General features: G+C 61.7%; 99 protein-coding genes and 1 tRNA gene (1 of these 100 running past the window's edge). 23 read left to right on the forward strand and 77 right to left on the reverse strand.

What is annotated here, in order from left to right:
* A partial coding sequence (locus tag I2H19_RS03380; RefSeq protein WP_411266899.1) for a transposase occupies positions 1-556 on the forward strand: 556 nt, incomplete at its 5' end.
* A 232-nt stretch (positions 557-788) separates the two neighbouring features.
* Here I2H19_RS03380 and I2H19_RS03385 read toward each other — a convergent pair.
* A complete protein-coding gene (locus tag I2H19_RS03385; RefSeq protein ID WP_195621269.1) occupies positions 789-1,430 on the reverse strand; it encodes a thiamine diphosphokinase in 642 nt (213 codons plus the stop codon).
* Positions 1,431-1,439: 9 nt separating this feature from the next.
* Complete coding sequence (locus tag I2H19_RS03390) at positions 1,440-2,129, reverse strand: HAD family hydrolase (protein ID WP_195621270.1); 690 nt, start codon at positions 2,127-2,129, stop codon at positions 1,440-1,442.
* A 331-nt stretch (positions 2,130-2,460) separates the two neighbouring features.
* On the opposite strand from I2H19_RS03390, the gene glgB reads away from it, so the two are divergent.
* From glgB to I2H19_RS03425, 7 genes are all read left to right on the forward strand, one after another.
* Positions 2,461-4,737, forward strand: a complete 2,277-nt coding sequence (glgB, locus tag I2H19_RS03395) for a 1,4-alpha-glucan branching protein GlgB (RefSeq protein ID WP_195621273.1) — start codon at positions 2,461-2,463, stop codon at positions 4,735-4,737.
* A gap of 92 nt (positions 4,738-4,829) precedes the next feature.
* Positions 4,830-7,256, forward strand: a complete 2,427-nt coding sequence (locus I2H19_RS03400) for a glycogen/starch/alpha-glucan phosphorylase (RefSeq protein WP_195621274.1) — start codon at positions 4,830-4,832, stop codon at positions 7,254-7,256.
* A gap of 105 nt (positions 7,257-7,361) precedes the next feature.
* Positions 7,362-8,510 (forward strand): glucose-1-phosphate adenylyltransferase, encoded by a 1,149-nt coding sequence (locus tag I2H19_RS03405; protein ID WP_195621275.1) that lies wholly within the window; start codon positions 7,362-7,364, stop codon positions 8,508-8,510.
* Positions 8,511-8,514: 4 nt separating this feature from the next.
* Positions 8,515-9,642 (forward strand): glucose-1-phosphate adenylyltransferase subunit GlgD, encoded by a 1,128-nt coding sequence (gene glgD, locus I2H19_RS03410; RefSeq protein ID WP_195621276.1) that lies wholly within the window; start codon positions 8,515-8,517, stop codon positions 9,640-9,642.
* A gap of 90 nt (positions 9,643-9,732) precedes the next feature.
* Positions 9,733-12,027, forward strand: a complete 2,295-nt coding sequence (glgA, locus tag I2H19_RS03415; protein WP_195621277.1) for a glycogen synthase GlgA — start codon at positions 9,733-9,735, stop codon at positions 12,025-12,027.
* Between the two features lie 218 nt (positions 12,028-12,245).
* A complete protein-coding gene (locus I2H19_RS03420; RefSeq protein ID WP_195621279.1) occupies positions 12,246-15,542 on the forward strand; it encodes a 4-alpha-glucanotransferase in 3,297 nt (1,098 codons plus the stop codon).
* A gap of 88 nt (positions 15,543-15,630) precedes the next feature.
* Positions 15,631-15,867, forward strand: a complete 237-nt coding sequence (locus I2H19_RS03425) for an FmdB family zinc ribbon protein (RefSeq protein WP_006233925.1) — start codon at positions 15,631-15,633, stop codon at positions 15,865-15,867.
* Positions 15,868-16,008: 141 nt separating this feature from the next.
* On the opposite strand, the gene I2H19_RS03430 is transcribed toward I2H19_RS03425, so the two are convergent.
* The 5 genes from I2H19_RS03430 to gltX form a co-directional block, all read right to left on the reverse strand.
* Positions 16,009-17,409, reverse strand: a complete 1,401-nt coding sequence (locus I2H19_RS03430; protein ID WP_195621281.1) for an RsmB/NOP family class I SAM-dependent RNA methyltransferase — start codon at positions 17,407-17,409, stop codon at positions 16,009-16,011.
* Positions 17,406-18,326, reverse strand: a complete 921-nt coding sequence (gene fmt / locus I2H19_RS03435; protein WP_195621283.1) for a methionyl-tRNA formyltransferase — start codon at positions 18,324-18,326, stop codon at positions 17,406-17,408. Before fmt ends, I2H19_RS03430 begins: the two co-directional genes overlap by 4 nt.
* 326 nt (positions 18,327-18,652) lie before the next feature.
* Positions 18,653-19,189, reverse strand: a complete 537-nt coding sequence (gene def, locus I2H19_RS03440; protein WP_195444284.1) for a peptide deformylase — start codon at positions 19,187-19,189, stop codon at positions 18,653-18,655.
* 18 nt (positions 19,190-19,207) lie between these two features.
* Positions 19,208-21,661 (reverse strand): replication restart helicase PriA, encoded by a 2,454-nt coding sequence (gene priA / locus I2H19_RS03445; RefSeq protein WP_229089759.1) that lies wholly within the window; start codon positions 21,659-21,661, stop codon positions 19,208-19,210.
* Positions 21,662-21,750: 89 nt separating this feature from the next.
* Complete coding sequence (gene gltX, locus I2H19_RS03450; protein ID WP_195621285.1) at positions 21,751-23,226, reverse strand: glutamate--tRNA ligase; 1,476 nt, start codon at positions 23,224-23,226, stop codon at positions 21,751-21,753.
* 294 nt (positions 23,227-23,520) lie between these two features.
* Between gltX and metK the strand changes: the two genes are divergently transcribed.
* The 6 genes from metK to I2H19_RS03480 all read left to right on the forward strand — a co-directional run bounded on the left by metK (position 23,521) and on the right by I2H19_RS03480 (position 32,188).
* Positions 23,521-24,801, forward strand: coding sequence for a methionine adenosyltransferase (gene metK / locus I2H19_RS03455; protein ID WP_195621287.1), 1,281 nt, complete (start codon positions 23,521-23,523; stop codon positions 24,799-24,801).
* A gap of 343 nt (positions 24,802-25,144) precedes the next feature.
* A complete protein-coding gene (gene sdaAA, locus I2H19_RS03460) occupies positions 25,145-26,752 on the forward strand; it encodes an L-serine ammonia-lyase, iron-sulfur-dependent, subunit alpha (RefSeq protein ID WP_195621289.1) in 1,608 nt (535 codons plus the stop codon).
* A gap of 149 nt (positions 26,753-26,901) precedes the next feature.
* Positions 26,902-28,635, forward strand: coding sequence for a L,D-transpeptidase (locus tag I2H19_RS03465; protein ID WP_195621291.1), 1,734 nt, complete (start codon positions 26,902-26,904; stop codon positions 28,633-28,635).
* 132 nt (positions 28,636-28,767) lie between these two features.
* Positions 28,768-30,204, forward strand: coding sequence for an efflux RND transporter periplasmic adaptor subunit (locus I2H19_RS03470; protein ID WP_195621293.1), 1,437 nt, complete (start codon positions 28,768-28,770; stop codon positions 30,202-30,204).
* Positions 30,204-30,977, forward strand: coding sequence for an ABC transporter ATP-binding protein (locus tag I2H19_RS03475; RefSeq protein ID WP_152068029.1), 774 nt, complete (start codon positions 30,204-30,206; stop codon positions 30,975-30,977). The genes I2H19_RS03470 and I2H19_RS03475 overlap by 1 nt, the downstream gene beginning before the upstream one ends.
* Positions 30,974-32,188, forward strand: coding sequence for an ABC transporter permease (locus tag I2H19_RS03480; RefSeq protein ID WP_195621294.1), 1,215 nt, complete (start codon positions 30,974-30,976; stop codon positions 32,186-32,188). The genes I2H19_RS03475 and I2H19_RS03480 overlap by 4 nt, the downstream gene beginning before the upstream one ends.
* Before the next feature lie 210 nt (positions 32,189-32,398).
* Here the strand turns inward: I2H19_RS03480 and cobK are convergent, their stop codons facing one another.
* From cobK to cobM, 17 genes are read right to left on the reverse strand one after another with little or no spacing between them, the layout of a single operon-like run.
* Positions 32,399-33,172, reverse strand: coding sequence for a precorrin-6A reductase (gene cobK / locus I2H19_RS03485; RefSeq protein WP_195245783.1), 774 nt, complete (start codon positions 33,170-33,172; stop codon positions 32,399-32,401).
* Complete coding sequence (locus I2H19_RS03490; protein ID WP_055310664.1) at positions 33,169-33,810, reverse strand: precorrin-8X methylmutase; 642 nt, start codon at positions 33,808-33,810, stop codon at positions 33,169-33,171. The genes cobK and I2H19_RS03490 overlap by 4 nt, the downstream gene beginning before the upstream one ends.
* Complete coding sequence (locus I2H19_RS03495; protein WP_055310663.1) at positions 33,811-34,326, reverse strand: cob(I)yrinic acid a,c-diamide adenosyltransferase; 516 nt, start codon at positions 34,324-34,326, stop codon at positions 33,811-33,813. It lies immediately after the preceding gene.
* Complete coding sequence (locus tag I2H19_RS03500) at positions 34,323-35,822, reverse strand: cobyric acid synthase (RefSeq protein ID WP_249360938.1); 1,500 nt, start codon at positions 35,820-35,822, stop codon at positions 34,323-34,325. The genes I2H19_RS03495 and I2H19_RS03500 overlap by 4 nt, the downstream gene beginning before the upstream one ends.
* Positions 35,815-37,038: a pyridoxal phosphate-dependent aminotransferase gene (locus tag I2H19_RS03505; RefSeq protein WP_195621295.1), complete on the reverse strand. Its 1,224-nt coding sequence runs from the start codon at positions 37,036-37,038 to the stop codon at positions 35,815-35,817. The genes I2H19_RS03500 and I2H19_RS03505 overlap by 8 nt, the downstream gene beginning before the upstream one ends.
* Complete coding sequence (gene cbiB / locus I2H19_RS03510) at positions 37,035-38,009, reverse strand: adenosylcobinamide-phosphate synthase CbiB (RefSeq protein ID WP_195621370.1); 975 nt, start codon at positions 38,007-38,009, stop codon at positions 37,035-37,037. Before cbiB ends, I2H19_RS03505 begins: the two co-directional genes overlap by 4 nt.
* Positions 38,009-39,010, reverse strand: a complete 1,002-nt coding sequence (locus I2H19_RS03515) for a histidine phosphatase family protein (protein ID WP_195621296.1) — start codon at positions 39,008-39,010, stop codon at positions 38,009-38,011. The genes cbiB and I2H19_RS03515 overlap by 1 nt, the downstream gene beginning before the upstream one ends.
* Positions 39,007-39,885: an adenosylcobinamide-GDP ribazoletransferase gene (locus I2H19_RS03520; protein ID WP_229089760.1), complete on the reverse strand. Its 879-nt coding sequence runs from the start codon at positions 39,883-39,885 to the stop codon at positions 39,007-39,009. Before I2H19_RS03520 ends, I2H19_RS03515 begins: the two co-directional genes overlap by 4 nt.
* Positions 39,771-40,319, reverse strand: coding sequence for a bifunctional adenosylcobinamide kinase/adenosylcobinamide-phosphate guanylyltransferase (locus tag I2H19_RS03525; RefSeq protein WP_195621298.1), 549 nt, complete (start codon positions 40,317-40,319; stop codon positions 39,771-39,773). The genes I2H19_RS03520 and I2H19_RS03525 overlap by 115 nt, the downstream gene beginning before the upstream one ends.
* Complete coding sequence (gene cobT, locus I2H19_RS03530) at positions 40,316-41,458, reverse strand: nicotinate-nucleotide--dimethylbenzimidazole phosphoribosyltransferase (protein WP_195621299.1); 1,143 nt, start codon at positions 41,456-41,458, stop codon at positions 40,316-40,318. Before cobT ends, I2H19_RS03525 begins: the two co-directional genes overlap by 4 nt.
* Positions 41,451-42,833, reverse strand: coding sequence for a cobyrinate a,c-diamide synthase (locus I2H19_RS03535; protein WP_271745714.1), 1,383 nt, complete (start codon positions 42,831-42,833; stop codon positions 41,451-41,453). Before I2H19_RS03535 ends, cobT begins: the two co-directional genes overlap by 8 nt.
* Entirely contained in the window at positions 42,830-44,077 is a 1,248-nt protein-coding gene (cbiE, locus tag I2H19_RS03540; protein ID WP_195621300.1) for a precorrin-6y C5,15-methyltransferase (decarboxylating) subunit CbiE, read from the reverse strand. Before cbiE ends, I2H19_RS03535 begins: the two co-directional genes overlap by 4 nt.
* The gene (cobJ, locus tag I2H19_RS03545; protein ID WP_099431699.1) at positions 44,065-44,808 is read right to left on the reverse strand and encodes a precorrin-3B C(17)-methyltransferase; all 744 of its coding nucleotides are present in this window, start codon (positions 44,806-44,808) and stop codon (positions 44,065-44,067) included. The genes cbiE and cobJ overlap by 13 nt, the downstream gene beginning before the upstream one ends.
* Positions 44,808-45,899: a cobalt-precorrin 5A hydrolase gene (locus I2H19_RS03550; RefSeq protein ID WP_229089761.1), complete on the reverse strand. Its 1,092-nt coding sequence runs from the start codon at positions 45,897-45,899 to the stop codon at positions 44,808-44,810. Before I2H19_RS03550 ends, cobJ begins: the two co-directional genes overlap by 1 nt.
* 42 nt (positions 45,900-45,941) lie before the next feature.
* Positions 45,942-46,175: an SAM-dependent methyltransferase gene (locus tag I2H19_RS03555; RefSeq protein WP_195621302.1), complete on the reverse strand. Its 234-nt coding sequence runs from the start codon at positions 46,173-46,175 to the stop codon at positions 45,942-45,944.
* Positions 46,168-47,352, reverse strand: coding sequence for a cobalt-precorrin-5B (C(1))-methyltransferase CbiD (gene cbiD, locus I2H19_RS03560; protein WP_271745716.1), 1,185 nt, complete (start codon positions 47,350-47,352; stop codon positions 46,168-46,170). Before cbiD ends, I2H19_RS03555 begins: the two co-directional genes overlap by 8 nt.
* 1 nt (position 47,353) lies before the next feature.
* Positions 47,354-48,145: a precorrin-4 C(11)-methyltransferase gene (cobM, locus tag I2H19_RS03565; RefSeq protein ID WP_006233957.1), complete on the reverse strand. Its 792-nt coding sequence runs from the start codon at positions 48,143-48,145 to the stop codon at positions 47,354-47,356.
* Positions 48,146-48,603: 458 nt separating this feature from the next.
* Between cobM and I2H19_RS03570 the strand changes: the two genes are divergently transcribed.
* The 5 genes from I2H19_RS03570 (at position 48,604) to I2H19_RS03590 (ending at position 54,165) form a co-directional block, all read left to right on the forward strand.
* Positions 48,604-49,530, forward strand: a complete 927-nt coding sequence (locus tag I2H19_RS03570) for a sirohydrochlorin cobaltochelatase (protein WP_195621304.1) — start codon at positions 48,604-48,606, stop codon at positions 49,528-49,530.
* 145 nt (positions 49,531-49,675) lie between these two features.
* Positions 49,676-50,209 (forward strand): hypothetical protein, encoded by a 534-nt coding sequence (locus I2H19_RS03575; protein ID WP_035138217.1) that lies wholly within the window; start codon positions 49,676-49,678, stop codon positions 50,207-50,209.
* Positions 50,210-50,213: 4 nt separating this feature from the next.
* Positions 50,214-51,785: an ABC transporter substrate-binding protein gene (locus I2H19_RS03580; protein WP_195621306.1), complete on the forward strand. Its 1,572-nt coding sequence runs from the start codon at positions 50,214-50,216 to the stop codon at positions 51,783-51,785.
* A 22-nt stretch (positions 51,786-51,807) separates the two neighbouring features.
* The gene (locus I2H19_RS03585) at positions 51,808-52,830 is read left to right on the forward strand and encodes a FecCD family ABC transporter permease (protein ID WP_195621308.1); all 1,023 of its coding nucleotides are present in this window, start codon (positions 51,808-51,810) and stop codon (positions 52,828-52,830) included.
* The gene (locus I2H19_RS03590) at positions 52,831-54,165 is read left to right on the forward strand and encodes an ABC transporter ATP-binding protein (RefSeq protein ID WP_195621310.1); all 1,335 of its coding nucleotides are present in this window, start codon (positions 52,831-52,833) and stop codon (positions 54,163-54,165) included.
* Positions 54,166-54,260: 95 nt separating this feature from the next.
* Here the strand turns inward: I2H19_RS03590 and I2H19_RS03595 are convergent, their stop codons facing one another.
* The 9 genes from I2H19_RS03595 to I2H19_RS03635 form a co-directional block, all read right to left on the reverse strand.
* Positions 54,261-54,872, reverse strand: coding sequence for a TetR/AcrR family transcriptional regulator (locus tag I2H19_RS03595; RefSeq protein ID WP_195621312.1), 612 nt, complete (start codon positions 54,870-54,872; stop codon positions 54,261-54,263).
* Positions 54,873-54,988: 116 nt separating this feature from the next.
* Positions 54,989-56,296, reverse strand: a complete 1,308-nt coding sequence (locus I2H19_RS03600; protein ID WP_006233965.1) for a lysylphosphatidylglycerol synthase transmembrane domain-containing protein — start codon at positions 56,294-56,296, stop codon at positions 54,989-54,991.
* Between the two features lie 151 nt (positions 56,297-56,447).
* Positions 56,448-56,524 (reverse strand) — tRNA-Glu (locus I2H19_RS03605).
* A 127-nt stretch (positions 56,525-56,651) separates the two neighbouring features.
* Positions 56,652-58,046, reverse strand: a complete 1,395-nt coding sequence (locus I2H19_RS03610) for a CCA tRNA nucleotidyltransferase (protein ID WP_195621314.1) — start codon at positions 58,044-58,046, stop codon at positions 56,652-56,654.
* Between the two features lie 164 nt (positions 58,047-58,210).
* Positions 58,211-59,143, reverse strand: a complete 933-nt coding sequence (locus tag I2H19_RS03615; RefSeq protein ID WP_138112436.1) for a 1-phosphofructokinase family hexose kinase — start codon at positions 59,141-59,143, stop codon at positions 58,211-58,213.
* A 201-nt stretch (positions 59,144-59,344) separates the two neighbouring features.
* Complete coding sequence (locus I2H19_RS03620; RefSeq protein ID WP_006233969.1) at positions 59,345-60,277, reverse strand: 1-phosphofructokinase family hexose kinase; 933 nt, start codon at positions 60,275-60,277, stop codon at positions 59,345-59,347.
* 74 nt (positions 60,278-60,351) lie between these two features.
* Positions 60,352-62,055 carry a phosphoenolpyruvate--protein phosphotransferase gene (gene ptsP, locus I2H19_RS03625; RefSeq protein WP_035138206.1) on the reverse strand — a complete coding sequence of 568 codons (1,704 nt, stop codon included), beginning with the start codon at positions 62,053-62,055 and terminating at the stop codon, positions 60,352-60,354.
* 133 nt (positions 62,056-62,188) lie between these two features.
* Positions 62,189-62,452 (reverse strand): HPr family phosphocarrier protein, encoded by a 264-nt coding sequence (locus I2H19_RS03630; protein WP_022094575.1) that lies wholly within the window; start codon positions 62,450-62,452, stop codon positions 62,189-62,191.
* A gap of 547 nt (positions 62,453-62,999) precedes the next feature.
* A complete protein-coding gene (locus tag I2H19_RS03635; RefSeq protein ID WP_195621316.1) occupies positions 63,000-65,003 on the reverse strand; it encodes a fructose-specific PTS transporter subunit EIIC in 2,004 nt (667 codons plus the stop codon).
* Between the two features lie 272 nt (positions 65,004-65,275).
* On the opposite strand from I2H19_RS03635, the gene I2H19_RS03640 reads away from it, so the two are divergent.
* Complete coding sequence (locus I2H19_RS03640) at positions 65,276-66,133, forward strand: MurR/RpiR family transcriptional regulator (RefSeq protein ID WP_229089762.1); 858 nt, start codon at positions 65,276-65,278, stop codon at positions 66,131-66,133.
* A 59-nt stretch (positions 66,134-66,192) separates the two neighbouring features.
* Here I2H19_RS03640 and I2H19_RS03645 read toward each other — a convergent pair whose 3' ends face one another.
* The 25 genes from I2H19_RS03645 to ileS all read right to left on the reverse strand — a co-directional run bounded on the left by I2H19_RS03645 (position 66,193) and on the right by ileS (position 92,154).
* Entirely contained in the window at positions 66,193-67,821 is a 1,629-nt protein-coding gene (locus I2H19_RS03645; RefSeq protein WP_195621319.1) for a DNA repair protein RecN, read from the reverse strand.
* Complete coding sequence (locus I2H19_RS03650) at positions 67,811-68,671, reverse strand: NAD(+)/NADH kinase (RefSeq protein ID WP_035138200.1); 861 nt, start codon at positions 68,669-68,671, stop codon at positions 67,811-67,813. The genes I2H19_RS03645 and I2H19_RS03650 overlap by 11 nt, the downstream gene beginning before the upstream one ends.
* Positions 68,668-69,471 (reverse strand): TlyA family RNA methyltransferase, encoded by an 804-nt coding sequence (locus I2H19_RS03655; protein WP_195621376.1) that lies wholly within the window; start codon positions 69,469-69,471, stop codon positions 68,668-68,670. Before I2H19_RS03655 ends, I2H19_RS03650 begins: the two co-directional genes overlap by 4 nt.
* Positions 69,472-69,506: 35 nt before the next feature.
* Positions 69,507-69,746: an exodeoxyribonuclease VII small subunit gene (locus I2H19_RS03660; protein WP_006233978.1), complete on the reverse strand. Its 240-nt coding sequence runs from the start codon at positions 69,744-69,746 to the stop codon at positions 69,507-69,509.
* Positions 69,747-69,748: 2 nt separating this feature from the next.
* Complete coding sequence (gene nusB, locus I2H19_RS03665; protein WP_195621321.1) at positions 69,749-70,333, reverse strand: transcription antitermination factor NusB; 585 nt, start codon at positions 70,331-70,333, stop codon at positions 69,749-69,751.
* 3 nt (positions 70,334-70,336) lie between these two features.
* A complete protein-coding gene (locus I2H19_RS03670) occupies positions 70,337-70,699 on the reverse strand; it encodes an Asp23/Gls24 family envelope stress response protein (protein ID WP_006233982.1) in 363 nt (120 codons plus the stop codon).
* A 24-nt stretch (positions 70,700-70,723) separates the two neighbouring features.
* Complete coding sequence (gene efp / locus I2H19_RS03675) at positions 70,724-71,287, reverse strand: elongation factor P (protein ID WP_117806186.1); 564 nt, start codon at positions 71,285-71,287, stop codon at positions 70,724-70,726.
* A gap of 159 nt (positions 71,288-71,446) precedes the next feature.
* Complete coding sequence (locus I2H19_RS03680; RefSeq protein ID WP_117769618.1) at positions 71,447-72,577, reverse strand: M24 family metallopeptidase; 1,131 nt, start codon at positions 72,575-72,577, stop codon at positions 71,447-71,449.
* A 132-nt stretch (positions 72,578-72,709) separates the two neighbouring features.
* Positions 72,710-73,819 carry a hypothetical protein gene (locus tag I2H19_RS03685; RefSeq protein ID WP_195621323.1) on the reverse strand — a complete coding sequence of 370 codons (1,110 nt, stop codon included), beginning with the start codon at positions 73,817-73,819 and terminating at the stop codon, positions 72,710-72,712.
* Complete coding sequence (locus tag I2H19_RS03690) at positions 73,816-74,349, reverse strand: shikimate kinase (protein WP_138374852.1); 534 nt, start codon at positions 74,347-74,349, stop codon at positions 73,816-73,818. Before I2H19_RS03690 ends, I2H19_RS03685 begins: the two co-directional genes overlap by 4 nt.
* An 8-nt stretch (positions 74,350-74,357) precedes the next feature.
* On the reverse strand, positions 74,358-74,855 hold the full coding sequence (locus I2H19_RS03695; protein WP_117639353.1) for a YqeG family HAD IIIA-type phosphatase: 498 nt from the start codon (positions 74,853-74,855) through the stop codon (positions 74,358-74,360).
* 1 nt (position 74,856) lies between these two features.
* Positions 74,857-76,290: an endolytic transglycosylase MltG gene (gene mltG / locus I2H19_RS03700; protein ID WP_229089763.1), complete on the reverse strand. Its 1,434-nt coding sequence runs from the start codon at positions 76,288-76,290 to the stop codon at positions 74,857-74,859.
* Positions 76,283-76,711, reverse strand: coding sequence for a Holliday junction resolvase RuvX (gene ruvX, locus I2H19_RS03705; RefSeq protein ID WP_055286437.1), 429 nt, complete (start codon positions 76,709-76,711; stop codon positions 76,283-76,285). The genes mltG and ruvX overlap by 8 nt, the downstream gene beginning before the upstream one ends.
* Positions 76,712-76,728: 17 nt before the next feature.
* Positions 76,729-79,386 carry an alanine--tRNA ligase gene (gene alaS, locus I2H19_RS03710; protein ID WP_195621325.1) on the reverse strand — a complete coding sequence of 886 codons (2,658 nt, stop codon included), beginning with the start codon at positions 79,384-79,386 and terminating at the stop codon, positions 76,729-76,731.
* Between the two features lie 152 nt (positions 79,387-79,538).
* Positions 79,539-80,948, reverse strand: a complete 1,410-nt coding sequence (locus I2H19_RS03715) for an AI-2E family transporter (protein ID WP_195621327.1) — start codon at positions 80,946-80,948, stop codon at positions 79,539-79,541.
* Positions 80,945-81,736 (reverse strand): RNA polymerase sigma factor SigF, encoded by a 792-nt coding sequence (locus tag I2H19_RS03720; protein WP_022094589.1) that lies wholly within the window; start codon positions 81,734-81,736, stop codon positions 80,945-80,947. The genes I2H19_RS03715 and I2H19_RS03720 overlap by 4 nt, the downstream gene beginning before the upstream one ends.
* A 1-nt stretch (position 81,737) precedes the next feature.
* Positions 81,738-82,115 carry a hypothetical protein gene (locus I2H19_RS03725; RefSeq protein WP_022094590.1) on the reverse strand — a complete coding sequence of 126 codons (378 nt, stop codon included), beginning with the start codon at positions 82,113-82,115 and terminating at the stop codon, positions 81,738-81,740.
* On the reverse strand, positions 82,108-82,695 hold the full coding sequence (locus I2H19_RS03730; protein ID WP_195621328.1) for a hypothetical protein: 588 nt from the start codon (positions 82,693-82,695) through the stop codon (positions 82,108-82,110). The genes I2H19_RS03725 and I2H19_RS03730 overlap by 8 nt, the downstream gene beginning before the upstream one ends.
* 100 nt (positions 82,696-82,795) lie before the next feature.
* On the reverse strand, positions 82,796-84,145 hold the full coding sequence (locus tag I2H19_RS03735; protein WP_195621329.1) for a replication-associated recombination protein A: 1,350 nt from the start codon (positions 84,143-84,145) through the stop codon (positions 82,796-82,798).
* A gap of 60 nt (positions 84,146-84,205) precedes the next feature.
* Complete coding sequence (locus I2H19_RS03740) at positions 84,206-85,453, reverse strand: deoxyguanosinetriphosphate triphosphohydrolase family protein (protein ID WP_195621330.1); 1,248 nt, start codon at positions 85,451-85,453, stop codon at positions 84,206-84,208.
* A gap of 31 nt (positions 85,454-85,484) precedes the next feature.
* On the reverse strand, positions 85,485-85,907 hold the full coding sequence (locus I2H19_RS03745) for a prepilin peptidase (RefSeq protein ID WP_195621331.1): 423 nt from the start codon (positions 85,905-85,907) through the stop codon (positions 85,485-85,487).
* An 81-nt stretch (positions 85,908-85,988) separates the two neighbouring features.
* Complete coding sequence (locus I2H19_RS03750) at positions 85,989-87,284, reverse strand: glycosyltransferase family 2 protein (protein ID WP_195621332.1); 1,296 nt, start codon at positions 87,282-87,284, stop codon at positions 85,989-85,991.
* An 82-nt stretch (positions 87,285-87,366) separates the two neighbouring features.
* Complete coding sequence (locus I2H19_RS03755; protein ID WP_195621333.1) at positions 87,367-88,380, reverse strand: RluA family pseudouridine synthase; 1,014 nt, start codon at positions 88,378-88,380, stop codon at positions 87,367-87,369.
* Positions 88,380-88,907: a signal peptidase II gene (lspA, locus tag I2H19_RS03760; protein WP_324252733.1), complete on the reverse strand. Its 528-nt coding sequence runs from the start codon at positions 88,905-88,907 to the stop codon at positions 88,380-88,382. The genes I2H19_RS03755 and lspA overlap by 1 nt, the downstream gene beginning before the upstream one ends.
* A 469-nt stretch (positions 88,908-89,376) precedes the next feature.
* Positions 89,377-92,154 (reverse strand): isoleucine--tRNA ligase, encoded by a 2,778-nt coding sequence (ileS, locus tag I2H19_RS03765; RefSeq protein WP_229089767.1) that lies wholly within the window; start codon positions 92,152-92,154, stop codon positions 89,377-89,379.
* Between the two features lie 510 nt (positions 92,155-92,664).
* Between ileS and I2H19_RS03770 the strand changes: the two genes are divergently transcribed.
* Positions 92,665-93,747: an iron-containing alcohol dehydrogenase family protein gene (locus I2H19_RS03770; RefSeq protein ID WP_195621336.1), complete on the forward strand. Its 1,083-nt coding sequence runs from the start codon at positions 92,665-92,667 to the stop codon at positions 93,745-93,747.
* Between the two features lie 48 nt (positions 93,748-93,795).
* Here the strand turns inward: I2H19_RS03770 and I2H19_RS03775 are convergent, their stop codons facing one another.
* Both I2H19_RS03775 and ftsH read right to left on the reverse strand, forming a co-directional pair.
* Complete coding sequence (locus I2H19_RS03775; protein WP_195621338.1) at positions 93,796-94,251, reverse strand: 2-thiouracil desulfurase family protein; 456 nt, start codon at positions 94,249-94,251, stop codon at positions 93,796-93,798.
* An 81-nt stretch (positions 94,252-94,332) separates the two neighbouring features.
* Complete coding sequence (gene ftsH / locus I2H19_RS03780) at positions 94,333-96,222, reverse strand: ATP-dependent zinc metalloprotease FtsH (RefSeq protein ID WP_195621388.1); 1,890 nt, start codon at positions 96,220-96,222, stop codon at positions 94,333-94,335.
* 145 nt (positions 96,223-96,367) lie between these two features.
* On the opposite strand from ftsH, the gene I2H19_RS03785 reads away from it, so the two are divergent.
* The gene (locus tag I2H19_RS03785; RefSeq protein WP_229089764.1) at positions 96,368-96,511 is read left to right on the forward strand and encodes a cob(I)yrinic acid a,c-diamide adenosyltransferase; all 144 of its coding nucleotides are present in this window, start codon (positions 96,368-96,370) and stop codon (positions 96,509-96,511) included.
* 22 nt (positions 96,512-96,533) lie between these two features.
* Here the strand turns inward: I2H19_RS03785 and I2H19_RS03790 are convergent, their stop codons facing one another.
* The 4 genes from I2H19_RS03790 to thyA form a co-directional block, all read right to left on the reverse strand.
* Positions 96,534-97,883, reverse strand: coding sequence for an MATE family efflux transporter (locus I2H19_RS03790; protein WP_195621339.1), 1,350 nt, complete (start codon positions 97,881-97,883; stop codon positions 96,534-96,536).
* A gap of 125 nt (positions 97,884-98,008) precedes the next feature.
* Complete coding sequence (locus I2H19_RS03795; RefSeq protein ID WP_195621341.1) at positions 98,009-98,923, reverse strand: TrmH family RNA methyltransferase; 915 nt, start codon at positions 98,921-98,923, stop codon at positions 98,009-98,011.
* Positions 98,924-99,032: 109 nt separating this feature from the next.
* On the reverse strand, positions 99,033-99,551 hold the full coding sequence (locus I2H19_RS03800; RefSeq protein ID WP_138341192.1) for a dihydrofolate reductase: 519 nt from the start codon (positions 99,549-99,551) through the stop codon (positions 99,033-99,035).
* A gap of 9 nt (positions 99,552-99,560) precedes the next feature.
* Positions 99,561-100,409 carry a thymidylate synthase gene (gene thyA, locus I2H19_RS03805; RefSeq protein WP_195621343.1) on the reverse strand — a complete coding sequence of 283 codons (849 nt, stop codon included), beginning with the start codon at positions 100,407-100,409 and terminating at the stop codon, positions 99,561-99,563.
* Positions 100,410-100,575: 166 nt separating this feature from the next.
* On the opposite strand from thyA, the gene I2H19_RS03810 reads away from it, so the two are divergent.
* Positions 100,576-101,340: a DUF134 domain-containing protein gene (locus tag I2H19_RS03810; protein WP_195621345.1), complete on the forward strand. Its 765-nt coding sequence runs from the start codon at positions 100,576-100,578 to the stop codon at positions 101,338-101,340.
* Positions 101,341-101,456: 116 nt separating this feature from the next.
* Here the strand turns inward: I2H19_RS03810 and ffh are convergent, their stop codons facing one another.
* The 13 genes from ffh to I2H19_RS03875 all read right to left on the reverse strand — a co-directional run.
* Positions 101,457-102,932: a signal recognition particle protein gene (ffh, locus tag I2H19_RS03815; protein WP_195621347.1), complete on the reverse strand. Its 1,476-nt coding sequence runs from the start codon at positions 102,930-102,932 to the stop codon at positions 101,457-101,459.
* A 10-nt stretch (positions 102,933-102,942) separates the two neighbouring features.
* A complete protein-coding gene (gene ftsY / locus I2H19_RS03820) occupies positions 102,943-103,860 on the reverse strand; it encodes a signal recognition particle-docking protein FtsY (protein ID WP_195621349.1) in 918 nt (305 codons plus the stop codon).
* Positions 103,860-107,396: a chromosome segregation protein SMC gene (smc, locus tag I2H19_RS03825; protein WP_195621352.1), complete on the reverse strand. Its 3,537-nt coding sequence runs from the start codon at positions 107,394-107,396 to the stop codon at positions 103,860-103,862. Before smc ends, ftsY begins: the two co-directional genes overlap by 1 nt.
* Positions 107,397-107,406: 10 nt before the next feature.
* Entirely contained in the window at positions 107,407-108,132 is a 726-nt protein-coding gene (gene rnc / locus I2H19_RS03830; protein WP_055286400.1) for a ribonuclease III, read from the reverse strand.
* Between the two features lie 3 nt (positions 108,133-108,135).
* Positions 108,136-108,378, reverse strand: a complete 243-nt coding sequence (locus tag I2H19_RS03835; protein WP_055309519.1) for an acyl carrier protein — start codon at positions 108,376-108,378, stop codon at positions 108,136-108,138.
* Between the two features lie 124 nt (positions 108,379-108,502).
* Positions 108,503-109,522: a phosphate acyltransferase PlsX gene (gene plsX, locus I2H19_RS03840; RefSeq protein ID WP_195621354.1), complete on the reverse strand. Its 1,020-nt coding sequence runs from the start codon at positions 109,520-109,522 to the stop codon at positions 108,503-108,505.
* An 87-nt stretch (positions 109,523-109,609) separates the two neighbouring features.
* Positions 109,610-109,789, reverse strand: a complete 180-nt coding sequence (rpmF, locus tag I2H19_RS03845; protein WP_022094017.1) for a 50S ribosomal protein L32 — start codon at positions 109,787-109,789, stop codon at positions 109,610-109,612.
* A 64-nt stretch (positions 109,790-109,853) separates the two neighbouring features.
* Positions 109,854-110,408, reverse strand: a complete 555-nt coding sequence (locus tag I2H19_RS03850; protein WP_161145464.1) for a YceD family protein — start codon at positions 110,406-110,408, stop codon at positions 109,854-109,856.
* Positions 110,408-110,905, reverse strand: a complete 498-nt coding sequence (locus I2H19_RS03855; protein ID WP_040358176.1) for an ATP synthase subunit B family protein — start codon at positions 110,903-110,905, stop codon at positions 110,408-110,410. Before I2H19_RS03855 ends, I2H19_RS03850 begins: the two co-directional genes overlap by 1 nt.
* 68 nt (positions 110,906-110,973) lie before the next feature.
* Positions 110,974-111,471 (reverse strand): pantetheine-phosphate adenylyltransferase, encoded by a 498-nt coding sequence (coaD, locus tag I2H19_RS03860; RefSeq protein ID WP_117820276.1) that lies wholly within the window; start codon positions 111,469-111,471, stop codon positions 110,974-110,976.
* Complete coding sequence (rsmD, locus tag I2H19_RS03865; protein ID WP_195621363.1) at positions 111,464-112,120, reverse strand: 16S rRNA (guanine(966)-N(2))-methyltransferase RsmD; 657 nt, start codon at positions 112,118-112,120, stop codon at positions 111,464-111,466. The genes coaD and rsmD overlap by 8 nt, the downstream gene beginning before the upstream one ends.
* The gene (locus tag I2H19_RS03870; RefSeq protein WP_195621365.1) at positions 112,117-114,294 is read right to left on the reverse strand and encodes an ATP-dependent DNA helicase RecG; all 2,178 of its coding nucleotides are present in this window, start codon (positions 114,292-114,294) and stop codon (positions 112,117-112,119) included. The genes rsmD and I2H19_RS03870 overlap by 4 nt, the downstream gene beginning before the upstream one ends.
* Before the next feature lie 9 nt (positions 114,295-114,303).
* Positions 114,304-115,343: the 3' portion of a DAK2 domain-containing protein gene (locus I2H19_RS03875; protein ID WP_117765715.1), read on the reverse strand. It continues 622 nt past the right edge of the window; the window shows 1,040 of its 1,662 coding nt (coding positions 623-1,662); its start codon lies beyond the right edge, outside the window; it ends in the stop codon at positions 114,304-114,306.

Here is a 115,343-nt window from a genome sequence, read left to right on the forward strand (position 1 = left end):
GCTCACGCTGCTGCACCGCCCCAGCAGGCTCCAGCTCGCGCTGCCGCTGGAGGAGAAGACCGCCGGGTGCGTCGCGGACGCCCTGGGCGATATCAGGGAGGTCCTCGGCGCCGACGGCATGGGCAGGGTCTTCCGCGCCGTGCTCACCGACAACGGCGCCGAGTTCTCCGACGAGGCGGCGATCGCGGCGCTGCTCGGCGAGGGGCCGGGCGAGACGAGGCTGTTCTACTGCGACCCCGGGCGCAGCGACCAGAAGGGCGCCTGCGAGCGCAACCACGTCGAGATAAGGAAGCTGCTGCCCAAGGGCGCCGGCCTCAGGTTCGACCGGCTCTCCCCGGCCGACCTGGCGCTCGCGATGTCGCAAGTGAACTCCGAGCCCCGCGGCGCGCTCGGCTTCGCGACGCCCGCGCGCGCCTTCAGGGCGATGCTCGGGGAGGACGCGGTGGCGCTGCTGGACGCCTACGGTGTGTGGGACGTGCCGCTCGGCGACCTCGACCTGACGCCGGGGCTGATAGGGCGGGCGCGCGCAGAGAGGGGCGATGCCCCGCTGTCCTAGCCTGAAGGGAAAAAAGGAATAGGCGGACCGACCGTCCGGCTGAGTCTGGGAAGAGGTGCCGGACGGAGGGCGGAGCATGGCCACCGGACCCATCGAAACACATCTCCACTGTTCCATCAACTGGGAAAACGGCGCCCCCGGACCCCAGGAGGGGCCGCGGGGGCGTTCAGCTAACTGCGGGAATGGCCTATTTGCTCAATGTGTTCGGCTGAGATCGGAAATCAACCAATGCCTATTGATATAAATAAGCGATGGCGGTGCCGGTGTGGACTTGGATCGTGGCTGTTGACCTGACGACGTTGCTAACGCCCGTGTCGGCTAGCAGGCCCAGGGGGCTGTGGTCTAGGTCCCACTCTAGGCCGTGTTCGCTTACCTCGGTGTTGGGGGCTATAGCAATGATGGAGAACGTCTTGCCTTCGGCGCCCTTAATGGTCCACGATTCGCCTCCGTGAAGAATGCGGCCCGTGGTCTCGTCTTCGGCAATCCAGACTGAGGAATCCACGTAGCCCGCGAGCAGCCCCAGTACGGAAAGCGCCATGTCCGGACGGCCGCCCGTAGCACAGGTTGCCACAACCTCTGCACCCGGCCAGCGACGACGGACGGAATCGAGCGCCAGCGCCAGATCGGTATAGTCCTTGTACGGGTCGTGGCGCTCTACTTCAAAGGCTTCGGCGGCATCGACCAAAGCACGACCCGCGTCGCTCACCGTGTCGGCATCCCCCACATATACGTCGCAGGCCAGGCCAGCGCCCAGCAGTGCGTCGAGCCCGCGGTCCACGGTGACAACGTGGTCGCACTCCCCCGCTAGCCTCCGCAACAGATCTGTGCTCGCCACCACGGGCGAGCCGCAGACAACTAATACCTTGCAAGCCACAGCCCTCGCCTATCCCTCAAACGAAAGCACGCGGGGTAGATCCAGCTCCTCGTAGCTGTCGATAAAGATATCGCAGTTGTCGCGCACGTCGTCGCGCTTCATGCGGCCGTGCGGATCATAGATGCCCACGCGCTTAAAGCCGGCGGAGCCAGAGCTCTTTAGGCCAAAGACGGCGTCCTCAAACACCCAAGCGCGCTCAAACTTGTGCCCATGGCGCTCCTCCAGGCGGCGCAGCGCCAGCTCGTACACATCGGGGAACTGTTTGGAGCGTCCTGCCTCGCCCGTCGTGGTAACAAACTCCATGTAAGCGTCGAGCCCGGCACCAGCGAGCGCAGACTGCACCAGCTCGGCCGGCGTGGATGTAGCCACGCACATGGCAATGCCCTCCGCCTTCGCCTGCTCCAAAAATGCCAGGAGACCCTTGCGCGGCGGCACCTTGGAGTACCCATCAATCAGAATATTGCTCAGCTCGCGGTACAGCTCCTCGCCATTCGCGCCAATGCCCCAGGTGTCGTGGTAGGCCTGGCACTCAGCCTCCAGCGACAAATGCTCAAACTGGGCAAAATCGTCGACCGTCACATCAACTCCGTGGCGGTGCAATAACTCGGGCTGGGAATAGGCCCAAACGGGGGTGCTATTAACTAGCGTGCCGTCGCAATCGAAAATAAAAGCAACCTTGGGAGCGGCGGTATGGGACATAAACGAACCTTTCGATGTCAAATGGTAAACAACCTGCTAAAAACGTTTTACCAAACGTAAGCCTATCAGTTTTGAAACCCTAATTGGTAAAACTGTCAAGGGTTTTACCATTGCAATTCTGCCAGTGGTATAAACATGTCGCTTACCGATTAAACGCCCCCGCAAATCCGCTTTCGTCCATAAAACTAACGTACAGGTGTTATCGTAGTTTCTGCCGAAAGTTCCACCGAACACGCGAGGTGGAACGAATCATAGAACTATCGCCGTCCCTTCGATTCGTGCAGCCTTGGACCTTTCGCATCTAGTCACCAAGGCAACACGCTGCCGCGTCATGATGGGATCAAACGTGAGCGATACAAAGCTAAAGCCAGCAACCAAAAAGCCCGCCACCCGTAAAGCCGCCCCGCATGCACCGGAGCTCACCAAGGACGATGTCTACCTGTTTGGCATCGGCACATGGGAGCGCAGCTGGGAAAAGATGGGCGCGCACCCCGACACGCAGAACCGTACGCGTGGCTGGCGCTTTTGCGTTTGGGCGCCCGACGTAAAGAGCGTCCACGTCATTGGCGAATTTAACGACTGGGATGAGCAAGCCAACCCGCTGGTGCCCATGCATACAAGCGCTATTTGGGAAGGCTTTATTCCTGGTGCCGAGCAGGGTCAGCTCTATAAGTACCTTATCGAGACCAACGAGGGCAAAAAGCTCTATAAGGCCGATCCGTACGCCTTTAAGGCCGAGTGCCCTCCGGGTACCGCCAGCGTGCTGTGGACCCTCGATGGCTACCAGTGGAACGACGCCGCGTGGCTTAAGCGCCGTGCGAGCCATAACCACATGTCGCAGCCCCTTAACATCTACGAGGTGCACATTGGCTCGTGGAAGCGCCACGGCGACGCACCGCAGGGCGAGCCGGACGAGTACGGCAACTACCCCGGCCCCATGGATCCCTTCCCCGCGCAGCGCGGCGAGTTTTACACCTACGACGACCTGTCGGTGGAGCTCGTGGACTACGTGCGCGACATGGGCTACACGCATATCGAGGTCATGCCGCTTATGGAGCATCCCTTCGATGGCTCCTGGGGCTACCAGACGACTGGCTACTATGCTGCAACGTCGCGCTATGGCAACCCACAGCAGCTCATGCACTTTATCGATGCGTGCCACGAGGCGGGCATCGGTGTGATCATGGACTGGGTGCCCGGCGGTTTTTGCGCCGACGCCCACGGCCTTGCCACCTTTAACGGCCATATGCTGTTTGAGCACGAGATTCACCCAAACTGGGGCACGCATAAGTTCGACTTCGCCCGCGGCGAGGTTCGCTCCTTCCTGGTCTCCAACGTGCTGTACTGGCTTGAGAACTTCCACGTGGACGGTATTCGCATGGACGGCGTGTCCAGCATGCTGTACCTCAACTTTGGCATCGACGATCCCGGCCAAAAGAAGTTCAACAAGTACGGTACCGAGGAGGACCTGGACGCCAGCGCGTTTATCCGCCAGGTCAACTGCGCTGTGGAGGCGCACTACCCCGACGTGATGATGATGGCCGAGGAGTCCACCGCGTGGCCGCTCGTGACCTATCCGCCGCAGGACGGCGGTCTGGGCTTCCACTACAAGTGGGACATGGGCTGGATGAACGACACCCTGCACTACATGCAGACCGATTTTCCGTGGCGCCCCGGCAACCACGGGCTGCTCACGTTCTCCATCATGTACGCCTTTACCGAGAACTTCATCTGCCCGCTGAGCCACGACGAGGTCGTACACGGCAAGTGCTCGCTCATCGGCCGCATGCCGGGCGACTGGTGGCGCCAGTTTGCCGGCCTGCGCACGCTGGCCTTCTACCAGATGACGCACCCCGGTGCCAAGCTCAACTTTATGGGCAACGAGATCGGCCAGTTTATCGAGTGGCGCTACTACGAGTCCATCCAGTGGTTCTTGACCGAGGAGTACGAGACCCACAGGCATCATCAGGCGTTTATCAAGGCGCTCAACCACCTGTACACCGCCGAGCCCGCCCTGTACGAGCGAGGCTACACCGACGACGGCTTTACCTGGATCGATGCGGACAACTCTAAGCAGTCCATCGTGAGCTTTGTGCGTCAGGGCGAGGACGTCGATGACGACCTGGTGATCCTGATCAACTTTGACCCGGCAAGCTACGAGAGCTTCCGCGTGGGCGTACCGCGTGAGGGTGACTGGGAGGTCATCTTTGACTCCGACCGTCCCGAGTTTGGCGGCAGCGGATACGCCGGTGAGGAACCCTACACCTGCTCGAGCGAGCCCTATCCCTGGAACGGGCAGATGGACTCCATCGAGATCAAGGTGCCCGGCCTGGCAGGCGTGGTGCTTAAGCGCCGCGGTCCCAGCAGCTATAAGCCGCCCGTGGTTGAGGAGCCCAAGAAGGCCACGCGCAAGCGCACGTCTTCGGTGAAGCCCAAGACTGCCGCGGCCAAGAAGGCTCCGGCCAAGGCGAAGGCTACGACGGCGACCAAGGCTAAGGCTGCTGCGAAGCCCGCTGCCAAGTCCACCACGGCCAAGAAGGCGGCTGCTAAAAAGACCACTACCAAGGCCAAGTCAGCTTCTGTTAAGTCGACCGCTAAGGACGCGTAACAAAGCCGTTACCACTGTAATCACCCGCCCCGCTGGGGCGTAGGATGTAAGTCATAACCGTTCCGGGAGATATCCCCGGGGGAAAGGAACGTATGAATAAGATCTTCGACAACAAGCAGGAGTTTACCGAACTCTATCGCGATGCCGTCATGAGCATCAGCGGCAAGAGCGTCGAGGCCGCCAGCGACCTCGACCGCTTTAACGCCCTTGCCAAGCTCGTGGCCGAGAAGGCGCGCACCGTTGCCACCAAGAGCGACGCCCGTGCCACCGCCGAGGGCAAGAAGCGTGTGTACTACTTCTCGATCGAGTTTTTGATCGGTCGCCTGCTCGACAACTACCTGCTCAACTTTGGCGTGCGCGACATGGTCGCCGAGGCGCTCGACGACATGGGCTTCGACCTGTCCGTCATCGAGAACCAGGAGCCCGATCCGGCTCTGGGCAACGGTGGCCTGGGCCGTCTGGCCGCGTGCTTCCTGGATTCCATGGCAGCCGAGGGCATTGCCGGCTACGGCAACGGCATGCGCTACCGCTACGGCCTGTTTAAGCAGGAGATCGTTAACGGCAGCCAGGTCGAGGCCACCGACGAGTGGCTCACCCACGGCTATCCCTGGGAGGTTCGTCGTCAGGACAAGGCCGTGACCATCAAGTTTGGTGGTCACGTTGAGGGCTTTGAGGAGGACGGCCGCACGTTCTACCGCACGGTGGACACGCAGGATATCCTGGCCGTTCCCTACGACATCCCCGTCGTTGGCTATGCCGGCGAGACCGTCAACAAGCTGCGCGTCTGGGCCGCCGAGCCGGTCGAGGAGCACTTTGACCTTGAGGCCTTCAACCGCGGCGACTACGCCCTGGCCGACGCCGAGCGCGCCGAGGCCGAGGCCATCAGCGCCATCCTCTACCCCAACGACGCCGGCGAGCACGGCCGCCTGCTGCGCCTGAAGCAGGAGTACCTGTTTGTGTCTGCCGGCATCTACAGCCTGCTCGACACCTTTGAGAAGGAGCACGGCGAGAACTGGGAGCTGCTGCCGCAGTATGTGGCCATCCACACCAACGACACGCACCCCGCCATGTGCGGCCCCGAGCTCATGCGCATTCTCATCGACGAGAAGAAGCTCGAGTGGGACGACGCCTGGAACATCGTGACGCAGGTCGTGAGCTACACCAACCACACCATCCTGCCCGAGGCTCTGGAGAAGTGGCCCATCGGCACGTTCTCCAAGCTCCTCCCCCGCGTGTACCAGATCATCGACGAGATCAGCCGTCGTTGGCACGAGTCGTTCGACACCACCCAGGAGGGCTGGCAGGAGCGTCTGCGCCAGACCGCCATCCTGTGGGACGGCGAGATTCGCATGGCCAACCTGTCCGTGATCTGCAGCCACAGCGTCAACGGCGTGGCCAAGATTCACTCCGACATCATCAAGAACATCGTGCTCAAGGACTTCTATGCCCTCACGCCCGAGAAGTTCAACAACAAGACCAACGGTATTTCGCACCGCCGCTTCTTTGCCGAGGCCAACCCCACCTACGCCAAGCTCGTCACCGAGGCCATTGGCGACGGCTGGCTCAAGGACGCTTTTGAGCTCGAGAAACTCAAGGAGTTCCAGAACGACACCGAGTTCCTGAAGGCCGTGGGTGCCTCCAAGCGCGCCAACAAGGAGCGTCTGGCCGCCTACGTTAAGGCCGAGACCGGTCTTGTTATCGACCCCAACACCGTTTTTGATGTTCAGGTGAAGCGCTTCCACGCCTACAAGCGTCAGCTCATGAACATCATGAAGGTGATGGACATCTACAACCGTCGCATCGCCGACCCCAACTTCCACGTGACGCCGACGACCTTCATCTTTAGCGGCAAGGCGGCCTCGAGCTACACCTTCGCCAAGGAGACCATCCGTCTGATCAACTCCGTCGCCGAGGTCGTCAACAACGACCCGCGTGTGAACGAGGTCATGAAGGTCTGCTTTATCCCCAACTTCCGCGTGAGCAACGCCCAGCTCATCTACCCCGCAGCCGAGATCTCGGAGCAGATCTCCACGGCCGGCAAGGAGGCCTCGGGCACGTCCAACATGAAGCTCATGATGAACGGCGCCATTACGCTGGGCACCCTCGACGGCGCCAACATCGAGATTGCCGACCTGGCCGGCCGCGAGAACGAGGCCATCTTTGGCCTGACCGCTCCCGAGGTCGAGCAGCTGTGGGCGTCTAACAGCTACTTTGCGTGGGATACCCTCAACGGCGACCGCGAGCGTCTGGGCCGCGTGATGGATGAGCTCAAGGACAACACCTTTGCGGGTCTTTCGGGCAACTTCGAGAGCATCTACAACGAGCTCATGAACAACAACGATCCCGACCTGGTCATGGCCGATTTCCGCAGTTACGTCGACGCCTGGGAGGCGCTCACGGGCAGCTACGGCGACCAGGAGACCTGGAACCGCAAGGCGCTGCTCAACACCGCGTCCAGTGGCTGGTTCTCGAGCGACCGCACCATTCGCGAGTACCGTGACGAGATCTGGCACGCATAAAGCGCGCGAGTTCCCTTTGCCAGCACGGCATTACTCGGCGGGCGCGTCCAAGCGCCGCGCCCGCCGCTAATGGGTTAGAAACATCGATGACAGAAGGAGAAATCGATGAGTAAGAAAGAATGCATCGCGATGCTCCTCGCAGGAGGACAGGGTAGCCGATTGGGGGCTCTTACCCAAAAGATCGCTAAGCCGGCGGTTAGCTTTGGTGGCAAGTTCCGCATTATCGACTTTTCGCTGTCCAACTGCTCCAACTCGGGCATCGACACGGTGGGCGTTCTGACGCAGTATCGTCCCTACCTGCTGCATGCCTATGTGGGCTCTGGCGAGGCTTGGGATCTGGACAGCCGCGACGGCGGCGTGTCGATCCTGCCACCGTACGAGACGCAGACCGGCGGCGCCTGGTATGCGGGCACGGCTGACGCCATTACGCAGAACCTCGACTACATCAAGGCCAACGACCCCAAGTACGTCCTGATTCTTTCCGGCGACCACCTGTATCGCATGGACTACCGCAAGATGCTCAAGACGCACATCGAGAACAACGCCGACCTTACGGTGAGCGTTATGCCCGTGCCGTGGGAGGAGGCCAGCCGCTTTGGCATTCTGACCACCGACCCCGAGGACGGCCGCATCACCAAGTTTACCGAGAAGCCCGAGAAGCCCGATTCGAACCTCGCGTCCATGGGCATCTACATCTTCTCGGCCGACGTTCTGATCGAGGCCCTCGAGGAGGACGCCCTGGACCAGCGCTCGAGCCACGACTTTGGCAAGGACATCATCCCCAAGCTGCTCGGCGAGGAAAAGCGCCTGTACAGCTACGAGTTCCATGGCTTCTGGAAGGACGTCGGCACTATCGCCAGCTTCCACGAGACCTCAATGGACCTGCTGGGCAACAACCCCGAGTTCGACCTCTTTGACAAGAGCTTCCCCATCATGTCCAACATCACCACGCGTCCGCCGCACTACATTGGCCCGGACGGCCGCCTGGACGACTGCCTGGTCTCCAACGGCTGCAAGATCTACGGCACCGCTCGCCACTCGATCCTTTCGACCGACGTCATTATCGAGGAGCGCGCCGTGGTCGAGGATTCCGTGCTGCTGCCGGGTGCGCACGTTAAGAGCGGTGCGCACATCTGCCGCGCCATTTTGGGCGAGAACTCCACGGTCGAAGAGGGCGTGAAGCTCGGCTCTGTCGATACCACCAAGGATACGGCCGTCGTTGGAAATGACGTCGTTATCGGGAAGGGGGAATGATCCGATGATCAATCGCAAGGCCATCGGCTATATCACCGCTAACTACTCTTCGACCTACGGCAGCGTGCTGCTCAAGGACCGCCCCATCGCGTCCGTCCCGTTTTTGGGCCGCTACCGCCTGATCGACTTTCCGCTGTCCAACATGATGAATGCCGGCATTAAGACCGTCGGTGTCGTCATGCCGGGCAACTACCGCTCGCTGATCGACCACGTGGGCTCGGGCAAGGACTGGGGCCTGGACCGCAAGAAGGGCGGCCTGTTTTTGGTGCCCGGCAACGCGTATGGCACCACCAAGGGCGGCATGCGCTTTTTGCTGCGCGACATCATCTCCAACAAGACGCTGTTCCAGCGCTCGGACAAGCCCTACGTTGTGATGATGGGCACCAACATCATCTTTAACCTGGACCTCAACACCATCATCGAGGCTCACGAGAATTCTGGCGCCCAGATGACCGTGGTGTACTGCAAGGCCACGCGAAGCATCGAGGACGAGACCAAGCTCGAGATCAACGAGAACGGCCGTCTGACCGGCGTGAGCACCGGTGTTGTGTATGGCGATAACGCGTCTATGGACTGCTGCATCGTCAACCGCGAGACGCTGCTCGAGATTATCGATCACTACCAGGCCGCCGACTATCTGGACCTGCTCGAGGCACTCCAAGGCGACTTTGGCAACATCGACGTGTGCAGCTACGAGTACAAGGGCGAGGTCGTGGGCGTGTTTAGCGAGAAGTCGCTGTATCGCCGCAGCATGGACCTGCTCGACCAGACCGTGGCCGACCAGCTCTTCGACCCCGAGCGCCCGATCCTGACCAAGGCCCACGACGTGCCGCCTTCGCGCTACGCGACCGGCAGCCACGCCTGCAACTCGATCATCTCGGCCGGCTGCATCATCAAGGGCACGGTGCGCAATTCGATCCTGTCGCGCGGCGTTGTGGTTGAGGAAGGCGCCTCGGTGACCAACTCGATCATCAACCAAAGCTGCGTCATCAAGAGCGGTGCCCGTGTTGAGAGCGCCATCCTGGACAAGAACAACGTGGTTCCCACCAACACCGAACTTCGCGGCACGCCCGAGAACATCCTGGTGCTGGGCAAGGCCCCGTTAACTTCTGATATCACCAACGCGAGCTAGCTTTGGCACCGCAACATCGTTCGTAACATGTAGAATAGCCGCCCGGTTCGCGCCAGGCGGCTATTCTCGAATAAAAACATGGGAGACAATATGGCTGATTCCAGCAAAAAGATGCAGATCGTGTTTGCCTCGGCCGAGTGCGCACCGTTTGTGAAGACCGGTGGCCTGGGCGACGTGGCGGGCTCGCTGCCTGCGGCGCTTGTGCGCGCCGGCGCCGAAGTCATCGTGATGGTGCCCAAGTACGCCACCATCAAGGACGAGTACAAGGCGCAGATGGAGCACTTCTCCGACTTTTACGTAAGCCTGGGCTGGCGCAATGAGTACTGCGGACTCGAGAAGCTCGAGCACGACGGCGTCACCTATATGTTCATCGACAACGAGCGCTACTTTGCGCGCGACTATCCGTACGGCTTCTTTGACGACGGCGAGCGCTTCGCGTTCTTCTCCAAGGCCATCACCGAGAGCCTGCAGCACCTGCCGGCCGGCTTTGAGTGCGACGTCCTGCACTGCAACGACTGGCAGACGGCACTGGCGCCCGTGTTTTTGCGCGAGTTCTACCAGGGCCTGCCGCTGTACGATCGCGTCAAGACCGTGTTCTCGATCCACAACGTGGCGTTCCAGGGCCAGTTTAGCGATACCGTGATGGAGGACATCCTGGGTGTGGCACACATTCCGGCGGCCGCCTCGCAGCTGCGTTGCGACGCCTGCAGCATCAACTACATGCTGGGCGCACTGCGCTATGCCGATGCCATCACCACGGTGAGCCCCACCTATGCGGGCGAGATCCAGACGTCCGAGTTTGGCGAGGGCCTGGACGGCGTGCTGCGCGAGCGCTCTTACGCGCTGCAGGGCATTTTGAATGGCATTGACGTGGCGGGCTTTGACCCGGCGACCGACAAGCGCATCGCCGCGAACTACACCGTCGAGGACCGCTCCGGCAAGGCCGTTTGCAAGGCCAAGCTGCAGGAGGAGCTGGGCCTCGAGGTCCGCGACGACCGTCCGCTCATGGTTATGGTCACGCGCCTGACGCGCCAGAAGGGCATGGACCTGGTCATGTACGCACTCGACCGCATTCTGGCCGGCGGCGTGCAGGTGGCGGTGCTGGGCACCGGCGACCGCGACTACGAGGACGGCCTGCGCTACTTCCAGGACAAGTACCCCGGCACCATGGCCGCGCGTATCGAGTTTGATCCGGCGCTGTCGCAGCGTATGTATGCCGCCGCCGATATGTTCCTGATGCCTTCAAAGTTTGAGCCCTGCGGCCTGTCGCAAATCATAGCCATGCGTTACGGCACCCTGCCCATCGTGCGCGAGACCGGTGGCCTAAAGGACACCGTGATCCCGTACAACGAGTTTACCGGCGAGGGAACGGGCTTCTCGTTTAGCAACTTTAACGGCGACGAGATGGGCGACGCCGTGTTCCGCGCGGCACGCCTGTTCTGGGATAACCGCGATGCCTGGAACCAACTGGTCACGCAGGCCATGAGCCAGGACTTTAGCTGGACGCGCTCGGCGGATAAGTATCTGGACCTGTACTTCTTTATGCACCCGGAGATCGAGCGCCCGGTGACTGTGGTTGAGACTGCGGCTGAGGAGCCTGTGGCGACTGATAAGGAGCCCGCTGCTGCCGAGGAGCCCAAGACTGAAGAGAAACCGGCTGCCGAGGCCGAGGTTAAGCCCGCGGCTAAGCCTGCCGCCAAGAAGACGACGACCCGCAAGACGACAGCTAAGAAGGCCACAACCACGAAGGCCGCTGCTAGCAAGACAACCGCTGCTAAGGCAACGTCCACGCGCAAGCGTACGACCGCCGCAGCCAAAAAGGCCGCCGAGGCCGAGGTCGCTCCCGAGGTAAAGGTCGAGCCCGCCACCGCCGAGGCTAAGCCTGCGGCAAAGGCTCCGGCCAAGACCGCTGCCAAGAAGACGGCCGCGACCACCAAGAAGGCAACGGCAGCCAAGAAGACCACGGCAACGAAGTCGACGACCACGAAGGCTACTACGACGAAGGCCGCCGCGAAGACGACCCCGAAGGCAGTCGCAAAGCCGGCCGGCAAAGTCGAGGAGACGCCCTCCGAGTCCAAGGCCGAGGCAGCTGTCGAGGCAAAGCCGGCTGCCAAGACTACCACGCGCAAGCGCACTACCACGACGACCAAAAAGGCCACGACCAAGGCTGCTACTCCCAAGGCAGAGGCTAAGGCCGAGGACAAGCCCGCAGTAAAGGCCGAGTCGGCGCCGAAGACTACCGAGGTTAAGGCCGCTCCAAAGGTTAAGGCAAAGACCGAGCCTGCCAAGGAGCCCTCGGTCTCCCCCGCTACTCCGGCCGAGACAAAGGCTCCGACCAAGAAAACGTCCGTCCGCAAGGCAACGGCCACCCGTAAACGCCGCTAGCCCACAGACGATCCAAAACCTCATCAAACCCTAAGCAAGGGGCGCTCCAACCGGGCGCCCCTTCTCTGTAGATAGTTGGTAAAACGATTTTCTAGGACAACCGTTCGCCGATGGTAAACGGATGTTGTTTATACAGCCTGTGTACAACAGATATACTTACATCCTGTGCGTAAAGCCCATGGCCCGCACGCCATGATTGTATAGAACTGGACCGTACTATGAGATTGATACACAACAGCCGTCTGCCGCAGTTTCGCACTCCGTTTGGCGCTGTGACCACAGGAACAACCCTTTCGCTCTCCGTGATTCTGGAGGATGCCGATCCCGCGCAGGCAACGCTTACGCTGCGCACCTGGGTCGATGATATCGGTGAGTCTCGATATCCCATGACGCACGAGGGCGACGGCATATTTAGCGTAGAGCTTGAGTGCACCAAGCCCTGTCTTATCTGGTACAGCTTTATCTGCAATATCGAGGGCCAGCCCGAGGTTCGCCTGGGCGCACCGCAGGGCCGCACCGGCGGCGAAGGCGTAACCTACGACTACGCCGAGGTGCCGTCATTCCAGGTCACTGTCTACAAACACCGTGAGGTTCGTCCCGAGTGGTACGAGCGCGGCATGGTCTACCAGATCTTCCCCGACCGCTATGCACGCGATGAGCACTGGCGCGAGCGCACGCTGGCCGAGCTCGAAAAGCCGCGCAAGGGCATTCAGCGCCGCATGGTCGAGGACTGGAACGAGCCGCCCGTGTACGAACGCGCCGAGGACGGCTCCATCAAGACCTGGGACTTCTACGGCGGCTCGCTCAAGGGCATCCAGGAAGACCTGCCCCGCATCGCCGAGCTGGGCTTTACGGCCATCTACCTCAACCCCATCTTTGAGGCGACAAGCAACCACCGCTACGACACCGCCGATTACACCAAGATCGACCCGATTCTGGGCACCGAACAGGACTTTACCGAGCTGTGCCAGGCAGCCGAGAAGCTGGGCATTTCCATTATTCTGGACGGCGTCTTCAACCACACGGGCGACGACTCGATCTATTTCAACCGCTATGGCAACTACCCCGGTGTGGGCGCTTGGCAGAGCGAGGATTCACCGTGGCGCGACGCGTTTACTTTCCACGAGGATGGCTCGTACGACTGCTGGTGGGGCGTGGGCAACATGCCTGCCATCAACGAGAACTCCGAGCTGGTACGCGAGAAGCTCTTGGGCAAGGACGGCGTAATCCGCAAGTGGCTGCGAGCCGGTGCCCATGGCTGGCGTCTGGACGTGGCCGACGAGCTCTCCGACGACTTCCTGGCCGAAATCAAGAAGGCCGTTCTCGCCGAAAAGCCCGATGCGCTGCTGCTCGGCGAGGTCTGGGAAGACGCCTCCAACAAGATTAGCTACGGTCACTTGCGTCGCTATCTGCAAGGCTCCGAGCTCGACTCGGCCATGGATTACCCCTTCCGCGACATGGTCATCGGCTTCTTAATGGGCTACAAAAACGCCTACCAGGCTGCCGAAGATATCGAGACCCTACGCGAGAACTATCCGCGTGAGGCACTGTCTTGCGCACTTAATCTGCTTTCGAGCCACGATCGTCCGCGCATTATCTCGGTGCTCGGCGGCGGCCCTGACGAGTCGCAGCTGCCCGAGTGCGAACGCAGCAAGTGGCGCCTGGACGAGAACTCGATGGGCCTGGCCAAGAGCCGATTTTGGCTCGCTACGCTCATGCAGATGACGTTCCCGGGCGTTCCCTCAATCTATTACGGTGACGAGTACGGCCTTGAGGGCCTGACCGATCCGGGTAATCGCCGCACCATGCCGACCAAGGAAGACCTGCACGACTTCGATACGTTTGCAATCGTCAAGAACGCATCTGCTGTGCGCCGCGCGCTGCCGTTTATGGTTGACGGCGAGATCAAGGCCTTTGCGCTCAATGACGAAGTACTCGCCTATACGCGCACCGGCAAAGACGGCGAGTCCGCGACCGTCATCATTAACCGCAGCCTGCGCAATTCGCATCGCGTGACCATTCCGGCGCTCAGCGAATGTGCGAGCGATGTGATTAGCGGTCACGAGTGCGAGATTCACAACGGCACGGTCACGCTCGACCTGTACCCGCTGGGCTCGTCGATCATCTATCACCACGCCGAGCAGCGCCTGCAGGAGCCGCTCGATCACGGTGCGGGTGTTGTGTGCCATATCACATCGGTGCCGACCGACGACGGCAAGCCCGGTACGATCGGTGCGCCCACGCGTCGCTTTATCGACCATCTGGCTGCCATGGGCATGCGCTACTGGCAGGTTCTCCCCGTCAACCCCACGGACTTCTTCCGCTCCCCCTACGCTGGCCCTTCGGCCTTTGCGGGCAATATCGACCTGCTGCCCGAAAGCCACGAGGAGCTGGCCGCCGACTTTGAGACCTGGAAGGCTCGCGGCGGCGAGGATGCCGATCCGCTCTACACCGCGTTTAAACATCGCAATGCCGATTGGCTCGAAAAGTACTGCGTCTATATGGCCGTCAAGAAGTACTTTGAGGGCGAGTCGCGCCACGATTGGCCCACCGATGTCGCACGCTACAACGAGCATCTGATCGATGACATGCGCTTCTGTGACGAGGCCGAGCTACAGGCGTACATGCAGTACCGCTTTGACCTGGCCTGGTGCGAGCTTATGAACTACGCGCACAAGAAGGGCATCGAGGTTATCGGCGATATTCCGATGTATGTCTCGGACGATTCGGCCGACGCGTGGAGCGAGCCCGAGAACTTCTGGCTGTCCGATACCGGCAAGGCGATTGAGATTTCCGGCGCGCCGCCCGACAACTTTGCGCCCGAGGGCCAGGTGTGGGGCAACCCGACCTTCCGCTGGGACCACATGAAGGAGAACGGCTACCGCTGGTGGATGGATCGTCTGCGCCGTGCGTTCTCGCTGTACGACCGTGTACGCCTGGACCACTTCCTGGGCTTCCACAGCTACTTCAGCATTCCCGCGGGCAAGGCCTGCGCCGACGGCCGCTGGCTGGCGGGCCCGGGCAAAGACCTGTTCCAGACTGCCTACGAGGAACTGGGGCCGCTCAACTTTATCGCCGAGGATTTGGGGTATCTGACACCCGGTGTTCGCGCGATGGCTTCGACCTGCGGCTTCCCCGGCATGGACGTGCTGGAGTTTAGCGATTACGACGTCCGCAACGGGATTAACCCCACGCCCGGCAAGATCCTGTATACCTCGACGCACGACACGTCGACGCTCGCCGGTTGGTGCACGCGCTCCTTTGCGGGCGGCGACGAGCCGAGCGGCAAGGAGTTCGCCGGTAAGCTGATGGGCGACGCGCTGGCAAGCGACGCACCGCTCGTGATGATGCCGCTGCAAGACGTGCTGGGTTTGGGCGACGATACGCGCATGAACGTGCCGGGTGTCGCCACGGGAAACTGGACCTGGCAGGCCGATGAGGCTGATATCGAGGCGGCTGAGGAAAAAACTGCACAGCTCCTGCGCAACACCCATAGATTCTGGGGCGAAGCGTGATAAAACCCCCGATATAGGGTACAGTTACAGACGTTTGAATTTATGCGGGCAGAGCGATCTGCCCGCTTTGTGCTGAAAAGGAAGTATTATGGCGCGCTACGATTACAAGTGCTCGAGCTGCGGCAACGTGTTTGAGGTTGAGCATCCCATGTCCGAGACTCCCGAGGTCGTGTGCCCGAGCTGCGGTGCCCCGGCGGCCAAGACGTTCTCGGCCAGCGGCATTAAATTTGAGGGTAGCGGTTTCTACAACACCGACCAGCGAAGCGGCGGCTCCAGCACCAACGCCACGAGCGGCTGCTGCGCCAACTGCCCGCATAGCCACTAGAAACAACGCGGCCCCGCGATCAACATCGATCGCGGGGCCATTTCTTTAGCTACCCAGGTTTCCTTATGAGTTGCGGTGAAATAAGGACTGTTTGGCGGGTAGAAGCCGCTATTCAATCCTTATTTCACCGCAACTTAGTCATTACTTGTGGACCAGTCTGGCGCAGAAGTGGCCGTCGTAGGAGTCGGCGTTTACCGGCACGCTTTGGAAGAGGCCTCGATCGTTTTGGCGTACGGATACGAGCTTCTTGGCCTGATCGAACTCGGGGAGCTGCAGAATCTGTGCCTCGGAGAGCGGCGCTACAGTAAAGCCGGTGCCCTCAGGAGAGTTCAAGAAAGCATCCACCACCTGCGTGTTCTCCTCGTCGAAGACCGAGCACGTCGCATAGATGAGCTCGCCGCCGGCAGCTACGCGCGCAGCAGCCTCTTTGAGCATCATCAACTGCAGCTTGGGCAGCTCGCACGTGACGTCACACTCGGCCAGGCGCCACGGAATCTCGGGATGGCGGCGCATGGTGCCGGTGCCCGAACACGGCGCATCGATAAAGACCGTGTCGAACTTAACCGGATTGCCAAGCATGGCATCAAACGATGTCAGTACTTCATCAAGCTCGCAGGCATCACCCGAAACCGTACGAACGCCCTGAATACCGGCCTTATGCAGGCGAGCGAGATTCAAGTCGCACTTGCGATCATGCAAATCGAGCGCCGTATGCTGACGCTCATAGCCCGCACGCTTGGCCTGGCACATCATCACATAGGTCTTGGTGCCACGACCGGCACCAATCTCAAGGCAGCTACCAGGGCGCGTGGCAGCTGTGGCGATAAGCTGCGCATTGAGATCAGATGCCACCGCGGCAGCACGCTCAAACACACCCGAAGCAACGGTAACCTGGGCATCAACCGGGGCATGGCAGCCCGGGAAGACAGGCGCGACGAGCTGCGAGATATACGGATCGGGCTTGGTCGCAAAGGCGTTCTCATGCAGGGCCAGCGGCGCGGGGGCCAGATTGCCGGCAAAGTTAAGTGCACCCTCTGGCGTGTCGAACGATGCCATAATGCGAGCGCACAGCCAACGCGGTAGACCCATCAGGCGCGACAGACGAACCAAGCGTCGCTCAGACTCATCCACATCGGACGCAGTAGCAAAGTCCTCAACGTTGTCCGCGACCTTATGCAGCACGGCATTGGCCAAACCGGCGGCAGACTTAGCTCCGCTGCGCACCAGCTCAACACCCTGACTTACTGCAACGCGGCCAGGCGTATGCAGATAGAGCATCTCGAAGGCCGAGATACGAAGCGCCATGCGAACACGCGGCGCAACCTTTTTAGGCTTATCAAGAAACTGATCGAGCAGCTCGTCCAAAATACCCTGCGTGGCGGCAACACCCAGCGCCAAGCGAGCGGCAAAAGCGGAATCGCGCTGGTCAATAGCCTTGGTCGATGCGCGAGAGGACAGCACGTCACGCGCATACATGCCGCGGCGATCGGCCTCCATCAACACATCGAGCGCAAGCTTACGCGCGGGAGACAGCTTGCTCATGACAGAACACCCCACGAAAGATCGGCACCCTGCAGTCCAGCGGCCCAAGCAGAAGCGTCCATAGCACGCTTGCCATCAGGCTTAACCTCGAGCAGCTCAACCGTGCCATCGGAAAGACCAAGGTAAACACGCTTGGCCTTAACGAGAACCTGACCCTCGCCAAGCGACACATCAGCCGGCGCAGCATCGAGCACGCGCACGGTCTTGCCGGCAATCACGCAACGAGCAGGCGCGGTATCGGACGAGGCCAGCACATGACGCACGCAATCAAGCGCCGCCATCTGCGGATCCAGGCGCATCTCCTGTTTGGAAATCTTGGCAGCATGGGTCACAAGCGACTCATCCTGCTCAGTCCAAACAGCCGAGCAATCGGCAAGCGACGGAAGCGTATCAGCAAGCAGTTTGCCGCCAAGCTCGCCAAGCTCCATCGTGAGCGCCTCGGCATGCTTACCGGCAACAGGCGTGGAAGCCTGAGCACAATAAGCACCAGTATCCACGCCATGTCCAATGCGCATAATGGAAACGCCAGCAACCTCATCACCAGCAAGAATGGCGCGCTGAATAGGAGCAGCCCCACGCCAACGAGGCAGCAAGGACGCATGAACATTCACGATGCCAAGCGGCGCCATATTCAGCACGTCATCAGGTAAAATGCAGCCATAAGCAGCCACGCAGAAAATATCGGCATCTGCAGCTTGGAGCGCCTCAACAACCTCAGGCGTCATACGATTAGCCTCAATAACCGGCAACCCCAGCTCAAGCGCCTTGGCCTTAACAGGAGACGGCTCCAACTTTTTACCACGTCCGCGAACAGCATCGGGACGAGTAACAACAAGCGCAATCTCATTCCCAGCCTCGACGAGCGAAGTCAACGAAGGCACCGCAAAATCAGGCGTGCCCATAAACACAATACGCATAAAGATCGTCTCCTCTCAACCAAAGCCGAGACGGCTACAAAGAACAGCGGAAAGCCAAGTACCAAGCCTAACCGCAAGAACAATTCAACAAGAACAAATATACCCAAAACCAAAGAAAGAGCCGCATAAAAGCAGCCCTCTCTCAACAAAGACTATCAGCGAAGACGCCCCTCCCTGGCCCGACGGCACCCGGGCGAACCGAGCCAGAACAACGCAGTCCCCGGTGCTGAGCGCCCACATATCGTCCCGCGCGCAGTTTCGCAGCAAAGCGAGAATGTTTGAGCACGGGATGATATGTGGGCGCTCAGCACCGGGGACGGTGGGACCTACTCCGTCTCGCCCGGTCGAGCGCCGCGGGCCAAGGCGTCCTGGTACTCCTTGACGGCCTTGATCCTCTGCATGGGCTTCAGTCGCTCAAACATGGTGTTGCCGTGCAAGTGATCGATCTCGTGCTGCAGGCACACGCAGAACAGGTCGCCCGTGGCCTCATAGCGAATCAGGTTGGCGTCCAAGTCGTACGCCTCGACGACGACATGGTCGGGACGCTCAATCTCGCAGCTAATGCCGGGGATGGACAGGCAGCCCTCGCTAAACGGCACCAGATGGTCGCTCTGCTCAACAATGACGGGGTTAATGAGCACGTACGGATCGTAGTCGCTCTTGTCACTGTAATCGCAGTCGATGGTGACGAGCTGGATGAGCTCGCCGATCTGCGGGGCAGCTAGGCCGCAACCGCCGTTCTCGAACATCATCTTCTTCATCTTCTCGGCAAGCGCCTCGATCGCCGGGGTGATCTCCTCGATGACGGCGCACTCCTGGCGCAGACGAGGGTCGGGCGACAGTACGATTCCGTTGGCTTCCATGGCCATCCTTTCGAGTTGCTACATCAAATCATAGGCGTCGACGTCAACGCTCACGCTCACGCCGCGCACGGAGCCCACCTCTTTGAGGCAGGCGTCGATATCATCAGAGACATGGTACCCCACGGGCGACTTCACAAGCAGATGGAAGCGGTAACGGTCCTTGGCTCTCTCGATTACACACGAAGCCGGGCCCAGCACCTGCGGCACGGCACTCCCCGCCTGCAAAAAGTCGGGCGCGGCAGCATGCCAACGGCGCTTAAGAAGCTTTGCAATACGCCCGATGTAGTCTTGCGCGTCGTCTCGGTTCGCCGACCACGCCAAAATGTTGACCAGGCGAACAAACGGCGGGTACAGCGCGTCGCGGCGCTGGTCCAGGTCGTAGTCGGTAAAGATCGAACGGTCGTGCTCAGCGACGGCGCGAATGACCGGATCCTCAGGCAGGTAGGTCTGGATGATCACCTCACCGGGACGATCGCCGCGACCGGCACGGCCCGCCACCTGTTCCAGCAGGTCGTAGGCGCGCTCCCCTGCGCGGAAGTCCGGCAGCTTGAGGGCAAAGTCGGCATTGACCACGCCCACAAGCGTGACCTCGGGAAAATCGAGGCCCTTGGCGATCATCTGCGTGCCCAGCAGCACCGCACAATCGGCGGCATCGAACTGCTCGAGCAGCTTTTTGTGTGCGTCCTTGCCACGCGTGGAATCGGCATCCATGCGAATAATGGCGACGTCATCGGGCAGCATCTGGTGCAGCGCGTCCTCGATCTGCTGCGTACCAAGGCCCATTTTTGCCAGGTAGCGGCTGCCGCATTTGGGACAGCGGCTCGTGGGCGCCGGGTAGGGCTGCACGCGCCAAGACGACCCGCAGGTGTGGCACTGCAGCGTGTGCGTGCGCTCGTGGTACGTGAGCGCGGTGGAACAGTGGTTGCAGGTGGGAACGCAGCCGCACTCGCGGCACATGAGGAACGGCGCAAAGCCTCGACGGTTGTGCAGCAGCACAGCCTTTTCGCGGCGCTCGACCACGCGCTCAAGGCCTTCCATCAGAGGTTTTGAGAACATGGAGCGGCTGCCGTGCGAGAACTCGCGGCGCAGGTCGGCAATGCGGACCGTGGGCAGCACCGCGTGCCCCGGGCGCTCGGGCATCTCGACGCGCGTCCAGGTGGCACCGTTGTACACGCCGCGACGGCAGCGGTCGAGGGCCTCGGCGGAAGGCGTGGCGGAACCCAGCACGAGCGGGCAGCGGTAGCGGCGCGCCATCTCGGCCGCCACCTCACGCGCATGGTAGCGCGGGCTGGAGCCCTGCTTGTAGCTGGTCTCGTGCTCCTCGTCGATAATGATGAGGCCCAAGTCGCTGAGCGGACAAAAAAGCGCCGAGCGGGCGCCAACGACCACGCGGGCCGCACCGCTGGCGACCATATCCCACTGGTCCAGACGCTCACCGGCCGAGAGACGCGAGTGGAAGACCGCGACCGTCTCGCCAAAGCGCGAGCGGAATCGGCCGACGGTTTGGGCCGTCAGCGAAATCTCGGGCACAAGAACGCAGGCAGAGCGGCCGGCCGCGAGCACGCGCTCAATCGCCGAAAGGTAGACCTCAGTTTTGCCGGAGCCGGTCACGCCGTCCACAAGGACCACGTCACCGTGAGCGTCCAGGCGGGCGCGCTCAATCTGCGCGAGCGCCTGCTGCTGGCCGTTGGTGAGTGCCACCGGGGCCTTGCCGCTTGCCGAAGACAGTGTGGTCTGCTCGCTGCAGCCACGCCAAGCGCGACGCTGCTCCACCACGACGACGCCGCGTTTTTCGAGCGCCTTGATGGTCGCCGACATGCTGTTGTAAAGCAGGTTGAGATCGCGCGTCGTGACCGGTCCGCACTGGAGCGCCTCGATGAGCTGGCGCTGGCGAACGGCGGTCTTGGGCGGTGTATAGTCGAAGCCCTCGGGCGTGAGCATGACCCAACGGTTTTGAATAGGCTTGACGGCGGGGCGCTCAACCGACCATGCGCCGTCATCGCCCTTGACCACGCGCGGGCTACCGCCCGGAGGCAAAAACAGGCGCAGGCACTCGGAAAGCGTCGCGACATACTCGCGGCTCATCCAGCGCGCGATGCGGGCAGCCTCGGCGGTAAAGAGCGGTTTGCTGAGGATGGCTTCGACGGGCTTGATGCGCGAAGGATCGAGGGCGTTGTTGCCTTGCAGGTCACCAAGCTCGGCCGCAATATCGACGATGTAGCCTGCGGCGGCACGATTGCCAAAGTGGACCAGGACCGTCGATCCGACCTGGGCCTCGTTGGCAAGGGACTCAGGGATGCCGTAAGCAAACGGTTCGGACAGCGCACGGGTGGGGATGTCGAGAACCACGCTCGTGTAGGCGGCGACGGGCTCAGGCGCAGGCTCGGGCTTGGCCGAGGCAGCAGCGGATGCCGGTGCCGCCGGAGTCTCCTCCGGTTCCGGCGAACCAAACAGCGAAAGTTGCTCGGCCATGGCCCCAGCACCTCCTATCCCATGCGTCTACAGAAACAAGAGCCCCGCTCTGAGTGAACGGGGCTCGGATACATACGTTTGCGCAGCGATTACAGCACCATCGTGCGGGCGCGGTCAATGCGCGCCAGGCAGTCGTCACGACCGACGAGCGCCATGGTCTCGCCCAGCGGAGGGCTCACCATGTTGCCGCAGACGGCGACGCGCACGGCCTGGAACACCACGCGCTTCTTGAGGTCCATCTGCTCGGGCAGTGGCTCAAGAGCGGCGTCGATGTTGGCAGCCGTCCACTCGTTCACACCCTCGAGCGCGGCCTTGGCGGCATCCAGAATGGCACCCATGCCCTCCTTGGCCAGGCCCTTGTTGACGGACTTCTCGTCATACTCGAGCGTCTCGGCCGTAGCGAAGATGGGAGCGGCGACGGTCACGGCGTCGGCCGGCATCTTGGTGCGCGGCTTGACGATGGCGGCAAGCGCGTCGATCCAATCCTCGCCGTACTCGACATTGCCCTCGATGAGACCCGCCTCGTGCAGCTCGGGGACCATGATCTCGTCGGCAAACTGAGCATCGGACATGCCGTTGATGTACTCGGCATTGACCCAATCGAGCTTCTTGGGATCGAAGGTCGCCGGGTTCTTGGAGATGCGGTCGAGCGAGAACTTGCTGGCCAGGACATCGCGCGGGATGATCGTGGTCTCGCCGTCGAGCGACCAGCCGAGCAGCGCCAGGTAGTTGACGAAGGCATCGGACAGGTAACCGGCGTCGCGGTACTCCTCCACCGAGGTGGCGCCGTGGCGCTTGGAGAGCTTTTTGCCGTCGGCACCCAGGATCATGGAGATGTGGGCAAACGTGGGCACAGGCGCGCCGAGGGCCTCGTAGACCATGACCTGACGCGGGGTGTTGGACAGGTGGTCGTCGCCGCGGATGACATGGGTGATCTTCATCATGGCGTCGTCGACGACGGTCGCGAAGTTGTACGTGGGCGTGCCGTCGGAGCGGAAGATGACAAAGTCGTCGAGCTCCTTGGCGTCGAAGGTCACCTCGCCGTGGACGGCGTCGTGGATGACGACGTCGCCGCGGTCCTCGGGCACCTTGATGCGCAGGACGTAGGACTCGCCGGCCTCGATACGGCGGCGGGCCTCCTCGGGATCAAGATCGCGGCAACGACGTTGATAGCCCTGGAAGGGGTCCTTGCGCTCCTGAGCGGCCTTGCGGTCGGCGTCGAGCTGCTCCTTAGTGCAGAAGCAGGGATAGGCCTTGCCCTCGTCCCAAAGCTTCTGGGCAGCCTGCTTGTACAGGTCCAGGCGCTCGGTCTGGGCGTAGGGGCCAAAGTCGCCGCCCACCTCGGGACCCTCGTCCCAGTCCAGGCCCAGCCAACGCATGGCGCGCAGGATGATCTGCGTGTTCTCGTCGGTGGAGCGGGTGGGGTCGGTGTCGTCGATGCGCAGGATGAACGTGCCGCCGTTTGCGCGGGCGAAAGCCCAGTTATAGATAGCGGTGCGGGCGCCGCCGATGTGCAGCTTGCCCGTCGGTGAGGGTGCAAAGCGGACGCGAACGTCTGATGCCATGGAAATCTCCTCGATTGCAGGATGGATGTCTAACCGCACCAGTATAAAGCAACAAAGCAACCTCCGCACAAAAGGGCACCGACCTACTCATTGGGGACAGACTTAAATGACCAGTCTTTGGGCAACCTGTCAGCACTTAGGAAGGCTGGTCATTTAAGTCTGTCCCCAATGAGTACCCAATGACTAGGTGCGGAAAGGGTGTGAATGTTTGATTTACGCGCTATGATGTGCCATTGCATAGAGAGCCCGGCGGAATGGTAACGGTCGCCGGGACACGTTTTTGAAAGGACAATCATGTCAGAAGAACTTCGTTCCATCCCGCCCCAACACGGGTCCTTTGTTTTTACGTCGGAGTCGGTGACCGAAGGTCATCCCGATAAGATCGCTGACCAGATCAGCGACGCCGTCCTCGACGCAATCCTCGCCAAAGAAATAGAGCTGCAGGAGCAGGGCTACATCGCCCCCAACGGCGTGCCCGCCAACGTGGAGAACGTCCGCTGCGCCTGCGAGACCCTCGTGACCACCGGCACCGTCATCGTCGCCGGCGAGATTCGCACCCAGGCCTACGTCGACGTACAGGAAATCGCCCGCGACGTCATCCGCCGCATCGGCTACAACCGCGCCAAGTTTGGCTTTGACTGCGATACCTGCGGCGTCATGAGCCTCATTCACGAGCAGTCCCCCGATATCGCCCAGGGCGTTGACGAGTCCTTCGAGACCCAGACCGGCGCCACCACCGACCCGATCGACCTTATCGGTGCCGGCGACCAGGGCATGATGTTCGGTTATGCCTCCAACGAGACCAAGACCCTCATGCCCATGCCACACTACCTTGCCAGCCGCTTGGCCGAGCGCCTGGCAGCCGTGCGCCACGACGGCACCCTCGTCTATCTGCGTCCCGATGGCAAAACCCAGGTCACCGTGCGCTACGAGGATGGCAAGCCCGTCGAGGTCACGACCATCGTCATCTCCACGCAGCACGCCGCCGAGATCGAGGATATGGGCAAGATCAAGGCCGACCTCATTGAGCACGTCATCACCCCGGTCATGGCCGCCGAGAACATGCCGTGGGACAACGCGGACATCTACGTGAACCCCACTGGTCGCTTTGTCGTGGGCGGCCCCATGGGCGACACGGGCCTGACCGGCCGCAAGATCATCGTCGACACCTACGGCGGCTACGGCCGTCACGGCGGTGGCGCCTTTAGCGGCAAGGACTGCACCAAGGTCGACCGCTCCGCCGCGTATGCCGCGCGCTGGGTCGCCAAGAACGTGGTCGCCGCCGGTCTGGCCGACCGCTGCGAAGTTGAGCTTGCCTACGCCATCGGCGTTTCCAAGCCCCTCTCAATCATGGTCGACACCTTCGGTACCGCGCATGTTGCCGAGGACAAGATCGTCGAGGCCGTAGAGAAGACCTTCGACCTGCGCCCGGGCGCAATCATCCGCGACCTCGACCTGCGTCGCCCCATCTACGAAAAGACGGCAGCCTACGGTCACTTCGGCCGCGAAGACGCCGACTTCACCTGGGAGAAAACCGACCGAGTCGAAGAGCTCAAAGCAGCCTGCGGCCTGTAAGCTAACGGCAAAAGCTACAGCAAAGAAACAACGCACCAAAAGAAGTACCGGCTCCAACCGGTACTTCTTTTTTATTTAAAGGTGGTGAAGATGAGCCGACCTGGGACATGGAATAGGTCATAGGCCGATAAATTTCGCAGCAGAGCGACTCCAACCATGTATCCTAAGTTCCGAGGGCTTTGGTATTTGGTCGGTCGCGAGTTCCGCACGAGCCGGAGAGCACTTAATGTGCTCTCCGTGCGAGCAGGACTGCCCGAGCAGGCGACCAAATACCAAAGCCCTCGGAACGGCGGGACAGAGTATGCCTCGTCCCTCGGGACGACGGGATAGAACAGGAGCGCATATGGCAGGCAAGCCGCAAACACTAGCTACGACCTCGGCATTCGAGATCTTGGGCCCCGTCATGGTCGGCCCCAGCTCATCGCACACCGCCGGCGCCCTGCGCTGCGCCCAAGTTGCCGCCAGCCTGTTGGAAGGCCACATCACCAAAGTCACCTTTGGCCTGTGGAACTCCTTCGCCCACACCCACCGCGGCCACGGCACCGATCGTGCGCTCGTCGCGGGCATCCTGGGCCTCGACACCGATGACGAGAACATCAAGCAGGCCTTCGACCTCGCACGCGAGCAGGGCCTCGAATATCACTTTGACATCAAGGGCGACGACGCCTCCATCCACCCCAACACCGTCGACATCGACATGGTCGACGACACGGGCGCCACGGCACAGGTCCGCGGTGAAAGCCTCGGCGGCGGCAAGATGCGCATCAGCCGTATCAACGGCGTCGGCGTCGATATCTCGGGCATGTATTCCACGCTCTTCGTGGCTCACCAGGATGTCCCCGGCGTGCTCGCAGCGCTCACGAACCTGCTTGCCTACGCACACGTGAACATCGCCTTCTGCCGCACCTACCGCACCGAGGTGGGAGGCCAGGCCTATTCCGTCTTTGAAACCGACGGCGCTCCCGACGACACCGTCATCCCCATGCTGCGCAAGCTCGACAATGTCGATTACGCCACCTTTATCGAGCTCCCAGGCTCGGCCTCGTCGCTCTCCCCCGGCGTCTCGGCCAAAGAGATCTTCGACGACGGCGAGCAGCTGCTCGATGCGTGCGCCGAGCTCGGCCTGAATATTGGCGCCGTTATGGCCATGCGTGAGGCGCGTCTGACCGGCGAGGCCCATGCTATCGCAGCCATGCGCCGCGTGCTCGACGTCATGCGCGAAGAGACCACGGCCCCCATCGCCAATCCGCAGCAATCGCTCGGCGGGCTTATCGGCGGCGAAGCCAAACTCGTCGATGCCACCTGCCGCAACGATTTGAGCACAAGCCTAATGGGCCCCGTTCAGACCGATGCCGTGTCCCGAGCGATGGCCGTGCTCGAGCGCTCCGCCACCATGGGTGTGATCGTCGCCGCCCCCACGGCCGGCTCCGCGGGCGTCGTACCCGGCTGCGTGCTGGCGCTCGCCGATCGCCTCCAGCTCGACGACGAACAGGTCATGGATGCCCTCTACTGCGCCGCCGCCATCGGCCTCAACCTCACCACGAGTGCCTGCGTCGCCGGCGCCGAGGGCGGATGCCAGGCCGAGGTTGGAAGCGCTGCCGCCATGGCCGCCGCCGCACTGGTCCAGATGATGGATGGCACGCCCGAGCAAGCGCTCGATGCCAGCTCCATCGCGCTGAGCAACCTGTTGGGCCTCGTTTGCGACCCTGTCGGTGGCCTCGTGGAGGTGCCCTGCCAAAACCGCAACGCCATAGGTGTGGCCGCGGCCTTTAGCTCGGCGCAACTCGCCCTCGCCGGCATCAAGAGCCTGGTGCCGTTTGACCAGATGGCACACGTCATGCTCTCGGTGGGCCACGCCCTGCCTGCCACGTTGCGCGAGACGGCCAAGGGCGGCATCGCGCAGGCTCCGGCCGCACTTTCGGCCTGTGCAAAATGCGGCGTGTGCGGATAACGGCAAAGTATGACTCAAAGGTGGGACAAATGTCCCACCTCTTTTGAATGCCACCGTTTCCGTACCACAAACAGCAGGGCAATCGCTATAATGCAAGCCCAGTAAAAACACGATGAGCCATAAGGCGAAATTCGAAGGATATGCATACGATGTCGCAAAACGATCGAACTCAACTGATTCCCGATCCGCAGCAGCCGAGCAGGCACACCGGCGGCGTTCAGTCACCGCGTCCCATCGCGCCGAGTCACGGTCAGCAGCGCGGTGCAGCAAACGCTTCCCAACGCCCGAACCAACAGCGACAGCAGCGTCAACAACGTCAGCAGCGCCAGGCAAACGGCAATGCGCCCAAGCAGCCCCCCACGCACGCTCGAGGCGATCGCGGCCCCGCGCGCAAACCCGCCGGCAACAATAAGTCGGGCAAAAAAACGACGCTCTTTGTCGTCCTGGGTCTTATCGTCATTGTCTATATCGTTGGCATCGTAGCGTTTTCGCAGCTAGCCTACCCCAACACTACCATTGCCGGCGTCGACGTCTCGTTCTCCAACGCTTCGTCTGCCGCCACTAAGGTCAACTCGGCATGGAAGCACTATAAGCTCACCGTGACAGGCGATGACTTTAGCTGGACCTATCAGCCCGAGTCCGATGAACCCATCGTCGACGGTGAAGCTGCTGCAAAAGAAATCATCAACCACAACGAAGCCTTTATTTGGCCGGTCCGCCTTGTGGAATCCATAAGCGGCAAGACCAAAACAGCCGCTACCTCCAACGAAGTCGATCTTGATCAAGACGTCGACCTGTCCATGCTCTCCGACGCCTTTGACCAAAAGAAGTTTGAGAAGGATCTGGGCGCCGCCATCGACGAGTTTAACGAGGGGCGTTCGGGCACGTTCGAGGCCAATAGCTCCTATGACGAGCAAGCCGGCAAGTTTACCGTCGAGAAGGCGCGCTCCAACGAAAAACTCAACCGCGAGCATGTCATTAAGTATGCCGAACTCGAGCTTGCCTCGCTGGTCGAGACCGTAGATCTTTCCAAGCTCGGCAACGATGCCTATGAGCCGCTCAATGGAACGCTGACCGATAATCAGATTCAGGCCGCATGCGATGCCGCCAACAACTTCCTGGGCGTCAACGTGACCCTCAAGCTTAACGGCGAGGATGCCGGCAAGGTTGATGGCAGCTCCGTGTTGCAGTGGATCAGCTTCGCCGATCCGGCCAACCCCACGCTCGATACGTCGCAGATCAGCAGCTGGGCAGCCGAGCTCGCCAACGGCTTTAATACCGTTGGCTCCACTCGCTGGTGGACGCGCGCCGATGGCAAGCAGTGCGCCGTCGAAGGCGGTGACTTTGGTTGGTCCATCGACAGCAGCTCGCTCGCCAAGCAGGTCGAGGACGCCATTAACAACAAGCAGACCGGCGAAATCGAGATCAAGTACTCCCAGAAGGCCGACACCTTTACCGCAAAGGGAGAGCCCGACTGGAAGGCGTATATCGACGTCGACCTGTCCGAGCAGCACGCGCGCTACTATGACGAGAACGGTAATATCGTTTGGGAGGCCAACTTTATTTCCGGCAAACCGGGCGAAGACGCAACCCCCGAGGGCGTGTGGCAGATCAACAGCAACGACGGCGGCAGCACCCTGATCGGAGCCAAGGACCCCGAGACCGGTAAGCCCAAATACGAAAGCCCGGTGAGCTACTGGATGCCGTTTGAGGGCAATATGATCGGCTTCCACGATGCCACCTGGCAAAACGACAAGAGCTTCGATAATGCCGAGTCGTACAAGTGGTGCGGCAGCCACGGTTGCATCAACCTGCGCCTGGCAGACGCCAAGGCACTGCACGACTGCATCAAAGTCGGCCTGTGCGTGGTTGTCCACTCATAGTGCAACGCGCGCATTCCTACAACGTGGAACCGCTGCGACCAATCTAACAGTTCCGAAAGAAACCGTTCTATGCGCCCACCCCAACCGGTGGGCGCATATACTTATCAAGGTTCTTTCTATAAAGGAGACGCTATGCCGAATGTCCCCACCATCACCCCGGGCCCGGATGATACCGAGCACACGCCCGAAGGTGCCACCGAAACGATTCCTCTGATTACAAACGCACACACCGACAAGCAGAGCGGACGCGCGAACGATACGGCCGAGATTTCCGATGAAGAGGCATATGCCAAGCTCAAGGCAAAACGCGCCGAACGTCGACGCAAAAAGCTGATTCGACGCGGTATTGCCGCCGGCGTCGTGGGTGCCATCGCGCTCATTGCCATTGTCGCAACCCTGGTTATCAATGCGCAGCCACAAGGCGCTAGCGGGCCTGTGACCGACATGGTGACCGAGGGCACGTTTAGCTCAACGGTCGAGGCGAAAGGCCAACTCAAACCCATTTCGTCCTCAGTGGTCTCCCCTTCTGTCGACGGCACGGTCGATTCGATCAACGTGCAGGCAGGCCAATCCGTCAACGAGGGCGACGTGCTTATGACCATTAAAAACGACGAGCTCGATCGCAACGTTGCCGAGGCGCAGCGTGCAGTTGCAGCCGCTCAGGAAGACCTCGCCAACGCACAGAAAGCCGCAGCCGCCGCGCAGGCCACCCCAACGACGGACGTCGATGGAGCTTCCGCAGCGGCTGACGTCTCCGCCGCATCAGCGGACACGAACGCCGTATCGGCCGCGCAGCGCAGCCTCGCATCGGCCCAGGCAAACCTCGACCAGGCGAACGCCAAGGCCGCCAGTCGCACGGTCACGGCCCCGAGCTCGGGTAGCATCGTGGAGCTCAACGCCAAGGTGGGCGCCACGGTAACAGGCGGCATGATCATGGGCGAAAGCGATACGAGCGGCGGCAAGCAATGCATGCAGATCGCCGACCTATCCAAGATGAAGGTGACCGTGCAGGTGGGCGAAAAGGACATCGCCAAGATCGCCGTTGGGCAGAGAGCCAACGTCACGTATCCCGCGTTTCCCGATATCGTGAGCCAGGGAACCGTCACGGCCATCGCGTCGGTGGCAAACTCCGACGCCGCAAACGGTGGCGGCGGCAACGTAACCTTTAACGTCGACATCCTCATCGAGGCACCCGACGCGCGCCTGAAGCCGGGCATGACGGCCGAGGTATCGGTGGTGACCGAGCAGCTCGACGACGTGGTGATGGTGCCGACGATGGCGCTCATGACCGAAGACGGCGAACACTATTACGTCAACGTGGCAACCGATGACGAGGGCAAGCAAACCCATCGCGTGAAGGTGGCCGTCGTGACACAAAACGACAACGAAGCCGTAGTCGGCAAGACACAGGTCAAGCGCGACGACCAGGGCAACGAGATCAACCCTGACGTGCCGGTTACCAAGCTGCGCGATGGCGACACCCTCGTCATGGACACCGGAGCGGACGCAACGGCTGACGGCGGCTACAGCGCGGATTCGGGCAGTATGACTGCCGATGAGGACATGTAATGCGTCCCGTTATCGACATTCGCAACGTGCACCGCATCTTTGAGAGCGAGGCAGGTTGCGCCCACATCCTGCACAACGTGAGCCTTGCGGTAATGAGCGGCGAATTCGTCGCTATCACTGGCCCCTCGGGCTCAGGCAAATCAACGCTCATGAACATCCTGGGCTGCCTGGATAAGCCGACGGCGGGCGACTATTACCTGCAAGGGCTCAACGTGGCCGAGCTCGATGATGACGAGCTGACCGAAGTTCGCGCCCTGAGCATTGGCTTTGTCTTTCAGAGCTTCAACCTGCTGCCGCGCCTCTCGGTTATCGAAAACGTCATGCTGCCGCTGGCCTACACCAATGTGCCCCGTAGCCAGCGCGAAATGCGCGCCGTCCACGCCCTGCAAGCCGTCACGCTGCCGGTCGACCACTGGGACCACCGCATATCAGAGCTCTCAGGCGGACAGATGCAGCGCGTCGCCATCGCGCGCGCCCTCGTCAATGACCCGCCCATCATTCTGGCCGACGAGCCGACGGGAAACCTGGACTCCGCGACTGGAGCGCTTGTGATGGAGACCTTCCATAAGCTCCAGGAGCGCGGCAAAACCATCGTTCTTATCACACACGACCCCGGCATCGCCGCCGAAGCCGACCGTGCCGTGACCATCCGCGATGGTCGCATTCACGACGGCGCGTATATTCCACATGCACCGCAGACCCTGCGCAGCGCCGTAGATAGCCTGCCCATGATTTCCGCCTCCGCCAACCCGCCGAAAGGAGTGGTGGCATGAGCGCCCGCGATCTCATCCAGGAAGCCCTTCACTCGCTCGAGGCCAACAAGGGGCGCAGCCTGCTCACCATCCTGGGCATTGTCATCGGCATCGCCTCGGTTATCGCCATGACCTCACTCATCGGCGGCATCCAAAACACCCTGGTCAACAGCCTGGGCCTCAATGCGGCACGCATGGTGCAAATCTATTCGTCGCAAGAACTCACCGAGTCGGACATCGAGAAGCTTCAAAAGCTGGTGCCGCAGATAGAGCAGATCGGCATTGTCGACAGCGCGTATACCGAGTACAAGACCGGCGATAAAAGCTATACCGTCATGGCGCAGGGTGTCGATAGCGACATGCTCGACGCCGTGGGGGCCAGCAAGCTCGTTGCGGGGCGCATCTATTCCCAGGCCGAGTCCCAATCAGGCTCGCGCGTGGCGCTCATCAGCCGCAGCGGCGCCGATCAGCTGTACGGCAACGAACAGGATGCGCTGGGGAAAACCATCAAGGTGTCCAACGGCGAGGTGCAGATTGTCGGCGTGATTGATGGCGGCAGCGACTCCATGGGCTCGCTCACGCTGTATATGCCACGCGAAACCATCTCCGGGCTGTTTGGCGACGAGAATCCTTCATTCCCCAGCGTGACGGCACTCGCCGCCGAGGGTACGGACATGGATGAGCTTTGTAAGACCATCGAGTCCAAGGTGCGCGCGATGAAGGGCATCGCGGAGGATGATGAATACGACAGTGTATCGGCGACCTCCATGAAAAGCGCTATCGATGCACTCAACTCCTTTATGAGCGCGTTCTCGCTCATCATGGGTGCTGTCGCCAGCATCTCGCTGCTTGTCGGCGGTATCGGCATTATGAATATGATGCTCACCAACGTGACTGAGCGCATCCGCGAGATCGGTATTCGCCGTGCCCTGGGCGCCAGTCGTCGCGATATCACCGCGCAGTTTTTGGCCGAGTCCTCGGCGCTGTGCGTCACCGGCGGACTGTTGGGTGTCCTGATTGGCTATCTGCTGGCATGGGGACTCACGTTCTTTGCCGCAAGCTCGGGCATCATGAGCGAGTTTGGAGCTACCGGGACGATCACGCCAAGCTTCTCCATTACGACAGTGTTGATCGCGTTTGCCGTATCGGTCGGCATCGGCGTAATCTTTGGCTTCTACCCCGCTCGACGCGCGGCAAAGCTCGACCCGGTGGAGTGCCTACGCTACCAGTAAGCCACCACCAACAAGTTGCGGTGAATTAGGGACTGAATATGCTATCTAGTAGCAAAACAGACACTATTTCACCGCAACTTATTTAAGGGCTGCTTGCGCCAGTTCCGGGCGTCCTCCTCGAGCTATTGGCGGATGACGGTCTTGTACGGCTCGAGCTTGCTCGGGGCGCTCCTCCTCGCGGGCGGGAGGACGCGCAGGCGCGGCGAGCGCCTAGCGCGCGAACTCCCGTAAGAGTGCGTCTTCCACTTCCCGAAGCGAAAGGCCCCCGTCTCCCTCGGCGGGACGGGTGACCACGATGCAGCGCGCTCCCACGTCGCGCGCGGCGGCAAGCTTCTCGGCCGTGCCGCCTACGGTTCCCGAGTCCTTGGTCACAAGCCACTGGGCTCCCACCTGCCGAAGCATCGCCTCGTTGAGCTCGCGGGTGAAGGGCCCCTGCATGCCGATGACGTGCGACGGCGAAAACCCCGCGTCGATGCACTTCGTTATAGCACCGGGCAGCGGGAGCACACGCACGAAGAAGCGCTCCGAGAAATCGGCGACGCGCGTATAGGGAGCAAGCTCCTTGCTCCCCGTCGTGAGAAGCGCGCGACCCGGGTTCTCGGAGAGAAAGCGCGCCGCGCAGGCGATCGACGCGACCGACACGACGCCTTTGGGCAGCGCCTCGGCCGCACGCGCAAGGCGCAGACATCGTACACCCACGGCAAGCGAAGCGGCCCGGATGTTGCCGCTGGCGAGCGTAGCGAAGGGGTGCGTGGCGTCGACGACGATGCGCGCGCCGGAAAGCTCGCGCTCCATGTCGGCCTCGTCGAGCCTGCTCGCATGCACCTCGATGCCCGGAAGCTCGCCCAAAAGCTCGCCTCCGTACTCGGTTGCCGCGTAGGCACGGGCGGGGATGCCCGCCCCGCTCGCCCATTCGCACAGAAGGCGGCCCTCGGTGGTGCCGGCGAAGATGCGCAGCGCCGGCGCAGATGCGGGCGCCGTCACTTCGGGCCGCCTGGGCGCGTGATCTGGTAGAGCAGCGCGTTCATAATGGCGGCCGCCACGGTCGAACCACCCTTGCGACCCCTCGCGACGATGGCCGGCGCGCGTCGCGCGAGTAGCTCCTCTTTCGCCTCGACCACGTTCACAAACCCGACCGGCACCCCAACGACGAGCGCGGGCGCGATCTTCCCCTCGTCCATGAGCTCGGCGAGGCGCAGAAGTGCTGTGGGAGCGTTGCCGACGGCCACGATGAGCGGACCCTCGATGCCGCAAGCTTTGTCCATGCTCGCAACGGCGCGAGTCGTGCCCGCGGCGCGCGCAGCCACGGCGACATCAGGGTCGGCCATGTAGCACACGGCCTTGCAGCCGAGCTTCGCGAGCGCAGGCTTGCTTATGCCTGCGAGCGCCATGTTCGTATCGGTGAGCACCGTGGCCCCTGCGCGCAGTGCGTCGAGCGCACAGTGCGCGGCGTCATGAGTGAAAACGAGGGAATCGGCGTACGAGAAGTCGGCAGTGGTGTGGATGACGCGCTTCACGACGGGTTCTTCGAGCGGCGGGAACGTGCGGCCGCCGAGCTCTTCGGTGATGATCTCGAAGCTGCGCCGCTCGATGTCGCCGGGCGCCATCTCCTTGGAATCCATCTAGTACTCCACTCCTTCCCTTGCACATATCCCCTGCTCGTAGGGGTGTTTCTCGCACCGCATCTCGGTTATGTAGTCGGCCTTCTCCACGATCTTGCGGGAAGGCGCGCGCCCGGTGAGCGCTACTTCGACGCCGCGCGCGGACATATCGAGCGCGCGGTCCACGAGCGCCTCGTCGACAAGCCCCTTCGAAAGCGCATCGAGCGCCTCGTCGAGCACGAGCAGCCCCTCCTGCGCGCCCTCGAGCTCGGCAAGCGCGGAAGCGAGGTTCCCATCGTGCAGCTCGCACGTAGCGGCAAGTTCTTCCGACGACATCGACCAGGTAAACTTGTCCGACACCTTCCCCGCGAACACGGGCACGCCGAAATGCTCGGCGAGCAGGCGCGCCTCCCCGCTTTCGCCGTCTTTCAGGAACTGCACGACGACGACGCGGCGGCCTGCGGCGAGCATGCGAAGGGCGAGGCCCATCGCCGCCGTGGTCTTGCCTTTGCCGTCGCCATGATACACGTGAATCATACGCCCTCCTCGATAATGCGGTAGACATACTCCATGTCGAGCGCTCCGCGCACGACGTCGGCCAGGCGGTCGAACTCGCGCGCACGGTGATCGGCCGCGGACGCCGCGCCCGCAGCACCCACGACGCTCTCGGGCAGGCCGCGCATGCGCGCGAGCGAGCGCGCGAGGGCGAGCGCCACCCCCGGTTCGTCGAACAGGCCGTGGAGATAGGTTCCGAACACGTTTCCGCAGGCCGCGCCTTCTGGTTTGCCGCCAATCGTGCCCGCAGGGGCGCAGGAGACGGTCGTTTCGCCGTCGTGAATCTCGTACCCACGCGCCGTCATGCCGTTCCACACCGAGAACGCGCCTTGGGCGCCCGTGATGCGCAGCTCCGACTGGGCGAGGCGCTTTTCCTCCTTGAACACCGTACTTGCAGGGATGAGCCCGAGCCCGCGCGCGGTGCCAGCGCCTTCCCTGCCGTGCGGGTCCGAAAGCTCGTCTCCCAAAAGCTGGTAGCCTCCGCATATGCCGAGCACCGGCGTGCCCGCGCCCGAAAGCGCGCGTACACAGGCTCCGATGCCGCTAGCCGCAAGCCAGCGCGCGTCGTCGACCGTGGACTTCGAGCCGGGAAGCACCACCAGGTCGGGTCGGCCCAGATCGGTCGTCGAGGAAACGTAGCGCACGCCCATGCCGGGCACGCGCGAAAGCGGGTCGAAGTCGGTGAAGTTCGACAGATGCGGAAGGCGCACGACGGCGACGTCGATGACGCCGCGCGCCTCGCGGGCAGTTAGGCGCGGCGCGAGCGAGTCCTCGTCGTCCAGGTCGAGCGTAAGATACGGCACGACCCCCACGACGGGAACCCCGCACATTTTCTCGAGCGGAGCCAAACCCGGACGCAGGATTTCCACATCGCCGCGGAACTTGTTCACCATAAGCCCCCGCAAAAGCGCGCGGTCCTCGGGCGCAAGGAGCGCGACCGTGCCGTAGAGCTGGGCAAACACCCCGCCTGGGTCGATGTCGCCCGCGAGCAGAACGGGGGAGGACACGGCGCGCGCGAGCCCCATGTTGACGATGTCGTTTTCGGCAAGGTTGATTTCGACGGGACTGCCGGCGCCCTCGATGACGATGACGTCGTTTTCCTCCGCGAGCGAATCGAACGCCTCCAAAATCTGCGGCATGAGCGCCTTCTTTCGCGCGAAGTAGTCCCTCGCAGCGAAGGCTCCCTGCGCCTTGCCGGCCACGATGAGCTGGCTTCGGTGATCGCTTTCGGGCTTGAGCAGGATGGGGTTCATGCGCACGTCGGGCGCGATGCCGCACGCCTCGGCCTGCATGATCTGAGCGCGCCCCATCTCGAGCCCGTCGGCCGTGACACCGCTGTTGAGCGCCATGTTCTGGCTCTTGAAGGGAGCCACGCGCAGGCCGTCCTGCGAAAGCACACGGCACAGCCCCGCCGCAAGCAGGCTCTTCCCCGCGTTCGACATGGTGCCCTGGATCATGATGGGCTTCGCCCTACCCACGGGTATCGACCTCCTTCGCCGAGCCTCGGCCATCCGCGCCCGCCATAGCGCCGCTGCAAGAAGCGCCGCCCCGTTCGTCGGGTTCGCCTTCGCCCGATGCGCCTTCCGCCCGAAGCGCGCGGCTGAACGCCATCGCAAGCCGGGCATTCTCCTTGTGCGTGCGCACGGCGACGCGGCACCAGAAACGGGACAGTATCGAAAACGAGTCGCACGTGCGGACCAAAACCCCCTGTTTATACAGGCGCTCGGGGATGTCTTTCGCCGGCGTGCGGACTAAAAGGAAGTTCGCATCCGACGGCACGACGGAAAGCCCGAGCGAGGAGAGCTCGTGGGAAAGCCACGCTCGCTCGCCCGCCAATACATCGCGCGTGCGCGAGACGTATTCGACGTCTTCCAGGGCGGCGATGCCCGCGGCCTCGGCGACCGAGGAGACGGGCCACGCCTGCCCCGCCCGACGAATCCCCTCGATGAGTTGGGCGTTTCCGCTGATCAGATACCCCAACCGCAACCCTGCCATTCCGTAGAGCTTGGTGAACGCGGAGAGCACGGCCACATGGTGCGAACACGCGGCGCGTGCGGCCACGCTCCTTTCGCGGGCGTCGGGCGCAAATCCGAGGAAGCACTCGTCCACGACGAGCAGCGCGCCCACCTGCTCGCAGCGGCAAGCCGCGGCATCGATCACGCGGGGGTCGACGAGGCGCCCCGTCGGGTTGTTCGGATTGCAGAGGTACGCCACGTCTCCCGGCCCCTCGATCGCGCGGGCGAAGGAGGCGGGCACGTCGAAGTCATCCGCCTCGGAGAGCGGGAACTCCTGCACGCATGCACCGTAGTACGATGCCGCCTCCGCATATTCAGAGAACGTCGGCGCGCACACGACGATGCGTTTCGGGCGTACCGCCGCGGCGAGCCGCCAGATGATGTCAGACGCGCCCGCGCCGCAGACGATAGTATCTTCGGGAATGCCCTGGGCGCGCCCTAGGGCGCGAACGAGGGCGAGGCTTTCCCTATCGGGGTAGGCGTCGATTCGAGAAAGCGCCTTGCAAGCTGCGGCGACGGCGCGCGGCGAGGGGCCTGCCGGATTCACGTTCACCGAGAAGTCAATGAGGTCGGAGGCGCCCCCTTCGCAAGCGATGCCGAGCGATTGCGAGCTGCCCCCATGCGTACGGGCGCGCAGGATTCCCCCGGCAGCCTGGGGCGCGGCGTGGTCTTCCCTCATGCCATCGCCCCCACGGCGAGCACGACCGCCGCGCGCGCGGCGCCGAAGACGACGAGCGCGCATACGGACGCGGCGAGCATGAGCCTTATCGCCCGTGCGATGTCGCCCCACTCGATTTCGCGGGACGCGTCGCCTATCGTCGGTTTCTCAACGAGCTTGCCGAAATACACCGCGGGTCCCGCCAGGCGCAGCCCGAGCGCGCCCGCGCACGCTGACTCGGTCTGCGCCGAGTTGGGGCTCGCATGGCGACGCCTGTCGCGGCGCCAGATGCGCGCCGCCCCGCGCGCGTCGAGCCCGACGATCGGGCACACGGCGATCATGAGCAGGGCCGATAAGCGCGAGGGAATCCAGTTCACCGCATCGTCGAGGCGCGCCGAGGCGCAGCCGAAGTCGATGTAGCGCTCATTTTTGTAGCCCACCATGCTGTCGAGCGTGTTCACCGCCTTGTACGCCATGCCCAAGGGCGCACCCCCGATCATAAGGTAGAAAAGCGGCGCGATGACGCCGTCGCTCGCGTTCTCCGCCACCGTTTCCACGGCGGCGCGCGCAACGCCCTGCTCGTCGAGAACAGACGTGTCGCGTCCCACGATGAGCCCGACGGCTTCGCGAGCCGCGACAAGGCCGCCCTTCGAGAACGCGCGGGCCACGGCCAGGCTCTGGCGGCGAAGCTCGCATGCCGCGAGAATCTGATAGCTTGCCCATGCCTCGGCCACGAAGCGCAAGCCGGAGTGAACCATGCCGCAAAGATGCAGGATTCCCCAGGTCAAAAGCCCACACGCAAGCGGAAGCGCCACGGCGAGCACAAGCCCTGCGGCGCGCGTGCCCGCGGACGTTTGCGGGAATGCGCCCCGCAGGCGGCCTTCGGCCCACGTGATCGCGCGCCCCATGGCGACGACGGGATGGGGAAGCCAGCGCGGGTCGCCGAAGGCAAGGTCGGCCGCGAACCCGGCGGCGACGGCAAGAATCGTCATCACCGGGCATCGCCCCCCGAAGCGGGGCGAACGTCGCGAAGGCAGCGCCCATCCCAGGTGGCGGCCCATGCACCACCCGGCTCGGTATGCACGTCGAAGTATCCCATTTTCGGGACAGCTAGCTCGGAGAGCAGCGCTTTCACGGTACCCGCGTGAACGACGAAGACGGCGCGCCCACTCCCCTGGGCGCGCTCCGATTCGCACGCCTCCCGAAACGCCGCGACGACGCGGCGGGTGAAATCGCTCTTGCCCTCGCCATGCGGGCAGCGCGTCTCACACCAGGAGTCTACCCAGGCGCGGTAACGCGCATCCTCTTTAAGTTCGGCGGCGCTTCGCCCCTCGAAGTCGCCGAAATCTATCTCGCGCAGACCGGGGCACGCCATAAGCTCCGCGTTCGGGAAGAGAATGCGTGCCGTCTGGTCGGTGCGGGCCATGCCGCTCGTGATAACACGGAACACGTCACGATCGCACGCGAGGTCGCGCAAAGCGCGCTCGCCCGCGCTCGACAGGGGCTCGTCGGTGCCCGCCCCGCTGTAGCGATGGTCTTCCGTGCCCGCCGTGGCACCATGGCGCACGAAGATGACTTCCAAAGGCGCGCCCGCGCCCAGCGTCCCTCGAGGCGCATCGGCAAGGTTTCCTTTGATGACCTGGGGAATCCCGCACGTCATGCGCACGACGACGTCGGCGCGCGCAGCGAGCGCGCATCCCAGGCGCCCCGCGCGCTCGCGCCATTGGGCGTCTTCCGCACGCATAGGGACGACCCCCGAGCCGACCAAGGTCAGAATCACTGCGTCGAAGCCAATCAGCCGCTCGAGCGCCCGGTCAGCGTCGAGCGTGCGTACGAGTTCCTCAGCACGGTACGCGACACGGCCGGCAAAAACCGCGGGCACGACGCCCTCCGCAAGCTGCGCCGCGTCGACGAAATCGTCCGCCGCGAACCCGAGCTTTTCGCGCACGAAGGTCCTCTTCCCCGAATGCGCGCCACCTACCACGAGCATCATAGGAGCATGCCCCCCGCCACCAGCATGGCAAGCATCGCGAGCTCGGCCCATTGCAGAAACCATCCGGCCAAATCCCCCGTCACCCCGCCGAAGCGGGACAGGGCAACATGGCGATACCACGCGAGCGCCAAAAGCCCCGCCACCGCCATAAGGGCGCCGACGGCCCGAGCGCACGCGACCATCCCTGCAGCCGAAGCCGCAGCGAAAGCGCAAAGCGGCACGACGATCGCCGCGCGCTTCTTCGAAGGCGAGAGTCCCGCGGCCATGCCGTCCGCCCGCGCGGCAGGCCAACATTCAACGGCGAGCCCCGAAAGCGCGCGGGAGAACACGAGCGAGCACAGAAGCGCAAGGAACGTCCCCGCCGTAAGCGGCAGCGCGGTGAACAGGGAAAACTGCAGAATAAGGTACACGACAACACCGATGACCCCGAAGGCGCCCGCCCGCGGGTCGTGCATGATCTCGAGCTTTCGCTCGCGTGGGGCCCAACTTGCAAGCGCATCGGAGGTGTCGCAGAGCCCGTCTAGGTGGATGCCTCCCGTCACCGCCACAGGCAGCGCCACGAGCACAGCCGCGACGATGGTCGCGGGCACGCCGAACAGGTTCGCCATGTACCCCCACGCCGTCATGAGGAAGCCTTCCGCAACGCCCACCAGGGGAAACGCGGCAAGCGCATGGGTTGATCCGAAATCGGTCCAGGTCGATTTCGGGACGGGGATGCGCGAGAACGTTCCGAACGCCGCGCCGATTGCCTCTGCTATCTTCACCTTGTAGGCCCTTCGCCTTTCATCCACACGGGAATCCCGCACACCACTTCGACTGCGCGGTCGGCCAGCGCCGCCACGCCCGCGTTCACGCGCGCAAGCGCGCGCCTCCATGCCTCGGTCCCCTCATCGTAGCGCATCCCATCGGCGAACACGTCGACGGAGACCACCACCGTATACGCAGCGGCCTGAGCGAGCCGTTCGATGCCTCCGAGCACCTCGCGCGCCGCAGCGTCGGGGTCACGTGGGGACAAGCCGCCTTCCGCGAAAAGCTCGTTCGCAACCAGGTTGCCCACGTCCTCCAAAAGAAGCGTGCAGCCGCGCGGAAGCCCGGACACTGCGGCGCCCACGTCACGCGTGCGCTCGAGGGTGGAAAACCCCTTGCCCTCGCGCAGCCCCCGATGGCGCGCGATGCGGCGGGCGCCCTCTTCCCCGAAGGGCTCCATCGTTGCCAGGTACACGCGGGGTCCGTCGTGCCCGAGGCACAGGGACTCGGCGTAGGCGCTCTTGCCGCTCGCGGCGGCGCCGATGACGAGCGTTACCGTCATTTCCCGGCCTCGAAATGCTCGTAAGCAGCCATGCCAGTCGCCGTGAACGTCTTCCCATCCCGGTACACGCGCAGCGCCGAATCCAGAAGGGGCAGATACGCCATGGCGCCCGCGCCCTCGCCCAAGTGCATGCCTGCGTCGAGGGGTGCCTTTATGCCGAGCTCGCGAAGGAGCTCCTGGCTTGCGGGTTCGCTTGATGTGTGGGTGCCCACGAGGTAACCCAAGGCGTTGGGGCACAGGCGCGCCGCGCACAGGGCCGCCGTGCAGGATATGACCCCGTCGAGGAGCGCCGGCGCCTTCGAGGCCGCGGCCCCCAGGTAGAAACCGCACATCGCCGCGATGTCGAAGCCGCCCACCTTCGAGAGCACGTCGATCGGGTCGGCGGGATCGGGCGAGTTCGCGTCGATAGCGCGCTCGACCACGTCGCGCTTGCGCGCGAGCGAGGCGTCCGAGAGCCCCGCGCCGCGCCCGACGAGACTCCGCGCGTCCGTCCGGAGGAGCACTGCGGCCACCGCCGCCGAGGTGGTCGTGTTGCCGATGCCCATCTCGCCCGCGGCGAGAAGGCGCACGCCGGCGCGGGCAAGCCCGCACGCGACGGCGATTCCGACCTCGATCGCGCGCACGGCCCCATCGCGAGACATAGCGGGGCCGTACGCGATGTTGCCGCTCCCCCGCCGCACGTTCGCGCGCACCATGCGCGCGTCTTCTATGCCCCAGGCCATACCCACGTCGACGGGCACGACCTCGGCACCCGCGAACGCCGCCATGCGGCAGGCGCTCGTGGCCCCTTCGCACATGTTGCGCGCGACGACTCGCGTCACGTCTTGCCCGCTTTGCGACACGCCTTCGGCAACGACCCCGTTGTCGGAGAAGAATACCGCGAGCGCACGGGGAAACTCGACCACCTCGGCGCTCCCCTGAGCTGCGGCGATACACGCGACGGCGTCTTCAAAGTCGCCCAATCCCCCCAAGGGGTGCGCGATGGAGTCCCACGCGGCGTACGCGGCGGCGCGGGCGCACTCGTCTGCGGGCGCAATCCGGGAGAGCGCGGCTTCGAGCACGGCGCCCGGCGCCGACGAGAACGCGCGCTCGACTTCCTCGCGGATGCAGGCAAGCGCGGTTTCGGTTGCTTCAGCCATGCCGTCTCCTCTCTGCGAACGACGCTGCGGCAGACGCGAACGCGCGCGCAACGTCGGGGTTCGCAGGATAGTACACATGCGGGAAGCCCGCAACCAGGGACGGGGTGGTCGTCATGCACGGCCAGCCCTTGTCGCGCCGGGGCTTCTGCGCCCAGAAGTCGCCGCCCGGGCAGGTGGACTGCCAGTAGTGGAACTCGTGCGCGCGGATGCGTGTGCCGCGCGGCCCGTAGAGCCCGTCGCGTTGAGAAGTGAGCTCCACGTACCCGAAATGGGACAGCCTTCCCCCGTTCTCGCTTACGCCCTCAAGGGCGCCCGCAACAGGCCAGCGCCGCCCCTCGCTATCGGCGATTTCGCGCTGCAGATACAGAAACCCACCGCATTCGGCGACCGTCGGCATGCCAGATTCCACCGCGCGCCGCACCGCCTCGCGCATCGGCGCGTTCTCGGAGAGCTGCCGCGCATGGAGCTCCGGGTAGCCGCCCCCCAGATAGAGGGCGCTTGTCCCCCGGGGCAACTCGCTATCACACAGGGGGCTGAAAAAGGCCAGCTCGCAACCCAGGTCCTCGAGCGCGCGCAGGTTCTCCTCGTAGTAAAACGAGAACGCCTCGTCACGCGCGACGGCGACGATGGGCCGCGCTCCCGCGATCGGCTCCAACCGATAAGGTTCCTCGCAGATATCGGGTGCCGTCGCCGCTATTTCAAGCAAGCGGTCGACGTTGACGCTCTTTTCCACCAGCTCGGCCATCTTGTCGATGCGCGCGGAGAGCTGCTTGACTTCGTCGGCGGTCACAAGCCCCAGATGCCGGCTTTCGAGCGAGAACGCCTCGTCGGCGGGAATATTACCCAAAACCGCGACGCCCGTGTGCTTCTCGATCGCAGGCGCCGCGTAGGCGCAGGCAGCGGCGCTCGTCTTGTTCAGCACGACGCCGCGCACGTTCGCACAAGGCAGGAACTCGGCGATGCCGCGGATTACGGCGGCGAGCGATAAAGACGCCCCGCGCCCGTTCACCACTAAAACGACCGGCGTTTCCGTGTCGCGCGCAACCTGGTAGCTGCTCGCGTCGGCCACGCCGGGCGCCATGCCGTCGTAGAAGCCCATGACCCCCTCGAGCACCGCGACATCCGCGCCCGCGGCGCCGCGTGCGAGCAGGGCGCGCAGCGTCGGGGCGTCGGTGAAGAAGCCGTCTAAGTTGCCCGAGCGCGCACCCACGACGCGGCGATGAAAGAGCGGGTCAATGTAGTCGGGGCCGCATTTGAAGGCCGCGCATGCAAGGCCGCGGCGCGCGAACGCGCGCAGGAGCGCGCACGTTACGACCGTCTTGCCGCTCCCACTCGAGGGCGCAGCGACCATGAAGCGCGGGATGGACGTGCTCACCGGGCGCCGCCTTCCCCACCTGCACCACGCGCGCTGACGAGGAACACGGGGTTTTGCGCCTTCATAAGATGGTGCGAGCCTACAGCCTCGGCGCGGGCGGCCGACACCTGGCACGCCTCGAACCCCTTAAAGCGCGAACCCGAGAGGAGCGCGCACGCCTCGGTGAGCGTCTCAACAGTGACGCATGGCACGCACAGGCGAACCTGCGAGTTCTTCTCGAGCGCTGCCTCCACGATGGAGGGAAGCTCGCCCGCGCTCCCGCCGACGAACACAGCGTCGGGAACGGGCAGTTTCGCGAGCGCTTCGGGGGCGACACCGGGGACCGCATGCACGTTGCCGCACCCGAATGCATCCGCGTTCTCTCGGATGAGCCGCACGCCGGCCGCGTTGCGCTCGACCGCCCATACCGACCCCGCTCGCGCGACGAGCGCCGCCTCGATCGACACGCTCCCCGTGCCGGCTCCGACGTCCCACACGGTGTCGGTAGCGGTAAGGCGCAGCTTCGCGAGCGCGACTGCGCGCACCTCCTGCTTGGTCATGGGAACGTCGCCGCGGATGAAGAGCTCGTCGGGAATGCCCGAGGAAGCGTACGGCCAGCGGGAACTCGCGGCGCGGGATGCGAACTCGATAAGCATCACGTTCAAGTCGTCAAACGTCTGACCTGCGATTTCACTTGCGGTCGCGCAGGTGATGCGCTCGTCGGGGTACGACAGGCGCTCGGCCACCGTCACGCGCGCGTCCCCGAAGCCCGCTTGCGCAAGCTCGCACGAAAGCCGCGAGGGGTCTTCCCCGCCCGACGTGGCGAGGAAGAGCTCACCTGCGCGCTCGGCCTCGGCCACGATGTCGCACGCCACGCCGTGAGCGCTCGCAAAGCGCCAATCCTGCCATGGACGCGCAAGGCGCGCGGCGAGATACGACGCTGAGCTTATGCCGGGAACAACGCGCACGTCCACCTGCGCGTCGCCGGAGAGCGCCTCCACCAGGCGGCGCGCGCCGCTGAACAGCCCCACATCGCCCGTCATCACGACCACGGCGCGCCGCCACGACGCCGCATCGGTGAGCGCGGCGACGATGTCCGCCGTCTTCACGAGCTCGCATCTCACCACGTCGGGCGGCACGTCGATGCCGGCAAGCGCGCGATGAGCGCCGATGACCACGTCGGCGATGTCGATCGCGTCGAGCGCCGCGCGCGAGAGCAAGTCGGGGTTTCCGGGCCCCGCCCCGATGATCGTTACCTTTCGCATGGAATCTCCCGATACCCGCGCGGCGTGACCATACGGCCGCCTACGCGCTTCGTGTCAGCGTTGCCGACGAACACGGTGGTGAACATGTCGGCGTCGATCTCCCCCAGCTCGGAGAGCCTGCACATGCCCGACTGCTGCCCCTCGCGCCCGATGTTGCGTACCCAGCCGCAGAGCGTGTCGGGGGCCTTCCATTCGAGCATAATCTTCGCCGCGCGCGAGAGCCTGTCGGCGCGCTTTCTGCTGCGCGGGTTGTACAAACAGATGCAGAAGTCGGCGCTCGCCACGGCGGCGAGCCTGCGCTCGATGACCTCCCACGGCGTGAGCAGGTCGGAGAGCGACACGACCGCGAAGTCGTGGGCAAGCGGGGCGCCGAGCACCGCCGACCCGCTCTGAGCCGCGGTGGCCCCGGCGATAACTTCCACGTCTACATCGGGGTAGTCCTCCGCAAGCTCCAGCACGGGGCTCGCCATGCCGTACACGCCCGCGTCACCGCTGCACACGAGCGCCACGGCTTCTCCGCTCTGCGCGCGCGAAAGCGCCAGGCGGCACCGTTCAACCTCGTGCATCATCGGCGTCGCGAGATGCGCCGCGTCGGGCACGGCGGCGAGCGCGAGCTCCACGTATTTCGTGTACCCCACAACGATGTCGGCCGCCTCGAGCGCGCGCCGGGCCGCAATCGTCATGCCGTCGGGGCCGCCCGGGCCGATCCCCACCACGAAGAGCTTTCCCATCACCGCTCCTTAAACGAAAGTTCGATAGTTACCTTGGAAAACGCGACGGTCACGCCGCCGTGAGCGAGCTTCGGGAAGATAAGTTTGCCCCCGTCCGCGAGCGCCGCGCGCTCGCACACGTTGTCGACCCCCACCGTCGCGCGCACGAAATCAGATGGCGAAATGCTGCCTTCGCCTTGCGACAACTCATCTGCGGAATACGTCGCAAGCGGAATATTGCGCGCGCGGCAGAAGGCGAGCAGACCCTCCTCGTGCGCCTTCACGTCGATCGTCGCCGCCTCGCGCACGGCCGAAGGCGAGATACCCACCTGCCCGCACGCGAGAAGAAACGCCTCCTCGATCGCTTCGGCGCACGCACCGCGACGGCACCCTATGCCCGCAACGATGCAGGGCACGACAAGGCGAAGCGGCTCGGGCGCAGGCGCCTGCGCCCGCACGCCCGCCGGCTTCCCCGTCTCACCGGCGGGCACGACCTCGCCCGTTGTCTCCGACGCGCGAACGGACGCACCTGCATTCGCGCCAGCGAACGGCGACACGACGATATCGGCCCGAGCGCGGTCGGACGCAATGTCAACCCCCTCAGGAGGCTGTCCCGAAATCGGCATGTCGGAATAGAGCGCCACGCGCCCGCCCGAAAGCAGCCGCGCCGACACTCGCTTGATAGCCTCGGGATTCGAAACGACGAGCCCCGCACAGCGCGCCCACGTATCCACCGCCCACACGCCGCGGACGTCGGTCGCCGTGGTGATGACGGGGATGGCCCCTGCCGCGCGTGCCACAGTTTGCGCAAGCTCGTTCGCACCGCCCAAATGCCCCGACAAAAGCGGGACGGCAAAGCGCCCAGCCTCGTCGATCACCACAACCGCGGAATCGGTTGCCTTCGAGGCGACATGCGGCGCGATCGCCCGCACGGCGATGCCCGCCGCGCCCACGAACAGAAGCGCGTCCGACGCTTCCCACGCGAGCGCCGTCCATGCGCGCAGGTCGGCCTTCCCCTCACCGAACCCGCGCGAAACGGAAACGTACCAGCCAGGGTCATCTTCACCTGTCTGCGCGTAATCGGAAAGCGCGTGTGCGGTGCGCTCCGCCAACGCATACCCCCTCTCAGTGAACGCTATGCAGGAAATCCTCATCTAGCACACCACCATCGTCGAGAAGTAGCTGCCCCGATCGGGCATATCGTCGAGCGAGCGGTACACGCGCTCGCCCGGAAGCCCACAGTCCTCTACGAGCTCGGCACCGTCGAAGGTGCCCTCCTCGCGAAGGATGCGCTTCGTGTCCGCAAGCGAGCGGCGTGCCTTCATGACCACCTTCGTCCCCGGCCAGCCGATTGCGCGGCCCACCCCGTACAGCACGCCTTTACTCATACGTCGCCCCCAATTTCCCGATAACTGCATCGGCGCCCGACGTGCGGAAAAGCTCGCGGCGCTCGGCGTCGAACACGACCGCGGCGATGTCGCATGCGCCCGCCGCGCGACGGCGCAACCTGTCCTCGATTGCCGTAGCGAGCGAGGCGCGCGCAGCGTCCCCCACGCCGGCGGCCTCGATTACCTCGAGTGCCGCCGTGGTCGTGACGGACGTCATGATCTCGCGCACTGTCTTCGCGCCCGCGCCGGCCATGGCCGCGTGGGCGGCCAGAATCTCCGCGCGGCAGTCGGCGGTACGCGAATGGGTGTCCATGATGCCGCCCGCGACCTTCACCAACTTGCCGATGTGTCCCACAAGAAGGACATTGGTAAATCCCTCGCGAATGCAGCAATCAATCGCGTCGCCCACAAAGTTGGAGATGAAGACCACCGGCGCACCGTTTAGGTGGAAATGCCCCGAGATGAACTGCCCGCCGTAGTTGCCGGGCGTGAGCACGACTCCGCGCCGCCCCATAGCCGCATGCTGCCGAATCTCGAGCTCGATGCTGTCACGCAAGGCAGCGAGGCTGCGCGGCTCGACGATGCCCGTCGTTCCCAGGATGGAGATGCCGTCCTCTATCCCCAGGTGCGGGTTGAAGGTCTTTTCGGCAAGGGCCACACCCTCGGGTACCGAAATCGTCACAGCAATGTTTCCAGAAAAGCCGTGCGCGGCGCACACCTCACGCACCGCCGAAGTAATCATCGCGCGCGGCGTCGCGTTGATGGCGGCCGCCCCCACCGGCTGCTCGAGCCCGGGCAACGTCACGCGCCCCACGCCCACGCCGCCATCGACGGAAACTTCCGATTCGTGCGCGGGCACGTCCTTGCTGCCCGCAGTACCCGTGCCCGACCCCGCATGTTCCACGCGCGCGTACACGAGCACGCCGTCGGTCACATCGGCGTCGTCGCCTGCATCCTTTCGCACGGCGCACTGGGAGCACCCCTCGCCGATGTATGCATCGACCACGTCCGTCTCGACGGGCAGCCCGCCGGGGGTGACGATCGACACGCGGCCGACGGGCTTTCGTGACAAGAGCATCTCGCAGGCCGCCTTCGCCGCGAGCGCGGCGCAACTCCCCGTGGTATAGCCGCAGCGCAGGCGGGTCGTCCCGGTATATATGTAGTGCTCGAAGGCCACGCTAGCTGCTCGCCTTCCGATACCCCGTGGCAAACGAAGGGTCGTAAAGCTTGCTGCGCTCGTACGACTCCGCTTGCGCGCCGTCGTGCGCAAGCCCGCCGCGAGCTCCGAGCACGCGGCCCACCACCACGAGCGCCGTGCGGTCGATGCCCACTCGCGCACCCGCATCGGCGAGCGTGCCCACTGTGCAGCGCACCACGCGCTCCTCAGGCCAGGTCGCCTTGTACACGAGCGCCGCCGGCTCGTCGGAGCTGCGGCCCGCGGCCAAAAGCTCGGCGGAAAGCTCGGCGAGCATACCCGAGCTCAGGAAGATGACCATAGTCGAGCCGCTTTCCGCCATGGTGCGCATGCCCTCGCCCGCGGGCATGGGGGTGCGCCCGGAAAGCCGCGTGATCACGACAGACTGGCTGATTCCCGGCAGCGTGTATTCCTGGCGAAGCGCCGCCGCGGCACCGCAAAAGCTCGACACGCCGGGCACCACCTCGTAGTCCACGCCGCGCGCGTCGAGTGCGTCCATCTGCTCCTGGATGGCGCCGTATAGGCACGGGTCACCCGTGTGCAGGCGCACCACTTCCTCGCCCCGCGCATCCGCCGCACACATCACGTCGAGCACTTCCTCCAAGGTCATGTGCGCGCTGTCGTAGACGACGCAGGATTCCTTGCAATCGGCGAGCAGCTCGGGGTTCACAAGGCTCCCCGCCCAAACGACCACGTCGGCCGCGCGCAGAAGGCGCGCCCCGCGCAGCGTGATAAGGTCGGCGGCGCCCGAGCCTGCGCCAACGATATGAATCATCCGAGCCTTCCCTTCCCGTTTCTCATCGCAACCGTTTACGCCGCCCTTCGCACAGCGGGCAAAACACGGCGCCCGCAGCGGCAATCGGCGCAAATACGCAGGCAGGAGGCGCAATGCCGCCCGCCCTGGCTTTGACACGTTCACAAGTGCCCACTATTATAGTAAAAGTTTCGGCAACGAGCATATGACAATCGGATAAAAGGAAATGACCGGCGCGGCGCCCGCACAGCCCGCGCTGGCTTGCGGAGGGAACCAGGTGGGAATCCTGGGCAAGGGACATTACTGTATAGGACGCGCGGGCGAACTGCCTCGCGCCCCAAGCCAGACTGCTTCGCCTTTTCCTCACGGCATCGCCGTGGCGTTAGCTCCTTGTGAACCCCGAGGGGTGCGCTTTTCTTTCGCTTGTGCCGACAAGCAACTGTCGCCGGGGGACCGGCAAACCGAGGAAAGGAAAAACCATGTCCGAACAGATGTCACGCCGCGGCTTCATGAGCGCCGCGGCAACCGGAGCCGTCGCGCTCGCCGGAGTCGCGCTCGCGGGCTGCTCCAACACCTCCGCGAGTTCCGAGAAATCGAGCGAAAAGGAGAAGGCCGTGAAGCCGGTCATCCTCGTCACGAGCTTCGGCACGAGCTACAACGACTCGCGCCACATCACCATCGGCGCCATCGAAGACGCTATCCGTGAGAAGTACTGGCAGGACTACGACATCCGCCGCGCCTTCACCGCGCAGATCATCATCGACAAGCTGAAGAAGCGCGACGGCATCACGATCGACAACATGACCGAGGCGCTCGACCGCTGCGTGGAAGACGGCGTGAAGGAAATCGTCGTGCAGCCGACGCATCTCATGGCTGGCCTGGAATACGCCGACGTGAAAGACGAGCTCGACAAGTACGCTGACAAGTTCGACAAGATCTCGCTCGGCGACCCGCTGCTCACCTCCGACGACGACTACAAGAAGGTGGCCGCAGCCATTAAGGAGAACATGGCGTCCTTCGACGACGGCAAGACGGCGCTGTGCCTCATGGGCCACGGCACCGAAGCCGATTCCAACGCCGACTATGCCAAGATGCAGGAAGTGTTTAAGAACGAGGGCTTGACGCAGTTCTTCGTCGGCACCGTCGAGGCTGAACCGACCTGTGAGGATGTTATCGCCGCCGCGAGCGCCGCAGGCTACAAGAAGGCCGTGCTCGCGCCGTTCATGGTGGTCGCGGGCGACCACGCGAACAACGACATGGCAGACGAGACCGACCCCGACAGCTGGGCTGCGAAGTTCGTGGCCGCCGGCTTCGAAGTGACGTGCCTGCTCCAGGGTCTGGGACAGAACGTCGCGGTCGACGACATCTACGTCGCGCACGTGGACGACGCCATCGCCAAGCTGTAAACTCGCCGCGCACGGGGGCGCCGGTCGCGTCCCCGTGCAACGGGCATGCGCCTTCCCCGACTAACGGCGCATGCCCGTTGCATTCGCATCCCGCCCGCCCACCGCACGGCGCGGGCGGTCGAAGCGATTGAAAGGAACCCCCTCCATGTTGAAGAAAACCCTCGCCTTCGCCCTGTCAGCGGCGCTTTTCGCGTTCTCGCTCGCCGGCTGCGGCGGAAATTCAATCGACAGCGCAAAGGCAAGCGATGCCGATTCCCAGGAAAAGACCGAACAGGCGGCCGATGCGCCCGAGGGCGCAAGCGCTGCCCCCATCACCGCCGACAAGGTGGCCGACGGCACCTATCCGATCACCGTAGATTCCAGCTCGAACATGTTCAGGATTGTGGACGCCCAGCTCATCGTGGAAAACGGCTCCATGCACTGCGTGATGACACTTTCCGGCACGGGCTACGGCAAGCTCTTCATGGGCACGGGCGACGAGGCTGCCGCCGCGAGCGAGGCCGACTTCATCCCCTATGTGGAAAACGCGGAAGGCAAGTACACCTACGACGTGCCCGTTGAAGCGCTCGACGAGGACACCGCCTGCGCCGCGTGGAGTATTAGAAAAGAGCAGTGGTACGACCGCACGCTCGTGTTCGAATCCGCCGGCGTCGATCTGCGCGCCGACGCACTGAAGTAACGCCATGCGGTCGATTCTTCCCAAGGGGGAAAGCAGGAAGCGTCGCAGCATCGCGGTGCGCGCGATCGCCTGCGTTCTCGTCGCCCTGTTCGCGCTTCCCTTCGCGGGGTGTAGTGCGAGCCCGAACGCGACCGGTGGCACGGCAGGCTCTCAGGAATACACTGTGAGCGTCTCGCTCTCCGGCGGGTCAGGGCGCGCAAGCATCGCCTCACCCACCACAATTGTGAAGGATGGCGACACCTACACCGCGACCATCACCTGGTCGAGTTCGAACTACGACAAAATGACCGTCAACGGCGTGGACTACGCGCCCGTAAACGACGGCGGCAACTCCACGTTCGAGATACCCGTCACGCTCGACGAGGACATCGCCGTGTCGGCCGAGACCGTCGCCATGTCGACGCCGCACACCATCGACTACACGCTCCACTTCGACTCATCCACCATGAAGGAGAAATCGGGCGACGATGCAAGCGGCGGCTCCCCTGCGGGAACGGCTTCAAGCGCCGCGGCCGACTTCCACAACGCCGATTTGGGCTGCGGCTGGGAGCCGACGGGGGCGCTTCAGCTTGAATACGCCGAGCACTTCACTGTCGACGAGTACGAAGGCGGCCTGCGGCTTATCTGCATTTCGAACGGGGAGCGCTTCCTCGTGGTACCGCAAGATGCGAAGGTACCTGATGGGTTGAGCTCCGACATCGCGGTCATAAGGCGTCCCGCCAACAAGGTGTACCTCGTGTCGTCGGCGACGATGTGCCTGGTCGACGCGCTCGATGCGAACGACAACATCCTCATGTCGGGCACGAAGGCCGACGATTGCTCGGTCGCGGGCTTCAAAAGCGCACTCGAAAGTGGGGCGATCGCCTACGGCGGCAAGTACAGCGCGCCCGACTACGAGCGAATATCGGCCTCGGGCTGCACGCTCGCCATCGAGAACACCATGATCAACCACACGCCCGATGTGAAGGAAAAGCTGCAGAAGCTCGGGCTCGTCGTGCTCACCGAACAGTCGTCGAGCGAGCCCGAAGCACTCGGGCGCGTCGAGTGGATTAAGCTTTTCGGCGTCCTGTTCGACAAGGAAGACGAGGCCGCGCACCTGTTCAACGAGCAGAAGGCCCGCGTCGAGCAAACGTCGAGGCTCGCGTCGTCAGGTAAAACCGTGGCGTATTTCTACATTAACTCGAACGGGGCCGCCGTCACGCGGCGGGCGGGCGACTACGTGGCGCAGATGATCGAGCTTGCAGGCGGCAACTACGCGCTCGATGACGCGCAGACGGCGTCGACGTCAGGTTCGTCAGTAACGCTCGAAATGGAGCGCTTCTACGCGACGGCGAAGGATGCCGACATCATCGTCTACAACGGCACCATCGACGAATCGGTTGCCACCTTGAAAGACTTCGTAGGCAAAAACGCGCTATTGTCGCAGTTCAAAGCTGTAAAGAACGGCAACGTCTGGGTCACAAGCGCCGACATGTACCAGCAGATGACTTCTACCGCCGACATTATCGACGAGCTGCACGGGGCGTTCACCGGCGATGACGCGAGCGACTTCCATTATCTGAGGAAGCTTGGCTAGCGTCATGAGAAGCCGGCTTTCCATGACATACGACGAATCACGACGCGCCGCGCGGTGTCGCGTCGTGACGGCGCTGCTCGCTGTTGTCCTCATCGTGCTCGTCGGGGCCAACCTGTGCATCGGGAGCGTGCTCGTGCCCGCAGACCACATCCCCGGCATCCTTTCGGGCGGCGCGGCCAATTCCATGGAAAGCCAAGTCATCTGGGAGATTCGCCTGCCGCGCGTGCTTTCAGCCGTGCTTCTCGGCGGGGCACTTTCGCTCTCCGGGTTCCTGCTGCAGACGTTTTTCAACAACCCCATCGCCGACCCGTTCATCTTGGGCGTCTCCTCGGGCGCAAAGTTCGTCGTCGCGCTTACGATGATCGTGCTTCTGGGCGCGAACCAGGCCATGTCCTCGCCGGCCATGGTGGCCGCAGCGTTTCTGGGCTCGCTTATCACCATCGGCTTCGTGCTCCTCATCGCACGGCGCATAAGTTCCATGGCCATGCTCATCGTGGCGGGCGTCATGGTGGGATACATCTGCTCGGCGGCGACGAACTTCCTTATCGCCTTCGCCGACGACCAGTCCATCGTGAACCTGCACAACTGGTCTTTGGGTAGTTTCTCGGGTTCGAGCTGGGACGACATCGCGGTCATCGCGGTCGTGGTGATCACCGTGAGCGCATGCGTATTCGCGATATCGAAGCCCCTTTCCGCCTTCCAGCTGGGAGAAGCCTACGCGAAAAGCGTCGGCGTGAACGTCGCACGCTTCCGCGTGGTGCTCGTCCTTCTAGCGAGCATGCTCTCCGCCTGCGTGACCGCGTTCGCTGGTCCGGTGTCGTTCGTAGGCATCGCGGTTCCACATCTCGTGAAGTCGGCGATAAAGTCGTCGAAGCCCATCCGCGTGATTCCTGCGTGCTTCTTGGGAGGCGCCATCTTCTGCGCGGGCTGCGATTTGATCGCGCGCACGCTGTTCTCTCCCGTCGAACTTTCCATCAGCGCCGTCACCGCCATCTTCGGCGCGCCGGTGGTTATCGCACTCATGTTGAAGAAGCGGGTGAGGTAGATGGGAAAATTCGTGCCGCAGCCCAAAACGCTCGGAAGGGACATTCCGTGCTTAGACAGTCCTAAGCTCGCACGAAAGCGCCAGAAGGCACTTTCGGCTCGTGCGGAACTGCACGCGAAACGCCTCCTCCGAGCGGAGTCGAACCTCGAAACCCCGGTCGAAACGCAGGCTGACGGAGCGCCGCTTTTCCGCATAAGCGACCTGTCGGCGGGCTACGACAAGAAGGTCGTAGTCGAAGGCGTCGATCTGGAGGTTCGCGCGGGCGACGTCGTGGCGCTCATCGGGCCGAACGGCTCGGGCAAGTCGACCATCTTGAAAACCATCACGCGCCATCTGGCACCGCTTGCCGGCGCGGTCGAGCTCGACGGGCGGGAGATTTCCCGATGGAAGACGGCGGAATTCGCAAGGAACCTTGCCGTTATGCTGACAGATCGCCCCCGGACCGAGCTCCTCACCTGCCGCGATATCGTAGAGGCGGGAAGGCATCCCTACACCGGGCGAATGGGAACACTTTCGCCTGACGACCATAGTCGGGTCGACGAGGCCATGAAAACCGCACATGTGGAAGAGCTCGCCGAGCGCGACTTGATGCAGATAAGCGACGGGCAACGCCAGCGCGTCATGCTCGCACGCGCCATCGCGCAGGATCCGCGTGTGCTAGTGCTCGACGAGCCCACGTCGTATCTCGATATCCGCTACCAGATCGACCTGCTGCGAATACTTCGTCACCTTGCGAAATCGCGGAATGTGGCTGTCATCATGTCCATCCACGAACTCGAGCTAGCGCAGAAAAGCGCCGACAAGGTGATTTGCGTGAAGGACGGTCGGGTCTTCCGCGCCGGCGCACCCGAGGACATATTCACGCGCGAGACGATTGGCGAGCTCTACGGCCTTCAACATGGCACCTTCAACGAGCGCTTCGGCAGCGTGGAAATTGGGCGCCCACACGGCGATGCGCACACGTTCGTCATCGCCGGCGCAGGTACGGGGTCAGCTGTGTTTCGCCAGCTCATCCGGCAGGGCAAGGCGTTCTACGCGGGCATTCTGCACGAAGGGGACATCGACTGCGAGCTCGCGCGCGACCTGGCGACGGAATGCGTGGCCGAGCGCGCCTTCGAGCCGATCGGGGATAAAACCATAGCCCGCGCCAAAGAGCTCCTCGTCCACTGCGCGCGCCTTATCGTGTGCCCCGCTGCCTTCGGCACCATAAACGCCCGCAACGCAGAGCTCGTCGAGTTCGCACGCTCGCATGGTATCGAGGTCATGCAAGCGTGCGAAGGCGCATCGGAGGATTCCAAAATTGGAGTGGGAAGGATAAACTGGACTTTCTTTTAAGGATCCTCAGGCTACAGCTCCTACGCCGGCAAGGTCTCCAAGGCGCCGGAGAACCTCAGGAACAGGAATATCCACGCCGACGAGCCCAACTAGGCCTAATCCAAGCGAGATTCCAGACTCGACAGACCATTGAGAGTCAGGTCGTTGGCGACCTCAGAGACGCGCTCGATAGGAACCGAGCCGTCAGACAGCGCCCACGTGCGATAGATACCGATAATACCCGACAGCAAAAACGCCAGATAGTAGTCGAACATCTCGTCCTTGAGACCTTGGGGCAGCAGATCGCGCTCGGCAATCTCATGTTCGAGCGGCGCACGAAGACGAGCCATGAAATCATCAAGCGGAATGTTCTCGATCAGCTGACGATTGAGCACCAAGTTGTTGCACAGTGCCTCATTAACGGTTTTAAAGAAGGTCGCCGCCGCGCCAAGAGCGCGCTCGCTGGTGTCACCGTCCATAGAAGCAAGCGTTTTCTCGACCGAGTCGACAATCATCTCCACCACATCGGCGGCAATGGCATCGAGCAGGCCGTCAACCGTACCAAAGTGAACGTAAAAGGTCTTGCGGTCGACATTGGCCTCGCGCGCGATGGCACTCACCGTAATGTCTGCCAGCGGCTTTTCCATGAGCAGGCGCTCGAAAGCCGAAAGGATGGCATTACGGCTGCGAACGATGCGACGATCAAGACGCGGTTTGCTGGTTGCCATGGGCGTGTCCCTTCGATATGCGAGCATTCATCAACAGATGAGAGATAATCTACGTAAGAGGATTATCCCCCATACAGCACAAATATGCCTCGCATCATGAAGAACGCACGACTGCCCTACTGCGACTTAGGGTGCTTCTTCTTATTGAGTGCCGACGGAGATACGCGAATACCGTCTCCTGTCTGACGCACATAGGCCTTATGAGCCGGCTTTGCGGTCCCAGAAGCCTTCTGAGCGTGCTTCTTGGGATCAACGGTAACAGCATTCGTGGGGTGCGGCTTAGTGGGCGCAGAGGGCGTCTGAGGCGTGCGGCCGAGCTTGCGCATCACGCGATCCCAGCGCGCATGGATGCTCTCGTTGTGGGCGCTCTTAAGTCCCAGCAGAGGCGCAGCCAAAATGGTAGGCGCAATAAACGTAATGAGACGCCACAGCAGATAGCCGGCGGTCGAAGCCGAACCGAAGAAATGACCCAAGAACAATGCAAAGCCGCCCTCAGCGCCACCAGTTCCACCGGGCAAGGGAACCGCAGAGCTTAACAGCTGGACAAAGGCGCTCGCGGCCATGACCGAGAAAAAGTCGACCTCGTGGTGGCCAAAGGCAAGCATCAGGAAATACGGAACCAGATAGAAAAACGCGAGCTGCAGCATGGTGATAAACACGGTGAGCAGCATGGAAGAAAAATGTCCGGCCGAAAGCTTGAACTTCTCGGAAAAGGAGTAGATCTCGCCATCGACAAACGTGCGCCAACCCTCGATCTTAGTGGCCGAGACACCAATGCGCTCAAGCCAATTGATGATGCAATGGGCGACGCGCGTGACGGTCTTAGGCATGAGCGCGACGGCGAAGATGCCAAGCAAGATGCAGCAGTGTCCACCAAAGCTAAAGACGCACAGCAGCGTCATGTCGCCGTAGCGTTCGGCAAAAAACGGCATACGGGCGAGCAGCAGGATAGCGCCCCAGGCGACCAGGCCAAACTGGTACACGATAAAACGCGTGAATTGCGTGGCGCCGGCCTCGCCCACGTTTTGGCCGGCCTTGGTCAGGCGATAGATCTGAGCCGGGGTGGAGCCCATCATCATGGGCGTCAGGTTGCCAAAGAAGATGCCACTCGCCTCGACCGAGATCAGGTCGCGGATGCCGACGGGCGAATTGGGATCGAGCCAGACGGCGATCGCATAGGCCACAATGCCAAAGAACAGGTACATGAACATGCAAAGACACGCGACAACGAGCCATGACGCCTGGACGCTCGACATAGCGGCCCAAAACTGCCCCATCTGCCCGGTTACCACCAGATAGACGATATAACCTACCAGCACGACGCCGATAAAGATGGCGCCGCGGCGTGCGCTCTTATTGTCATCGCCGCCCGAGGCCTCAACCTCGACCTGGGGCTTAGACGTATGCTGAGAGGACTCCGTCATGAGACTCCTTCTAACAGTCAAAATATCTTGGATATTGTACCCGTAAGGGCCATAGGCAGAACGCAAAGCTCTGGTTCAAACGGGAATTGCAGACGGCTGTATGAAAATAAAAAAACCCGACCTTCCATGGGAAGTCCGGGTATCAGATGCGTGGTAGCCCGTACCAGATTCGAACTGGTGATCTCCGCCTTGAGAGGGCGGCGTCCTAAACCGCTAGACGAACGGGCCACATGACATCTGCACTGCCGTGCTGCGAGGAAATATATTACGGGACAAAAAACGTCAGCGCAAGAAGAAATTCCAAATTGCCGAAAAATTGTCGGCAGGTTATGGAATACGCAGGTAAACTTGGTAGCTAATTCAAGTTGAGATGAACCAAAAGAGCTTCGCGCTCGTTGGGAATATCGTCTTCGATCACGGCGTCGAGGGCGGAGTTGAGAAGCTGACCTAGTTCCGGCCCGGGCTTGACTCCGGCACGGATCAGGTCGCCGCCGTTGATGGCGAGCATCTTGAGCGTATAGGGCTCCCCTGCCTTCAGCAGCTCGTGCGCCAGCGCGCGCATCTCCTCAATCGTCTCAACATAATAGAAGCACGACGGGGCCTTGCCAAGTGTGTCGGCACGCTTAAGGTCCATGAGCTCGTCAATCAGGCGGGCCGTGTCGACGCCCTCACCCGAAAGCGCGCGCATCATATTGAGCAGGCAGGAGCGCTCGGGGCGCAGCGGCTTGTCATGGTATTTGATGAGCAGGCACACGTCGCGCACCAAGTCGTGCGAGAGCGCCAGGCGATCCATAATGACGCGCGCCTTCTTGGCGCCGAGCTCGGGATGACCGTAGAAGTGTCCGCTACCGGCATGGTCGACCGTGAAGCACTCGGGCTTGGACACATCGTGCAAAAACGCCGCCCACATAAGGCTCGACGAGGGCGCGACGCCGTCACACAGCGCGAGCTCCCCCGCCACCGTCAGCACACGGGCGATATGCACGTAGACGTTAAACGCATGATAGACACTGCGCTGATCAAACCCGCGACCCGCTGCCAACTCGGGCACGGCGGCGCAGATGAGCTCGGGATAGCGGAGCATCGCGTCTCCCCCATGACCGGTCGAAAGAATGCCCTCGAGCTCAATACCCACACGCTCACGCGCCACGGCATCGAGCAGCGGCGCGTACTCGGCAAGCGCACGCTTAGTCTCGGGCTCAATCATAAAGTCCAGACGGCAGGCAAAGCGCACCGCACGCAGCATGCGCAGGGCGTCCTCGTTAAAGCGACGCTTGGGATCGCCGACAGCGCGAATCAGCTTGCGCTCCAAGTCACCCTGGCCGTCGTAGCGGTCGACAAGCCCGCGCTCGGGATGCCAGGCCATGGCGTTGACGGTAAAGTCGCGGCGCGCCAGATCGTCCTCGAGCGAGGCGGCACGCTCCACACTCTGGGGATGACGACCATCGGTGTAAAAGCCATCCAGACGGTACGTGGTGACCTCGATACGCTCGCCATCGGAAATAGCCGTGATTCCGCCAAATTTAATGCCCGACTCCACAACCGCGATGCCGGCGGCCTCGAGCGCCGCTTTGGACTCCTGCCACAGGCCGCTACAGCACATATCAACATCGTGGCTGGGGCATCCCATCAGGGCGTCGCGCACCCAACCGCCCACGTACCAAGCCTCAAGACCAGCCGCCTCAAGCGCGCGCAGGACGCGCAGGGACGCATCGGACGGTTGAGTACCGTTGAGCGAAACATTGCACATGCCTATGGCCTCCTGCGACTATCAAATTGGCTATCGATTGCGTCTGCAAGAAGTCTAGCAAGAAACAGTCTCCACTGCACACGCAAGTCCGATAAACAAAAACGCATCCGTCCTAGTCTAAGACGGATGCGAAATAATCAAACTATTCAGACAAGGTGCCGGAACTAGCAGACCTGGCGAACCTCGATGTGCTTCTTATATTCGTCCACCTTGGCAAAATCACCCAGACCGGGGCACTCGACCACGTTGGCGCCAGTGGCCATCGAAAGGCGCAGGGCGTCCCCGACGCGCTCGGGGGCGTCGTGCCACACGGACAGGAAGGCAGCGAGCGAGGAATCGCCGGCGCACACCGTCGACAGCAGCTTGACGTCGAAGGTGCGGTTGGCAAACCAGATATGCTCGCCGTTGGAGAAGTACGCACCGGCGCCACCAAGGGTCAGCAGCACGTTCTTGGCGCCCTTGGCGTGCAGCTCGGCCATAGCGCCCTTGACGGACTCGTCGTCGCCACCGCTCACCTTGATGCCAAAGATGTCAAGCAGCTCGTCGTCATTGGGCTTGATCAGCAGTGGCTCCAGAGCAATGAGGTCTGCCAGCTGATGGCTCGAGATGTCGAGGACGAACTCGGCCCCCTTGGCCTTGACACGGCGCAGGACCTCGGCCAAGAAGCCCTCGGAAGTGTTAGGAGGCAGCGAGCCGCTGATGACCAGGCAGGTCATGTCATCGAGCGAATCGATAAGTTCAAACATCTCCTGCTCGTTGGCCTCATTGATGGCGGCACCGGCATTGACCATGTTGTACTCGGTGTCGGGACCGGCGTTGAGGAACACATTGACGCGCGTAATACCGTCGGTCCACACGGGCTTGACGGGCACGCCCAGGGCCTCGGCGCCCTTAACGATAAACTCACCCGAGAAGCCGGCGAAGAAACCCAGGATCGTGGTGTCGACACCATAGTGGTCAAGCGTAAACGAGACGTTGAGGCCTTTGCCGTTGGGCGTGTAGACGGCATTGCGGGTACGCGTGACGGTATTGGCAGTAAGGCCGTCGCAGGCGATGTTGTAATCAATGGCGGGATTAGCAGTGAGCGTGTAAATCATGAATGTTCCTTTCACGAAGCAACGTGTTAATGAAAGTATATTCCACGCATCGGTAAAAGGCTAGGACAACTCGGTGAACGGTGTGGAAGCGATGAAGTACGGCAGGACGTACGGCAGGACACCTCTCCCCCATGGCGGAACAAAAAAGGCGCCCCGGCCGAAACCGGGGCGCCGCATGCGCACGAATATGTCGCGTTTCGATTACTGACGATCGAGCTTGCGGACAGCAACGCGCTTGCTGTACTCGTCGACGTGACCGAAGTCACCAATGCCGACGGACTCGGCAACGTTGGCGCCGGTGGCCATAGCGAGCTTCATGGCCTCCTCGACGTTGTCGCGATCCCTGTACCACTTGTGCAGGAACGCAGCGAGGGTGCAGTCGCCGGCGCAGACGGAAGAGACCAGCTTGATGTTGAACTCACGCTTGGCGTACCAGATGTCCTCGCCGTTGGAGAAGTAAGCGTCGCCGCGGCTACCACGGGTGAGCAGCACGTTCTGAACGCCAGCGTCGTGAGCCATCTTCATGGCGACACGAACCTCGTCGTCGGTGTCGACCGGCACGCCGAAGATGGCCTTCATCTCGTGATGGTTCGGCTTGATGAGCAGCGGCTTCTTGTGAGCGAGCTCCTTGAGCTTATCGGAGGACAGGTCCAGGACGACGTCAGCGCCACGAGCCTGAGCGTGCTCCATGACCTGAGCCAGGAAGTCGGGCGTAGCTTTGGGAGGCACGGAGCCGGAGACGATCAGGCACTCGAGATCGCCCGCGGTGTCCAGGATGTTGTAGAGCTCCTCCTGGTGCTGCGGCGTGATCGGAGCACCCGGGTTCAGGATGCCGTACTCGTGCTGGCCATCGTTGACGTAGGTGTTAATGCGCGTGATACCGTCGGTCCAGACCGGGCGGCAGAGGCAACCCAGGTTCATAACCTCCTCGACGATGAACTTGCCCGTGAAGCCGGCGAAGAAGCCGAGCGCGACGGTGTCGACGCCCATCTTCTTAAAGGCGAAGGACACGTCGAGGCCCTTGCCGTTAGCCGTGTAGCTGGCCGAGCCGGTGCGGACGTTCTCGTCGGGCTCGAGCGGAGAGCTCGAAACCGTCATGTCGACAGCCGGGTTAGCGGTTAGCGTGTAGAACATTTACAGTACCCCCTGTATATGTGAGGGCCGCGTGGCCGGCCCATTCCAACCACGCGGTTACCTCTGATACCAAATTAGCGAGCTGCGGACTCGAGCAGTGCCTTGACCTCGGCGGCGGTGTTGCAGGCGAGCGCCTTCTCGGCGAGCTCGTCGCACTCGGCCTTGGTCCACTGGCTGATGGTCTTGCGGGCGCGCAGGATCGACGGAGCGCTCATCGAGAACTCCTCCAGGCCCCAGCTGATCAGCAGCGGCTCGAGCAGCGGATCGGCAGCGGCCTCGCCGCACATACCGACCATGATGCCGGCCTTCACGCCGCTCTCGATGATGTTCTTGAGCGAGCGGAGCACGGCGGGATAGTAAACCTGGTACAGGTTGGAGATGGTGTCGTTACCACGGTCGGCGCACATGGTGTAGCCGATCAGGTCGTTGGTGCCGATGGAGAAGAAGTCGGCGACCTCGGCAAGACGGTCTGCGAGCAGCGAAGCGGCGGGCGTCTCGACCATGATGCCGACCTCGATGTTCTCGTTGAACTTGCGACCCTCTTCGGTCAGCTCGGCCTTGCACTGCTCGACGAGCTCCTTGACAGCCAAGACCTCCTCGACGCAGGTGACGAGCGGGATCATGATCTTGACGTCACCGAAGGCGCTAGCGCGCAGCAGAGCGCGGAGCTGGACCTTGTACTGGTCGGGATTGGCCAGGCAGTAACGCACGGCGCGGAAGCCCATGAAGGGGTTGTCTTCCTTGACCATATGCAGATACGGAATCTCCTTGTCGCCACCCACATCGAGCGTGCGGATGATGACCGGAGCACCCTTGAGCGCGCTGGCGACCTTACGGTAGGCGTTGAACTGCTCCTCCTCGGAAGGAAGCTCAGCGGAGTCCATGAACAGGAACTCGGAGCGGAACAGACCGATAGCCTCGGCGTCGTGATCGAGCGCGTTGGGCACGTCATCGGGGTTGCCGATGTTGCAGGCGATGATCTTCTTGATGCCATCGGCAGTCACGGACGGCTTGCCACGGAAGGCCTCGAGGGCTGCCTTCTCGGCAGCGAAGGCCTCGGCCTTGGCGGTGTAGGCGGCGAGCGTCTCCTCGTCGGGATCGGCCTCGACGATACCCTTGCCGCCGTCGACGACAACGGTCATGCCGTTGCGCAGTGCGGTGCAGCTGTTGGAGACCGAAAGGACAGCCGGGATCTCGAGGGCGCGCGCAATGATCGCGGAGTGCGACGTGCGGCCACCGGTCTCGGTGACGATACCGGCAACGTGGGCCTTATCGATCGTGGCGGTCATGGACGGCGTGAGGTCGTGCACGACAACGACAGTGTTCTCGGGCAGGACGGAGAGGTCGACGACCTCCTTGCCCAGCAGCTCGGCCAGAATACCGGTGCGGATGTCGGCGATGTCAGCCGCGCGAAGACGGAACATCTCGTCGTCCATGGACAGGAACATGTTCTCGAACATGGTCGAGGTGTCCATGAGCGCCTGCTCGGCGCAGGTACCGCCGTCAATGGCGGCGTTGATGGCGTCGGTCATACCCGGATCCTGAGCCAGAACAATGTGTCCGCTCATGATCTCGGCCTCGGCCTCGCCCACCGTCTCCTTCATGTGGTCGGCCTGAGCCTGGGTCTTCTCGCAGAAGACCGAAAGAGCGGACTGATAGCGCTCCTTCTCTGCTGCCGAATCAGCAACCTCGTGCGGCTCAAACGTCAAGTCGGGATCGACGGCGACCATGACGGTGCCGATACCGATGCCCTCGGAAGCGTTGACTCCCTGATACATTCCCATTCCTCTCTCCGTGTCATGTGATAAAGCGTTTTGCCATATCCATGACAAAAGAGCGCAGTTACCTTACAACAGGTCACTGCGCCCCCAAATATGAACTTAGTTGTTCAACATGCGACCCGTTTGAGTTCTACTCGCCAAGACCGCTCTTGATGAGCTCGATGGCAGCAGCCAGAGCCTCGGCCTCGTCGGCGCCGTCGCACTTGACCTCGACCTCGGTACCGCAGGGGATACCAGCAGCCATGAGGGCCATCGGGGACTTGCCGTTGACCTCCTTCTCGGGGGTGACGACCGTCACGTCACAGGCGTACTTGCCCATGGTGGAGGCGAACAGACCAGCCGGACGCATGTGCAGACCCTGAGGATTAACGAGGGTAGCCTTCTCAGAAACCATAGTTGACTCCTTTTTGTGTTTAACCCCTGTCATGCATGTGGCAGGAGTCAGATTCACGACGTTGTTTATATTAACTCACATCAAACTGTTTTTCATTATGTTTCGCACGAATTGTTGGACAGATGTGTTTGTCGTCCGCTTGCTAGCCCACAGGGGGCCGGGCGCGGCCAGTGAGATTTCCTGCTCTACAGTCCTGCTCGCACGAAGAGCACATTAAGTGCTCTTCGGCTCGTGCGGAACTCGCGATAAATCTCACTGGCCGCGTCCGGCCCCCTGTGGGCGAGCAAGCTGCGGAAACTCGGTCGGTCCAGAGCAATATCGTGCAAACGGAATTCAGGCTGATGAACCGTTCGCGACAAAGACTCGATAGGTAGCCCCCTCTATGACCTTTTATAAGTTGCGGTGAAATAGGGACTAAATTTGGGGTTGAATCGTTTAAACAGTCCCTATTTCACCGCAACTTATGGGAGGGGTAGAAAAAGGCGGAGGCCCTGGAGAGGGACTCCGCCTTATATACAGGGGGCGATGGTATTCGCGTGTTGCGGGATTAGACCAGGCGGGCGTTGATCGTCTTGGCGATCTTGGCGGCGTCGGTGGAACCCTTGACGGTGGCACGGAAGTCCTCGTCCATGAGCGCCTCGGCGACCTTGGACAGGATCTTAAGGTGCGTGGTGCCGGCCTGGGCACCCGGGATGAGCAGCGCGATGGCCACGTTGACGGGAGCGCCGTCCATGGTGTCCCAACCGGTCACACCGGACTCGTCCTTGACGACGATGACGGCAGCCTCGGTAATGGCGTCGGACTTGGCATGCGGGATGGCGAAGCCCTCCATCATGCCCGTGGTGCCCTCGGCCTCGCGGGCCAGGAAGGCGTTCATCACGGCGTCGGCGTCGCTGGCGATACCGGCCTTGACAGCCTGGTTGGAAACGAAGCTCAGAGCCTCGTCACGAGAAGCGAAGTCCTCGGCGACAAAGACATTCTCGACCTTCACGAAGTCGGCAGCCTCGGCCTTGGGGGCCTCGACGGCAGCGGCCTTGGGGGCCTCAACGGACCTGGCTACAGGAGCGGCCTTCTGATTCTTCTCGAAGTCGTACTTCTTGAAGGCCACGAACAGGATGCCACCGACCACAGCGCCGATGAGGATCGCGAGGACCCACAGCGGACCGTTCTCGACAACGGGCAGGACCAGGAAGCCGCCGTGAGGCGCCGGATCGTGAACGTTGAAGAAGATGGTCAAGATGGAAGCGATGGAAGAACCGAGCATCATGATGGGCATGACGGGCCAGATGTTCTTGGTCATGAACGGAATGGCGCCCTCGGTGATGTGGGTGCAACCAAGGATGAGGTTGACGATACCGGCGTCATGATCCTCCTGGCTGAAGTACTTCTTGCCGACAACGACGGCGAAGGTGGTGATCAGCGGCGGAACGATGCAAGCGGCGGAGACGGCAGCCATGAAGTTGGTGCCGAAGTTGTAGGTCTCGGTGCCGACGCCAGCTTCGAGAGCGGTACCGAGCAGGAAGGTGCCAGTAGCGTAAGCAGCCTTGTTGACCGGGCCGCCCATATCAAAGGCGCACATGCAGCCGATGGCCAGGCCAAGGATCACCGGACCGGAGTTACCGAGGCTCTGCAGGAAATCCATCATACCCTGGTTAATGGCAGCCATGGGGCCGGAAATACCGAGCATGACCAGGCCGACGATGGCGGTAGAGCACAGCGGATACAGGAAGATTGCCTTCAGGCCATTAAGGCTCGCAGGAATTTTAGAGAAAACCTTCTCGAGCAGCAGGATGACATAGCCAGCGAGGAAGCCGCCGACGATGCCGCCCAGGAAGCCGAAGCCCACGCCGGCGCCACCGGCGTCGATCATGCCGGTCTCGGCGTTAACAGGCAGGCCCTGGATGGCAATCATACCGGCGACGAAACCGGGGACGAGCGCTGGGCGCTTGCCGATGGACTCGGCGATGTAAGCGGAGAGCACCGGAACCATGAGGTTCATGGCGATACCGCCGATAATCTTGAGCATCGCGGCAAAGCTGTTGTAGTCGGCAGCCGTCGAATCAAAGGACGTGATGCCCCACAGGAACGAAATGGCGGTCAGAACACCACCGGCAACGACGAAGACCAGCATGTGGCTGACGCCGTTCATGAGGTGCTTGTAGATGACGTGACCGATGGACTCCTTCTCCTCGACCTCGTCCTCGACATCGGCGGCAGCGGCAACCGTGTCGTCGCCCTTGGCGGCGAGCGCGCGGTCGATCAGCTTACCAGCAGCCTCGACAGACAGGGCCTTGGAAACACCAACGGAAACCATGGGCTTACCGGCGAAACGCTCAGCCTGGACATCCTTATCGGCTGCGACGACGACGGCCTTGGCACCGGCGATCTCGCTCTTGGTGAGCTCGTTCTCGACGCCGACCTGGCCATGAGTCTCGACCTTAATGGTCAGACCTCGCTCGGCAGCAGCCTTCTCCAGCGCCTCCTTCGCCATGAAGGTGTGCGCAATGCCGGTCGGGCAACCGGTCGCGGCGATGATGTCAAACTTAGCCATGTGTCCCTCCTTCTTGAGTACAGCGCCCGCGGGCGCTCCCCTACACGCGCTTCGATGCGCGTTTTTCCACACTTGAAAGATACCAACCTACCGTCCGCGTGAGAAGAGACAAGGCGCAATTCTCCGGTGAAAGGTTCTTTCATAACCGTAAACGGCAAGTGAAAGTTTACCATCAACACTTGAAACGGCAAGGTGTATCTTGTAATTGAAAATGCCCGTATACTATGGCATTGCAAATCAAGCTAGATTTTCATGCCAACCAGGAGCCATCCATGACCGATAGTAGCAAGAGCGCACTTTCCCTCATTAGTACCCATCAGGGATACAGCGAGTCCGAGCAGCGCATTGTCGACTATATATTGGAGCACCAGTCCGAAGCGCCACGCCTCACGGCCGCTCAGCTCTCGCGCGCTGCCGCCACGTCCGAGGCGACCGTTTCGCGTTTCTGCCGCAAGCTGGGCTTTGGCAGCTTCCGCAGCTTTCAGTTTTCGTTGGCGCGCGACTTAGAGAGTCAGCGCAACGAGGGCCTGACCGACGAGGTCTCGCTCGACAACATGGAGCAGAGCCTTAAAAATATCCTCGCCGCCAAGGTGAGTGAGCTTAATGCGACCATCGACGGCATTGATCACGACACGTTGGCCGCAGTTGTACACGCGCTTAAGAATGCCGGCGTTATTGAGTTCGCCGCCGTGGGCAATACGAACGCGGTCGCGCTCGATGCGACGTTTAAGTTTTCGCAGCTGGGCCTGCGCTGCATGGCGAGCACCATTAGCGAGACATCAATCGGCTTTGCGCTCACGTTACGCCCGGGTGACGTCATCGTGCTAATCTCAAACTCTGGCAAATCGCGCCGACTGAATCGCATGGCAAAAGCGGCTCGCAACTGCGGCGCAACCGTAGTCGTCATCAGCAGCGATAGCAAGTCTCCACTTGCACGCCTCGCCGACTACACCTTTAATACCGTCAATCACGAAGCGCTGCTGACAACGGGTGACTTCGCATTCTCCAAGATGAGCGCCACGATGATCATAGAGGTCACCTACAACTTCCTGCTGCCCGAAATCGAGGACGCCCGAGAGCACATCAGCTACTATGAGGAACTCATCCAACCGGATAAGGTCGTGGAGTAAAACGCGAAGTGAGACAAAAAATTCAGTCTATTTTGTCCCACCAACACCGCTGATACGACCTAACCTCGAGCTTCTTCAAGCATCTGCTTGGCATGCGCCAAGCTCGCCTCCGATTGATCGCCGCTCAACATGCGGGCGATCTCGGCGGTACGCGCTTCGCCGGTCACCTCGTCCAAATGCGTCTGGGGAACATCGCCCGGTTCCTTACTGACAACATAATGTTTGTCGGCCATGACCGCAACCTGCGCCAAGTGGGTTACGACAATCACCTGATGCGTAGCGGCGAGATCTGCCAGCACGCTCGCGAGGGCACGTGCGGTAGAGCCGCCGACACCAGCATCGACCTCGTCAAACACCAGCGTATCGACACCGTCCGCGTTACCGAGGACAACCTTACTTGCCAACATGACGCGGCTGAGCTCGCCGCCCGACGCAATGCGGCGCAGGGGACGTGGAGTCAAACCGGCACCGCTGCGGTATAGCAGCTCGTAGCTCGAAGGACCAACGGGCGTCCACTCAGCACGGGGAAGATCACGCGACTCCCAGACGAGCTCGGCGCCGCCCATCTCCAGGCGAGCCATCTGGCGGCAAACCTCGTGGCAGAAGCGCGGGGCCGCCACATTGCGAGCGCGCTTAAGTGCCTTGGCAGCGGCAAACAACTCGTGCTCGGCGCTCCCGAGTGCCTCACGCGCCTTTCTGATCTGTTCATCGCCATCATCGACCAGGGACAGCAGCTCTTGCGAGCGATCGCGCATGGCAAAAACATCGTCCATGGTAGGACCCCACTGACGCAGCAGGCCCTTGAGGTCGGAATACCGCTCACGCATGCGAGCGAGCTCGCGCGGATCGAAGGCGACGCCATCGCGATAGGCACGAAGTTCGTTCGCGCAATCCTCAAGGGAGATACAGGCATCCGAAAGCAAATCGGCAATGTCGCCAAGTTTGCGATCGACGGAAGCCATACGGGAAAGTTCTGCCACGGCGCTGTTCACGGCATCGAGCGCTCCCCCTTCAGAGGCAAGCGATGCATGGGCATCATTAGCTGTGGCAACCAGCACCTCGGCATGTTCGGAGCGCGGCAGCAGTTCCTCGAGTTCCTCATACTCGCCCGGTTTGGGGTCGACCTCGCCGATGCGCTCGAGCGCAAAGCGCGCTTCCTCGACGCGGCTCCCCTGCGCACGCGAGGTCTCTTCGACACGTCGAACCTCCTTAGCGGCAGCGCGCGAAGCCTTAAAGCAGGCGCGGTAGTGCTCGAGCGCCTCGAGTGCAGGGCGCCCTGCCCAGGCATCGACCATCGCAACATGATGCGCCGGATCGAGCAAGCGCTGGTGCTCGTGTTGGCCGCACAGATCCATCATCACGCCAACGCGCTCCGAAAGCTCGCGCACACTGGCGATGCGTCCGTCAATCTTCACGCGGCTGCGGCCCTCGGCAGAAAGACTGCGCTGCACGATGAAGCCCTCCGTGTCGTGCGGGCCGTCAAACAGGCGCGCCTCGACGCTCGCCAGCGCCTCGCCCTCGCGCACCATAGACGAATCCGCGCGCTCACCCAAAATAAGCTTGAGGGCCGAGAGCAGCGCGGTCTTGCCGGCACCGGTCTCGCCGGTCAGGACAGTCAGGCCGGCACTCGGCAGCAGCGTCGCCTCGCGAATGAGCGCAATGTTAGAAACCTGCAGCTCATCGATCATGACGGACTCCGTAGAATACGCGGCTCACCGAGTTATAGAAGCTCTCGGGGCCGTAATCCAGCAGCAGCACATCACCGGGCCCGCGACGCACCGCCACGCTCTCAACGGTGCCATCGCAAGTAATAAATTGTCCATCGATAGCGATCGCCGGAACGCTCGGACGGTCATCAGACATAAAGATTTCGACGACATCACTCGGCGAAGTCAAGAAGGCACGGGCCTGAATGGTGTGCGGCGCAATAGGTACGCAGACCATACCCGTATAGTCGGGGCTCACGATGGGGCCACCGGCACTGAGCGCGTACCCCGTAGAACCAGTCGCCGTGGACACGACCACGCCGTCGCCACGCAGTCGGTCGATATGGTGGCCCGACACCGTGATGTCGAACTCGACCATATCGGACAGCGGACCGCGGGTAAGCGCCATGTCGTTGAGGGCGAAGGTGCGCACGACATCCTTCGTACCGTCTTCGCGCACGGATACGATATCCGCGGCGATGGTGGCGCGACGGCTCACGTGCAGCTCACCGGACAGGGCGTCGCTCACGACCTGCAGAATGTCGCGCTCCTCGGGGCTCGCAGCAGTTAAAAAGCCCAGGTGACCATAGGAAAGACCGAGGATAGGAATCTCGCGATGGTTGAGGATGCGGGCAGCGCGCAGCAACGTACCGTCGCCGCCGAGCGTAATGACCAGATCGGAGCCGTCAATATCAGGCGTGCTCTGAATCTTCGATCGCTGGTCGGCAGCCCATGCGACCTCATAGCCCTGGCGCGTCAGCCAAAGCTCAAGCATCAGGCCGCTCTCGACCGCCTCTTGTTTGTAGTAATTGGGAACCAGAAAGACCTTCATAGCGTTGCAGATTTCTCGCTCAAAACCGATACCTGGGATTGCAGCTCATCGTCGGTGCGTTCGCCGGGGACAAACCTCGTGCCGTACAGGAAAAACTCAACGTTGCCCTTGGCACCATGAATGGGCGACACGCACACATCGACCGGGAACAGCCCCTTGGCAGCAAAGAGTTCAACTGCCGCAACAAGTGTATCGCGGCGCACGGCGGGATCGGTCACAATACCGCCCTCGCCCACCAGCGCCGCCGGAGCCTCAAACTGCGGCTTTACGAGCGTGCAGAATGCACCCGTAGGCGCCAGGCACGCCAGCACCGCATCGATAATGTTCGCGATGCTGGTAAACGAGACATCGCACACAGCCAGGTCGAGAGCGCCGGCATAGCCAAGCTCAGGCAGCTGCGTCACGTTTGTGCGCTCATGCAGCGTTACGCGATCGTCCTGACGCAACGACCAATCGAATTGGGCGCGACCCACGTCCACCGAGACAACGGCCGCAGCTCCGCGCTTGAGCAGACAATCGGTAAAGCCGCCGGTAGAGCAGCCCACATCCAGACAGGCAAGGCCCGTCGGATTGATGCCAAACGCATCAAGCGCGCCTTCGAGCTTAAGACCGCCGCGGCCAACATAGGGAATGCGCCCCTTCACGTGCAGCGGCAGCCCCGGGATCACCTTAAGGCCCGGCGAAGTCAAGCGCTCGCCGCCACTCGAGACCAAGCCGGCCATAAGAGTGCGAAGGGCATCCGCGCGATCGGCGCAGATGCCCTGTGAAATCAGTTCGTCATCAAGACGCACACGTTTCATGAATGCCATCAACCATTCGTATCCGGAGATGCGGCCTAGCTATCCTGGGATTCGTTTGCCGCATCCTCATCGTATTCCTGCTCGAGCTTGTCGGCTTCTCGCGGCGTAAGCTCAAACTTGTCGACCATATCGACCGCGCGGGAGCCCAGCTCAATCGCCTCGTCAAACAGATCGAGTGAACGCTCCAAGGAGGTATCCTTGGAGCGAACGGTAGCGATGATCTGGTCCAGACGGTCCGAAATCTCGTCAAAGTTGCGGACAGAACCCTCTGGCATGGCTACTCCTCGACGGAGTCGACGACAGCCTCGGCAGCGTCCGCATCCTCGGCAAGTACACCGGCGGCAGCCTGAGCGGCGGCGACCTTTGCGGCAGCCTCTGCAGCCTGCGCCTCCTCGCGAGCGCGGTCCTCGGCCAGCAGCTCTTGGTACAGGTCCTCGCCCGGCAGCTCCTCGCTGCGAGCGATCTTGCCCAGCACGCCATTGACAAACGACGCGGACTGATCGGTGCCATAGGCCTTGGTAAGCTCGACGGCCTCGTTGATCACGATGGCGTCCGAGACCTCCTCGTCGGTGAGGAAGCGCATCTCGTAGACGGCGATACGCAGCAGGTTGCGGTCGGCGCCGGGCATGCGCATAAGATCCCAGTTCTTGGCGACGGCGCGCAGGGCACAGTCGATGCGATCGATATGCTCGTAGGCACCACGGCAAAGCTCCAGCGCATAGGGGTCGAGGGGGCCCTTCGAGATCAGGAAATCGCCCTCGAGGACGCGCTCGAGCGGGCTGTCCGTGGCCTCGGCCTGAAACAGCAGCTGCAGCGCCTGACTGCGGGCAAGCGTACGCCCGCGATAAACCTTAAGGCTCAAAGGTTACTCCTTGGGGAAAACGAGGCCATCGATGCAAACGTCAACGCGCTCGACCTCAACGCCCACCTGAGCATCGATGGCGGCGACCACGGCGGCGCGAACGGCCTCGGCGAGTTTCTTGAACGGATAGCCAAAGAACACCACGACACGCACGGTGAGTGCGAGCTTGTCGCCGACGACCTCGGCCTCGACCGCCGGCTCGGAAGCCGGGGCCTTGGACGAGAGCATCATGGAGACAAGGTTGGTGGCAAGGTCCTTGACGCCAACGGAGGCGATGCCCTCGACATCCGACACGGCGCGCGAGACGATGGCGGTCAGAACATCGGGCGAAATGCCGATGCCGTCAATCTTGATTTCCTGGGGCATGAGTCCTCCTAGAAGAGTTGGTTGCTAGACGCGGGAGACGAACTTGCCGTCGCGGGTGTCAACCTTGATGACCTCGCCCTCGTTGAGGTACATGGGGACCTGGATGACAGCGCCGGTGTCAATCGTGGCCGGCTTGGTGGAACCCTGGACGGTGTCGCCCTTAAAGCCCGGGTCGGTCTGGACGATGGTGGTCTCGATGAACATCGGCGGCGTCACGCCCATGAGCTCATCGTCGGCGAAGAGCAGCTGGCAGATGTCGTTCTCGCGCAGCCACTTGGAGTTCTCGCCCACCATGTCCTCGGGAACGGGAACCTGCTCATAGGTCTCATTGTCCATGAAGATGTAGTCGGCGCCATCGTTGTAGAGGTACTGGAACTCACGGGTGGTGAGCATAACGCTCTCGAACTTGGTGCCAGCGTTGCAGGTGTTCTCGACGACGCGGCCGCTCTTGATGTCGCGGGTCTTGTAGCGCACAAACGCGCCGCCCTTGCCCGGCTTGACATGCTGGAACTCGACGATGGTGTAGACCTTGTCCTTGATGCGGAGACCGAGGCCGTTCTTGAAGTCGGCGGTAGAAATGGTAGGCATAGCGACCTTTCTTGTTATGGGCAGAACGCACAAGCGTCCAAATTACATACGACCGAAATTATACACTTGCTGACGGCGCCTGCAGCGAGCGCATAAAAAGAGAACGCGGGGCGTCCGAATCGATCCGGACGCCCCGCCCCAAAAATCTATCGAAATGGGCTAGCAATCGATGACGTGCAGGTCGTGCGGGGTCTTGGTGAAGGGCTCGTAGCCGTTCTCGGTGACCACGCCGTAGTCCTCCAGACGCACGCCGCCCACACCGGGCAGATACACGCCGGGCTCCATGGTGATAACCGAGCCGACCTCGATGGTGTTCTTGCTGCGGTTGAAGTTGGGCAGCTCATGGATGTCGATGCCCACGCCGTGACCCAGACCATGGTTGTAATAATCGCCATAGCCGGCATCGCCGATAATCTTCTTGGAAAGCTTGAAAATGTCGTTGCCCTCGACGCCCGGATGGATGGCAGCGACGCACTCCTCGTGCGTACGGCGCACGAGCGCGTACAGGTCGAGCTGCTCCTGGGTAGGCTCGCCCATCACGACAGTGCGTGTCATGTCGGAGCGATAATCGCAGTAGCCCGCGCCGTAATCCATGAGGACAAAGTCGCCCTTCTCGATCACGCGGTCGCTCGGGACGGCATGCGGGTTGGCGGTGTTGGGGCCGCTCGCCACGATGGAGCCGAAGGCAAGGCTGTCGGCGCCGTTGGCGAACATAAAGTTCTCGAGCTCGTTGCGAACCTGCTTCTCGGTCATACCAGGCTTAATAAAGCCGAGCATGTGCTGGAAGGCGGCGTCAGTGATCGACTGTGCATGGCGCATGAGCTCGATCTCCTCGGCATCCTTGATGGCGCGCATCTTGCGGATGTCGTCGTGCATCAGCGGCAGCATGCAGGCGACGGAACGGTCCTCCAGGCCGCGCTGAATACCCTGGTAGAAGTTGATCTGCATGTCGTCCTCGACAGCGCAGACGCGGCACTTGTTGGCTGCGATCTTGCCGGCGACCCAACCGGGGATGGTGCCCTCGTCCATGTCGTAGACCCAGGGGCTGCCGGCGGGCGTGTTCTCCTCAAAGCTGTTGAGGTAGCGCGAGTCGGTATGGAACAGGCACTGATCGGCCGTAATAAACGCCGCGTGCGGGAACTCGAAGGTGTAGTCGAAGACGCCCTTCACGCCCGTGAGCCAACGAAGATTGGCCTCGTCGCGTACCACGATAGCGTCATAGCCGCGCTCGACCATCAGGGCACGGACACGTTCGATACGACCGGCAGGACCGGCAGCAAACTCAGACATGCAGATTCCTTTCTTGTTGTCTCTATATAGACGGAACGGGTCTCAACCGAACGACGGAATCGCATACGATCCGCAACCGATTGAAAACCCGCCCCTCAACATGATACGAAAGACGATGGAAGTCAATAAATCTTAGAGAAGTTCTTTGCGAGAAGCCAAGTAGGCATGAGCATGGCGCTCAAGAACCTCGTCCTCGACGCTCGTTAGGCGAATGGCGCCGAGTGCCGCGGGCAGCGGCAACATACTGCGGTTCGAGCGGGCGAACTGCTGCCTGCGGAACTCCTCGATAAACGCGGTGGGCTCCAGGTCGAAGGCAAGTTCCTCGATGCCAAAGTCCTCCAGGCAGTCATCGACCTCAAAGACGTAATCGATATCAAAGTCGCAGGCATCATGTGCTAGGCGCGCCTCAAAGCGCATGCCCTCGGATAACAGCTGATAGGCAGGGACCTGCGAAGCGGCATCGCCCAAGCAGGCGCGCAGGGTACGCTCCCCCGTCTTGCCAAAATCGAGCGCATGGCGAGCGCTCGGGTTCGTGGCCATCAGTACGTCCTTACGGGCAGTCTGAGACCATTGAACGGCATTGACGAGCGCGACCTCCTCGCCCGCGAGAATCTCGGGGACGGTCTCAGTAAACTGATTCCAGCGGGACTTACTGCTCGAAAGCATGGTGCCAACAAGCACCACAAAGCCGAGCTTGAGGTCCTCGGGGTCCGCCTCACGAACAAGGTCGAGGTCACACACGACCAAGCCCGGCTCAGGACGGAACGCGATAGCGGGAAGCGCATTCGACGACGAGGCGACGAGCGGCTTCATGGTCGTCGCGACCGTGAGCATGGCGTCGAACGTCGTCGGCAGCAACGCGCACTCGGTGCGGCCGCACCACTGATTGGCACACCAGCTAACAACCGAGCAGGTTGCGGCATCGCCAACGGCGACAACCAGATCGTCACAGGTAATGCCGTTGGCAGACAAGGCGCCAAAGATCGCATCGGCATCAGCAAGCGTGGCACCAGCAGGCGAAACCTCGAGGAAGAGCTGTGACACGGCAAAACCGGCGTCGACCAGCGCATGCTCGACGACCTCATCAAAACGTTCTGACGAGGCGGAGTTCCAAACCACCATCGCGCGCTTAGGCTTGCCCACAGCCGAGGCAAACATACGCGACAGCTCATCGAACGCGCCCAATCCGACACGGACATCGACGCTGCGGTTTTGGAAATTGATCAGTTGGCGGCGAATCATAGCAGTCCACGCTCCAAAAGCATCTCGGCACAAAGGTAGGAAACGTCCTCGAAGGACTTGTTGCGAATATCAAGGGTAATATCGGCGGCCTGGCGATACAGCGGACGGCGATGCTCAAACAAGCGCGCGGCATGCTCGGGCGAGCGGAAATCGGGGCGCGTGTCGGACCGACGAATCTGGCGAATCGAATCCTCAAAGTCGCCCTCGAGGTACACGCACGTACCCATTTCGTGCATCAGCTCAATATTCACCGGCGTCTCGACGATACCGCCACCGCACGAAACCAACAGACTGCGCTCGCTTTGGAGCGAACGGAGCGCCGAGGTCTCGAGCTCGCGAAAACGATCCTCACCCTCGGTCTCAAAAATCTCGGTTACCGACTTGCCGCAACGGCGGACGACTAGGCGGTCGGTATCGATAAAACGCCGCTTGAACATAGTGCCGACGTTGCGCGCGAGCGTCGATTTGCCCGCGCCCAAAAAGCCGATAAAGAAGATATGGTCGCAGCCGTGTTTGGTGTGCTGGGACATGACGAGACCTATTCCTCGCAGGGAAGGTCGCGCAGGGCCCGGCGCTCAAAGATACGGAAGATCTGCGTATACCACAGGTCCTGCGTGGCCTGCGGCTTTACCAGGATGGTATCGACGCCGGCGAAGTTGCCGCTCCACACGTCCGTGTAGAGCTGATCACCGATCAGCACCGCCTCGTCGGCCGTGGCGCCGAGGCGCTTAAGACCCGCCTTGAGGGCAAACGGTGCCGGCTTCATGGCGTGGCTGATGGCCTCGAGTCCCAGCTCGCGTGCTGATGCCATGACCTGGTCGCGATGCCAGTTGTTGGACACCATGCACAGCTTAAAGCCTTTGGCGCGGGCGGTATCGAGCCAAGCGGAAACCGCGGCGGGAACCTGCTCGGTGTCGCGCGGCACCAGGGTGTTATCGCGATCGAGCAGAATGGCGCGTTTGCCGTCGGCCCACAGGGTATCAAGGTCGATGCGATCGACCGAGGCAACGTAACGTTTGGGGCTAAAAATCCTCATGCTAATTCCAAGACTGTTGATGCTCTTCGTAGGTTTGCGAGAAGTACTCCTCGTCCTGCGTAATGTAGAAATACAGGTCATCGGAGTCGGTCGGCTCAAGCGTGGCCTTGAGTGCCTCGAGCGACGGAGAGCAGATGGGCGTGGGTGGCAGACCCTCATGCTTATAGGTGTTATACGGACTATCGCTCTGCAGGTCGTCGGCGGTAACCTCGCCACCGGTGACATACATCATAGTCGCATCGCTATTGAGATAGCGCAGACCGTCGAGCTTGCCGGCAAGGCGGTTGTAGAAAACCGAGGCCACATGCGCACGTTGATCGGCGTTGAGGCCCTCGCGCTCAACGATAGAGGCCAAGTTGACGATGTCGTAGTCGGACATCTCCACACCGTAGCGTTCCTTGATCTTGGCTTCGCAGCTCGCAAAGTCAAGCGACTTGTACTCGGTCTTAAACTGATCGAGCATAGCGCGAATCACGTCATCGGCCGTCGGCGAATCGCCCAGCGAATAGGTCTTGGGGAACAAGAAACCCTCGAGCGAATCGTTGGCGGCGCCCTTAAGGAAGCTATAGTCGTCCACGTAGTTGGAGGCCTTGGCCTGGTTGAGGAAGTCTTCCTTAGAGATGCTGTCGTAGGCCTGGGCCACACGGTCGGCGACTTGATCGACCGTCAGGCCCTCAGGGATAGTCAGCGTATTGGAGCCCGCGTTGGGGCCTTCCATGAGCTGCTGAACAACCTTGGTCGCATCCATGAGTGTGGTGAACGAATAATCACCAGGCTTGAGCGACATATCGGCGTTGAGCTTTTTCACCGCCGCATAGTAATCCTTGGGATTTTCTACGATATGGTTCTCGGAGAGAATCGAAGCGATGCTGTCACCCGAGGCACCATCGGGAATCGTGATAGTAACCTGCTGGCCTGCAACGACTTTCGCACCCTCACCGCCAAAGAAGCCCTTGACGGCTGGCACGACAAAGAAAACGATCGCGACAAGCGCAAGCACGGCAACAACGCCACCGATAATCATAGGCACCGGGGAGCTTTTCTTTTGAGCACCGCGACGAGCATGCGTGTTGTAGCTCGAGCGGGTCGCCGGAGCAACACCATGCGAACCACGAGCGTGATGCGAATGCGATTGGGGGGCCTGCGTTCGCTGGGTAGGTGCCTGCTGCTTAAAGCGGGTGCCGCCTGCAGGCTGGGCCGTACGAGCAGTGGGCTGCTGAACCGCGTGAGAAGCCGAATGCTGAACCGAACGAGCAGAAGGCTGCTGACCCGTCCGTTGAACAGGTTGGGCCGAACGAGAGAAGGACTGCGCCGGGCGCGCGGCAGGCTGAGCTGCGCGCTGCGTCGGCTGTGCCGGACGCTGGCCAGGCTGGGCAGGGCGCGACGCCGGCTGCTGTGTACGATTCGGCTGGCGCGGATCGGAAGCACTAGGCATGCGAAACCTCCTCGTTTTTACGATCGAGCCACGTCTGCAAAAACAGGCTGGCGGCAATCATGTCGATCTTGCCCCTCATCTGCTTTTCGTTGAGACCCTGCTCGCGCAGGATACGCTTGGCCTCTTGCGAGGACAGACGCTCGTCCTCAAACTCCAACGGAAGATCGAGCTCGTCGGCAATCTTTTGCGCCACAGCGGCAACGCGCACGGCCTGAGGGCCGGGCTCACCGGCCATGGTCAGGGGACGTCCGCTTACCAGGATGTCGGGCTCATAGTCCTCAACCAGGTAGCGGAACGTCTTGGCCATACCGGTGACCTCGGCAGCCGGAAGCACCTTGACAGGCATCGCCATCTTGCCATCACGGCTCGAGACGGCGATGCCAATCCTGGTCTCCCCTATGTCCAGCGCGAGCGCAACCACAGCGACTTCTTAGATTCTTAGGCGCCGAGCGCGGTCTTAGCGGCCGCGAGGGCATCGGCGATGCCGGCAGCATTCTTGCCACCGGCCTGGGCCATGTTGGGACGACCGCCACCGCGACCGTCGACCAGACCCGCGATCTGCTTGATCACGTTACCGGCGTGGAAACCGGCCTTGACGGCGTCATCGGAGCCGGCAGCGAGCAGGGCCGGAGTGCCCTTCTCAGTCACGCTGGCGACGACACAAGCGACAGGGCCGGCGACCTTCTGGTGCACGGTATCCCAAACGTTGCGCAGGTCAGCGGCCTCGAGACCCTGAAGCTCAGCAACAACAAGCTTGTAGCCATTCAGCTCGACAGCACCCTCGATGGCGCTGGAGATCGCATCGGAGGAGCCACCAGTGAGCGCCTTCTTGAGCTTGTTGGACGTCTCACGCAGCTCGGCCTGCAGGTTCTCCACGCGGGCGGGAACCTCGTCGACGCGGCACTTGAGCGCAGCGGCGGCGGCGTCAACGAGCGCCAGGCGGTCGGCCATGTAGTCGAGGGCACCCTTAGAGGTCACGGCCTCGATACGGCGGACATTGGAGCCCGTGGAGGACTCGGAAATGATCTTGAACAGGCCAATCTCGGCGGTATTGGCGGCATGAGTGCCACCACAGAGCTCGCGGGAGAACGGCTGGTCCTCGGCGCCCACGGAGACGACGCGGACAACATCGCCGTACTTCTCTCCAAACAGAGCGACAGCGCCGGCAGCCTTAGCCTCGTCGATGTCCATGACACGGGTCACGACCGGCTTGAAAGCGAAGATCTGCTGGTTGACCAGGTCCTCGACAGCCTTGAGCTGCTCGGAGGACAGGGCCTCGAAGTGCGTAAAGTCAAAGCGCAGGTGCTCGGGCGTCACCAGCGAGCCGGCCTGGGAGACGTGCTCGCCCAGGACCTGCTTAAGGGCGGCATCGAGCAGGTGCGTGGCGGTGTGGTTGCGGCGCAGGAAGCCACGGCGCTCGGCGTCGAGCGCGGCGGTCACGGTAGCACCGACGACCAGCGTGCCCTCGGCAACGTGGGCGACGTGAGCATACAGGCCGTTGTGGTTCTTGGTATCGGAAACGGTCAGCGAAACGCCCTCGGCGGAAAGCTCGCCGGCATCGCCCTGCTGGCCACCCATCTCGGCATAGAACGGGGTGCGGTCGAGCACGACCTCGACGTCCTCGCCCGCGGCGGCGGACTCGACGGACTCACCGTTGCGCACGATGGCGACAACCTTGGCGCCCTCGATCACATCGTTGTCATAACCGTCGAACTCAGTCGCGGCGACCTTGTCGGAAAGCTCGACCCACACGTCGTTAAAGCTGCCCCAGGCATCGCCCTTGGCGTTGGCACGAGCGCGGGCCTTCTGGTCCTCCATGCAGGCGGTGAAGCCGTCCATGTCGACGTCGTGGCCAGCAGCGCCGGCGATCTCGACAGTCAGGTCAATGGGGAAACCAAAGGTGTCGTGCAGCTTAAAGGCAACGTCACCCGGAAGCACGGTGCCCTCGACAAGCGCTGCCAGGGCCTCGTCCAGGTAAACACGGCCGTTGTCGAGCGTCGTGGAGAAGCGCTCCTCCTCGGAGGCGACGATACCCTTGACGAGCGCAACATTCTTGAGCAGCTCGGGATAGGCCTCGCCCATCTGAGCGTTAACCTCGTCAATGAACTTGGTCAGGAAGGCGCCCTCGATGCCCAGCAGGCGACCGTGGAACACGGCACGACGGAGTAGGCGGCGAAGGACGTACTCGCGACCCTCGTTACCGGGAAGGATGCCGTCCGAGATCATAAAGTCGACGGCACGGGAGTGGTCGGCGATGATACGCAGGGAGCGGCTGGCGCCGGAGTAATCGTCGGCGTCATAGGTCTTGCCGCTGACCTCCTCACCCAGCTTGATGAGATGCTGCATCAGATCGCCGTCGTAATTGGCGGTCTTGTGCTGCATAATGGCGGCCATGCGCTCCAGGCCCATACCCGTATCGAGGTTGCGGTGCGGCAGCTCCGGCATGGAGCCGTCCTCCTGGCGGTCGTACTGGGTAAAGACGAGGTTCCAGAACTCCAGGAAGCGGTCGCAGTCGCAGCCAGGCTTGCAGTCGGGGCCGCCGCAGCCGACCTCCTCGCCCATATCAAAGTAAATCTCGGAGCACGGACCGCAGGGCCCGGTGGGGCCAGCGGCCCAGAAGTTGTCGTCCTCGCCCAGGCGAGAAATGTGATCCTCGGCAACGCCCAGGGAGCGCCACACATCGTGGGTCTCGTCGTCCTCGGTAAAGACGGTGAAGTACAGGCGGTCGAGCGGCAGCTTGAACTCCTTGGTGATGAGCTCAAAGGCCCAAGCGCAAGCCTGCTCCTTGGAGACGCCGCCAAAAGAGAAGTCGCCGAGCATCTCGAAGAACGACAGGTGACGGCCGTCCTCGCCGATGCAATCGATGTCGTTGGTGCGGACGCACTTCTGGCAGGAAATCGCGCCGATCTCCTTCATGGTCTTCTTGCCCTGGTAGTACTCCTTAAACTGGTTCATGCCAGCGTTGGCAAGCAGCAGCGAAGGATCGTCAGGAACAAGAGACGAAGAAGGATAGAGCTTAAGACCGCGCTCCTCAAAGAAGTTGAGGAACTTGGAGCGGATCTCGGCCGTAGTCATTGACGGGTAGTCAGCACTCATAGAGGGAATCTCCTCGGTTTCACATCGAAACAGTTCAAACGTAACGATATTACCATCCCGCCGCGCCCATGCAAAAAAGAGGGCCGGCACAATGCCGGCCCTTCAGCGAAATTGCATGTTAGCGCGTATGAATATTAATCCGAATTACCCCGCTAGTTGTCATCATCGTCCATGGAGCCGTCGATGCCGGTTTTGGTATCGTCGTCCGAGTTGGAGTCATCGTCCTTGGCAAAGGGGTTCTTGAAGAAGCCCGTGGCATCGGGCTGCAGACCAGAGAGCTTAATCCAGGGATTATCGAGCTCGGGCTTGGGCATGGCCTTGGCCTCGGGCGCAGTCTCGTTGCCGATGAGCTCGGACTCGTAGATGAAGGTGTCGTCGCCGAGCGCGTCGTAGGCGGCGACCGGGTTGCCATCGGCATCGCGGTACGGCGTGCCCTTAAACACGGCGCCGTCATAGGCCACAAGCTGTCGGCCGGTCTCATTCTCGAAGTAGTACACGAAGATACCCTTGAGGGCCGCACAAAGCGGGATGGCAATAATCATGCCGATGGGGCCCATGAGTGCTGAGCCAATAACGAGCGCCGTGAGGCTCATGATGGGATGCACCTGCACCGAGCTCTGCATGACCTTAGGCGAAATCACATTATCGGTGACGTTTTGCGCGACCATCGTCACGATGAGCGTCCATAACGCCAACATAGGGCTGAACATGAAACCGAGCACTGTGGCGATTGCTGCGCTCACCCAGGGACCGACGACCGGAACCAAATGCATGATGCCGGTAAAGATAGCCATGAGCGCCGCATACGGATGCCCGATGATCATAAAACCGATAAAGGCGAGGAAACCACCGCAGATAGACGTCACGACCATACCGCGCATGTAGCCGCCGACAGAGCGAGAAAGGATGGCGACCATAAAGCGGTACGAGGTCTCCTTCTCCTGACCGATGATGGTGCAAATCTCGTGGTGCATGCGAGGGTAGTCGCAGGCCATCCAGTACGCAAGCACCAGACCAAGGAAGATCACGAACAACTGCGAGGCCGTATTGGTGATGAGCGGGAACACACCGCGGCCAAGCTCGGCAGCGATCTGAGACACATACTTCGATGCCACGGTGACCAGCGACGAAAGATTATCGTCCAAATACTCCTTGAGCGGCGTGTTGTTAAGCGTCTTGGCATTCGAGATCATCTCGTTGAGGTCGCCACCCGCAACACGAAGCTGCTCGGGCAGGCGGCTCAGGACTTCCATGATCTGACCAAAGAGAATCGGCGACAAGATGCAAACGACACCGACGAGCACGGCAACAACAACAATAAGCGCGATAAGCGAACCGATGCCGCGATTCACGCCATGGTGCTCGAGCCAGTTGGTGATCGGGGACATCACAAAGGCAATGATGGAACCAACAGCGAGAAACTCGATAACCGGCGCCAGGATGCCCATAAGGTTAAAGATGACAGCGGCGATGACAATGCAGCCGACAACAGCCCAAATGCGAAGCGTCAGAATGCGGGTGTCGCGCAGCACGCGATCGGTTTGTTGGGGGCGCTCACTCATGAACGAATCATCACTCCGTCGGGGTCGATCTTGTCCTGAATCTTCTTAAGCGTGCGGCGCAGCAGGCGCGAAACCTGCACCTGAGAAATACCCAGCTTCTTGGCGATCTCGATCTGGGTCATGCCCTTTACAAAGCGCAGCTCGATCACCTCGCGCTCGCGCGGCGAGAAATCGCGGATGGCTTCCTCGATCACCAGGCGGTCATCGGTAAAGTCGAGCTCGTTGTCATCGTCGGCGTAACGGTCGAGAATCGAGGGCGCATCGTCGGAATCGGACGCACCAGGAGCCTCGATGGGCACCGAGGTATAGGCCGAAGACGATTCCATAGCCTCGAGGACCTCATCGACAGTCACATCTAGATACTCAGCGATCTCCTCAACCTTGGGCGAACGCTGCAGCTCGTTGGTAAGTTTGTCAGTAGCCTGGTTGACCTTGGCCGAGAGCTCCTGCAGACGACGCGGTACGCGCACGCTCCAGCCCTTGTCGCGGAAATGGCGTTTGATCTCGCCCAGGATAGTGGGTGTCGCAAACGTCGTGAACTCGAGTCCGCGCTCGGGGTCAAAGCGGTCGATAGCCTTGAGCAAACCCAGATAGCCGACCTGCATGAGGTCGTCGAGCGGCTCGCCGCGATTCTTAAATTTGTTGGCAAGAAACCTTACCAGGTTCATATGGGACATGACGAGCTGTTCGCGGGCGTCCGGATCACCGGTCTCCTTGTAGCGACGAAACAGCTCGCGGGTTTTCTCCTTGTCCCAAGCGGTCTTGCCGCTCCGGGAACGTTCGGTCATATTAAATATCCGCCTTGAGGTCGAGGGAAAGCGTCAGGGGCGCCGCAGTCTTTTCGTAGGAGTCGCACACGCTCGCCAAAATAAGCTCGGCATAAACAGCAGCCTGGTCATCCTCGTCGACGGTGGCCTGATCGCCAAAGGTAAAGGTCATGCCAACGTGAGATTCATCGACATCGAATTTGATTGAGATGTCGTCGGAATCAACAGCCGTGCAGCCAAAGATAAAGGCTTCCTCGGCAGCCATGCGGATGTCCTCGATGCGATCGACAGACATGGAACACAGGGCGCCAACGTTGGCTGCCGTCATGCGCACAAGGCGAGCGAGACGCGGGTCGCCGGCAACGGTCAGCGTGATGGGGCAGGTTGCTTCGCTACTCATCGCAGGACTCCTCAGAGGTCTCGGCGGGCGTATAGGTGTAATACTGAGCCGGCTTGGATACAGACTTCTGACAATCATCGTCGCCCGCGGCGGCCTCGTCCTCGCCAATTAGGACGCGCTCGGTAGGCTGCTCGGCCTCCGCAGCGGCAGCGGCGAGCTTGCGATCGGCGTCGGCTGCAGGAGCCTTCACCTTATTGAAGAGCTTCTGCACAGCACCGGCGGCAGAGTCGGTCACGCTCGACACAGCATTGCTGGCCTCGGCCATGCTGCCCGTAACCTCGGAAATGTCGCGAACCACGGCTTCGACCTCTACGAGATTGGAGGTAAGGGCATCAACTGCCGTCTTGCTCGACTTAAGCAGCGGCTCCATCTGGGCAAGCGCCGGCGTAAGCTCATCGACAGCGCCATCGAGCTTTGCCACCACAGGCTGAGCCTCGGCGATGGTGTTGTTGAGGTCGTTCACGGTCTTATCGAGCGAGTCGACAACATTGCGGGTCTTGCGCAGGGTAAGCGCGAGCTCAGCGATGGCCCACACGCCGGCAACGGCGAGCAGCAGCAGGGCGATTTGAATGGGACTCATACAAGCCTCCCGGAAGAATCGAAATACAGACGCTTTTCATGGTACCCCAAAGGGGACCGAACATGCCAAGAGCAGCAACGTGGGACAAAATTATCAGCAGCTACCTCGGTGCATTCCCGCTGCGGTCGCGTTCGCTTTGCTCTACGCGCCACTCTTCCCAGCCGCGCCCGGCAGGCTGCCAAAATGCACCGCGTTCCAAGCCTTCGGGCAAATAGCGCTGATCGACCCAGCCTTCGGGATAATCATGTGGATACTTATACACACCGTATTCATCGCTGCCCGGGCGATGGCGATCGCGCAGATAACTCGGCACCTCGCGAAGCCCACTAGAATGGATATCGGCCAGTGCCGCATCGATCGAAGCCTCACACGCGTTGGATTTTGGCGCCAAGCACACATAGAGTGCAGCCTGAGCCAGGTTAATGCGGCACTCGGGATAGCCAATGACCTCGGCAGACTTAAACGCGGCATGCGCCACCAAAAGCGCCTGCGGGTCGGCGTTGCCAACATCCTCAGAAGCGTGAATCATAATGCGGCGAGCGATAAACTTAGGATCCTCCCCAGCATCGATCATGCGCGCGAGCCAATAGATCGTGGCATCGGGGTCACTACCGCGCATGGACTTGATGAACGCACTGATGATGTCGTAGTGCATGTCGCCGTTTTTGTCATACGTAAAGCCGCGACGCGGGTTGGCAATCTTCACGTCATCCACGGTGATGGGATGGCGCTCCCCAGCCGCAGGCGCTGGCGTTCCCTCGGTATCGGGACGCGTGACGGCAATCTCGCTCGCAAGCTCGAGCGTCGTGAGCGCCGAGCGAGCGTCACCCGCTGCCAGCGTGCAAATGGTCTTGACCGTATCCTCATCGGCCGAGAACTTTCCGTTCAAGCCCTGTGGTGCCTCGAGCGCACGCTCAATAAGCGTGGCGATATCCTCATCCTTCAGATGTTCAAGCTCCACCACGCGCCCGCGCGACAACAGTGCCGAGTTGACCTCAAAGTACGGGTTCTCTGTCGTAGCGCCAATCATAATGACGGTACGGTTCTCAACTGCATTCAGCAGGGCATCCTGCTGCGACTTAGAGAAGCGGTGAATCTCATCGATGAATAGAATGGTGCGGCGATCGTACGTATTCAGGCGCGTCTTGGCCTCATCAATCACGCGACGCAGGTCCTTCACGTTACCCGTGACGGCGCTGACCTCGACAAACTCGCTCTTGGTATGGTTGGCGATAATGTGGGCCAGCGTCGTCTTGCCCGTACCGGCAGGCCCGCACAGAATCACGCTCGAAAGCACGTCGTGCTCGATTGCGGCACGCAGCCATGAACCCTTACCGACGGCCTTTTGCTGGCCCACGTACTCGTCGAGCGAATTGGGTCGCATGCGCACCGCGAGCGGCGCATTTTTAAAGGAACGCTCGCGCGTCGAGGCAGAAAAAAGGTCGTCCATAGCCATCCCGTGCATCAATCAAAAACGTTTTCCACTAACAGTATACCGAATTAATACGAACTACCGTTCGTTAATATAGGTACGGTGCGGAAACTCCAGGCCAGGGAATAACTTGCTCGTCAGCTCGCAGAAATAGCCGTCCGTCATGCTCGCGATATAATCCACCACGGCTTGATCCTTGTCGTCCTGCCAGGCATAGGTGCGATCGTAGTAGGAAAGCTGCTGCTCAATGCGCGAAATATGGTGCTTAAAGATGTAAGAGGACTCGTCGCCACTGTTTAGATCCCGCAGGCAACGGTCGTAGAGCTTTACGAACGCCTCGCGCAGCTCCGCCTCGGAATCGCCTTCGATACCGCCCTTGCTATAGATCTTCTCGTAGTTCTCGCGCTTGGCTCGGCGAATTTCCTCAAACAGGTCCTCGCTCATCTCGATGCGCGGCTTACCATAGCTGTGCTCAACGATATCGATGGAGGCATGCGTGAGGATCCAACTGTTGTAGGCACCGCCCCGGCCATCATCAAAAACGTCGGGCGAAAGCAGGCCCGCCGCGATCGCATCCTGACGGTCACGACCAACGTAGGCAAGAATATCCGAGATGCGAACGACGCAGCCCTCGAGCGTCATGGGACGCAGATGCTCAATTGCGCTATAGCCCGTGGCAATGCAATCCTCAACCGTCTGGTCAAACTGGTCAAAAGAGCCCATGTCCGAGAGCTCAAACACACGCTGCTCGTACTCGCCGTTATGGCATAGCACGCCGTCGAGCGTCTGGAGCGACACGTTGCGGCCATACAACGCGTCGAGCACGCGGACCGACTGCACGTTATGGAAAAAATAACGCCCCGTACGCTCATGATAGATATCGTTGAGGAAGCGCTCGCCGGCATGGCCGAAAGGCGTGTGTCCCAAGTCGTGACCCAGGCCAATCGCCTCGATCAGATCGCAATTGAGCCCCAGGGCGCGACCGATATCGCGCGCAATGCGGGAGACGAGCTGCACGTGCAAACCGCGGCGTGACAGATCGTCATTGCTACGGAAGCTAAAGACCTGCGTTTTGCCTGCATAACGGGTGTACGCCGGAAGATGAAGTATCTTTTCGGTATCGCGCATAAACGCCGGACGCATAAGCGTGCCTTTGTCGGCGGCGCGATCAATACGACGAATGACCTGATCGTCGTTGCAACGATACGGGTTGACATAGCCCGAAGCACGATCGGCGGCAATACGCTCGACAAGTTCGGGCGACAACGCCGAGGGAATACGGTCCATGCGCGCCTTAATGACGGCCGTTTCTTGATTAGATGCCATGGCATGCTCCTTAAGAAGGATGCGCAATCGGTTAAAATGTGCAACCCACGACCTCGATTATGGCAAAAATCGGCACTAAAAACGGGAGCAATGGCAGGGAGCGCGATTTTGTGAAGAGACAGGAGAGGGCCAGGGCCAGGAGTGCGACGGCAAATGCCACGATGCCACCCATAGGGTCGAGCGTGCAAAGCGCGAAGAGCGCCTTGGCATCCCCCATGCCGATGCCCGGGGCGTGGCGAAGGCGTCGCCAGAGCGACTCAGTGAGCACAAGGGCAAGGTAGACGATGACCGCAAGACCGGCGTGGTCAAGCGCTGTGTTCAAACCGAGGTCGAGCCAAACGCCCGCCAACGCCGTCACGGCACATGCGCCGGCAAGCCCATTGGGAAACCGTCGCTCTCGGGCATCAATAGCCACGCCGGCAAAGATGCAAATCCAAAACGGGATATAGACCATCGGACTCCTCCTCGAGCTGCATCGCAAAAGCAAAAACCACCACAAAGGTGCCTGTCCCCTTTGCGGTGGTTTTGGTGGTGGTTATTTGGCGCCTTGCATGACCTCGTCAAGGGTAACGTTGACGGCGTGCTGCGTCGGCACCCAGTCGACCTTCAGGAACAGCGCGGCCACCGTGATGGGGATATAGCTGAACATAAAGATCGGGAAGGTAAACAGGTTAGTCACCAGACGCCACTTTTGCGCGCAGTGAATGTGCTTGTACTCAAAGATAGTCGTGAGCAGCGCCAGGATAAAGAAGGTCTGATACATCATGGCGAAGGTCATAATGAGCGAAGCGGCGCACGCCTGCATCTCGACTTCGGTAGCCAAGAAACCATGCGAAAGGCCACCCACGATCAGGAACGTCGCATTGGCGAGCATCGAGATCAGCGATAGCAGCATACCCGGGGCGATCGTCATGAACATGTCGTAGGCGGCAAAGCGATGATAGCGGAACGTCGACTTGACCAGATGCTTACCGTAGGTAAAGAACACCTGGTAAAAGCCCTTGGTCCAGCGCATACGCTGCTTCCAGGATGCCTTGAACGTCACGGGTTGCTCGTCAAAGAACTCCGCCGGCGCATAGCCAATGCGAATACCGTGAATAGCGCAGAACGTAGTGAACTGAATGTCCTCGGTCAGCGTGTGGAACTGCCAACCGTGCATGCCCTCGATAACGCTGGCGGAGATAAGGTAACCCGAACCCGAAACAGCGCAAGAAGTCTTGCAGATATTACGCGCGTTGTTGAGGAAGCGCGCCTCGCGTAGATACCACGTGGCATTAGCAGCCGAGATCCACGAGCTGCCGAAGTTCTTGGAATTGCGATAGCTCGTGACCACATGGAAGCCCTGGTCAAAGGCATCATTCATCTTGGAAACGTAATCGCGGGAGATAACGTTATCGGCATCGAAGATAAAGTAGCCCTCAAACGTGTCAGGATACTCGTTGAGAATGCGGTCGAAGCCAAAGTCCATGACCCAGCTCTTGCCCTTGCGGGCCAGGTCATTGCGCTCGTAAACAATGGCACCGGCCTCGCGCGCGAGCTGCGCCGTGTTGTCGGTGCAGGCATCGGCGACCACGAAAACCTCGATGAGCTCGGACGGATAATCCTGGTCCTTGATGGAGCGAACGAGGTTGGCGATCACGGCCTCCTCATTATGCGCCGCGATAAAAAAGGCATAGCGATGGAGATTTTTGGCCCTGGGAGGCGCAACCTCGCCACGAAGAGCGCCAATGACAAAGAAGACCACCTGGTACAGAAAGCAGACCGTGAGCAGCGTGACGACAATCTGGTTGAAGATCACGATGGGTGTGTTGGTTTGTAAAAAGGCGAGCATGCAGGCTCCCAGCAACGCGTAACGTAAACAATCGTATATCTTACCGCAGGCTTACCGAGTTCAAGAAACCACCTAATACTGGCTAGGCTTCGAGAAGACCGAGCTGCGGAACGATTTCATCTCCAACGGCCGTGCGACCGAGCGAGCGCGGAGCCAGATCGTCGAGAACCGCAGCGAGATCCCACGGCAACTCGTCGCGGCACTCAATGCGCTCCCCCGTCACGGGATGGTCGAACGCCACGCGCCAGGAATGAAGGAACTGCCTGGTCAGGCCCTGGTCGGCGCGCGCATCGCACTTGCCGTAGAGTGGATCGCCCACGCAGGCGTGGTTGATATGACGCATATGCACGCGAATCTGGTGCGTGCGACCGGTAAACAGATGGCACTCAACGAGCGTATAACCATCGTCAAAGCGCGTGGAATCAAAGCGCTCGAGGACTTTAAAAGTCGTAATGGCCTGACGGGCAAAGGGGTCGTCCGAAACCGCCATCTTGACGCGGTCGCGCGTAGAACGGGCGATACCGGTATTGATGGTGCCCTCGTCCATGGCGATGTGCCCGTGGACAAGCGTGATATAGCGGCGGTCGAGCGTACGCGTGCGAATGAGATTTTGAAGCGCGCGCTGGGTGTCGTCGTCTTTTGCCGCGAGCATAAGGCCCGAGGTATCGCGATCCAGTCGATGCACGATGCCGGGGCGGTCCTCACCCTGCACGGTACCAAGATGATCGATACCGCAGTGGTAGACCAAGGCGTTCGCAAGCGTGCCGCTCTCGTGGCCGTGGGCGGGATGGCACACCAGCCCGCGCTGCTTGGAGAGCACAATGAGATAGTCGTCCTCATAGCGAATGTCGAGCGGGATGGCCTCGGGAATCACATCGGTGGGATCGTGCGGCTCGGGCAGGTCGACCGAGATGCGGTCACCGGCGCGTACAGCATACTTTTTTGACAGACAGGTCTCGCCGTTCACGATTACGGCGCCGCCCTCGATCAGATGCGCGCAGGCAGAGCGCGTGGGGCAGCCGTCGTTGGCACCCAGAAAGGCGTCGAGACGCTGGCCAGAGCAATCGTCGGCAACAAGAATATGGATGTCGGCCATTAACGCTCATTCCTTTCGCGAATCTTGCGGGCACGCTCCCCACGCTGCTTGGCTTTGCGCTTAGCGCGGGCCTCATCACGGGCATTGAGCTCAGCAGTCGCATCGACCTCGCGAGCGGCGGGACTCAAGAACATGTAACCGATAAGCGCCAGCACAACACCGACCGTAATGCCGATATCGGCCACATTGAAGACGGGAAAGTCGATGAAGGTGGTGGCAATAAAATCGGTCACGAAGCCAAAGGCCAAACGATCGATAGCGTTGCCGATAGCACCGCCCGCAACCATCGCCATGCCCACAACCTCAAGATGGGCGAGCTGGGGTGCACGAACGAGGTACACGGCAATAGCGACAATGACCGCCAGCGCCAGCACGGCAAACGCGATGCCATGCCCCTCGCCCATGCTAAAGGCAGCGCCGATATTGCGGACAAACAGGAAGTCGATCACGCCGGGGATGACGGTCACATGCAGTGCATCGCCCACGGAACGACCCGCAAGCTTGGTCAACTGGTCAACAAGCAGCACAACCAGCGCCACCCCACCAGCAACACCCAACCGCCAACGCAAAGGCGGCGTCATATCCCCAGCACGACCCAAAGAAATCCCCTACCCTCAGAACAATCGAATTCCGTTTAACGCACTTAACCATCTTATATTGTCACACGCAGGGCGCACGACATATCCACCAACGCTAGCGAAATAATCAGCATAAAACGAAAGCGACATTCCGAAAAACAGAATGCCGCTTGAATATGACACAGGTAGTCGTTGGGGACGTTCTTGTTTGACTAGTCGTTTAAGAACGTCCCCAACGACTAGGTCCATAGAAACGCCGCATTACCGTCGCCAACAGCGAAAACATCCCTAAGCGAGCAAGGTGACGTGAAAGAGGAGGGAAGCGTACTTTGGTACGCGACCGACGATTGAACGTCAGATTGCCGCTTAGGGGCGTTTGCAGCGTCGGTAGGTTACGGCGTTCTACGAACGCCGTAACCTACAGCGCATCAGCGCAGCGCTTACAGATATGAGCGTGGCCGTTGTACTCGCCAACGGTGGTGCGGTAGTTCCAGCAACGGTCGCAGCACTCGCCCTCGGCAGCATCAATGCAGACGGAAAGCTCTTCGCCCTGGGTCAGCTCAACATCGGAGACGATGTAGAACTCGGCCAGGTCGACCGCTTTGTCACCAGTCAGCAGCGCGTACATCTCGGCGGGAACGACCGCCTTGACGCGAACCTGCTGGCTCTTGGTGAAGGTGCCGGCAGAACGGGCATCCTCAAGGGCCTTGGTCACGGCGCTACGGAGCTCAAGAGAAGCCTCGAGCACGCCCTCGAACTCATTGGCCTCGTCGACCGTGATGGGCGACTTGTACCAATCGAGCAGCGCGGCGTACTTCTGGTGATCGACGCAGCCAGCGGGCGCATATGCCATGGCCTCGTCAACCGTGTAGGACAGGATCGGCTGCAGGTCGCGCATGAGCATCGAGAAGAGCTCGGCCAGCACGGTCTGGGCGCTGCGGCGCTCGAGCGAGCCGGGCTTGTCGCAGTACAGACGGTCCTTCAGGGCGTCGAGGTACACGTTGGAGAGCTCGGTAACCACGAAGTCGTAGAGCGCACGGTAGGCGCGCGGGAACTCGTAGCTGGCGTAGGCGTCGTCGACCTCGGCCTGGACCTGAGTCAGGCGGGCAACCATGAGCTTGTCGAGCGGCAGCAGGTCGGCAAAGGCGACGCCGTCGGTCTCGGGCTCAAACTGACCCTCGAGCTCGGAGAGCAGGAAGCGCAGCGTGTTGCGGAAACGACGGTAGGCATCGGACGTACGAGCGAGAATCTCATGGTCGATGGAGACGTCGGAGCTGGTGTCGACGGAGGCAACCCAGAGACGGATGATGTCAGCGCCCATCTCGTCGCAGACCTTGTTGGGGTCGATGACGTTGCCGAGCGACTTGGACATCTTGCGGCCCTGGCCATCGAGCGTGAAGCCCTGCGAGACGACCGCCTTGTACGGAGCATGGCCGTTGGCACCCACCGAGGTGAGCAGCGAGCTCTGGAACCAACCGCGATGCTGGTCGGAGCCCTCGAGGTACACATCCGCCGGGTACTCAAGCTCGGGGCGGTACTCGCAGACGGCCTTCCAAGACACACCGGAGTCCCACCACACGTCGAGAATGTCCTTATCAGCCTTGAGGTGATGGCCGCTGCACTTGGGGCAGACGCAGGCCTCGCCCAGGTAGCTCTCGGGAGCATCGGTGAACCAGGCGTCGGAGCCCTTCTCGTGGAAGAGCTTGATGACAGCGTCGAGCGTGGCGTCGTTCATGACCTTCTCGCCGCAGTCGGCGCAGGTGTAGCTCGGGATAGGCACGCCCCAGTTGCGCTGACGGCTGATGCACCAGTCGGGACGCTGCTCGACCATGGCGCCGATGCGGTTGGCCGCGTGGGCCGGATACCACTTGACGTTCTCGCGGACCTCCTTGCCAGCCTGCTCGCGCAAGCCGGTCTTGTCCATCGAGACAAACCACTGGTCGGTAGCACGGAAGAGCACCGGGTGCTTGCAGCGCCAGCAGTGCGGATAGCTGTGCGTGATCTTTTTCTCGAGGACCAGGGTACCGCGCTCGCGCAGGAACTCGATGATGTGCGGGTTGGCCTCGTCGGTATCCATTCCGCTGAAGGGGCCACCGGTACCAAACTCCTCGCCGGTGTAGAACTTGCCGTCGTCATCGACCGGCATGCAGATGTCGGTGATGCCCTCCTTGAGGCAGGCAAAGTAGTCGTCGACGCCGTGGCCGGGCGAGTTGTGGACGATACCGGTACCGTCATCGACACCGACGTAATCGGCCAGCAGCGCCACGCCCTCGACACCGTCAAAGATCGGCTGCTTGTAGTGGATATGATGGAAGGTCTCGGCGGGAACCACGTAGGGCTTACCGTCGACCATGACCGGGGTGTACTCCCAGCCAAACTCCTCGCAGCACTTGGGAGCCAGGTCCTCGAGCATGACCTCGGCGCGGCCGTCGTGCTCAACGGCGACGTAGGCGGCGCCGGGCTTGAGGGAAACTGCCTGGTCGGAGGGGATGGTCCACGGCGTGGTCGTCCAGATGATGAAGTCAACCGGGCCGTCGAAGTTCTCGAGGCCGGCGGGCTTGGAGGTCATCTCGAAGCGCACGAAAATGGACGGGCTCGTCTCGTCGGAGTACTCAATCTCGGCCTCGGCGAGTGCGGTGTGGCAGTGCTTGCACCAGTGGACGGGCTTATGACCGCGATAGATCATGCCCTTGTCGAACATGGCCTTGAAGACCTCAATGTCGGCGGCGTCATGCTGGTGATAGAGCGTCAGATACGGGTTGTCCCAGTCGCCAAGCACGCCAAGGCGACGGAAGCCAGCCTTCTGGAGCTCGATGTTCTCGACAGCGAACTTGTTGCAAAGCTCGCGGATCTTAGCCGTGGAGGTCTGGTTGAACTTCTCGGTGCCGAGCTTCTCCTCGACCTTATGTTCGATCGGCTGACCGTGGCAGTCCCAACCGGGAACATAGGGAACCTCATAGCCCTGCATCATCCAGTAACGGTTGATCATGTCCTTGGAGATCTTGTTCATGGCGTGGCCGATGTGGATAGGGCCGTTGGCGTACGGAGGGCCGTCGTGCAGCACGAACTTCTTGTGACCCTCGTTCTTCTTTAGAACTTGCTCGTAGACCTTGTTGTCCTGCCAGTCCTTGAGTCGCTTTGGCTCGGACTTGGAAAGACCGGCACGCATGGGAAATCCGGTTTTGGGCAGATTCATCGTCTGCTTGTACTCGTTTGCCACGGTACCCCTTTCTTGTCATGGGCGCGCACGCCCTCTGGGCACCAAAAAAGCGCCCGTCCCTACAAGCTGGGACGAAGCGCCACAAAACGGACAGTCTGTCCGTAAAAGCTCTTCGCTTAACCACCCAGCTTAGATGCCCTCGCTCGCGTCGCCGCGCGCTCGCATCCGTTACTCGGCTGGTCTGTATCGACGACCATCTCGGCGATGTCTACTAAGACGAACCTGCGCGGCACGTCCGTTGGGACCGCAGCTCCGGGGTGATTTTCATCGGTCGCATGCACGGGTTCTCAGCGCTCCCCGCTCTCTGTAGCATGCGGACGGCCGACTACTCGTCCCCATCAACGCTTATGCGGAGTATGCTAGCACGTTCAGCGCCGGCGAAAAACCCTCAACACTGGTTTTATACGTTCGAAATTTCTCGCGGCTGTGGACCTTCTCTTGGAGCAAAATACCTGAAAGCACTTTATCGAACGAAAGAAGGTTGCTATGCGCACGATTGGAATGAGCGACTACACCGTTGGCGAGGATTGTTTTACCGAGTTGCCCGCCGCGCTGGCAGAGTACGGAGCGACCAAGGTCGCCATCATCGGCGGCAAGCGAGCCCTGGCTGCGGCGCTGCCGGGCATCGAGGCTGCGCTGGCAGGCACCGACGTCGAGATTCTGGAGACGCGCGTCTACGGCACCAACAGCACGCGCGCCAATATCGCCAAGGTCATAAACTCCCCTGCCTGCCAGGAAGCTGACGTTCTCATCGCCTGTGGCGGCGGCAAGGCACTCGACACCGTCAAGACGGCAGCCATCGAGCTCAAGAAGATCGTCTTCACCGTCCCGACGATCTGTTCCAACTGCTCGGCCGCGACCGCCATTGCCGTCGTGTACAACGACGACGGCTCGCTCGAGGGATATTCGTACCCCAACCGACCTGCGCATATCTTCATCAACCCCAAGATTATCGCCGAAGCTCCGGCGGAGTACTTCTGGGCCGGCGTGGGCGATGCCCTGTCCAAGCAGCCCGAGGTCGAATACGCCACGAGCGCCGGTAATTTGGAGCATACCGCCGGTCTTGGCCTGGCACTCGCCCACACCTGCTCCGAGCCGCTGTTTACTTACGGCGTCCAGGGTCTTGAGGACGTGCGCCGGAATCTGTCGAGCGAGGCCGTCAAGCAGATCGCGCTCGACATCGTGGTCAACACGGGCTATGTCTCGAACCTGACCAACCAAAACGATTACTACTACAACTCGAGCGTGGCGCACGCGTTCTACAATGCGACGTGCAGCATTCCGCGCGAGGGAACCTATCTGCACGGTGAGGTCGTGAGCCTGGGCGTGCTCGTGCTGTTTGCCTATACGGGCGATACCGAGAGCCTTGAACGCTACGCCGCCTTTAACAAGCAGATGGGCCTGCCCGTAACGCTTGAGCAGGTCGGACTTTCCGAGGCCGACATCCCTGCCCTGTGCGAATACGCACACGCCACCAACGAGTGGAAGCAAGGCAACCCGGAGCCCTTCACCGACGAAAAGTTCGCCGCCGCCATCAAGGCCGCCAACGCCTACGGCCACACGCTCTAGGCCTAGCCCAAAACCACCACAAGGGAGCAGTGCCCTTGTGGTGGTTTTTTATTGCTCCAGCATGCTGGGGTCGAACTCGCTAGCTGGTATAACGCGATAGCCGTGACGCAGCAACAGATCAACGAAGACGCCGTTGCCCGCGGTGAGCGTACCGCTAAAGGTACCGTCGTAGATGCGACCCGCGCCGCACGAGGGACTGCGGTCCTGCAAGACGCACGCAGCAATCTCGGACGGGCCGCCCGCCTGCTCGCACATATCGAGCGCACGTTGAGCGCCCAGGCGAAACTCGCGATCGACCGAGGCACCCTCGCAGGTACGGACCTCGCCGTTCACAATCTCGGACGGCCTGCGCGGCGTGGGCAGGCCGCCAAAGACCTCAGGGCACACCAAGAGGACCTCGGTCCCCGTATGCTCGCAGGCCTCGACCAACTCGCGATGATAGTTGTCGAGCCCGTTATACTTGCAGCTCTCGCCCATCAAGCAGGCGCTCACCACGATCTTCATTTCCATCCCTCTCAAGCAAAACGCCCCATTTGAGAAAGCTGCTCAAATGGGGCGTCGGCGTTTACTGGCTCGGCCGCGGCTTTACTGCTGCTTGGGCATCAGCGGATTCTCGCGCGTGAGGAGGTTCATGAACTCCTCGCCCGTGATGGTCTCCTTCTTATACAGATAACGAGCCAGCTCGTGGAGCTTAAACTTGTTCTCCTTCAGAATCTGCAAAGCGCGGTCGTGCGCATCCTCGATCAGCTTGGCAACAATCGCGTCCACGCGCTCGGCCGTACCGGGGGCGCAGGTGAGCGACGTGTCCTGATTGAGATACGCGTTCTGCACGGTACCGAGCGCCATCATGCCAAACTCGTCGGACATACCAAAGCGCGTCACCATATTACGGGCGAGCTTGGTGGCCTGCTCGATGTCGTTGGCGGCGCCGGTCGTCATCTCTCCAAAGATGAGCTCCTCGGCTGCGCGGCCACCGCAATAGACAGCGAGCTTGTCCAAGACCTCTTGGCGCGTCGTCAGGAAGCGCTCGTCCTCCTCGACCTGCATGGTATAACCAAGAGCACCGCTCGTGCGCGGCACGATGGTGATCTTCGTGACCGGCGCAGAGCCCTTCTGGCGAGCGGCAACGATGGCATGGCCGATCTCGTGATAAGAAACGACCTGCTTCTCGTGGTCGGACAGCACCGTGGACTTACGCTGTTGGCCGGCAATGACGACCTCCACCGACTCCTCGAAGTCGTCCTGGGTTGCACGCTTGCGACCCTCGCGAACGGCGCGCAGGGCGCCCTCGTTGATGATATTGGCCAGGTCGGCGCCCGAGGCACCGGGCGTGGCGCGGGCAATCGCGGTCAGGTCGATCGGCGGCTCGGTCTTCACGCTCTTGGCATGCAGCTCGAGGATGTTCTTGCGGCCGGTCAGGTCGGGCAGCTCGACGGGGATGCGGCGGTCAAAACGACCGGGGCGCAGTAGAGCGGGATCGAGACTGTCGGGGCGGTTGGTTGCGGCAAGGACAACGATACCCTTATGGTTATCGAAGCCATCCATCTCGGTCAGCAACTGATTGAGCGTCTGCTCGCGCTCGTCGTTGCCGCTAAAGCCGCCGCCATCGCGCTTCTTACCGATGGTATCGATCTCATCGATAAAGACGATACACGGTGCCTTTTCCTTGGCCTGCTTAAACAGGTCACGAACCTTAGCAGCGCCGCGACCGACAAACATCTCAACGAACTCAGAGCCCGAAATGCTAAAGAACGGAACACCGGCCTCGCCGGCAACAGCCTTGGCAAGCAGGGTCTTACCGGTACCCGGAGGGCCAACAAGGAGAGCACCACGCGGCAGCTTGGCGCCGATCTCCTCGTAGCGCTGCGGCTTCTCCAGAAAGTCGACGACCTCCTTGAGAGACTCCTTGGCCTCTTCCTGACCGGCGACGTCCTTAAAGGTCACGCCCACGTCCTTGGAGGCGATCACGCGCGCGCCGGACTTACCCAGTCCGCCGCCAAAACCGCCGCCGCCAAAGTTCATCGACGGGCCGTCATCGCCCATAGCCTTCTTCATGCGGCGGTTGAGCCACCAACCGATGAGGAAGAAAATCGCCATGGGAAGAATGAGTGTGAGCAGGTAGTAGGTCATCAAACCCGAGTTTTTATCGGGAACGACCGACTCCAGCGAAGCGCCAGACTCAAGCACGCGATCGGTAAAGCCCGCGTCATTCGGCACACCGGTCGTCTTGTAGGCGATGTTCTCGTCCTCGCCCTTCTTGGTGTAATAAATCGAGTAATCGTCCGTGTTGTACTCGACCTTGTCGACGCTCTTCTTATCGAGCGCTTTGACAAACGTCGAGTAATCGGTCTTCGTAATCTGCTGCGTGTGACCGATGTTGGGGAACAGAACGGTCGAGAGCACGAGGTAGACGACGAAGGCGATGAGCACGTAGAGAATCATATTCCGTCTACGTTTGTTGTCATCCATCTCCATCTGCTTGAACTCCATCTACTGGGGTTGATAATGCTAACTAGAATACCCAACCCGGCCGGCGATAAACCGACGCCGGGCACGAAAGGACATAGATGGCATCACTGGAAGTCGGCAAGGTTCAAATCTATACGGGCAACTGATCGCGATGAAACCCGACACCACAGAGCTCATACTGACCGGCCGCGGCCTGCTGCCCCTCGCTGACCTCGCCGACCTGGTCACCGAAATGCGCCCCATCAAACACTACTTCGACGAAGGACTCCTAGCCCGCCAAGGCATCGAATACTAGCCATTGCGGACGTCCCCAATGGCTAGGCAGTGGCGCGGCCTAGCCAGTTGCCGCTGTGGTGGTAGATGGTGAACATGGTTGCGGTGATGAGCCAGGTTACGGGGTAGACCAGCAGTAGATGCTCAAGCGACGGATCGAAGGGCATGATTGCAAACACCCAGATCACCCTCAAGACAACGGTGCCAAAGATGGTGAGCATCATAGGCTGCAAGCTCACGCCGGCGCCGCGAATGGAGCCCGACGCGTTTTCGATAATCGAGAAGATCGCGTAAAACGGCGCGATGAAATGAAGAATCGTCGTGGTGTACGCCGAAATCGAAGCATCGTCGACAAACAGACGCGACAACGGACCCGAGAACACCAGCAGCACGGCAGACAGGCCACCAATGAGCATAAACGACAGCACGAGCGACGTATGGTAGCCCTTGCGCATGCGCTCGTAGTTGCGCGCGCCAAAGTTCTGCGCCGAGAACGTAGTGATCGATACGCCGAGCGCCTCGGTCACCATCCAGATAATGCCATCCAGGCGCCCAGATAGACCCCAAGCAGTCGTGACATCGGCGCCAAACGAATTAACCGACACCTGGATCAGCACGTTCGAGATCGAATAGGCAGCCGATTGAAAACCGAGTGGCAGACCACACGAGATCATACTCTTGCAAATACCGCGATCGATACCGAGCTTAGACAGCGAAAGACGCCATGCACCCGGAGCGCGCATCATGCGCAACACGATCATCGTTGCATTGGAGCAAATGGTCAGCGCCACTGCGATGCCGCAGCCCAGCGCCTCCATATGCAACACAGCGACAAAGATGATATCCAGCACCACGTTAACAAGGCAGCCAGAGGCAATGATCACGGCGGGCCCGCGCGTGTCGCCCACGGCACGCAGCAGTGCGGTTCCCATATTCAGCAGCAGCGCCGCAACCATCGCGGCAAAATAACAGCGAGCATAGGCCACACCCTCGGCCAATAGTTCATGCGGCGTGTTCATAAGCACCAGCATGGGCTCAACGAACACTATGCCAAGAATCGAGAAAGCGATACCGCCCACCAGCGCGAGCGTCATGGCCGTATGGACCGAACGGCTCAGACGCTCATCATCGTGCTGGCCAAAAAACTGACCCGTGATAACGGCACAACCAGCGCCAACGCCAACGCAAAAGCCAATGCAGAGCTCGGTGAGGACCATCGTGGCTTGAATGCCGCCCAGCGCGAGCTTGCCGCCAAACTGACCGACAATATAGGTACCGATAAGCGTGTAGGCCTGCTGAAAAAACGAACTAAAAAAGATGGGAACGCACAGCGAAAGCAGCTGCTGCCAAATAACACCCTGCGTTACATCGATAGCCGTAGATTTCTTAGCCACACGCCCTCCCCACACGCATACGTCAAACAACAAAACAGCAATTTAAAACCAAAGCCAAAACCAGCTTAGCACCGACTGGCGGCGACCGAAACACCCCGAATTAGAGCGCGGTGCGAAATATCTGCCTAGTGATACAAACCCGGCTGGTAGTGATACTCATTGCTCACGTGCGGGCACAGCTGCCAAAAGGCGACGGCGCTCGCCGCGGCCACGTTGAGCGAATCGACCCCGTGCGCCATCGGAATGCGCACGGCGCAGTCACAGCCCTCAATGGTCTTGGCTCCCAGGCCGGCACCCTCGGTACCCATAAAGATCGCCAGGCGATCAATCTCCTGCAGCACGGGATCGTCCAACGACACCGAATCATCCGTCAACGCCATGGCGGAACACGAAAAGCCGGCATCGTGCAGCGCCGCCAGCCCATCATGCGGCCATACGCGCGCCTCACTGCCAATACGCGTCCACGGCACCTGAAACACGGTGCCCATGCTCACGCGGGCCGAGCGACGATACAGCGGGTCACAGCACGTAGGACTCACCAAAATGCCATCGACGTTCAGCGCAGCCGCCGAGCGGAAAATCGCGCCGACGTTGGTGTGGTCGACAATGCCCTCGAGCACGCACACGCGCACCGGGCGCTCCCCCGCCGCCTCGACGACGCCGCCCAAGAACTCGGCTACCGGAAACTGACGCGGGCGACGGAACGCCGCGAGCGCACCGCGCGTCACGTTAAAGCCCGTCAGCTGCTCCATAAGCTCCATCGAGGCCACGAACACGGGAACCGGGCCCGCACCTTCGCGTACCGCCAGGCGCTCAAACAGCGGCAGCATCTGGTCGAGCCAGCGTTCGCCCAAAAGAAAGCTCACCGGCTCGTATCCGGCGCGCACTGCACGCTCGATGACCTTGGCACTCTCGGCGATAAAAATGCCCTTCTGCGGCTCCAGCACGCAGCGAAGCTCACGCTCGGTCAGTCGCACGTAGGCATCGAGCCGCTCGTCCTCGAGCGAATCGATTCGCAGCACCTCAACGGCATCAGTCATAGCAGCCTGCCCGCACCTTTCTTTACAGCAGATCTATACCAAACGAGGCGACGCTAAGCGCCGCCCCATGCATTCAAATAACCCGATGATACCGTTCACGCCAGACGATTTACGCCTCAACGCGACGATACGTCACGAACTCATAATCGAGACCCTCGTCACCCTCGCCCGCGGCAATCGTGGCAACACCGCCACGCCTCGCAATCTCCCACGCGGGATCGGCATCCAGATCGGGAAAGTACGTATCCACGTCATGCACGCAATGGTTATGCGTAACCTCGGCCTCGACGCAATACGGCAAGAACTGTCGATACACCTCGCCGCCGCCGATCACCCACGCAACGGGTTCATCGGCTACCGCGACGAGCGCTTCGTCAACGCCATGCACCACGTCGACGCCCTCGGCAGCAAAGCTCTCGTCGCGGGTGAGCACGATATTACGGCGATTCTTGAGAGGACGCCCGCCGGGAAAACTCAACAGCGTCTTGCGCCCCATAATGACCGGGCAACCCTTGGTGCATGCCACAAAATGACGCATGTCGGCACGGTTGGACACGACCATGTCGCCCTCGCACCCAATACCCCAGTCATCGCACACGGCGACAATGGCAGAAAGCTTACACGTCATGATCGCCACCTACACCGCAATGGGAATGTTCTTGACCTGCGGGCCGTGCTCGTAGCCCTCAACGATCAGATCATCGGTCGTAAACGCGTAGAAATCGTGCACGTCGGGGTTCAATGAAACCTTAGGCGCCGCAAACTGCGGACGCTCGATAAGTTCGCGGATGATATCGACATGACGGTCGTAAATGTGGGCATCGGCAATCACGTGCAGCAGCTCGCCAGTGATCATATCGACCGACTGCGCAACCATCATCAGCAAAATGGCGTACTGGCACACATTCCAGTTGTTCGCGGCCAAAATATCCTGGCTACGCTGGTTGAGAATCATGTTGAGCGTCGGCTTGTCGTCCTGCGGACGCTGCGTGACGTTATAGGTCACGCTGTAGGCGCACGGATACAGGTGCATCTCGGACAGATCACTGAACACGTATGTGTTGGTCATGATGCGGCGGCTGTACGGCGTGTGCTTGAGGTCGTACAGCACGCGGTCCATCTGATCAAAGTCACCCTCGGCATAATGGCTCTTCTGCCCAATCTGGTAGCCGTAGGCTTTGCCGATGGAGCCGGTCTCGTCGGCCCACTCATCCCAAATATGGCTGTTGAGGTCATGCACGTTATTGGACTTCTTCTGATAGATCCACAGGATCTCATCCATCGCAGACTTAAGCGCCGTGCGACGCAGGGTGAGCGCGGGGAACTCCTCGCGCAGGTCGTAGCGTGCCGTAACTCCAAAGTTTTTAATGGTATAGGCAGGGGTGCCGTCCTCCCACACCGGGCGGACCTTTTGGCCCTCGGTCGTGGTGCCATGGTCCAAGATATCGCGGCACATGGCTACAAACTGTTGATCAGCCTTGCTCATTGACCCTCCTGTCAGTCGCCTACAAGCGAGATTCATTGTAGCCCAGGCACACGCGGCCCCACAGCCCAAACATAAGTCCTCATTTTCTGACATATGCTAAAAATGCCTTGCGCCCAACGGCTAACGCGTTATCCTATTGTTGACATATGTCAGATAAGGAGTGTGCATGGCAGGAAGACGCGAAAAACTGCGCCGCGTCGGGATCATCCCCGAATACCGCGGCTTTACCCCCGATGGCCTTGCCAGCGGTGATGCCATCGACATGACCGTCGACGAGCTTGAGGTGCTGCGCCTGTGCGACCTGGAAGGTCTCAACCAAGAGGCGGTCGCCCAGCAGATGGGCATCGCCCGCGCAACGGTGGCGGCCATTTGCAGCCGCGCGCATCGCAAGGTGGCCGATGCGCTGGTCAACGGACGAGCGCTCGTCATCGAGGGCGGCAATATCGCGTACTCCCCCATCGCCACGACGACGGCCGCATGGCCAGCAAAGGAGGTCGGCACCATGAGGGTGGCAACGACGTACGACAACGGCAACATCTTTATGCACTTTGGCCGCAGCGAGCAGTTCAAGATCTACGACATCCAGGATGGCAAGGTGCTCAACGAGCAGGTCGTAGGCACCGGTGGCACCGGCCACGGCGCCTTGGCGGGCCTGCTTGCCAACGGTGGCGTTGACACGCTCATCTGCGGCGGTATCGGCGGCGGCGCCATCAACGCGCTCACCCAGGCTGGCATCACGGTCTATGCGGGCGCCCAGGGCAGCTGCGATGCCTGCGTCGAGGCCCTCATTGCCGGCACGCTCGCTCAGACCGGCGAGGCCACCTGCGACTGCCATGGACATGATCACGAGCACACCCGCGAGCATGGCGAGTCCTGCGGCTGCCACGGCCATCACGAGCACGAGGGCCACGAGGGCTGCAGCTGCCACTAACGACAAGCACCTCGTCGAGAATACGCTTCCGCGCGTGCGACAACCTACGAACAAACGGCGAAGGCCGCCTGGAGTACCATCCAGGCGGCCTTCGCCATACACGACTCAGCCAGTCGTTATTTCTTATTGCGCATCTGCGCTTCCATCTGGCGCAGCAGGTCCATATCGGACTTAGGGCCGCCCGTTCCCAAGCCGCCCATGCCGCCCAGACCCATGGCATCCAGACCGGGAATATTGGGCATGCGCATCTTCTTGCCCTTCTTACCCTTTTTGCCCTTCTTGCCGCCGGCATGCGCCTGATTGGCCATCGTGCGCATGCGGCCCATCATCTTATTCATCTCACCCCACTGCTTCATAAGGCTATTGACCTCGGTGGGGGTCACGCCGGCGCCCTTGGCAATGCGGGCACGGCGCTGGCCGTTGATGATGGAGGGGCGAAGGCGCTCCTCCTTGGTCATCGACATGATGATGGCCTCGTTCTTATCGAAGATACCTTCGTCCAGGTTGCCACCCATCTGGTTAAGCGCACGCTGGCCACCGGGGAGCATGCCCAGAATGCCCTTCATGCCGCCCATCTTCTTGACGGCTTTCATCTGGTCGAGCATGTCGTTCATAGTAAAGCCCTCGCGCAGCATGCGCTCGGCGGCCTCGAGCTGCTCGGCATCGGCGGCCTCCTGGGCCTTCTCAATGATGCCGACAACGTCGCCCATACCCAGAATGCGCTTGGCCATACGATCGGGGTAGAACGGCTCCAGCGAATCGGGCTTCTCGCCCATGCTCACAAACTTGATGGGCTTGCCGGTCACCTGGCGCACGGAAAGCGCGCCGCCGCCACGGGCGTCGCCGTCGAGCTTGGAGATGATCACGCCGTCAAAGTCGGTGCGCTCAGCGAAGGTCGAGACGACGTTGACAATATCCTGGCCGGTCATGGCATCGACGACCATCAGCACCTGATCGGGCTTGACGGCCTTCTTGATGTCCACGGCCTCCTGCATCATCTGCTCGTCGATCTGCAAACGACCGGCGGTATCGACGATGACCACGTCGCGCAGGTGGTCGACGGCCTCCTGGATGGCGCCCTTGGCGATATCGACCGGGTGCGCACCGTCGCCGCGGAAGACCGGTACGCCGATCTCGCCACCGAGCGTGGCCAGCTGGTCGGCAGCAGCGGGACGGTAGACGTCGCACGCGGCGAGCAACGGCGAGCGGCCCTGCTTCTTGAGCAGGTAGGCCAGCTTTACGGCCGCCGTGGTCTTACCGGAGCCCTGCAGGCCCACGAGCATGATGACGTTGGGGATGCGGTTGCTAAAGACGAGCTTGCTCTCGGTGGAGCCGAGCATCTCGGTGAGCTCGTCGAGCACGATCTTGACGACGTTTTGCGCCGGGGACAGGGACTCCATGACCTCGGCGGTCATGCAGCGCTCCTTGGTCTTAGCGACAAACTCCTTAACGACCTTAAAGTTAACGTCGGCCTCGAGCAGCGCCATTCGGATGTCGCGCATGGCCGAGGTGATATCGGCCTCGGTCAGCTTACCCTTGCCGCGCAGGCGGTCAAATGTGTCGTTGAGGCGATCGCTCAGAGAATCAAACACTAGTCACTCCTTAGTTGGACTCGCCCACCAGGGCGCGGCAGAAATCTTTGGCATTAAACTCCTGCAGGTCATCGACCTGCTCTCCCACACCGATGCGCAGGATGGGAAGCTTGAGCTTCTCGGCCACGGCCATGGCGATACCGCCCTTTGCCGTACCGTCGAGCTTTGTCATGATAATACCGTCCAGGCCCAGCGCCTCGTTAAACTCGAGCGCCTGGTTGAGGCCGTTTTGGCCTGTCGCGGCATCGATTACGAGGACGACCGAGACGGGCATGGGGCCGGCGGCCATATTGGCGGCGCGCTTACGCGTCACGTTGACCACCTTGGCAAGCTCGCGCATGAGCTCGGGACTCGTGTGCAGACGACCGGCGGTATCGATAAGCACCAGGTCGCTGCCGCGCTTGTCGGCCTCATCGAGCACGTCGTAGCACACGCTTGCCGGGTCGGAGCCGCGGTCGCGCTTGATGACGGGAACGCCAGCGCGCTGGCCCCACACATCGAGCTGCTCAATGGCGGCAGCGCGGAAGGTATCGGCAGAGCCGATCACGACGTTCTTGCCGCGGGCTGCCATGGCACTCGCGATCTTGCCGACCGTCGTGGTCTTGCCGGCGCCGTTGATGCCCACAAACAGTACACAGCTCGGCGTATCGGCGAACGGATCGCGCTCGATGGGCACAAAGTGCTGCTCGAGCTGCTCGGCCAGGGCACGACGGAGCTGCGGGGCGGTCTTGAGGTTCTTCTTGGCGGCGGCGTCGCGCAGGTCATCAGAAACCTGGATCGCGACCTCGGCCCCCATGTCACCCATGACGAGCGTGTCCTCAAGGTCCTCCCAAAAATCCTCATCGACCTCGCCGCCAAAGTAGAAGATCTCGTTGAGGGCCTCGCGGCTGCGCTCGAGTCCGCGCGACAGAGCGTCAAAGAATCCCATTATGCATTCACGACCTTTCCGGTTTCGCGATCGAGTTTTTGCGAGACGACGCGACTGACGCCGTCAGCTTGCATCGAGACGCCGTAGAGAACGTCAGCGTCCTCCATAGTACGGCGCTGATGCGAAATGACCAAGAGCTGCGTATCGGAACGCAGTACATCAAGGGCGCCAATGAGCTTGGACAAGTTGGCGTCGTCGAGCGCCGCCTCGACCTCGTCCAGCACATAGAACGGCACCGTACGCGTGCGATACACGGCAAAAAGCAGGGCGAGCGCCGTCAGGCTCTTCTCGCCGCCCGACATGAGCATCATCTTGGTGATGCGCTTACCGCGCGGCTGCGCCACGACCTCGATTCCCGTCTCGGCCGGATGCTCGGGGTCGGTCATCTCCAGATGAGCCTGGCCTCCCGGGAAGAGCATGGCGAAGATCTCGCGGAAGTTCGCATCGACATTCTCGAAGGTTACCAGGAACGCTTTGCGCATCTTACGGTCGATAGCAACGGTGATCTTGGTGAGCGCCTTACGCGCGCTCTCCAGATCGGCCAGCTGTTCCTCGATGTAGTCGGCTCGGCGCTTGAGCTGCTCGTACTCTTCCATGGCAACCTGGTTCACAGGACCCAGGTTGTTGATTTGGCGAACGAGCTGGTTGAGCTCGCGCTCGGCAGCGTCGCGGTCGGTGGGCGCGGGAAGCATAAGCGCTTCCTCGAGCACCGTGGTGCCGTCGGCGGTGATGGCCTTGATGGCTGCCTCCACCTGCACCTCGAGCTTGCCGCGTGCGACCTTGAACTCATTTTGCGTCGCGGCGGCGGTATCGACCTTATCTTTGGCGCGAGCGACTTCGGCCTTGGCGTCCTCGATGGTCTTCTTGAGCGAGGCGGAGTCTGCCTCCTCGAGAGAAGCCTGGTCCCGAAGGCGCGCGGCCCAGTCCGAGGCGCGCTCCAGCAGGGCCGAGTAACGCTCGTGCATGGGATCGACGCGCAGTCGCAGCAGCTCAAGCGAGCGCGAAGCCTGGCGCGTTCCGCGAATACGGCGGTCGATACCCTCCAGACGATGCTCCAGATCGGGAACGCGGCCCTTCAGCGAACGCAGGCGCTCGCTCGTCTGGGCCAGACGCACCTTGGCATCGGCGAGCTTACCGGCGGCCTCGGAGTCATCGCGGCGCACGCGGTCGAGCTCGTCGTTGGCCTCGGCAATCTGGAGACCTAGGTCGCTCGCCTGCGCACGAGCTTCGTCACGCGAACGAGTAAGTTCATCCACGCGTGGACGAGCGGCACGGACGGCCTCAGCGGCTTGCTCACGGCGCTTGGAAATGCGCACGCGCTCGACCTCGGCGTTGTTGGCGCTTTGCTCAAGGCGGCCGATCTCGGACAGCAGCGAGCGACGCTCACCCTCAAGGCGGGCAATCTCGCCGGCGGCATCGCCCTCGGCGGCACGGGCCTCCTCGACAGCGGCGTTGGCCTCAACGACTTGGTCCGAGACATGCTCAAAGATAGCAGCCAGATCGGGCTCCAGACCCTCGAGCTCACGGATGCGGCGCTTGCGCTCCAGGGCACCCGAAGCCTCGCCGGCATCGAGCCCCACGCGCACCAGACCACCACAGCACACGCGGGCGCCATCGGGAGTCACGTAGGTCACACCGTCAACGACAGGCGCAGCCAGCGCGGTGGCCAAGTCATCGACCACGTAATAGCCGCCGAGCAGCGCCTCGACGACGGGTCCGTAGCCTGCACGCACGGACAGACGATCAACCAGGCGGGTACCGGCAGCGCCCTCAGCGGCGGTAGAGCCGCTCACGCCGCGCGCCACCAGCAATGCCTCGCCCGAGGCCTTCTTTTGGTCCAGGGCGGCACGCCCGGCGCGCTCAAGCGCATCAGCGTCATCAAACAACAGGGCATCGATATCGCCGGCAAGCAGCTGCTCCACCAGGCCTTCGAGCTCGCGCGGGGCTTCGAGCACATCACCCAGGCGACCCGTTACGTCATCGCCCAACGCCCCCACCAGTCGGCTCACGAGCGGCGAGCTGTCGGCCATGCGAGCATCGAGTTTCTTTTGGCTGGCAAGCTCCGAGCGCACCTCGGACAGCTTGTTGCGCGCCTCGCTCTCGCGGGCACGTAGGTCCTTGAGCGCCGTACGCGCGACCTCTGCGGCCTCGCGCGCATCGATCTGGGCTTGGCGAGCCTGATCGAGTGCGCCGTCGAGCTCCTCAGCGCGGTTGCGACGGCTCTCAAGCGAGGCCGTGACCTCCTCGAGCTGCTCGTCAACCTGCTCCAGGCGCGAGACATACATGTTGTCCTCGACCTCAGCGTTGCTCAGCGAGTCCTTCACCTTGGCGAGCTCGAGCGCGGCGTTATCGGCCACGCGCTGCACATCGCGTTGCTCACGCGTAAGCTGCGAAATCTGATTGTCGAGCGCCACGCGCCGCTCGTGGAGCTCAGCGGCGGCAGGACCGGCGGCGTCAACGTCCTCCTGGGCCTGCATATGCGCACCGGTCACTTCCTCAAGCTGCGCACGCGCGTCCTCGAGCTCCTCGACCACGCGACGACGCTGATGCTCGGAGCTCGAAATCTGCCCGCGCATGTCAGACAGGCGCGACACCATGTTGTGGCCCTTTTCCTCAAGCAGGCGCATGTCGGAGTTAATGCGACCGACCACATCTTGCATATGACGGCGTTGCTCGCCCAGGTCGCCCACAAACAGGCCCTTTTCCTCGAGCATAACCTGGAGCTTCTCGAGCTCACGCTCCTTTTCGCCCAAGCGGTACTGCGCAAGCTCCAGCTCGGCAGCGCCCTCCTTGGAGCGGCTCTCCAGATCGTTCCACTGCGACTGCAGCGAACGCAGCTCGTCGACGGCCAGCATCTGCGTAAGCTCGTTCGCGCGCGAGGACAGCTCTTTGTACTTGCGCGCGCGGTCGACCTGACGCTCCAGCGGTCGCAGCTGACGGGCGATTTCCTTATTGATGTCGCGGGCACGCGTCAGGTGCTCGTCCATTGACTTAATCTTTTTGAGCGCGCGCTCCTTGCGGCGCTTGTGCTTGGAGATGCCGGCGGCCTCCTCGATGAGGGCGCGACGCTCCTCGGGGCGGCTCTGCAAAATGGCGTCGAGCTTGCCCTGGCTGATGATGGAATGCGTATCCTTGCCCAGGCCCGAATCGTGCAGGATGTCCTGAATGTCCATCAGGCGGCACGGACTCGAGTTGATGAGATACTCGCTTTCGCCCGAGCGATACATACGACGGGTGATGGCAACCTCGTCAAAATCGACGGGCAGCATATGGTCCGAGTTATCGAGCACCAGCGTGACCTCGGCGACACCCACCGGCTTGCGCGCTGACGAGCCAGAGAAGATGACATCCTCCATGGCCTGGCCGCGCAGCTGCTTGGCGCTCTGCTCGCCCAGGACCCACAGAATCGAGTCGGAGATGTTCGATTTTCCCGAGCCGTTAGGACCGACGATGACGGTCAGGCCCGGCTCAAACGTCATATGGGCGCGGTCGGCAAACGACTTGAACCCTTTGAGCGTGAGGGACTTGAGATACACGGTTCCTCGCTTACACGTGCTTCTTGTTCAGAATCACGCCGTTGGTGGTGTAACCCATGCGGTCGAGCGCTTCGAGCGCGGCGGCTCCCTCGGCTTCCTTCTTTGAGGAGCCGGAGCCGCGACCCTGACGAATACCATCGATCAACACCACGGCGGTAAAGGTGGGCGCATGCGCCGGGCCCTCGGAGCCAACGAGCTTGTACGCCGGGGGTTCGTGACCGTCGGCTTGCACGCACTCCTGCAAAAACGACTTGGGGTTCGCGGGATGCTCGGCGCGCTCGGAAGCCAAATGCGGCTTAAGCGTACGATGGATAAACTCCGCCGCAACGTCCCAGCCGGCATCCAGGTACAGTGCGCCCACGAGCGACTCGTAGACGTTCTCGAGCGCCGAATGCAGGCCGCGCGCACCGGTACCGGTCTCGGAGGCACCAAAGATGATGATGTCGTCGATGCCCAGCTCGTGAGAAACCTCGGACAGCGTAGCGCCCGAGACAAGCGACACCTTCAGGCGCGTGAGCTTGCCCTCGTCAAACTCAGGATAGGACTCAAACAGGGAGCGTGCGACCACAGCACCCAAAATGGAATCGCCCAAGAACTCAAGGCGCTCATAGCTGGCAGAAACCGGCTGGCCCTCGACTGCCGAGGGATGCGTAAGGGCCGCGCGCAGCAGCACCTTATTATTGAACTCGTGGCCCAGAATTTCCTGGGCGCGCGTAAGTCGTTCAGACAAAGCCAAGACCTAAGCCTCCCTGGCGTTTTCGATCGCGTCGACGGCGTCGGCGACAGAGTTAAGCGAGAGCAGAGTCTCGTCATCGATCTCGAGGTTGAACTCGTCCTCGATGGCCGTAACCAGCTGCAAACGCTCGAGCGAGTTGGCATCGAGGTCGTCAAAGGTGGTCTCATCGCTAATTTCGGCAACATCGACGCCCAGAACGTCAGCAGCGACCTCGGCGATCTTGTCGAAGATTTCGGAGCGGTCCATAGCGCTTCCTCTCATAGTGCATGAATACCAAAAGAATGGTACCGCCCGGGCGGTACCAAGACAAGGTTCTGATTCTACCCCACGACGTGCGCCGCGAAGCACATAACAGCGCCCTAACTCGCTCTTATAAAACGATACCGTCCATGGAGTTGGCGACATTCTCGACCAGCCCGGCGCGCACGGCTTCGGCCGCCGCGAGCGTACCGTTTTTAACAGCCTCGACCGAGGTGGCGCCATGGCCGATCAGGACCACGCCGCGCAGGCCCAAAAGAATCGCGCCGCCCTTGGCGTCGCCAGAGAGCTTGGCCTTAATCTCGCGCATCTGCTTTTTGATGAGAAGCGCGGCAATCTTGGTGCCAAGCGAAGACATAAAGACACCCTTGAGCTCCTGCAGCAAAAACTTGGCAGCGCCCTCGGTGGCCTTGAGCGCAATATTGCCCGACATGCCATCGGCAACGATGACATCGAAGTTACCTGAGGTGAGGTCGGTGCCCTCGCAGTTACCAACAAAGCCGGGAACGGCGGCCTTCATAGCAGGGAAACAGGCCTTGGTAAAGTTGGAGCCCTTCTCGTCCTCGGTGCCGTTGGCGAGCAGGCCCACGCGAGGGTGCTCGATGCCCAGGACGACGCGGGCATAGGCGCTGCCCATCTGGGCAAAACGCACCATATCGTCAACCTCGACATCGGGGTTGGCACCCATGTCGCACAGCACCGTCAGACCGCCGGCGCGATTGGGCAGTGCATTGGTCAGACAGGGGCGCACCGGCTGCTTCTTGCCTTCGGCCTGATACCTAAACGGCGTCACGTAGGCGGTGGCAGCGGCGGTCATGGCACCGGTCGAGCCGGCGGAGAAGAACGCATCCGCGTTGCCCTTCTTAATGGCGCGGCAAGAAAGCACGATCGACGACTTACGCTTGGTCATCACGGCGCGAATGGGATCGTCATCCATGGCGATAACGTCAGGTGCCTCAAGGGCCTCAACACGTGCATGGGAAGCTGCAAAGGGATTGACGATTTCGGCGGGGCCAGCTGCCAAGACCTCGATATCGGGATCGGCGGCAAGCGCAGCCTCGATACCATCGAGAACAACCTGAGGTTTCTCGTCTCCGCCCACAACGTCTACACAAACGCGAACGTTACTCATATACATGCTCCTTATACAAAAATGGCCGACTCACTGAGCCGGCCATTGTGGTTCCATTTGGAACGGCATCGCATCCAGAGTATACCGTTACTCGGTAACGATAACCTCGCGGTCCTTGTAGAAACCGCAGCTGGGGCACACGTGGTGCGGAAGCTTGACAGCGCCGCAACGGGGGCACGTGGACTGAGCCGCAGCCGAGATCTTCATGTTGGCGGAACGACGGGTGTGAGTGCGGATACGACCCTGCTTTTGTTTAGGTACGGGCATAGTGACCTTCCTTATGAACTATCCAGTGTGGCGATTACGCGCAAGTAGCGATACTACCACAGTTTTACTCATCGAGCTTGAGATTCTTCAATGCTGCAAATGGATTTTCCGTGGCAGCGGCCCATTCTGCCTCTGCCTGGGCGGCGCAATCGCATTGCTCGACGTTGAGATTGCAACCGCAGGTGGGGCACAGACCACGGCAATCGGGCTTGCAGAGCACCACAAACGGCGTGTCCATAACGACCGCGTCATTGATGGGCTCACCCAGATCGACGATGCGGTCCTCACCCAGGAGCTCGTAGCCGTCCTCGTAGGCCTCGGGATCCTCGGGCTCCTCAAAGAGGTAGAACTCCTCGATCTCTCCGGCGATATCAAACGAGGCGGGCTCCAGGCAACGGTCGCACTCACCGGTGGCGTGCGCGCGGACCATGCCCGTGAGCAAGACACCGGTACCGGCATTGGTAAAGACAACGTCGTAGTCGATGCCGTCCTGTAGCTGGTACTCCTTCTCGCCCACCGTGTAGGTGGCGACATCGACCTTACCGGTCAGCGGAAACGAATCTCCAGGAAACTCGAGCTGCTCGGAAAGATCGACGGTAACGCTCGGGAACTCAGCCATTACCACTGACCATTCTGCTGGGCGGCACCCTCGTTGAGCTGCTGACGGCAACGGGTAACGGTGCCGGTCAGGCTCTTGAGGTTCTCCTCCAGGTGCGTAAAGACCTGCTCTGCGTAGTCCTCGGCAGCATAACGCGTCTCGCGCTCGTACTGCTGGGCACGATCGCGGATGTCGTCGGCCTGCTGCTGCGCAAGGCGGACAATCTCCTGCTCACCGGCAATGGTGAGGGCCTGCTGCTGAGCATCGGCGATGATGGAATCGGCCTGAGCGGCGGCGGAAGCCATAAGCTCCTCGCGCTCTTTGAGGATACGGCGGGACTTCTGCCATTCCTCGGGATAGCTCATGCGGATCTCATCGAGGATGTTGAAGAACACGTCGGCGTCGATGACCTTGAACTGAGCGTTCTTGCCGAAAGGCGGCTTGGCTTCCTCGATCAGCCCTTCGAGCTCATCGACCAAGCTGACGATCCTATCGCCAGGAAAATTCTCGCCCGGCATCCGGTCTCCTTTCATAGGTAACATATCATCGTGCTAGTTTACCACATGCCACCAGGCAATAAGAAACGTCACGAAAAGCGATGTTTGAGCGCTTCGACCACGTTGGGCGGGACAAACGTCGATACGTCACTACCGAGCGAGGCGATCTGGCGAACGACCGAGCTTGAGATATAGCCGTACTGCGGCGCGCTCATGACAAAGATGGACTCCAGCTCGTTATCCAAGCGATAGTTGAGGTCGGCCTGCTGCAGCTCGTACTCAAAGTCGGTCATGGCGCGCAGGCCCTTGACCACGGCCCCCGCCCCCTGCTCGCGAGCGAAGTCGACCAAGAGGCCGGTAAAGGGCAGGACCTCGACGCCGTCGATATCACCGAGCGCCTCGCGGGCCAGCGCCACGCGCTCATCGAGCGTAAACGTGGTGCCCACACCGTTTTTACCCTGCGACTCGGCAACAGCGACGATCACGCTGGGAAAGATGCGGCGGGCGCGGCGGATCACATCGATATGGCCAAACGTGATGGGATCGAAGGTGCCCGGGACGATCACGCGATTGATGGTGTCACTCATGGGCGTCCTCCTGAAACGTCGTGGCATCGTTGTTGTCAGCATCGGTGCCGGCGTTATCGCCCTCGCCATCGTTATCGCCGACCCAACGAAGCAGGTCGACCGAGGTAATGCCGTAGCGCTTCTCACGTACAGTCTCAAAGCCTGCCGGATGCGCGCCCGCATCGGCAGCGGCATGCTCAAACAAGGCGTAAGCGCCAGGTGCAAGTAAACCCTGCTGAGCCAGGTTCTGCAGCAGTTCCTCGACCGGCTCGGCACCAAAAGCATAGGGCGGGTCGAGCAGGACCAGATCAAAGGGGCCGCCCGGTACACGACCGCGCGAGGCACTCGCCAGCATGTCGCCCGTGACCACGCGCCAACGCGCACGGTCGCGGCAGAGCGACTCGATATTCTTGGTAATGAGCCGCGCGGCGTTGCGATCGATCTCAAACGTCGTGAGCGAGCGGGCCCCACGAGAGAGCATCTCTAACCCTAAGGCACCGGAGCCGCCAAAGGCGTCCAGCACGCGGACCTCGTCCAGATCGAAGTCGAATGCCGACATGACCATAGATGCGCACGACTCGCGCACGCGATCAGTCGTGGGGCGGGTGACATCGCGACCACGGGGCTCCTCGATCTTACGACCGCGCCATTCGCCGCCGATGATTCTCATCCTCCGCTGACCTCCTTAAAAATATGTCGATAACGCATGGCGACCGCGTCGCGCAGGGGGCGCGTCGCCACGGAGTCAAGTGTACAAGCATACCGCAAGAGCTCGACCGCGTCCAAATGGGCCCACTCGATCAGCTCCTCGTCGGCATCCAGGTCGACAAAGCGCAGGGTCACACCGCCGTGCTGGCGGTACCCCAGGATTTCGCCCTCATGGCGCAGGCGCAGGTCCATCTGGGCGAGTGTAAAGCCATCAGAGGTTTTTTCGAGCGATTGCAGGCGATCTTGCGCTGCCGAAGCGCCACCGTTGCCCTTGGAGTGCGTCATGACCAGGCACGTGCCCGACACGCTGCCACGGCCCACGCGACCGCGCAGCTGGTGCAGGGCAGCCAACCCAAAGCGCTCGCCGTTCTCGATGACCATGACGGTGGCGTTAGGCACGTCGACGCCCACCTCGACCACCGTAGTCGAGACGAGCACGTCGATCTCGCCACGCTTGAAGGCGTCGATCACACGATCCTTCTCCCCCGCCGGCATGCGGCCGTGAAGGCGCTCGATGACAAGACCCGGCAACGCCAGACGCAGGCGATCGAGCTCGGTTGCCGTATCGTGCAGCGGCACGGGGACCGTCACGCGGCCCTCGTCGTCGCGGGCGATACCAGGTACGTCTTCCAGCTCATCGGCCGAATCACTCGGCTCCACAAGTGGGCAAATCACGTAGGCCTGCTGGCCCTTTGCATGCGCCTCGCGGATGGCGCCATAGGCGAGGTCGCGGCTCGACTCGGTGAGCACGCGTGTCATCACGCCAGCGCCAGGGACGGGCCGATGGCGGATGATACTCGTGTCCAGATCGCCGTAGACCGAAAGCGCCAGCGTACGCGGGATTGGCGTTGCCGTCATAACGAGCAGATCGGCACCGGGGCCCTTCGCGCGTAGGGCGTTACGTTGGCCGACGCCAAACCGGTGCTGCTCGTCGATGACGACAAGCGACAGATGCTTGAACGCAACGTCATCCGAAAGCACCGCATGGGTGCCAAAGAGCACGTCAAGCTCGCCCGATTCCAGCTGTGCATGGATGCGCTCGCGCTCTGCGGTCGGCGTGGCACCCGTCAGAAGCGCCCAGGACATGCCGGCCTGAGAGAGCAGAGGGCCGGTCTTATCGGCATATTGGCGCGCCAGCACGCCCGTGGGCGCCATAACACAGGCCTGCGTGCCGCTATCGGCAGCCACAGCCAGCGCGCAGGCGGCAACGGCGGTCTTACCGGTACCGACATCGCCCAGCAGCAGGCGGTTCATCACACGCCCGCCATCGCACATATCGCGCAGGATATCTTGGAACGCGACCTCCTGCTCGTCGCTCAGCGAAAACGGCAGGGCTTGCTTGAGTGCGGCCAGGTGCTCGCCCGCGGTGTGGGCATAGGGCACCACATCGACTAGGCCGCCATCGTTGCGCAGGCGAAGCGCCAGCTGAAGGTAAAGGCACTCCTCATAAGCAAGGCGACGTCGCGCGATATCCCGCTCAGCCATACTCGATGGAAAGTGGATCGATCGAAGCGCGCGGGCATTGCTCATCAGGCGGCGCTTGACGCGCAAGCGTGCGGGAATCGGGTCGAAGGGATTGCCGACGACCTCGAGCGCGCCGCTTACGATGCGGCGCATCCACGCCTGGCTCACGCCGTCACTCACATAATGGACCGGCAAAATGGTACCCGCAGCACGCCCTTCCTCGAGCTTTTCAAAGTGCGGAGAGGCCATCTGCTTAAAACCGTAGGCAAACTCAACCTTGCCCATCACGGCCAGGCGGTCGCCCTGCTTAAGCTGCTGGGCAATCCAGGGCTGGCGGAAAAAGGCGACCTGCAGCACGCCCGTCTCGTCAACGAGTGAGACCTCGGTCACCTGCATGCGCGGACGCGGCTGTTTTTGGACGATACGGTCGACCGTGGCGATGATGGTGCACACAGTACCGATGGGCGCCATCTCGATAGACCAAGAACGGGTAAAGTCCAGGTATCGATGAGGGATATGGAGAAGGAGGTCCCCCACCGTCCGAATTCCCAGACGGCGAAGGGCCTCCTCATGTTTACCCGAAACATATTTGAGTCGCGCGATATCCTCGTCGAGCGCATTGCTCTGGGCAAAGCGCTCCGAGACGCGCGGCACGGAGCACAGCTCGGACATAGGCAGAGCCTACTCGATCGAGAAGATCACGGGATAGAGCGGCTGCTCGCCACGATGGGCGTCGATCTCCAGATCGGGCTGAGCCTCCTCGATGGCGTCGACGATCTCCTGGAAGGCCTCGTCGGATAGCTCCTCGCCGGCCAGAATCGTCAGCGCGTCGCCTTCCTCTTCCTCCTGCATGCGGTTGATGCAGTCGAGCGTGACCTGCTTCACGTCGGAACCGACCACGTCGATGGAGCCGGCGATGATGCCCATGACGTCACCGGAGTGAATCGGAGAGCCGTCCGAGGCGCTGGAGTCGCGCACGGCGCGGGTGACCTCGCCATCGCGGACCTCGCTGATGGCATCGACCATGGCGGCAACGGCGTCCTCGAGCTCAGAATCGGGCAGGACGGCGAACAGCGCGGAGAACGCCTGCGGGACGGTCTTGGTGGGAACGACGGCGACCTTCTTGTCGGTGCAGGCAGAGGCTGCGGCCTCGGCAGCCATGCGGATGTTGCCGTTATTGGGCAGGATGATGACCGAGGTCGCGTTGACCTGGTCGACGGCGCCCAACAGGTCGGCGGTCGAGGGGTTCATGGTCTGGCCACCCGAGACGATCACGTCAACGCCGAGGGACTTGAGGATGTCGGCCTCACCGGAACCGGCGGCAACGGCGACAAAGCCCAGGGCCTTCGCGGGCTCGGCGGCCTTCTCCTGATCCTCGTGAATCTTAGCGGTACGGTCGTGGGCCTCCATCTCCATGTTGTGGATAAAGACCTCATAGATCTGACCAAGCTGCAGCATGTGCTCGAGCACCAGGTTGGGGGTGTTGGAGTGCACGTGGATCTTGTAGTCGGGATAGGCACCCACGAGCAACTCGCAGTCGCCCATGGAGCCCAGGAACTTAAGGCACTCGTCCTCGTCAAACGGGGCATCGGCCTTAAAGAGGAACTCGTTGCAGTAGCGGAACTCCGAGCCCTCCCAGTCATCGTTGGCCTCGATCTCAACGCGACCGAGGGCCGCATCGCGGGCAGAGCCGGCAGAATCAAACGTGGCGGAGAAATCCT

Origin of the sequence: Collinsella aerofaciens (assembly GCF_015560135.1) — a bacterium.
Taxonomy (GTDB): domain Bacteria; phylum Actinomycetota; class Coriobacteriia; order Coriobacteriales; family Coriobacteriaceae; genus Collinsella; species Collinsella aerofaciens_AN.

Bases quoted from the DNA above. Each gene is read 5' to 3' on its own strand.
- glgA (WP_195621277.1), top strand. From the start codon at position 9,733: ATGGCTGATTCCAGCAAAAAGATGCAGATCGTGTTTGCCTCGGCCGAG.
- I2H19_RS03685 (WP_195621323.1), bottom strand. From the start codon at position 73,819: ATGATTCGCCGCCAACTGATCAATTTCCAAAACCGCAGCGTCGATGTC.
- efp (WP_117806186.1), bottom strand. From the start codon at position 71,287: ATGCCTACCATTTCTACCGCCGACTTCAAGAACGGCCTCGGTCTCCGC.
- I2H19_RS03420 (WP_195621279.1), top strand. From the start codon at position 12,246: ATGAGATTGATACACAACAGCCGTCTGCCGCAGTTTCGCACTCCGTTT.
- I2H19_RS03570 (WP_195621304.1), top strand. From the start codon at position 48,604: ATGTCCGAACAGATGTCACGCCGCGGCTTCATGAGCGCCGCGGCAACC.
- I2H19_RS03630 (WP_022094575.1), bottom strand. From the start codon at position 62,452: ATGGTTTCTGAGAAGGCTACCCTCGTTAATCCTCAGGGTCTGCACATG.
- I2H19_RS03855 (WP_040358176.1), bottom strand. From the start codon at position 110,905: ATGCCGGGCGAGAATTTTCCTGGCGATAGGATCGTCAGCTTGGTCGAT.
- I2H19_RS03390 (WP_195621270.1), bottom strand. From the start codon at position 2,129: ATGTCCCATACCGCCGCTCCCAAGGTTGCTTTTATTTTCGATTGCGAC.
- I2H19_RS03405 (WP_195621275.1), top strand. From the start codon at position 7,362: ATGAGTAAGAAAGAATGCATCGCGATGCTCCTCGCAGGAGGACAGGGT.
- I2H19_RS03695 (WP_117639353.1), bottom strand. From the start codon at position 74,855: ATGAGGATTTTTAGCCCCAAACGTTACGTTGCCTCGGTCGATCGCATC.
- I2H19_RS03870 (WP_195621365.1), bottom strand. From the start codon at position 114,294: ATGTCCGAGCTGTGCTCCGTGCCGCGCGTCTCGGAGCGCTTTGCCCAG.
- glgB (WP_195621273.1), top strand. From the start codon at position 2,461: ATGATGGGATCAAACGTGAGCGATACAAAGCTAAAGCCAGCAACCAAA.
- I2H19_RS03465 (WP_195621291.1), top strand. From the start codon at position 26,902: ATGTCGCAAAACGATCGAACTCAACTGATTCCCGATCCGCAGCAGCCG.
- I2H19_RS03400 (WP_195621274.1), top strand. From the start codon at position 4,830: ATGAATAAGATCTTCGACAACAAGCAGGAGTTTACCGAACTCTATCGC.
- alaS (WP_195621325.1), bottom strand. From the start codon at position 79,386: ATGAGTGCTGACTACCCGTCAATGACTACGGCCGAGATCCGCTCCAAG.
- I2H19_RS03835 (WP_055309519.1), bottom strand. From the start codon at position 108,378: ATGGACCGCTCCGAAATCTTCGACAAGATCGCCGAGGTCGCTGCTGAC.
- I2H19_RS03635 (WP_195621316.1), bottom strand. From the start codon at position 65,003: ATGGCTAAGTTTGACATCATCGCCGCGACCGGTTGCCCGACCGGCATT.
- I2H19_RS03585 (WP_195621308.1), top strand. From the start codon at position 51,808: ATGACATACGACGAATCACGACGCGCCGCGCGGTGTCGCGTCGTGACG.
- I2H19_RS03755 (WP_195621333.1), bottom strand. From the start codon at position 88,380: ATGGCCGACATCCATATTCTTGTTGCCGACGATTGCTCTGGCCAGCGT.
- I2H19_RS03810 (WP_195621345.1), top strand. From the start codon at position 100,576: ATGGCAGGAAGACGCGAAAAACTGCGCCGCGTCGGGATCATCCCCGAA.
- rpmF (WP_022094017.1), bottom strand. From the start codon at position 109,789: ATGCCCGTACCTAAACAAAAGCAGGGTCGTATCCGCACTCACACCCGT.
- gltX (WP_195621285.1), bottom strand. From the start codon at position 23,226: ATGGCATCAGACGTTCGCGTCCGCTTTGCACCCTCACCGACGGGCAAG.
- ftsH (WP_195621388.1), bottom strand. From the start codon at position 96,222: ATGGAGATGGATGACAACAAACGTAGACGGAATATGATTCTCTACGTG.
- I2H19_RS03620 (WP_006233969.1), bottom strand. From the start codon at position 60,277: ATGTTCTACACGCTAACCGCTAACCCGGCTGTCGACATGACGGTTTCG.
- I2H19_RS03495 (WP_055310663.1), bottom strand. From the start codon at position 34,326: ATGATTCACGTGTATCATGGCGACGGCAAAGGCAAGACCACGGCGGCG.
- I2H19_RS03725 (WP_022094590.1), bottom strand. From the start codon at position 82,115: ATGAGTAGCGAAGCAACCTGCCCCATCACGCTGACCGTTGCCGGCGAC.
- I2H19_RS03680 (WP_117769618.1), bottom strand. From the start codon at position 72,577: ATGTCTGAGTTTGCTGCCGGTCCTGCCGGTCGTATCGAACGTGTCCGT.
- coaD (WP_117820276.1), bottom strand. From the start codon at position 111,471: ATGAGTGACACCATCAATCGCGTGATCGTCCCGGGCACCTTCGATCCC.
- I2H19_RS03595 (WP_195621312.1), bottom strand. From the start codon at position 54,872: ATGGCAACCAGCAAACCGCGTCTTGATCGTCGCATCGTTCGCAGCCGT.
- ftsY (WP_195621349.1), bottom strand. From the start codon at position 103,860: ATGGGATTCTTTGACGCTCTGTCGCGCGGACTCGAGCGCAGCCGCGAG.
- cobJ (WP_099431699.1), bottom strand. From the start codon at position 44,808: ATGGGAAAGCTCTTCGTGGTGGGGATCGGCCCGGGCGGCCCCGACGGC.
- I2H19_RS03580 (WP_195621306.1), top strand. From the start codon at position 50,214: ATGCGGTCGATTCTTCCCAAGGGGGAAAGCAGGAAGCGTCGCAGCATC.
- metK (WP_195621287.1), top strand. From the start codon at position 23,521: ATGTCAGAAGAACTTCGTTCCATCCCGCCCCAACACGGGTCCTTTGTT.
- I2H19_RS03590 (WP_195621310.1), top strand. From the start codon at position 52,831: ATGGGAAAATTCGTGCCGCAGCCCAAAACGCTCGGAAGGGACATTCCG.
- I2H19_RS03475 (WP_152068029.1), top strand. From the start codon at position 30,204: ATGCGTCCCGTTATCGACATTCGCAACGTGCACCGCATCTTTGAGAGC.
- I2H19_RS03850 (WP_161145464.1), bottom strand. From the start codon at position 110,408: ATGGCTGAGTTCCCGAGCGTTACCGTCGATCTTTCCGAGCAGCTCGAG.
- I2H19_RS03785 (WP_229089764.1), top strand. From the start codon at position 96,368: ATGAAACCCGACACCACAGAGCTCATACTGACCGGCCGCGGCCTGCTG.
- I2H19_RS03650 (WP_035138200.1), bottom strand. From the start codon at position 68,671: ATGAAGGTCTTTCTGGTTCCCAATTACTACAAACAAGAGGCGGTCGAG.
- sdaAA (WP_195621289.1), top strand. From the start codon at position 25,145: ATGGCAGGCAAGCCGCAAACACTAGCTACGACCTCGGCATTCGAGATC.
- I2H19_RS03735 (WP_195621329.1), bottom strand. From the start codon at position 84,145: ATGGACGACCTTTTTTCTGCCTCGACGCGCGAGCGTTCCTTTAAAAAT.
- rsmD (WP_195621363.1), bottom strand. From the start codon at position 112,120: ATGAGAATCATCGGCGGCGAATGGCGCGGTCGTAAGATCGAGGAGCCC.
- I2H19_RS03745 (WP_195621331.1), bottom strand. From the start codon at position 85,907: ATGGTCTATATCCCGTTTTGGATTTGCATCTTTGCCGGCGTGGCTATT.
- cbiE (WP_195621300.1), bottom strand. From the start codon at position 44,077: ATGCGAAAGGTAACGATCATCGGGGCGGGGCCCGGAAACCCCGACTTG.
- I2H19_RS03575 (WP_035138217.1), top strand. From the start codon at position 49,676: ATGTTGAAGAAAACCCTCGCCTTCGCCCTGTCAGCGGCGCTTTTCGCG.
- I2H19_RS03660 (WP_006233978.1), bottom strand. From the start codon at position 69,746: ATGCCAGAGGGTTCTGTCCGCAACTTTGACGAGATTTCGGACCGTCTG.
- I2H19_RS03470 (WP_195621293.1), top strand. From the start codon at position 28,768: ATGCCGAATGTCCCCACCATCACCCCGGGCCCGGATGATACCGAGCAC.
- cbiB (WP_195621370.1), bottom strand. From the start codon at position 38,009: ATGACGATTCTTGCCGTCGCCGCCGGGTTCGCGGCCGACCTTGCCTTC.
- I2H19_RS03480 (WP_195621294.1), top strand. From the start codon at position 30,974: ATGAGCGCCCGCGATCTCATCCAGGAAGCCCTTCACTCGCTCGAGGCC.
- I2H19_RS03770 (WP_195621336.1), top strand. From the start codon at position 92,665: ATGCGCACGATTGGAATGAGCGACTACACCGTTGGCGAGGATTGTTTT.
- I2H19_RS03425 (WP_006233925.1), top strand. From the start codon at position 15,631: ATGGCGCGCTACGATTACAAGTGCTCGAGCTGCGGCAACGTGTTTGAG.
- def (WP_195444284.1), bottom strand. From the start codon at position 19,189: ATGGAAGCCAACGGAATCGTACTGTCGCCCGACCCTCGTCTGCGCCAG.
- thyA (WP_195621343.1), bottom strand. From the start codon at position 100,409: ATGAGCAAGGCTGATCAACAGTTTGTAGCCATGTGCCGCGATATCTTG.
- fmt (WP_195621283.1), bottom strand. From the start codon at position 18,326: ATGCGTATTGTGTTTATGGGCACGCCTGATTTTGCGGTGCCTTCGTTG.
- ptsP (WP_035138206.1), bottom strand. From the start codon at position 62,055: ATGTATCAGGGAGTCAACGCTTCCGAGGGCATCGGTATCGGCACCGTC.
- I2H19_RS03750 (WP_195621332.1), bottom strand. From the start codon at position 87,284: ATGCTCGCCTTTTTACAAACCAACACACCCATCGTGATCTTCAACCAG.
- I2H19_RS03555 (WP_195621302.1), bottom strand. From the start codon at position 46,175: ATGAGTAAAGGCGTGCTGTACGGGGTGGGCCGCGCAATCGGCTGGCCG.
- I2H19_RS03600 (WP_006233965.1), bottom strand. From the start codon at position 56,296: ATGACGGAGTCCTCTCAGCATACGTCTAAGCCCCAGGTCGAGGTTGAG.
- cobT (WP_195621299.1), bottom strand. From the start codon at position 41,458: ATGGCTGAAGCAACCGAAACCGCGCTTGCCTGCATCCGCGAGGAAGTC.
- priA (WP_229089759.1), bottom strand. From the start codon at position 21,661: ATGGCCGAGCAACTTTCGCTGTTTGGTTCGCCGGAACCGGAGGAGACT.
- I2H19_RS03490 (WP_055310664.1), bottom strand. From the start codon at position 33,810: ATGGATTCCAAGGAGATGGCGCCCGGCGACATCGAGCGGCGCAGCTTC.
- I2H19_RS03640 (WP_229089762.1), top strand. From the start codon at position 65,276: ATGACCGATAGTAGCAAGAGCGCACTTTCCCTCATTAGTACCCATCAG.
- I2H19_RS03715 (WP_195621327.1), bottom strand. From the start codon at position 80,948: ATGAGTGAGCGCCCCCAACAAACCGATCGCGTGCTGCGCGACACCCGC.
- cobM (WP_006233957.1), bottom strand. From the start codon at position 48,145: ATGATTCATATCGTTGGCGCAGGCTCGGGCGCCGCCGACCTTATCACG.
- I2H19_RS03740 (WP_195621330.1), bottom strand. From the start codon at position 85,453: ATGGCATCTAATCAAGAAACGGCCGTCATTAAGGCGCGCATGGACCGT.
- I2H19_RS03610 (WP_195621314.1), bottom strand. From the start codon at position 58,046: ATGTGCAATGTTTCGCTCAACGGTACTCAACCGTCCGATGCGTCCCTG.
- I2H19_RS03615 (WP_138112436.1), bottom strand. From the start codon at position 59,143: ATGATTTACACGCTCACTGCTAATCCCGCCATTGATTACAACATCGCC.
- I2H19_RS03515 (WP_195621296.1), bottom strand. From the start codon at position 39,010: ATGATGCTCGTGGTAGGTGGCGCGCATTCGGGGAAGAGGACCTTCGTG.
- plsX (WP_195621354.1), bottom strand. From the start codon at position 109,522: ATGAGTAACGTTCGCGTTTGTGTAGACGTTGTGGGCGGAGACGAGAAA.
- I2H19_RS03505 (WP_195621295.1), bottom strand. From the start codon at position 37,038: ATGAGGGAAGACCACGCCGCGCCCCAGGCTGCCGGGGGAATCCTGCGC.
- I2H19_RS03800 (WP_138341192.1), bottom strand. From the start codon at position 99,551: ATGACGTGTAAGCTTTCTGCCATTGTCGCCGTGTGCGATGACTGGGGT.
- I2H19_RS03730 (WP_195621328.1), bottom strand. From the start codon at position 82,695: ATGAGTCCCATTCAAATCGCCCTGCTGCTGCTCGCCGTTGCCGGCGTG.
- I2H19_RS03430 (WP_195621281.1), bottom strand. From the start codon at position 17,409: ATGAGCAAGCTGTCTCCCGCGCGTAAGCTTGCGCTCGATGTGTTGATG.
- I2H19_RS03690 (WP_138374852.1), bottom strand. From the start codon at position 74,349: ATGTCCCAGCACACCAAACACGGCTGCGACCATATCTTCTTTATCGGC.
- I2H19_RS03520 (WP_229089760.1), bottom strand. From the start codon at position 39,885: ATGGAGGCGCGCGCTTGCGCGCGTGAACGCGGGCGTGGCGGCGCTGGC.
- I2H19_RS03775 (WP_195621338.1), bottom strand. From the start codon at position 94,251: ATGAAGATCGTGGTGAGCGCCTGCTTGATGGGCGAGAGCTGCAAGTAT.
- I2H19_RS03525 (WP_195621298.1), bottom strand. From the start codon at position 40,319: ATGACGGTAACGCTCGTCATCGGCGCCGCCGCGAGCGGCAAGAGCGCC.
- ileS (WP_229089767.1), bottom strand. From the start codon at position 92,154: ATGAATCTGCCCAAAACCGGATTTCCCATGCGTGCCGGTCTTTCCAAG.
- mltG (WP_229089763.1), bottom strand. From the start codon at position 76,290: ATGCCTAGTGCTTCCGATCCGCGCCAGCCGAATCGTACACAGCAGCCG.
- glgD (WP_195621276.1), top strand. From the start codon at position 8,515: ATGATCAATCGCAAGGCCATCGGCTATATCACCGCTAACTACTCTTCG.
- I2H19_RS03655 (WP_195621376.1), bottom strand. From the start codon at position 69,471: ATGAAACGTGTGCGTCTTGATGACGAACTGATTTCACAGGGCATCTGC.
- I2H19_RS03670 (WP_006233982.1), bottom strand. From the start codon at position 70,699: ATGCCCCAGGAAATCAAGATTGACGGCATCGGCATTTCGCCCGATGTT.
- I2H19_RS03645 (WP_195621319.1), bottom strand. From the start codon at position 67,821: ATGATCGATGAGCTGCAGGTTTCTAACATTGCGCTCATTCGCGAGGCG.
- I2H19_RS03720 (WP_022094589.1), bottom strand. From the start codon at position 81,736: ATGACCGAACGTTCCCGGAGCGGCAAGACCGCTTGGGACAAGGAGAAA.
- I2H19_RS03795 (WP_195621341.1), bottom strand. From the start codon at position 98,923: ATGACTGATGCCGTTGAGGTGCTGCGAATCGATTCGCTCGAGGACGAG.